We start from the raw sequence: 84,810 nt of genomic DNA, 5'->3' as shown, positions 1-84,810 counted from the left end.
TTCTGGTCATGCCGCCGAAGTTGAAAGGCAGATTGCCGCCCTGGCGGGCTTGCAGCGTCGAGCCGTTACGCGGTTTGGTAAAACCGCGTAACTAGTTAGCCACCGAGATAGGCCTTGCGGACGTTATCGTCGTGCAGGAGCTCTTGGCCGGTGCCGGTCATGGTGATCTTGCCGGTCTCGAGCACGTAGCCGCGCGTGGCGATCGAGAGCGCCATCTGCGCGTTCTGCTCGACCAGAAGCACCGTGGTGCCGGCCTTGTGCAGGTCCTCGACAATCTGGAAGATCTGCTCAATCAGAATCGGCGCCAGACCCATGGAAGGCTCGTCAAGCATGAGCAGCTTGGGGTTACTCATAAGGGCGCGGCCCATAACGAGCATCTGCTGCTCGCCACCCGAAAGGGTGCCGGCAACCTGGCGGCGGCGCTCCTTAAGGCGCGGGAACTGCTCGTAGACGCGCTCAAGACCCGGAGCCACCGTGGACTTGGGCTGCGTATAGGCGCCCATCTCCAGGTTTTCCTCAACCGTCATCTGCAAAAAGGCGCGACGGCCCTCGGGAACCTGAGCCAGACCCTTGCTCACCAGTTTATCGGCGGGCGTATGGGTAATGTCCTCGCCCATAAACTTGATGGAACCGGTCTTGGAGCGCAGCAGGCCCGAGACGGTCTTAAGCGTCGTGGACTTGCCGGCGCCGTTGGCGCCGATCAGGGCCACGATCTCGCCCTCGTTGACGTTAAAGGAAATGTCCTTGATGGCGTGGATGGCGCCGTACCAGACGTTGATGTTGTAGACGGAAAGCATCGGCTCTGCCATTTAGTTCTCCCCCTTATCCTGCTTGCCCAGATACGCCTCGATAACGGCGTCGTTGTTCTGGATTTCCTCGGCCGTGCCCTTGGCGATGACCTTACCAAAGTTGAGCACGCAGATGCCCTCGCAGATGTTCATGACGAGCGACATATCGTGCTCGATGAGCATGATGGCGATGCCGAAGGTGTCACGGATCTTGACGATATTCGCCATGAGCTCCGCGGTCTCGGACGGGTTCATGCCGGCGGCAGGCTCGTCGAGCAGCAGCAGCTTAGGGTTGGTAGCAAGCGCGCGGACGATCTCCAGACGACGCTGGGCGCCATAAGGCAGCGAGCCAGCCTGCTCGTTTGCAAGGTGCTCCATATCAAAAATGGACAGCAGCTCCATAGCGCGCTCATGGGCGGCCTTCTCATGCTTCCAATACGTCGGCAGGCGCAGCACGCCCTCAAAACCGGAGTAGCGCTCCTGGTTGTGCAGGCCGACCTTAACGTTGTCCTCCACCGTCATGGTGTTGAACAGGCGGATGTTCTGGAAGGTACGGGCGATGCCCATGCGGTTGACCTGGTAGACGGACTTACCCGAGGTATCCTCGCCGTCGAGCAGGATGGTGCCGTGCGTGGGCTGGTACACCTTGGTAAGCAAGTTGAAGACCGTGGTCTTACCGGCGCCGTTGGGGCCGATCAGACCGGCGATCTCGGTCTTGCCAATGGTCAGGCTAAAGTCGTCGACCGCCTTAAGGCCGCCAAACTCAATGCCCAAGTGGATGCACTCGAGCGCCGGGCGCTGGCCCAGGTCGCGGTCGGGAACGATGGCGCCAGAAGGATACGGGACCATCTTGCCCTTGTTGAACTCAAACTTACTGGGCATCGGCTGCCACCTCCTTCTTGGGAGCAAAGCGGTCCTTAACGCGACCGAAGAACGCCTTGAGCTGCGGGTTGTTGGTAAAGACCATGACCAGGATCAAAACGATGGCATAGATGAGCATGCGATAGTCCGAGAACTGACGGAGCAGTTCGGGAAGCACCGTGAGCAGTGCCGCCGCGATGACAGAACCGCGCATGTTGCCCAGGCCGCCCAAGACCACGAACACCAGAATGAGGATGGACGTGTTGAAGTCAAACTTGGTGGCGGAGAGCTGCGAGAAGTTACCGCCGAACAGGGCGCCTGCAGCACCGGCGAGGGCGGCAGAAACCACGAAGGCGATCATGCGGTACTGGGTGACGGAGATGCCTACGGACTCGGCAGCGATCTTGTTGTCGCGCACGGCCATGATGGCACGGCCGGTACGGCTACGGACCAGATTGAGCACGATCACGAGCGCGATCATGACCAGGATGGCACCGGCAAGGAAGGTCGAGTAGGTCGACACGCCCGACGCGCCCTGGGCGCCCTTGATGATGGCGGTGCCGTCCTCGAGCAGATGAAGGTCGTCGATCGTGGAGTTGCCCGTGATGTTAAAGATCACGTGAAGGCCGCGGGAATCGACGCCCACGATAAGGCAGGTGACGATCTCTTTGATGATTTCGCCGAAGGCCAGGGTCACGATGGCCAGGTAGTCGCCGCTCAGGCGAAGAACCGGGATACCGATCAGGAAGCCCATAATGGCAGCAGCGACAGCGCCGACCACGATGCTGATGATAAGACGCACCGGATCGGAGGGAACGGCGCTCTCGAGGGCAACGGCGGTGACGATACCCGTATAGGCGCCGACACTCATAAAGCCCGCATGGCCCAGCGAAAGATCGCCCGCGATGCCGACGACGAGGTTAAGCGAGATGGCCATGACGATATAGGCCGTGATGGGAACCAGCTGACCGGCGATCATGCGCGGGATCATATGGTTGGACTGCATAAAGAACACGATGGCGAATGCCACGATGCACATGGCGTACGTGACAAAGTCGTGACGCGTCTGCTTGTCTTTAAGGAACTTCATAACGCTCACCTACACCTTCTCGGGGACGTACTTGCCCAAGAGGCCGGCAGGCTTGACGAGCAGGACGATGATCAGAACGCCAAAGACGATGGAGTTGGCAAGGCTCGTGGAAATGTAGGCCTGTGCCATTGCCTCGATGATGCCGATAAGAATGCCGCCGACAAAGGCGCCGGGGATGGAGCCGATGCCACCGAAGACGGCGGCGTCGAAGGCTTTGATGCCAGGCATGGCGCCCGTCGTGGGCTGCAGCACCGGCGAGTAGGAGCACAACAGCACGCCGGCGATGGCGGCAAGGGCAGAGCCGATGGCAAACGTCATCGAGATGGTGCGGTTGACATTGATGCCCATGAGCTGAGCGGCGGCCTTGTCCTCGGACACGGCGCGCATGGCCTTGCCCATCTTGGTCTTGCCCGTAAAGAACACCAGGCCGGCCATGATAATCAGGCAAGCGACGATGGTGACGAGCGAGACAGCGCTCACGTTATACTTGGCCAAGAACTCCGGCACCGGGAAGGTGACGAGCGAAGTAAAGTTCTTGGGCGTGGCGCCCCACAGAAGCTGGGCGGCATTCTGCAAGAAATAGGACACGCCGATAGCCGTGATCAGAACGGCCAGCGGGCCTGCCTGGCGCAGCGGCTTATAGGCCAGGCCCTCGATGAGAACACCGAGAACCGTGCAGACCGCACAAGAGAGAATTACAGAAGCCCAGCCCGGGAGGCCGAGATACGACGTGGCGCAGAACGAGACATAGGCACCGACCATGATGACGTCGCCGTGAGCGAAGTTCAGCATCTTGGCGATACCGTAGACCATGGTGTAGCCCAACGCGATGATGGCGTAGACGCTGCCCATGGACAGGCCGTTGACCAGGTATTGGATAAAGACCGTCATGTTCCACATCCCCCTTTCGAATAGGTTTCCAGTTGATGTATGAAACAGGGACGTTACATCGTCCCTAGATACCAAGCAAGCAGGGAAGGCCAAAACCTCCCCTGCTTGGGATCAAAACCGCTCTATGTAAGGCGGTCTATTAGGCCTGTACGTACTTGCCGTCGGTGATGACGTACGCCGTGGGGTCCTTCTGGACCTGGCCCTTGTCATTCCAGGAAAGCTTGCCGGTCAGACCGTCAACGGTGATCTTGAGCATAGCCTCGGGCAGCTTCTCGGCGACCTCGGTGGGGTCGGCGTCGACGCCCAAGCCGGCCTCCTTAAGAGCCTCGACCACAGCGTGCACGCCGTCGTAGGCGTCGGCGGCAAACTGGTCGGGGGTATCGCCGTACTTATCCTTGTAGGCGTTAACGAAGTCGGCGTTCTTCTCGTCGTCGGCGGAGAACGGGGTCATGAGCAGCAGGCCCTCGGCAAGGGAGGTGTCGAAGCCCTCCACGCCCAGGATGCCGTCCATGCCGTCGCAGCCCATCATCTTGACGTCGTAGCCCATGTCCTTGGCGTTCTTGAGCAGGACGGACGCCGGCGTGTAGTAGATCGGCGCGAAGATCATGGTGGCGCCGGCCTGCTTGGCCTTGGTCAGCTGGTTGGTAAAGCTCGTTGCGGAGTCGTCCTTAAAGGTCTCCTCGTCAACGATCTCGAGCTTGGACTCAGCGGCCTGAGCCTTAAAGGAATCCGCGATACCCGAAGAATAGGCGTCGCCGGAGTTATAGAACAGAACGAACTTCTCGTCCGCATACTTCTGGGCCAGGAACTTGGCAGCGTTGACGCCCTGGTTGGGGTCGGTGAAGCAAACCTGGAAGACGCAATCCTTGCCGTCGGTAACGTCCTCGGAGGACGCGGACGGGGTGATCATGAACGTCTTGGGGTCGTTACCGCACTCGGCGGCAACGGCAACCGACGCACCCGTGGTGGTCGGGCCGACGAGGGCCTGCATGCCCCAGTCGAGCAGGGTATTGAAGGCGTTGACGGCCTTCTCGCCGTCGGCCTGGTCGTCCTCGGCCTTGCTGACAAGTGGCAGCTCCTTGGTCGAGAAATCCTTGCAGCCAAGCTCGACGCCCTGGGTAACGGACTTGCCGTAGGACGCGGCAGCACCGGTCAGCGGGCCGATGGTGCCGATCTTAAACGAGGCGTCGCTCGAAGCGGAACCGCTATCGCCGCCGTTGGAGGAGCAGCCAGCTAGAATAGACATCGCCCCCAGACCTGCTGCGCTCGCGATAACGCTCCTGCGATTCATAACAGGGTTCAATGACTTACCGGTGAGGCTCGACATGCGGCTCTCCTCTCAAATCTCGTCGGGTTTCGGTTACCCGACAGGCCATCCTTCGCCGTGTTCGGCGTTCGCAAAATAGTAGACGCTTTAGTTAGGAAAAGTGGCGATTATTTCAACTTTTCTTTTACCTCAGATTTTTATCCATATTTCTGCGTATTTTTGCCGCTTTATGCATATCTGCCACTTTATTGTGTAAAAGTAATGTTTCCATTCTGTTACAAGCATCCTCGCCCTGAATAAAAGAGCCTCACCGGTTGCGTTTTATACGCTCTTAGGCGGCGATGTACTTGCCGTCCTGAATCACATAGGCCGTAGCGGGCTTTTCGACCTGGCCCTCGTCGTTCCAGGTGAGCTCGCCGGTCAGGCCATCGATCTTGATCTTACGCATGGCCTTGGCAAGTTCGGCGGCAATGTCGGCACCGTCGGCCGTCGTATCGATGCCAGCCTTGTCGATGGCCTCGGCGATCGCGTGGACGCAGTCGTAGGCGTCGGCGGCAAACTGGTTGGGGGTCTCGTCGTACTCCTCCTTATATGCCTTGACAAAGTCGGCGTTCTTCTCGTCGTCGGCGGAGAAGGGCGTCATGAGCAGCACGCCCTCGGCAAGCGAGGTATCGAAGCCCTCCACAGAGAGCAGACCGTCCATGCCGTCGGTGCCCATGAGCGTCATGTCGTAGCCCATGTCCTTGGCGTTCTTGAGCAGGACGGACGCCGGCGTGTAGTAGATCGGCGCAAAGATGAGCGTGGCGCCGGCCTCCTTGGCCTTGGTCAGTTGATTGGTAAAGCTCGCGGAAGAGTCGTCCTTAAAGGTCTCGGTGTCGACGATATCGAGCTTGGACTCCTTGGCCTGCTCGGCAAAGGCGTCGGCAACGCCCGAGCTGTACGTATCGCCGGAGTTGTAGAACAGGGCGATCTTGGCGTCTGCGTACTTCTCGGCCAAAAACTTCGCGGCACTCGTGCCCATGGTGGGGTCGGTGAAGCAGACCTGGAAGACCGTGGTCTTGTCCTTGGTGACATCGAGCGACGAGGCGGAAGGCGTGACCATGAGCATGTCGTCGGCAATCTCACCCGAGACGGCAACGGCGGCACCGGTGGTGACGGGGCCGACGAGCGCCTGCATGCCCCAGTCGCACAGGGTATTGAAGGCGTTGATGGCTTTCTCGCCGTCGGCGACGTCGTCCTCGGACTTAAGCGAGAGCTTGAGGTCCTTGGTCGAGAAATCCTTTACGGCGAGCTTGGCGCCCTTCTCGACCGAGACGCCATAGGTGGCCGCGGCACCGGTCAGAGGACCGATGACGCCGATCTTGAAAGACTTGCCGTCATCGGCCGACCCATCGTCCGAGCCACCCGAGGAGCAGCCGGCAAGTGCGACGGTGCTGCCGAGCGCGGCGGCGCCGGCGAGGAAGTTCCTACGGCTGAGCGTGCTGTTGATGTTGAACATGGTGTCCCCTTTTCGCTGGCCGCGGTGCGGCCGTCTTGCGGTACAGGGCAAACCTTATGGCCCAAACGTTGACAGTTTGTTACGGGAGTTCGTTTGTAGCGAGCGTGTTTCCAATATTTCCGCAGCGTTTCGGGGGTAGCGTTTTATGCGGCTCCTGTTGCCTGGCAAGCACGCGCCCTTGGTTCACGCTAGAATGCACTCAACCTTAACTGGTCAATCATCCATACAGATGCACGAAGGAGCTATCTATGAGCGAACCCCTGCGCACCGTGAACGTCGGCCTGATCGGCCTGGGAACCGTCGGCGGCGGCGTGGCCCGTCTGATCAAGAGCCACCACGATGAGTACCTGGCCGCCTACGGCATCGACCTTAAGCTGACCCGCGCCTGCGCGCTTGCCTGGGAGCAGGCCGAAGCCGCCGGTATTGAGCGCGAGGCCTTTACGAGCGACTGGCATGATGTCGTCACCGACCCCACCGTCGACATCGTCGTCGAGCTAATTGGCGGCGAGCATCCCGCAACCGAGATCTTCACCACGGCCTTTGAGAACGGCAAGCACGTCGTCTCCGCTAACAAGGCCCTGCTCGGCCGTCACGTCGAGACGCTCGCCGAGAAGGCGCGTGAGTGCGGCGTGCAGATCAAGTGCGAGGCCAGCTGCGGCGGCGGCATCCCCATCGTCAGCACGCTCGAGCACGACCTGGTGGGCAACAAGATCCTGACCATCGCCGGCATCCTCAACGGCACCACCAACTACATCCTGTCGCGCATGGACGCCGAGGGCGCCGATTACGCCGACGTGCTCGCCGACGCGCAGGCCAAGGGCTACGCCGAGGCCGACCCGTCCGCCGACGTCGACGGCTTCGATGCCGCCAGCAAGACGGCCATCCTCGCCTCCATCGGCTTTGGCACCCGTGTGACCACCGACGACGTCTACCAGCAGGGCATCCGTACCATCGGCGCCGAGGACATCGCCCAGGCCCGCGAGCTCGGCTACACCATTAAGCTGCTGGGCATTGCGCGCAACACCGATGCCGGCGTCGACGTCCGCGTGCACCCCACGCTGATCCCCGCCGACCACATGCTCGCCAAGGTCAACGGCGCCATGAACGCCGTCTACGTGGTGGGCGACGCCGTGGGCGAGACCATGTTCTACGGTGCCGGCGCAGGCTCCTTCCCCACCGCGAGCGCCGTCGTGGGCGATATCCTGTCGCTGTCCGAGCAGATCAGCCGCGGCGTTGCTCCGCTGCCCGAGATTGAGCCCTACGGCCACAACCTTGCCTTTAAGCCCATGGACGAGCTCCAGACCAAGTACTATGTGCGTCTGAAGGTCGCCGACCGCGTGGGCGCCCTGTCCGAGACGGTCGACATCTTTGCCAAGCACAACATCTCGATCTCGCTCATCAACCAGGTCGAGGACGGCAAGTCGGGCGTCAGCGATACCTGCTCGGTCATCTTCCTGACGCACCGCGCGCTCGAGAAGGACGTCCAGGCTGCCGCCGCCGAGCTTGCCAGCGTCGACTGCGTGGCCGAGATCGCCAACGTCCTGCGCATCGAGGACGTCGAGGCCTGGACCGAAGGCGTCATGGCCAACTAGCCCGATTCTCGGCAAATCAAATAACGCATGAGGGGCTCCCATCCGATTGGATGGGAGCCCCTTTTAGTTACATCTTTTGCACGAAGTGGTCGACTAACGTTTGAGCAACTTGACCGTTCGTCAACAACCGTGGATACCGTTTACCGATATGCGGCGTCAGCTGTTTTTTGCCGCCACTATGCTGTGCTGCAAGTATCCATGCACATAAGAGAGGAAGCGATATGCTGCTCAAGGGCAAGAAAGCAATCATCACCGGAGGCACGCGCGGAATCGGCTATGCCATCGCCTGCCGTTTTATCGAGGAAGGCGCCGCCGTCACGGTCTTTGGCTCGCGCCAGGAGACTGCCGACGCAGCCGTTGAGAAACTGGCAGCCGCCTATCCCGAGGCTAAGGTTTGGGGCCGCTCCTGCGACCTCACCTCGCTCGAGGCCGTAACTGAGGCCTTTACCCAGGCTGCCGCCGATATGGGCGGCTTGGACACGGTCGTCAACAATGCCGGCATCTCCCAGCGCTCGCCCCTTTTGGACTACACGGCCGAGGAGTTTGCCAAGGTCATGGACCTCAACGTCGTCGCCGTCTTTAACGGCCACCAGGCTGCCGCCAAGATCATGACCGAGGCCGGCCACGGCGGCACCATCACCACCACGAGCTCGATGGTCGCTAAGTACGGTCAGCCCTCCGGCGTTGGCTATCCCACGTCCAAGTTTGCCGTCAACGGCATGGTCCAGTCGCTCTCGCGCGAGCTCGCCCCCATGGGCATTCGCGTCAATGCCGTCGCACCCGGCGTGACCAAGACCGATATGGTCGCCAACCTGCCCGAAGAGGTCATCAAGCCTATCATCACCACCATTCCGCTGGGCCGCATGGGCGAGCCCGAGGATGTCGCCAACGCCTTCGTCTTCCTGGCGAGCGACATGTCCGCCTACGTCACAGGCGCCGTGCTCCCCGTCGACGGAGCCGCCCGCTCCTAAGGGACCACGAGCTTTGGCCCCTGGCCTCAACATAGCTCAACCAAAGAAGGCGCGCTGTCCACATCAACCGCAGACAGCGCGTCTTCTTCTGTTTGAAGGGAAACTGTATCCCGTTTCGCGTCCGTCCTCAAACGGGAATGCCGCCCCCGCATCAGCGTCGGCTACTTGCCGTCGTCCTCGTCGGCTTCTTCGTGCGCATAAAGCTCAAGCATGCGACGGCGGTACTCATGCACGGCGAGCTTGGCACGCTCTAGGCGGCGACGCTCACGCGGGGTGAGCTCGGACGGATCTATCTCGTCGCCATAGTTCTTATCGGCAAGCAGATGCGCCGCATCCACAATGCGCGCATCGATGCGTTCGCTCGCCGCCCGATCAGAAAGGCGCTCGGCAATCGTATCGAGTGTAGGCAAGCCTTCGAATACGCGACCATGTCCATGCGACGTCAACAGCTCGTGCTCGCGGGCGAGAAGACTTGCAAGGTCGTGATGGGCGCGCAGGATATTGAGCGCATCAGAAGGATGCTCGGCAACCTCCGCCACGGCGGCGACCGGCGCCGCATCGACCACGCGGTAGAAGAGCTGCGCGAGCAGTGGCATCAGGAACACCGTGATGGCGCCGGCGGCAACCATGACCGACGCAATATCTTGAGACAGCGCGCCCGCGTTGACGGCAACGCTCGTCACGGCAACGATGATCGGCAGGGCCGTGGTGCAGTAGAGCGCCACGGTGATGCGGCCATACGCCGAGACGTCACGCGTCGCGGGACAAATGCTCATAGAGATGAGAATGGGCACGGCGCGGATAACCAGCAACGCCACGATAAAGCCCACGAGCAAGCCGGGGCGCGATGCTACAGCCGTCAGGTCGATCTTGGCACCCGACACGGTAAAGAACACCGGGATCAAAAAGCCATAGGCAAGGCCATCGAGTTTAAGCTCGAGCGTATGGTTGCCCTCGGGGATGATGTAGCGCAGGACAAAGCCCGCGGCAAAAGCGCCCAGTACGATATCGAGGCTAAAAATAGCGGAAAACGCCACGAGCGTGACCAGGATGAGCACTGTGAGGCGCACGAACGTCTGAGAAGTCGTATCGGCGCGCTCCTGAATAAAGGCAAAGAAGCGGCTGCCAATACGCTTGGAGCGGCTGGGGACCACGGCAAGCAGCACGCACACCACGGCGAACAGCCCCAAGATCAACAGCGTCTCGACACCCGTACGGGCAGACAGCAGCACCGACATGGCGAGCACGGGCCCGAGCTCGCCCCACGTACCATAGGCAAGAATCGAATCGCCGACGCGCGTCCCAGAAAGCGACCGCTCGCGCAAGATGGGCATGAGCGCCCCAAGCGCCGTCGAGGTCAACGCCAGCGTCACGGCGATGCCATCAAAATGACTGACCGAAAACCACGGGGTAAAGCGCACGGCAAGCCAGGCTATACCAAACGTGACGACCCACGTCGCCATGCCGTAACGCCCCTCGATGCCCGTGATGTTCTTGGGATCGATCTCAAAGCCGGCAAGCAGGAACAAAAAGGCCAGGCCGAGCTCGGACACGAGCGAGACCTCGGCATCCACATGGATAATGCCGAGCATATGAGGTCCCAGCACCGCGCCAAACACGAGCAAAAAGACCGTCTCGGGAACGGGTTTTCCGGGAATCGCCGAGGCGATGAAGGGACTTGCAAAGGCCACGAGTGCGATGATGGCGAGCGAAACAAATGCCATGTGATGCCTTTCTCTTGTTTGCGCTCCACTGTAGCACCCTCGCCGTCCTCAACGCGCCACGAGCTGTCGTATCATAGTGAGGTTTAAAAGTATGCGGCTCAAGGCGATCGCGAGGCTTGCCCCGCAAACCGACCGCTGCCGCATACCGCACCGTACGCCCAACCGATCAGGAAGGCAGGAACCAATGGTCTCTCGTATCTACGTGGAGAAGAAACCCGGGTTCGACGTCGAGGCTCAGCAGCTCAAGGGCGAGCTGACCGAGATTCTCGGCATCAAGGGCATCGAGGCTCTGAGGATCATCAACCGCTACGACGTCGAGGGCATCGATGAGGAGCTGTTCCGCTCCTGCGTGCCGACCGTCTTTAGCGAGCCCCAGGTCGATGTGACCTACGACGAGCTCCCCGCAAGCGATGGCGCCGTCTTTGCCGTCGAATTCCTGCCTGGCCAGTTTGACCAGCGCGCCGACTCCGCCAGCGAGTGCGTACAGCTCATCAGCCAGGGCGAGCGCCCCGCCGTGCGCTCCGCCAAGGTCTATATGATCTCGGGCGCCCTGGACGAGGCCGCCATCGATGCCATTAAGCACTACGTGGTGAACCCCGTCGAGGCCCGCATTGCCTCACTCGACCTACCCGAGACGCTGCACATGGAGACCCCCGAGCCTGCGCCCGTCGAGGTGCTTGACGGCTTCCGCGAGCTCGACGAGGCCGGTCTTGCCGCCTTTATCTCCGAGCGCGGTCTTGCCATGGACGAGGCGGACATCGCCTTCTGCCAGCAGTACTTCCGCGATGAAGATCGCGACCCCACAATCACCGAGATTCGCGTGATCGACACCTATTGGTCCGACCACTGCCGCCACACCACCTTCGGTACCGTCCTGGATGACGTGACGATCGACGACGCCGTGGTGCAGCAGGCCTTCGACCGCTACATGGAAATGCGCCACGAGCTCGGTCGCGACGCCAAGCCCGTCTGCCTCATGGATATGGGCACCATCGGCGCCAAGTATCTCAAGAAGACCGGCGTCATGACCGATGTCGACGAGTCCGAGGAGATCAACGCCTGCACCGTCAAGGTAAAGGTCGATGTTGATGGTGAGGACCAGGACTGGCTGTTCCTCTTTAAGAACGAGACCCACAACCACCCGACCGAAATCGAGCCCTTCGGCGGTGCCGCCACCTGCGTGGGCGGCGCCATCCGTGACCCGCTCTCGGGCCGCAGCTATGTGTACCAGGCCATGCGCGTCACCGGCGCCGGCGACCCCACCGTCCCGGTTTCCGAGACGCTCGAGGGCAAGCTCCCGCAGCGCAAGCTCGTGACCACCGCCGCCGCCGGCTACTCCAGCTACGGCAACCAGATCGGCCTTGCCACCGGTCAGGTCAACGAACTCTATCACCCCGGCTACGTGGCCAAGCGCATGGAGGTCGGTGCCGTCGTGGGCGCTACCCCGGCAAACCACGTGCGTCGCGAGTGCCCCGCCCCCACCGACAAGATCATCCTGCTGGGCGGCCGCACCGGCCGTGACGGCATCGGCGGCGCCACCGGCTCCTCCAAGACCCAGAACACCGAGTCCATCGAGACTTCGGGTGCCGAGGTCCAGAAGGGCAACGCCCCGGTCGAGCGCAAGCTGCAGCGCCTGTTCCGACGCGGCGACGCCTGTCGCTTGATCAAGCGCTGCAACGACTTTGGCGCCGGCGGCGTCTCGGTCGCCGTGGGCGAGCTTGCCGACGGCCTGTATGTCGACCTCGATACCGTGACCAAGAAGTACGACGGCCTGGACGGCACCGAGCTCGCCATTTCCGAGTCCCAGGAGCGCATGGCTTGCGCCGTCGCCGACGGTGACGTCGAGGAGTTCATGGGCTACGCCGCCGAGGAGAACCTGGAAGCGACCGTTATCGCCGAGGTTACCGCCGAGCCGCGCATGCGCATGGCCTGGAACGGCGTCGCCATCGTCGACCTGTCCCGCGAGTTCCTCAACTCCAACGGTGCGCCCAAGCACCAGGTCGCCCACGTCTGCGCCCGCAGCGTGTGGCAGCCCAGCTGGGCCGGCACCACGCTTGCCGAGCGTATGACCTCGCTCGTCACCGATCTTAACGTTGCCTCCAACAAGGGCCTTTCCGAGCGCTTCGACTCCACCATCGGCGCCGCCACCGTGCTCATGCCCTTTGGCGGCAAGACACAGCTCACCCCGAGCTCTGCCATGGTCGCCAAGTTCCCCGTGGACGGCGAGACCACCACGGCGAGCGCCATGGCATGGGGCTTCAACCCCTACCTGATGGAGGCCGACCAGTTTGCAGGTGCCTACCTGTCCGTAGTCGAGTCCATCGCCAAGCTCGTCGCCGCCGGCTTTGAGCACAAGCGCGCCTACCTCTCCTTCCAGGAGTACTTCGAGCGCCTGCGCACCGAGGCCGAGCGCTGGGGCAAGCCCATGGCAGCCGTTCTGGGTGCTCTTATGGCCCAGGTCGATCTGGGTGCCGGCGCCATCGGCGGCAAGGACTCCATGAGCGGCTCATTTGAGGACGAGGCCGGCGAGCTCAACGTTCCGCCGACCCTCATCAGCTTCGCCGTGGCCGTGGGTCGCGCCGCCCGCGCCACATCGCCCGAGTTCAAGGGCCTGACGCACCGCGTCGTCCGCATCGCCCCCGCCACCTATGGCGAGGATTACCGTCCCGATGCCCAGCAGCTGCTCGCCGCGTTTGACGCCGTCGAGGCGCTCACCGCCACCGGCGACGCCCTGGCCATCTCCACGCCCGGCTACGGCTGCGGTGCCGAGAGCCTCTTTAAGATGTGCGTCGGCAACCAGATCGGCATCGAGCTTGCCGAGGACGTGGACGTGGAGAGCCTCTTCACCCCGCTCTACGGCAGCTTTATCGTCGAGCTCGCAGAGGATGCCGAGTTGCCCGAGGTCGCCGACGGCGTTGTCGTCGAGCCCCTGGGCACCACCGTCGAGGGCTATGTCATCGACACCGGCTCCGAGGTCATCGAGCTCTCCGAGCTCCAAGAGGCCTGGGAGAGCGGCATCGAGGGTGTCTTTGCCTACCGCAGCACCGACGAGCAGCCCGAGGTCGAGACCATCGACTATCGCACCAAGGATATCCACGTGTACGGCGGCGCCAAAATCGCCCGCCCGCGCGTGATCATCCCCGTGTTCCCCGGCAACAACTGCGAGTACGACAGTGCCCGCGCCTTCCGTGCCGCCGGTGCCGAGGCCGACACCTTCGTGATCAACAATCTCACGCCCGAGGCCGTCGCCGAGAGCACCCACGAGCTTGCCCGTCGCATCCGTGCAAGCCAGATCGTCATGATCCCCGGCGGCTTCTCGGGCGGCGACGAGCCCGACGGCTCCGCCAAGTTCATCACGGCGTTCTTCCGCGCTCCCGAGGTCACCGAGGCAGTTCGCGACCTGCTCAAGGCCCGCGACGGCCTGATGCTGGGCATCTGCAACGGCTTCCAGGCCCTGGTCAAGCTCGGCCTGGTGCCCTACGGTGACATCGTCGACGCCACGCCCGACGCGCCCACGCTGACGTTCAACACCATCGGTCGCCACCAGAGCCGTCTGGTGCGCACCCGCATCTCGTCCAACCTGTCCCCGTGGTTGTCGCAATGCAGCCTGGACGACCCCTACACCGTCGCCATCAGCCACGGCGAGGGCCGCTTTGTCGCCAATGACGAGGTGCTCGCCCAGCTGATCGCCAACGGCCAGGTCGCCACGCAATACGTGGACGAGGACGGCAAGCCCAGCATGGATCTTTCCGTCAACCCCAACGGCTCCGCACTCGCCATCGAGGGCATCACGAGCCCCGACGGCCGCGTCCTGGGCAAGATGGGCCATGCCGAGCGTCGCGGCGACAACCTGTACCGCAACGTTCCCGAGCATGTCCCCGGCGATAAGTTCATGCCGATCTTTGAGAGCGGCGTAGCCTACTTCGCCTAAAGACGTTCCCATCGGGTACAATCCCTTCGGGTAACGACGCCCGCCGCCGGCACCTCCGGTGGCGGGTTCTTTTTTGCTTCGCGCATACAGGAAGGACATCATGGAAAGCCGCAAGCCGCATCTCGCCACCCTGCCCGGACTCATTCTGGGCTGCCTTATCTGCTGTGCGCTCTGGGGATCGGCTTTCCCCTGCATCAAGATCGGTTACGAGCTCTTTGGCATCCCCGCACACGATAGTGCCTCGCAGCTGCTCTTTGCAGGCTTGCGCTTCACGCTTGCCGGCGCCCTGGTCATCGTTGGGATGAGCGCGGCGAAGCGCCGCCCACTCATCCCGCAGGCTCGCGACATCAAGCCCATCTTTGTCTTGTCGATTTTCCAGACGATCGGTCAGTACTTCTTTTTCTACCTGGGACTCTCGCGCGCCAGCGCCATGTCGAGCTCCATCATTGAGGCCAGCGCCAACTTCCTCGCAATCCTCTTTGCCGCTCTGGCGTTTCACACCGAGAAGCTCGATACAGCCAAGGTGCTTGGCTGCGTGTTGGGCTTTGCCGGTGTAGCGCTCGTCAACCTTTCGGGCGCGGATGGCACCTTTGGCTTTGCGCTCGACGGCGAGGGCTTTATCCTGGCTTCCACCGTTGCGGGCGCCCTGTCGACCTGCCTCATTGGCATTTTCTCGCGCGAGCATGACGGCGTTTTACTCGCCGGCTGGCAGTTTTTAGTCGGCGGTCTGGTCCTTACCGCCATCGGGCTTTTGATGGGCGGCGCGCTATCCCCCACCAAAATCGTCCCCGCCATCGCGCTCATCATATATATGGCACTCATTTCCGCCGTCGCATACTCGCTGTGGTCTCGCCTGCTCGCCGTCAACCCCGTCAGCCGCGTTTCGGTCTTTGGCTTTATGAACCCGGTCTTTGGCGTAGCGTTGAGCGCGCTGCTGCTCGGCGAGGGCGCTGGCACAAGCCCCGTTACCGTCATTGTGGCCCTGCTCCTGGTCTGCGGCGGCATCATCATTGTCAACAAACCTAAAGATGCCTAACAAGCCAAGCCCTTGCGTATGCCGCACCTGCAGCGGACATTCGCGTGGTCGCTTTTTCTAGCGTATCTGGACGCCGGCCTTTTTCTTCTCGTGCTTTACGCGGTAGAGCTCCGCATCGGCAGCGCGAAGCAAGTCTTGCCAGGTATCGACACCATCACCGACCCGTGCGTAACCGATGGACATCCGCAACAGATACAGCACCTCGGCACGCGCGAGCTCGTCGTTGATTGCCTCGCACAGGCGCATGATGTCCTGCTCTGCTATCGCCTTTTGGAGCACTACGAACTCATCGCCGCCATAACGTGCGATAAAGCCACCAGACGCCGAGCAGACATCTTTGGGCGCGGTGGAGATGAGCTGAAGAGCGCGGTCACCCTCCACATGTCCGTAGCGATCATTAATCTGCTTAAAGCCATCAGCGTCCATCATGAGCAGATACACATCGCCCGTATGATCCGCATTCGAGAAGAGCGACAGCATATAGGTCTCAAATCGGTTTCGATTGTTGAGGCCAGTCAACGGATCGGTCGAGATCAGCTGCTCCTGGCAGACGATGTAGAGCAGCAGCATGCTAATCATTATGCCGACACAAAGCCCGGGCACCGAAAACACGACCTGAAAGGTGCCGCCCACCAGGACCGGAATGGCGAAAAATGCCAAGGTTCGATAGATGGCCTTCTTTTGTAGACTCTCGACCCTGCGCGATTGCACAAACGCGTGCAGGGACGTATGAATAACGTAGCAGTAGCTGACGATGGGCTGGATCATATAGGCAAAGCAGCGATGATACACGCCCTGCGCATCGATATAGAACAGGGCGTGCGTCCAGCAGCTCGTAAACGCCAGCACGACCACCAGCACCGTAGGCAACGTTACGAGCGCCACCTTATAGCGCGCGGTCAAAAGGCGAGAGCCCTGCACTGTCTCGGAATAGATAAACCAAATGAGGCACGCGATGGCAAAGAGCGAAAACGAAACCGCGTTGGAAATCCAGTTGGCGGCAATGCCCAGCGTGCCGTCCACACCATCCGAGAGCGTCCAGATCATATCGAATAATATTTACGCGGCAGAGGTATAGCCGAGCATGCTAAACAATAGCTGCTGGGTACTCGAGAATAAAGAGCGACGGCTTCGCGCGGCAAGCCCGATAAGAACAATCATGCAGAGCACGAATATCTCAATCTTGAGTGCCTTAACCACTAGACGCCATCCCTTCAATATCCAAGTGGCCAGAATCTCCCGAATCGTGCCTGGGAAATAAACACCCCCTATTCCGTAGGGGTAAAGGGAGTCATAGCAGAGCGTCCGAACATTACTGCAAGACAGCTTCCGTTCGGACGCTCGAGCGGCGCGAATTGCGCGCCGGCATCATTGATGAATGACGATTGCTACTCGCCATAGATGTCGGTCGCGACGGCTTCCTCGATGGCCTCGACACCGGCGGACGACAGGTCCTCCTTGCCCTGGCAGAACTTCTTATCGACCCAGCCAGTAAGAATCGGAGCCATGATCGCCGTGATGATAACAGCGGTGGCGATCTGGGCGTACGCGGCGGGCGCAAGCTCTGCATAGCGCGGCGCCACCTCGGCAAGAGCAACCGGCGTGGTCATAGCCGTGCCGGCGATGGTGGAGCAAGCCACGGCGGCCTTGCCGTTACCACCGCACAGGCGCTCGAACGCAAAGGTGATGGGACCGACGACAAACAACGTAACAAGGCCCAGCAAGATGCCGGAAATGCCACCAGTGACAAAGCTCGACAGGCTCATGGATGCACCAAGCTGAAATCCGATGACGGCAATCGCGGGATTGGTGCCGGGAACCAGCAGGTTCTTTATGAACGGGAAGAGGTTGCCCAAAACCATACCGATGACAAGCGGCAGGATGGAGCCGACGATGGTGCCCAGCGGGATGTTAGCAAGACCAGAAACGCCCAGGATGATCATGGTGACGGCGGGGCCGGCCGTAAAGAACAGGATGCCCACGGCGCCCTGCTCGGACTCATCGCCAAACTCGCCCATGATGCCCGTATAGAGCGCCATGTTGCAGAAGGTGATGCCGCCGATAATGGAGACCGAGCTCAGGCCCAAAAAGTTGTCGTTAAAGAAATACGCAACGCCCAGGCCCAGCGCGGCTGCCACCACAAGCTTAGGGATCAGTACGACGACGCCGGTCTTGATAGCGCCCGGCGTGGACTTAAAGCTGATGCCGGCACCCACGAAGAGCAGGATCGCGGCGACGATGGTATTGGAACCGCCGCGACAGGCGGCGGTAAAGAAGCCACCGATCTCGAAGACCTGCGGGCAGAAGGTATTGAGCAAAAGACCGACGATCATCGGGTAGATCATGATGTCGCCCGGGATTCGCGGTACTTTGAATTTCTTTTGCTCGTTGGCGGTCGCTTCCTGTGCCATGAAACCCCCATTTCCGTTGATGGGACACAAAAGCCCACGTCATACTTTGCTACAGTAAAGTTTGACCATGGTACCAGAAGAAGCAGACAGGCTCGGTGAGAAATTCGATTCGCAAAGTCGAGACGGTAAACGCGCCTTGCTCTTATACGAGGCTCAAAACGATATAGAGCACGATGCCCGAGACGCAGCACCACAGCATCGACTTTGTCTTGATTACCACCGCCACGACGCCGGCAGATGCGATCCAGGGAATCAAGCCCTGCCACAAGCCGGCATCGAAAGCGCCGGGGCTTATCAGGTCGTTAGCGACTAGCGCCGCAAAGGCAGCGGGCGGAATATAGCCCAAGGCCTCGGTAACGCGGAGTGAAAGCGTTCTCCCACGCAAAGCAAACGCCGGGGCAATGCGGAAAAACGCGATGGCCGCCCACGACGAAAGCCACAGGACCAAAAACTCGTTAACGGGCATCGCGAGCACCCCTTCCTTCGGCGAGGGCATCGCACACGAGCGCCGCGGCAACGCCGACGAGTACGCTTACCGGCACGGCAACATTCGTCCACCCCAAGAACTTGCATACGGCGACGGATGCCGCAGCCAAAACGGCAGCTACGGCATCGCCACGCGACAGTCGCTGCGAAAAGAGCAGGCAGATAAAGAGCGATGTGCAGACAAAACTTGCAAGAGCGGTGGGGACATCGACAACGGCACCGACAACGGCGCCCATTGTGCACGAGACGCCCCATGTTGCGATGAGAATCACGTTGAGCGCAAAGGACTCGCGCGGACCCCAATCTTGCCCCTCAATCAACTTGGCAAGCGAGATGCCATATGCCTCCTCGGTGAGCGTCGCGGCAACGGCCAGCGTCTGACGCTTCGAGGCGCCCGCCAGATGCGGTGCGATCGATGCCGAGTAAAGTGCAAAGCGCGAGGAGATTGCGGCGACGCTAGCGACGATCGATGCCGCAGGCACGCCCGCCAGCCACAGGTTGCAGGCCATAAACTGTCCGCAGCCCGTCACAAACGTGCTGCTCAGGGCAAAAACCATCCATGGTTCCATCCCCGTCTGCGCCATAATCATTCCGCACGGCGCACCTATCGCAACATAGGTAAGCATCACCGGCCAGACGGTTTTAATGATTTTGAGCACCATAACGCTCCTCGTCCCGACAAGTTATCCGTTCTGCATTCAACGACACGGCAGAATCATCGTCCGGCAGCAACCGACATCACCTACAATTGCCACCGGATCTAAAGATACAGAAAGACACAACTTTTTAGGAAGTCATTATGACAGCTATCGATCGTGTGCGGGCAGCTGCGGCCTTTAAGACCTATACCGATGCCTACGATGCCGCCAATCCACGTATCGCACTCAAAATCGAGCATACGTATCATGTTGCCGAGGCATGCGATGCCGTGGCACGTAAACAAGGTTGGTCACCGCAGGACATTGACCTGGCGTGGCTGTGCGGACTGCTGCACGATATGGGTCGTTTTGAACAGCTGCGACGCTGGGACACGTTTAAAGATGCCGAGAGCATGAGCCATGCGGCGTTGGGCGTCGAGGTTCTCTTTGGCGAGAATCCCGCCGATGCGCCCGCCGTAACGAGCATTCGCGACTTTATCGATGACCCGGCAGAAGATGAGCTCATCCGAGCGAGCATTGCCTATCACAGTGATTTCCGTCTACCCGCGCAGCTCGACGAGCGCACGCGGAGCTTCTGCGATATCGTGCGCGATGGCGACAAGATCGACATTATGCGCACCATCGCCGACAGCACTGTCGACACTATCCTCAAAGTGGATGAGGACGCGTTTGTAGCCAGTCGCTTCTCGGCACCGACGCTGGCCGCCTTTGACGAGCACCGCTGCGTCGCACGCGATGAACGCAACGAGCCCGCAGACTACCTGGTGGGACTCATCTGCTTTATGTTTGAGCTCGTCTATCCGACAAGCCGTGCGCTGGCGCGCGAGCAAGGCGATATCTATCGCCTGCTCGACGCGCCCTTTGGCATTACGCGACCCTTTATCGACCCCACCACGCAGGCAACCTGGAGCCGCCTTAAGGACGAGCTGCGCCGCTGGCTGGCAAGCGCTTAGCACTCGAGCTGAGCCAGCAACTCCTCAACGACCTCGACGGCGTTTCCAACAACCTTGTACTGGGCGGCGCCAAAGATGGGGGCATCCGGGTCCTCATTGATGGCGATAATGCACTCCGCCCCACCGATGCCGGCGAGATGCTGGATAGCACCCGAGACACCGATGCTCACGAGGAGCTTGGGCGAGACCGATACACCCGTCTGGCCAATTTGATGGCGATACTCCAGCCAGCCGGCCTCCACCACGGGGCGCGTGCAGCCAAGCTCGGCACCCAGAGCCTCGGCAAGCTTTCGCATCAGCGGTAGGTTTTTCTTGGAGCCAATGCCGCGGCCCACCACGACCAGACGCTCGGCATCGGCAATTGAGGCCTGCTGTCCCCACTCCTCGGCGGGAATCGAGATCTCGACACGGGCCTTAACGTCCTCCGCAAGCATCACCTGGGCAATCGTGCCGGAACGGCCGTAGTCGAAGTCGGGAGCCTTAAAGATGCCGGGGCGCACCGTTGCCATCTGCGGACGGTGGTTGGGGCAAATGATGGTGGCCATCAAGTTGCCGCCAAACGCCGGGCGCGTCTGCTGCAGCAAGCCCGTCTCCGCATCCATCGAAAGCACGGTGCAGTCGGCCGTAAGGCCCGTCTGCAAACGCACGGCAACGCCAGGCGCCAGCTCGCGGCCAAAGGCGGTCGCACCGTACAGAATGGCCTCGGGCTTGCGCTCTGCCACCAAATCGCAGATCAGGCGGGCGTAAACCTCCGCGTCGTTCTGGCGCAGACGCTCGTCGCGACAGACCAGGACCTCGTCTGCACCGGCGTAAACCAGATGCTCCAGGTCACCGAGAGAACCCTCGGGGCCCATACCGACCAGTGCGACCAGACGGCAGCCGCGAGCATCGGCAAGCTCGCGGCCCTTACCCATGAGCTCGTAGGCCACAGGAGCCACGGCGTCGTGTTCGTCAGTCTGCACGAAGACCCAAATGTCTCGATATGCATCAAGGTCCACCGCGCCAGCGGCCTCGTCGCGCTCAATCGAGATAGCGCTGACGGGGCAGGCGTCGACGCACCCGCCGCACAGGATGCAGCCGTCGGTTACGCGGGCGCAACGGTTGGGGCGCTCGCCCTCCACCACAATGCCACCCGAGGCGCAGGCGCGAACGCAGCGGCCACAGCCAACGCAGGCCTCGCTATCGATTATCAGTCCGCTCATCTATGCCATCTCCTCGATAATCTTGGCAAGTTTTACCGCCTGCTCGGACGCCGTTCCCTCAACGGCCTCGCACGTTTGGTCACGGTCGGGCACAAACGAGCGCACGACCTGTGTCGGCGACCCGGCAAGACCGCAACGCGCGGGGTCGGCGTTCACGTCGGCGGCACTGACCACGCGCACGTCCGCCTCCTCCGCCGCGCGGATACCGGCAATACTCGGCATACGCAACTGGCCAATCTCCTTGGCGGTCGTCATCGCACACGGCATCTCCAGGTACACCGTCTCCTCGCCGGCATCGCATCCGTGAACGAGCGCCAGCGAGCCACAGGTCGTAAAGCCCGCGCTCTGCACGCAGCTCACGTCGGTCACGCAGGGAATATCAAAGGCACCGGCAAGCTCGGGACCAATCTGGGCCGTATCGCCATCCACCGCCATCTTGCCGCAGATGAGCAGGTCGAAGTCCTCGTCGAGCGCCTCGATGCCGCACTTGAGGGCATAGGTGGTTGCCAGGGTATCGGCACCTGCAAAGGCGCGATCGGTCAGCAGCAGCGCGTCGTCGGCGCCTCGAGCGATGCAGTCGCGCAGCAGCGACTCGGTCGCGGGGATGCCCATCGACACCACCGTCACGCGCACATCCATGCCAAAGCCGATAAAGTCGTCCTTCAGCGCCAGCGCGCATTCCAAAGCGCTCGCGTCAAAGGGATTAATGACCGCCTGTTTGCCATCGCGCACGATGGTATTGGTCTTGGGGTCCATCTTGACCTCGGTGCTTCCCGGCACGGCCTTGACGCACACCACCATATGGAAATCGCTCATCTTCACGCGCCCCCTTTCTGGACGAGCTCATCCAAGAGCTTCTCCGAAAACAGGTTACCGCGGCCCAGCTGCCCGGCAGGATCGAGCTGGAGCTTAAGCCGTGCCGACTCGACCATGGCCTCGTGACCGTACATCGTCTCCAAGAAGCCCGCCTTGATCTTGCCGACACCGTGTTCGGCGGAGACGGCGCCGCCCATGACCGTGACCTCGGAAGCCCACCGGGCAAAGAGTTCTCCGCCGCGGCGGTATTCCTGCGCATCGCGCGGCAGAATGTTCACATGCAGATGGTTGTTACCGATGTGCCCCCAGGCGGCAGATTCAAGCCCACTTTCGGCCAACGTGCGGCGATAAAGGGCGATGACATCGGCCAAGCGTGCATTGGGTACCGACATGTCCGAGCCCAGTTTGGTGATGGCGGGATCCGTGCGGCGGCGCTCGTCGATGAGCATGTTGACGCTCTCGGGCACCGCATGGCGGAAGAACCGCTGGCATTCGCGATCGACCTCGGTGCGCGCAACCCAGGTCGCGTCGTCGCGGCCACCCGCAAGCTCCAGTACCCACCCCAAGTGATACAGCTCCTCAGTCGCCTGAACTTCGTCGTCGCAGTCGAGCTCCACGTAGACACAGACCTTGGCCTCTTTGTCGAGCGCCGGCAGCGAGGCAAACGCCGTCGACTGCTCGCGCTGGCGACGTAGAATATCCAGGGCGCCAGCGTCGAAGTACTCGATGGCAGCCGCATGGGACAGGACGGGACGCACGGAATCGGTGAAGGACACGGCCTTGTCTTCGCTGTCAAAGAAACAGCTCACGCCCCAAACGACCGCAGGCGCCGCTTGCAGGGCAATCTCGAGCTCGGTGATAACGCCGAGCGTGCCGCAAGCGCCGATAAAGAGGTCGATGGCGTCCATATCGTCCGCAACAAAATAACCCGAGGCATTTTTGGTCTTGGGCATGGTGTAGCCAGGAAGATCGAGCTCGAGTGTGTGGCCCTCTGCCGTCACGAGCGACAGGTGGCGGCCCTGGGCAAAAGCCTCGCCGCGCTGAAGCTCAAGCAAATCACCATCAGCCAGCGCGACGTGGAGTCCCGTGATATGCGGGCGCATGGGGCCGTAGGCGTAACTGCGGGCACCGGAGGCGTTACATGCCGCCATGCCGCCCAGACAGGCAGACGCCTCGGTGGGATCGGTGGGAAAGAACTGCTCGGGGGCCTCTTGAAACTCATCGTAGGCCTTAAGCGATGCCTGGTCCCAACCAGCGGTCGGCAGCACCTTCTTGCTCAGCTGCTTGCGCAGCTCCGAGAGCACAACGCCCGGCTCCACGCGCAGCAAAAATTGGCCTTGTTCATCGCGGCGAAGGCCCAAGTAGCGATTCATACGGGAAGTATTGAGGATATGCCCGCCGTGGGGCACGGCACCGGCGGCAAGGCCGGTTCGGGCGCCCTGAACCGTTACCGGGACACGCTCGGCATGGAGCTTTTCCAAAATGGCACGGACCTCGTCTTCCGTTGTCGGAAACGAGATGCTCGATGCTTCGCCCGATACGCGAGATTCATCGCGGCCATACTCTTCGAACTCGTCGGTGAAGGGTTTGATGGTTACAGACACGCGAACTCCCCCTTTAGCTAACTACAGTGTTTGCAGGGAGATGTTACCGCATCGTTTCGTCGACGTGTTCGAGACCGTCTCCATAATTGGCGATTTTTACGTTCGTGCAATTCGGCGAGCGGCTGGATTTCCTCGGCAGACGATGCTTTTAACACATATGGCCCCGCCGTCACTGACCGCGCGATTGCCGCTCGAAAAAAGTTGGAGTATTTTTTGCCGCCTTTTACCTGCGGAGACGCCAATCCGTCAAGCATTTGGTCAGCAATTGGTCAAGTAACGGCTGATACGGTCGGCATCGACAGCCAAAACCGACAGAAGTTTTGGCCCCAGAAGCAGGGAGGTTCCCATGGCATATTACTGGCCCCAGTACGGCATCGCCATCGAAGTCGACGACGATCCCCATCTCCTGCCTTTCGACGAAGAGGCATTCCCCGATACGACGGTCTACCACGTTACCACCGATGTGATCTGCGACCCCGAGTCGTTCTCGGCGCTCGCCCACCGCATCGCGCATATCCACGACATCGAGCTCCCTCCCGACTTCGACGAGCTTGTCTACTCACGCCGCCTGATGCTTCACATGCTCTTTGGAGCGAACCCGTCCACCTTTGCGCGCATCTATACCGCCAAGGATGCCGCATGAGCGCGAAGAAGCCACCCCACTTTGCAGGCCTGGGTCGTCGCAAGAAGCTCATCGTTGCCTGCTTGGCCATCGTCTGTGCCCTTGTCGCCGTAGGACTATACGCTTGGCAGTCGCAGCCCGTACCCGAGGCGGGCGCTTCGGTTACGACGGCCGAGGGCAAAACGCGTCAGGAAATCCAAGATGAGCTCGACGCCATAGTCCGCGACAACATGATGACGATTTCGGTCGCACCGGTCGCTCAGCTGCAGGAGGACGGCAAGCTGCGCGTCAACGTGCAAAACGTCCAAGACAATAAATTTCCCCAGCGATTCCGCGTCATCCAAAACGACGAGACCATGTACGAATCCGGTGTGGTCGAGACCGGCAAGACAATCGAAACGTGCCCCGCCGGCAACATCAAAGAAGGCGAGGCGTACATCGAGATCCAGGCACTCGATGCCAAGACCCTCGACAGCCACGGCAATCCGACACGTGTCAAGGTGCGGGTTGAGCAAGCCGAGAACTAGCTTTTCCGGCCGACGCGGCACCGCACGCAATTCACCAGCATTCGTCCAATCATCGCGGGGACGGCCCGCGGCGAATAGAAAGGAACGACCATGGACATCACCAGGAACATGAACGGAGCCAGAGCGCTCGTCGTGGGCGCGGGGCTCGCGCTCGCGCTCGCAATGGGCGCCGCCCCGACGCCAGCTATGGCGGCCGGGCGCGTTGGAACCACGAAAGTAATGGTCAGGACCGAGATCGACAACGTTGAGTTCAAAGTTCCGACGGTTATTCCCTTCGTCGCCAAGGCCGACGGCACGCTTCAGGGCCCCTCAGAAGACGCGACCACCATCGACAATCATTCGGCCTACGGCATCCATGTCACCAACATGAAGATCGACGCCATGAACACCTGGACCATTGCTGCCGACGCCAAAGCCGGAACCGCACAGAACTCCATCGACTTTAAGGTCGGCCCCGACGGCGCACTCCAGAACGCCAGCGCCGCAATGCAGGAGACGGGCCTCGATCTTTCCAAGAACGCAGCCTTCGACATGGGCTACCAGGGCATTGCCGGCGGCACGGACAAAATTAAGCTCAAGACAAGCGGAAACGTCGCCCGCGTCACGCGCGACATCTTCCGCGTAACCGGCGAAGGCGATCAGGTTGCAACGATCACCTGGACGGTCGAGCCCGGTGCGCACACGGCATAAGGCCGTCGCCCTGGCCGCCGCCGTCAGCATCCTAGCGTTTGGGCCAGCCATGGCCTTTGCCCAGCAAGAACAGGCGCAGGCCGCCACGCAAGTGACGGTCGACCTCTCGGAGCTCGACCGCAGCGACCGCGAGGAACCGTTGGCGCAGACAGGCGACAAACGATGGCTCTTGGCAGCAGGCGCCGCAGCAGCAGGCGCGGGAACCGCCGGCCTCGGTCTGCACATCAAACACAGCCAGAAACAAAACACGGACAGGCCGCACTAAATTAGCTAAGGAGACCCCATGGCATCGAAGAACCTTTTGCCCGTCGTCGCACTCTGCGGCGCGCTCGCAACCGGAACGCCTGTCGCCGCTTGGGCGACTCCTGTCATGGCAGACTCCTTACCAGCGGCCCTAAGCTCCGCACCAAATCCGTCGAGCGCCATTGCGTGCAAGCGTTTTTCGATCGCACAGGCCGCAATCTCAACCTCGGGATGCCTTCGTCGTAATACGGACGGCTCGATAGTCGTGGATATCAATCGTTCGAACAAGGCAAACGGCTCCCAGGCGGGGTGCGCCGTCTGCACGTGGCGCTCGGTTGTGCTCGATGCAGATGGCGATCCATGCAATTTAGAGCTGCGCATCGACATCGCTTCGGTCGATGACTCGGCGAACGGAGCGAAGGTCGCCTTCGACGGTACGTTTTTTGAGAAAGGAGGCGGTATATGTCTGGGCTGCGCCGCCGCGAATGCAGACGACACGCAGCCCACCCTCTCATTCACGGCATCGTTGCGGCTGACCAAAGCCGGTACCGATGCCATCGCGGCGGGAGAAGCGTCCCTGCTGTTCTACGCCGTCAGTACCAAAGACACAGACGCTTATTTCGAGAAGCCAGCCGGATCACTCAGCCTTACACGAGGGATAGAGGCAGGCCCTATTGAAATCGATGCCCGCGCGCAAAGCAGGCAACGCATTCTTGCCGACCCGGCGCTTCTCGAAATGGAGTGGAACGGATCCGGAGCCATCGGAATTCTCCCCTCCGCGTTTGACGCCAAGACGCTCCCCCCAAACGACGAACCCATCAACGCAACCATACAAGAAGAGAGCGCGGACAAAGAAGCAGGTGCGGGCGACACGCCGTCGCCGACAAACAGCGTCCCAGCTTCTTTCGAAGCGCCGAATGAGCCCGCTGCCGATCCAAACGATCCCGAGTTCGCGGACAGTCTGGGGCTTGCTGATCCTCAAGAGATCGATGAAGGCAACTGCTGCGTGCTTGCCGCGCTCGACCACACAGAGGTCGTCGACGCTGCGAACATCGAAGTTGCCGCCGCCAATCAGCCCGTCCGCAAGTCAGCCATCATCGCATTTCCTGAATCCATCGAAGTCGTCTTTTTGCCATCGGGCGAGGTCGTGGCCCCAACACTGCTCACCTTGTTGGGCGCCAAGAATACTCGAAACGAAATTAAAAAGGTCACGGTTGTCGACCCTGCAACCACCGCCAAGCTGCGTTTATACGCCGTTGCTCCAGACGGAGGCAAGACCTTAGAATTCGATGGTGACACACTCCTAGCCTGGCGACGTCTGGACATTATGCAAGACGTCTCGTATCAGATCGAACTCGAAGGGTTTGATCGTGCCCGCGATGCCAATATCATTGCCGCGGCTATTGAATCCCCACAGCGGCTTATGACACTGCGCTTTGAATACTATCCCTATGTCCCGACAACCACCTGAGGCTTAAATGCTGTGCGTCGTTGCTAATGCCACTTATATAACGTATTAGATGAGTCGCGATGTACCTCGCATTCCACTCTGCTACGATTGCCACGTTGGCATCAATACGGGAGGGCTCATGCCGGGCTTGGGAACAATCATCAACGTTGTGCTTTTGATTGCGGGCGGTCTTTTGGGATTAGCGGGCGGCCGCTTCATTACACCGCGCATCCAAGACACGCTCATGAAAGCATCGGGGCTGTGCGTCCTGTTTATCGGCCTTGGCGGCACCATGCAAAAGATGCTCCTTATCGATGGGAAGGCGCTGGCGACCACCGGTACCACCATGCTCATCGTCTCATTTGCGGTCGGTTCGCTCATCGGCGAGGCCGTCAACTTGGAAGCCGCCATCGAGAACCTTGGCGAATGGCTCAAGCGCAAGACTGGCAGTGAGGGCGATAACGAGTTCACCAACGCTTTTGTCTCGACTTCACTCACCGTGTGCATTGGCGCCATGGCCATTGTGGGATCGATCCAGGACGGCCTGCTCGGCGACTGGTCAACGCTTGCCCTCAAGGGCGCACTGGACTGCATCATCGTCTGCACCATGACGGCCTCGCTTGGCCGCGGCTGCATCTTCTCGGCCCTGCCCGTCGCCGTGTTCCAGGGGACGATCACGTTGTTTGCCGGCGCGCTCTCCCCCATCATGACCACAGCGGCCCTCAACAGCCTTTCGCTCGTAGGCTCCATGCTCATCTTCTGCGTCGGCGTCAACCTCATCCGTCCTCAGACCTTCCGTACGGCCAATATGCTTCCCTCCGTCGTCATCGCCGTCATCTACGCCCTCCTGTTCTAAATCTATCTACGCAGCAGTATCTCGAACACCTGTTTGATGCTGTGCTATGATATGAGGTCACCGAAGCTGCGTTAGGAGAGGAGAAGCGGTGGCCGACCAGGACATCAAAATGCTCATCGAGCGCATTATGGCCGAGGCTCGGACCCATCAGTCCGCCCGTTTCTCAAACGAAATCTACGCAGACGAGCCGATTCTCAAGACCGGCCGACAGATGCAGAACTTCCTCCCCGACCAATACCGCAAGATGCGTGAGATATCGCGTTGGCAAGAAGACCCAAAGGGCGGCGCGGGCCGTTGGCTTTCGGAGGCCGAGCTTTTCTACCGCCAAGGCCTGCTGATGGCCGACTTTGAGGACGACTGTCCCTACAACGGCACCTTTAAGTCGTACTTTCCCACCTACAACGCCATGAGCGACCGGCAGCTGCGCGGCTACTTTACCTGGCGCGCCCAAGTGCGCCGCGGGAATATTGAGGAGACATCGACCTCGTTTGCCTTTCTGTATCTCTATGAGTTGATTTGCGGCATTGGCGTAGATGACCCGCTCGATGGTTTTAACAAGATCGAGGCTTTTTGGGATGTCTATCGCGCCTTCGAGCCCGGCATCGACAGGTTTGCGCGCGTGTGGCTGCAGGACTACGCCGTGTTCCACAGGCTCGACCCCAAGCTGCTTCGTGACTCTAAAACCGTCATGTTCGATAACGCCCTTATCGAGCTGCGGCGCGCGGCACGAGACCTTGTACCAGCACCGGCACCGTCCGGCCAGCCCCCCAAGCGTCGCAAAACCTCCGAGCCCACGCTCCCCCTTCCGCCCGATGAGGTGCGCGAGGAGCGACTCATGGCCGCTATCAATGCCCTCTCCACGTATAACCTAAGTAACTCGCGGCTCGACCGCAGCCACCACCGCGATCTGCGCCACGTGGCGTGCGCCGTGTATGTCCGCATGGCGCGCTACTATGACACGCACCGAAAGACCGGCATCGTGGCGAGTTTATTTGGGGAGGAGACGGCCATGCCCTACACCATGTTTGCCTCGGCCGTATTCTTTGCGCCCGAGCGCCACGAGGACTGCGAATATCGCCTAGATCCTATCCATATCTACCGTTGCCAAAACGGCTTTTGGGAATGCATGCGTATCCACGGTAGTAGGCAAAAGAGCAGCAAGCTCGGTGAAATGATGCGCGCCTGCGACCAACGCCTGCGCCTGGCGCTGGACCCCGCCCATCCCCTTAAGGAAGAAAAGGTCCCCAAATATCTGGCCAAGATTATCGATGACGAGATTGTGGCATGGCTTTCATGGGACGCCGCACACCAGCCCGTCAAGATCGATATCGATCTGAGTCAGCTGGGGCACATTCGGAGCGCCGCCGCGCAAACGCGCGAGGCGCTTTTGATCGACGAGGAGCGCGAGGACGATGCGCTCGCACAGGTTGACGTGGCGGGCTCCGAGCAGCTGGAAGCCAAGCCCGCGTCCGACGTGATTGCCGAGGCGGTCACGGTGCCCATGGGGCAGGATGATGCCGACGAGCCGACCATATCCACCGACCAGTTTGGTGCCGTGGCGCCGCTTCTTGTGCCGACGCCCGCGTTCACAGCAACTGTCTCCGCTGACGCTGCGAACGAACTCGCACCAGCCGCAGCCGTCTATCTGCGCGCACTGCTCGAGCAGAACACGGCGCAGGCGGCGTCGGCGGTTGAGAGGTCGGGGCAGAGCGAGGACATGCTCGTCGATCACATCAACGAGGCGCTCTTTGACCTGGTGGGCGACACCGTAATTGAGTTTGGAGCTGCAGGACCGCAGATTATTGAGGACTACGAAGCAGACGTGAGAGGATACCTAGACCATGAGTGATACCGCATCCGCAGCACCCCGCGTGCCCAAGCGCGTCGCCGCCGTCATTCTCAACTCGCTCAAGGGCGGCGTGGTCCCGCGCATCGGCCTTCCCTACATCACCGTAGGACGCGAGGTCGAGATCCGCGCCCTGCTCACCGATCTGAGCCTCATCGCCGACGGTGGCGCGAGCTTCCGCTTTCTGGTCGGTCGCTACGGCGCCGGCAAGAGCTTTTTACTCCAAACCATCCGCACGCACGCCATGGGCGAGGGGTTCGTCGTCGCCGATGCCGATCTATCCCCTGAGCGCCGTCTCCAGGGCGGTCAGGGACAGGGCCTTGCCACCTACCGCGAGCTCATCCGCAATATATCGACTAAAACGCGCCCCGAGGGCGGTGCGCTCAACCTTATCCTGGATCGTTGGGTCGCCTCGTGTGCCGACGTCGACGAGTCGGTCGTCAATGCCCAACTAGCCCCGCTCGAGGAGATGGTCCACGGCTTCGACTTCACCCGCATGCTTCGCCGCTATCGCGCGGCCGTATCCGAGGGCGACGAAGAGGCCATGAGCCGCGTGACCAAATGGATCCGCGGCGAATACCGCACCAAGAGCGAGGCTCGCGCCGAGCTGGGCTCCTCAACCATCATCAGCGATGACGACTGGTACGACTACGTCAAACTCATCGCGCGTTTTTTGGTTTGCAGCGGCTACAAAGGCATGCTGGTGCTCATTGACGAGCTCGTGAATCTGTATAAGATTCCCAACGCCATCACGCGCCAGTACAACTACGAGAAAATCCTGACCATGTACAACGACACACTTCAGGGCAAGGCGCAGTACCTGGGCATGATCATGGGTGGCACGCCGACCTCCATCGAGGACCGCCGCCGCGGTGTGTTTTCCTACGAGGCCCTACGCAGCCGACTCGCCCAGGGCCGCTTTGCACGCGAGGACCTTAAGGACATGCTCGCGCCCATCATCCGCCTGCAGCCACTCACCTATGAGGAGCTGCTGGTGCTCATCGAAAAACTCATGCAGATCCATGCCGGCTACTTTGGCTGGACGCCCACGCTTACCGAGAACGACCTGGTGGACTTCCTCAAGATTGAGTTCGGTCGCGTGGGAGCCGATACGCACCTGACGCCGCGTGAAGTCATTCGTGACTTTATCGAGTTGCTCGATATCCTGTGTCAGAACCCCTATGCCAGCGTAGCCGAGTTGCTGCAAAGCGTCGGTGGCGATACTCTCGCGCCAGCCGGCGAATCGCCCGCGTCATCCGATGCGCGCAGCTTCGCCGAGTTCACCATCTAACCTGCCAAAAAGGGACAGGTTTATTTTGGCAGGTTTTATCTGGGCAAATGCCGATATTGCAATTCGACGACCCATTGCCCGTTGCGTTTGATAACCCGTTGTTGAAAGGAGGCCCCGTGAACGCCTTTGACCGCTACGCCCCGTTTATCCAGGACTTCATCTACTCCCACGATTGGGAGAGCTTACGCTCTATCCAGGTTGCAGCAGCAGACGCCATCTTTAACACGCAAGACAACGTGCTCCTGACGGCATCCACAGCGTCCGGCAAAACCGAGGCGGCCTTCTTTCCCATCCTGACCGAGTTTTGGGAAAACCCGCCCACAAGCGTAGGCGCCCTCTACATTGGTCCCCTCAAAGCACTCATCAATGATCAGTTCGTCCGCCTCAACGACCTGTGCGAAGAGGCCGATATCCCCGTCTGGCACTGGCATGGCGACGTCTCGCAGTCGCACAAGGCAAAGCTCATTAAAAAGCCGAGCGGCATCTTGCAGATTACGCCCGAATCGCTCGAGGCGCTCCTGATCCATAAGCACATGGCGATCCCGCGCATGTTTTGCGACCTGCGCTATGTGGTCATCGACGAGGTTCACTCGCTTATGCGTGGCGACCGCGGCGGACAGACGCTCTGCCTTATCGAGCGCCTCTCGCGCATGGCAGGTGTGCAGCCCCGACGCATTGGCCTTTCGGCTACCATCGGCGACCCCGAGCGCACGGGCACCTTTCTCTCGCAGGGAACGGGACGCAGCTGCGTTATCCCCCGTTTTGAGGAACCGCGTCGCGTGTGGCGCATCTCCATGGAGCACTTCTACAACTCGGGCCCCCAGGCGCAGCAGCGAGGATTCGAGAGTGCTGGTCCCCAAGAGGCCGAGGTGCTTGCGTGCGAGCGCATCGAGGCGGCAGCGTCCACGGCACTGCCCGCCGGCACCCAAGACAGACGTCACAGCGGACAGCTCACGCAGGAGGAGCGCCGTCAGCGTCGCGAACAGGCACGGGGCAAGGTTACCTCCAGGGATCGTCGCACTTCCTCGGCCCCCGAGGGCGAAGTCGATATCCCGCGGGCGACCGAGCAGGCGCTTCTCAACCCCACCGACACCGCGCCCGAAAACGCCGACCCCGGCATGGGCTACATCTTTGAACATACGCGCGGCCGCAAGTGCCTGGTCTTTGCCAACTCGCGCGAGGAGGCAGAGGCCGTATGCTCCATGCTGCGCAGCTACTGCGAGAGCCGACACGAGCCCGACCGCTTTCTCATCCACCACGGCAATCTTTCGGCATCGCTGCGCGAGACCGCCGAGGAGCTGATGCGTGACGAGGAGCAGGCACAGACAACCGTCACCACTTCCACACTGGAGCTCGGCATCGATATCGGTCGTCTGGAGCGCGCGTTCCAGATCGATGCACCGTTTACCGTCAGCTCCTTTTTGCAGCGCATGGGCCGCACAGGACGCCGCGATCTTCCACCCGAGATGTGGTTTGTCATGCGCGAGGAAGAGCCCGAGCCGCGCACGATGATGCCTGAGACCATTCCGTGGAAGCTCCTGCAGGGCATCGCGCTCGTACAACTCTATCGTGAGGAAAAGTGGGTCGAGCCACCCGAGCTCGATCGACTCCCCTATAGTCTGCTCTATCACCAGACCATGTCGACACTTGCCAGCACCGGCGAGCTCACGCCGGCAGAACTTGCCCAGCGCGTGCTCACGCTCAGCTATTTTCACCGCATCTCGGCCGATGACTATCGCGTCTTGCTCCGTCACCTCATTACCATCGACCATATTCAGATCACCGAGGGCGGCGGGCTCATCGTGGGTCTCGCAGGCGAGCGCATCATTAACAACTTTAAGTTCTACGCCGTGTTTCAGGAAAACGAGGAGTTCACCGTTCGCAGCGAGTCGGCCGAATTGGGCACGATCGTCAATCCGCCACCGCCCGGTGAGCGCATCGCCATCGCCGGACACTGCTGGATTGTCGAGGAAGTGGACTGGAAGCGTCATACCGTCTTTGCCACACAGGTCAAAGGTCGCGTGCCGGCCTACTTTGGCGACTGCCCCGGCGACATTAATACACACATACTCGAGCGTATGCGCAAAGCGCTTAACGAGCACGCGGCATATCCGTACCTCATGGGTAACGCGAGAGCCCGCTTGGCGCAGGCTCGTCATACGGCCGAGATTTCGGGCGCAGGAACCAAGCCGCTCATCAACCTGGGCGGCGATACCTGGGTGCTCTTCCCCTGGCTGGGCAGCTACGCCTTTTTGGCGCTCGAGCGCATGCTCAAGATTAAATGTGCCGCTGAGCTGGGCCTTCGCGGACTCGACCCGTCGCGACCGTACTATATGCAGTTTAAGATGAAGGCCGACGAGGAGACGTTCTTTGAGATGCTCGCCGCCGAGGCCGAGAAGGACTTCGATCCCATTGAGCTCATCTATCCCGGCGAGGTGCCTTACTTTGATCGTTACGACGAATTTGTTCCTGAGGAACTCGTGCGCAAGGGCTTTGCCGAAGGCGTACTCGATATCGAGGGCATGAAGCAGCGCATCCGCAGCTGGACCAGCTAATTTGGGACGGGGCTCTTTTAGCTATCCCTGCCGTTAATCAGCCAAACCGTTCGCGTTACCTGCCGGGGTAGCTAAAAAGCCCAAAAAGACTGGTCGAAAGAGGCCCGCCCCGAATAGGCTAGTCGCGGAGGGCCGCGCCGAAGAAGTCGGCATCGAAGGGCACGGCTTCGGCAAAGGTGTAGTCACCGTCGCTGGCAATGAGCAGGTAGTTCTCTTCGCCGCCAAATTCCGCGTCGCCGCAGGGAACCACCCAAGCATGCGCAAACACCTCGAGCGCCGTGGCAACGCAATCGCGCAGGAACGTCACATCGCTCCCCTCGTTTGCACTCACGATATTGGCAGCATAGATACCGCCGGGGTTCAGGCTGCCCCGCACCAAACGCAGCGCCTCAATCGTCGCCAGCTCGCGCACGGGTTCGGCACCGCCAAAGCAATCGCTCACGACGACATCGTAGCGACGATGCCCCACGCTCGTCACGCCCAGATACGAGCGAGCCTCGGCGGTAATCACCCGCAAGCGGTCTCCCACCGTGCGCTCCAGCTCGTCCAGATAGAACCAACGACGTGCTAGACGCGTAATCTCGGCGTCGTACTCAATGACGTCCATGCGCAAGTTCTCGTGCGACATCAGCGCAAACTTGGGATAGGCAAACCCGCCGCCGCCCAGCATAAGCATGCGGTCGATGCCATGACTACAAGCATCGCGCATGGCATCCTCGGCCTCAAACACATCGTCAAACGCACGATAGTACGCAAAGACGGGCTCTGCCCAACGCTCGCCAACATAGGTCGCGCTTTGGTACACGCCGCCTTGCACCAACACGCGGACTTCGTCGCCGTTCTCATCGTGCACGCGCTTCACGCGCGCCAGCCCATTGCGGGTCCTCGCGACCTGCAGACGGGCAGCGCGAACAGCAACGGCGGCCGCACCGAGCGCCGCGGCTCCCAGGGCAACGCCGGCAACGACACCGGCAGAAACACTCGGCTTGTTCATCTAGAGCTCCTTTTGCAGATAGAGTCCATGATCATAAAAACCCAAATGGCGATAGTACTCACGCGTGCCAATCGCGCTAATCACGTTGATGCGCGCATAGCCCGCATCCCGAGCAATTTCGCACGCGCGCTCCACCAGCGAGCGCCCCAATCCATGATGCTGAGCCGCCTGGCCTTGATCGCCCACGCGCGCGGCCATACCATACACGTGCACCTCACGAATCATCGCCTCGTCCGGCGTCGTCGGCAACTCGTCCGCATGCGCGGCAACAAATGCGCGGTCGGGCAGCGATAAGCGCAAAAAGCCCGCGATCTTGCCCTGCGGCGTTACCCACTGCAAAAAGCGCTCATGCGTCACCGGCGTCTCGTACGCCACCTCCTCGTTAAGGGTCAACTCGCCCAGGTCGGCGCCCGCCGTGCTGATCTCGCGATAGCGAATCTCGCGCACCTTGGCGCCCTTGCCCTGCGCCGCCAGGCGATTCTCGACCAGCTGGCGAAGGTTGGGCTTCTTGTTGCCCACCATAATGTCGTCGGAACTAAAGTCGCGAATCATACGGCTAATGCGGCAGAACGCCGGTGTCACCACGATGTCATCGGCCAACACATCGAGCAGCTCGTCCTCGGTATAGGGGCGCCACTCGCCACGCTCGTAGCATCCCACCAGACGCGAGCCCTCAATGAGCGCACACGGGTAGACCTTGACCTCGTCGGGCATAAAGGCGCCCTCGGTCATAAAGCGCTCGTAGTCGCGCTTGTCCCCCGCGGACGTGGCGCCCAGCAAGTTAAGCATAAAATGTGCGTGGATCTTAAAGCCAAACAGGCGCGCGAGCGAAAACGCCCGATCGATCTGCGCCACCGAAATGCGACGCTCGTTGATATCGAGCAGGTGCTGGTCGAGACTCTGGATGCCCATCTGAATCTTGGTGCAGCCCAGACGGCGGATGAGCGTGAGCGCCTGCGGCGTCACGGCATCGGGGCGCATCTCGATAACGAGCCCCACCACGCGATGCTTCGCCGTCTCGTTGATGCGCTGCTGGCGCTCAAGCTCCTCCATTGTTGCCGTCTGCCACTCGGCAACCCGGCCCCACGGCGTGCCGGGGCCATAGAGCTTTCGCACCGCGCGGTTATAGCCACCCACGGCAGCATCCACACGCCCTTGCTCGCCGGCAACGCCGGCGGCAAGCTCAGCCTCATCGGTCGCAATGCCGGCAGTCCTATAGCGCTCGCGACGCACCGCCACCACCGGCGGCAGGGCATCGGCGGGAGCGTCATCGAGCAGGCGCCCCGCCTCGGCACGGCTGATGCCCGGACGCGCCAACATGGGGTTGGCTGCCACGCCGGCCACGGCATCGTCATTGAGCGCACGGAAAAGCTCCGACACGAACCATGTTTGATACCCTTGCGGATAGTCGCTCCAAGTACCGCCAAGTACGATGAGCTCGATCTTGTCGGTCGCATGCCCCATTTGCGAAAGCGCGGTCAGACGAGCGCTCACCTGCAGATACGGATCAAAGCAGTTTTGCTCCGCACGGGCGCACGCCGGCTCAGCGTGCAGATAGCTCTTGGGCATGCGCAGGTCGTTGGGGCAAAACAGGCAATCGCCCGAGCACGGCCACGGCTTGGTGATGACGGTAATGGTCGCCACGCCCGAGGCCGTTCGGCGCGGCTTCATACGCAGCACCTGCAGCAGTTGACGTTCCAGATCGGAATCGACATTCCACGCAGCCCACCGAGCCGGCTCCTCACGTTTAACCCGCTGGTAGAACGGCAGCAGACGGCGCTTGGCCAAATCGCGTTTGTCGGCACCCTCGCGGCGCGCCTCGGCATGTATCAGTTTGACGAGCGCTTTGTCGTCCACGGTCTCGCCGCGACGCAGAGCCTCGAGTATGTTCAAGATAATCTGTTCCATGCCCCCATTGTAAAGGCAAAGGCGCCGAAGCCGATCTCGGCTTCGGCGCCTTCATCAAACAGCGCGTCTATGCTTACGGGTTTTCGAAAAGCGCCCGTTACTCCGAATCAAACGACACGTCGCCCGAGCCGATCTCAAAACGATACGTGGCGGACTTATCGCCATTGTCGAATTCAGAATTCAATATGGTCTCGCCATCGTAGCCAAGCGGAAGGAAATCACTCTCGAAGTCGCCACTGCCCAGGGTAAGGCTCGCCTTAAAGCCCGTAGAGTTCGGAACCGTTATCTCTACATCGCCCGAGCCCACGGTAACGTCCATCGAGCTCGCGGGGGCCTGATTCAGCTCAAACGTCGCATCGCCCGAACCGACCTCGGTATTCAGGGTATCGGTCACGGCGCCCGTAAACTCGACGTCTCCCGAATTCAACGTTATATCCAGATCATGGCACGCAATGTCCGCGACCGTCAGGTCGCCTGATCCTACATTCGCCGTAATGCCCGCCAGGCTATCCGCAACATCTCGCGGCAGCTCAATGGTAATTGTGCGGTCAATCGCGCGCTTATCATCGTAGTCGAACTGACTGATCTTGAGCGTAGAGCCCTTGACCTCAGCAAGGTTCCGGGTAGCCGCATCAGAAGCAGACGTCCCCTTCGCAACGCGGCCGCTTTCGATAACACGCACCGGGCCGCCGGTGACGTGTTTGACCTCGACCGTGCCCGACGTCACGTCCAAGTCAAGCGATGTGAACGCGTCGGCATCAAACGTTTCGCTCGAAAGTTGTTGAGGCCGAGCGGAATAGTTACCGCTATCCAAGAGATCATCGTCGTCAAACATATCGTCAAAATCAGACAAATTGCCAGATAGAATACCGGTCGTACGCACCATATCGGAATGAGCCAATAGCCGCGAAATGCCAAAGACAAGCCCGATGATGAGCACAAACGCTCCGATGCCAACGCCCAAGCGCACCTTGGATTCATGCGAAAGCTTCATCATTCATCACCCTCTTTGGCAATCGGCTCAGCGGTGGCCGCGGTGGTCACGTCAGCGTCAACCGCAGCGGAAACATTCTGAGCCCTAGCTGTCACCGGTGCCGGACCAACCTGAATATCCCCGCGCGCCCAATCACCATCGAGCGCACGCGCCACCCAGTGATAGATGGGAATCGTAAAGAAGATCAGCGCGGCAAAGGGACCGGCGCCAAACAGGAACATCAGCAGAAAGAACAGCATCCAGCACACAGCCCAATACGGGAACGACTGGAACGGTCCTTTCACCGGAGTCGGATTGACCGCACCGGCGTTCGTCGCTTGCGCCGTCGCGGCGTTAGCCGCCTGCGCGCTCCAGCTTGCAGCCTGCGCCGCCTTAGCCGCGGCATCACTCGCCTGCGTTGCGGCCTCGGTAGCGCGTGCCGCCGCCTCGTGGGTACGGGCTCGCTCCGCCGCCTCGGCCTCGCGCTGGCGGGCGCGGTCCTCATTCTCAAACTCGATATCGTCCTCGATCTCGTCGCTCGGATTGAGCAGCTCGTCCAGACTCACACCATAGAGCTTGGCGAGCGAGATCAGGTTCTCGGTATCGGGCGAGCTCTCCGCGCGCTCCCATTTACTGACCGCCTGGCGCGACAGTCCCAGCTTTCGCGCCAATCCCTCTTGGCTAAAGCCCTTGCTGCGGCGAAGGTCGGCAAGCCGCTGCGCAGTTTCTACATTCATGGTTCCTCCTATGCGATGCCAGCCGTGCCGCCGGACCGTTTTTTCTTAAGGCGCCTTGCACAGTTAAAAATCTATCCGCCACCGCCAAAAGCATGCCACCTATTCTAGTGAGATTTTTGACAACCGACGGTTGCGGGCACATATGAGCTGCGAAAATGCGTCCAAACAAAGCAATGACCCGCAGCTCGGTTGTCCCCGTTGCGGCGTTAACGGTAGTATGGTCGTACTGTTTATTCCGCACCGCCAACGGAGGGAGTTCCGCGCCGTGAACCGCGATTTCGCCTCATCGCTCATCCAGCTCAACAATACGTTCTATCGCGAGCACTCCGCCTCTTTTTCCGATACGCGCCAGGCCCCGTGGCCCGGCTGGGTGCGCACCATGGACATCGCGCTCGGGCAGCTCGACGTCGCCACGATCGAGCATCCCGTCCGCGTCTTCGATCTCGCCTGTGGCAATATGCGATTCGAGAACTTTGCCGCCGGCGGCACACTTGCCGCCAAAGGCGTCGACGGCACGAGTCCCTCGGCAGACGCCAGCTGCCCGCTTGAGTTCTATGGCGTCGACTCGTGCCAAGACCTGGCCATCGATGCTCATGGCCACGCCCTGCGCATCCCCAACCTGCACTTCCAGGAACTCGACGTGCTCGATGCCCTCATGAAGCTCAACCCCGCCGAGACACCCGACGCGCTTTTCGACGCCCCGCTCGCCGACATCTCGGTCTGCTTTGGCTTTATGCACCACGTGCCGTCGTGCGAGTATCGCGTGCGCGTGCTCGACGCCCTGGTGCGCCAGACGCGCCCGGGCGGCATCATTGCCATCAGCTTTTGGGAGTTTATGAACGACGAGCGTATGGCACGCAAAGCCGTTCGCGCCGAGGCCCGCGCCGAGCTCACCCCGCCGTTTGAGGGCTACGATTCCACGCAGTTCGAAGCCGGCGATCACCTCATTGGATGGCAAAATGACCGCCATGCCTACCGCTATTGCCATCACTTTGACGATCAGCAGATCACCGACCTGGTGCGCGGCGTTCGTACGTTCTACAAGAGTGGCGAGGTTCCCGTACGCGAGCTCGAGCGTTTCCACGCCGACGGTCGCAGCGGCGAGCTCAACCGCTATGTGATCCTCAAGCGCCTGTAGGCATCGGCGACCCGCCGCCGAGTCGCGCCGCAACTTCCGGGCAAACCATGCCCACCTTTTCCAGCCCGTTGACCGAACGCGCAGTCATGCGTTCCATGCGTATAACCAAGGAGCCTCATGGGAGCCGTCCACGTTCGCACGCCTAAGAACTTTGTGCTCGAAGAGCGCCTGGAGCGCTACGCCGATGCGATTGAGACGAACCCCGAGGCCTATGCCGGGAATTGGCGCGAAGCCTGCGCGCCAGCCGGCGGCCTGTCCTTTACCCGCCTTCATCTGGATCTAGGCTGCGGCAAAGGCACCTATCTGGTTGAGCGAGCTCGCCGTGAACCCGACATGCTCTTTGTCGGTATGGACCAGGAGCCCATCTGCATCGCCTATGCCGCACAGAAAATCTGCGAGCAGGAGCTGTCCAATGCACTCGTCCTGCCCCGAGGCGCTGCAGCGTTGCCCGCGCTGTTTGCCGCAGGCGAGCTCGATGCCATCACCATCAACTTTCCCACGCCGCAGCCCAAAGCCAAGTACGCCAAAAAACGACTCGTGCATGTTGACCATCTGATGCTCTACCGCCCGCTCCTTGCAGCCGGCGCCACCGTCACGCTGCGCACCGACAGTAAACCATTGCGCGACTACGCCCTGGGGCAGTTTGCCGCGGCAGGCTACGACACGCGTTGGATAAGTGACGACGTCCGCCGCGACCATCCCGAGTATCCCGAGACCGAATATGAGTGCCGTACGCGCGAGATGGGTGCCGTTGTCTACGGCATTTGCGCCACACCCGGCGCACAGCCCGGTGACGATGAGCTCACGGCGGGGCGCATGCAGGAGCAAAGTCTTGCCTGCTACCTGCCCGACGACCTTAATGAGCTCACGTACGTGCCCCTGGGCATGGAAGAGGCCGTCGAGAATTTTAAAAACCGCGCCCGCAAGGGCAAGAAGCGCCTGCCGCAAGAGTCCTAGGGGCTTTTGGCAGTCGCGGCGCCGGTAGCCAAACGCAAATAGGCGCCGACGAACGACCCTCAAACCTAAGTGAGTAGACTTTTTGGCAATAGCCAAGCACGACCCGTATGGCGAAAACTAAAATCGCAGGTAGAGCCCTTGCGTAAAATTCGCGTGCTCGCGATATCGCAAAAAGCCTACTCACTTAGTTAGCGGCCGCCCCAAACAGCTGGGCAGAACGCCCGTTTCCTGCATTTTCTTGCCTGCGAACGTATCGATGCGACGCTACGCCATAATAGTTGGCGGACAAACGCGAGAGAAAGCAACCACATGGCACAGACCACGACAGATACCGCCGCCAGCACTGTCTCCGGCGCCGGCGCCGCCAGCTCATTCTCGGGCGGCACGGGAACCGAGGCAGAGTTCGGCTCGCTCGGCGCGCTCTCCCCCACTTGGTGGGAGCCCGAGGATGGCAGCGAGCCCGAACCGTGGCTCACGCCCGATCAGGCCTTCGAGCGCTTCTTTGAATGGACGAGCGACCGCGGCATTGAGCTGTGGGACCACCAAGAAGAGGCCCTCATGGACCTGGCCGCCGGCGATCACGTCATCTTAGGCACGCCGACCGGATCGGGTAAATCGCTCGTCGCGCTGGGCATGCTTTTTATGGGCATGGCGCAGGGCAAACGCTGTTATTACACGGCCCCTATCAAGGCCTTGGTCAGCGAAAAGTTCTTCGACCTGGTACAGGTGCTCGGCCGCGATAACGTCGGTATGATCACCGGCGACACGCACATCAACACCAAGGCGCCCGTCATCTGCTGCACGGCAGAGATCCTTGCTAACGACGCACTGCGCGAGGGCGAAGATGCCGACGTGGGCTGCGTCGCCATGGACGAGTTCCACTACTTTGCCGACCCCGATCGCGGTTGGGCCTGGCAGGTACCGCTGCTCACCCTGCCTCACACACAATTCATGCTCATGAGCGCCACGCTCGGCGATGTCACCGCGATCGCCGCCTCACTCGAGGAGCACACCGGCGCTGCCTGTGACTTGGTCGTCGATGCCCCACGCCCCGTACCGCTGAGCTACGACTATGTGACGACCTCCCTCGAGGGTACGGTCGAGCTCGCCATGCGCCGTGGCGAAGCCCCACTCTATATCGTGCACTTTAGCCAGGATGCCGCACTTGCAACGGCGCAGTCACTCGCCAATTTTGGCATCGCCAGCAAGGAGCAACGCGAGGCTATTAAGGAAGCCGCCAAAGGCACGAGCTTCTCCACGGCCTTTGGCAAGATTCTCAAGCGCCTGCTCGGATGCGGCGTCGGCGTGCACCATGCCGGCATGCTGCCGCGCTATCGCCTGCTGGTCGAGCGCTTGGCGCAGCAGGGCCTACTGCCCGTCATCTGCGGTACCGATACGCTCGGCGTCGGCATCAACGTACCCATCCACACCGTGGTGCTCACCGCACTCACCAAGTTCGATGGCTACAAGATGCGTCGCCTGCGTGCCCGCGAGTTCCACCAGATTGCCGGTCGCGCCGGCCGCTCGGGCTTCGATACCGAGGGCATGGTGATTGCCGAGGCACCTGAGCACGAGATTGAAAACGCCAAGCTCATGGCAAAGGCGGGCGACGATCCCAAGAAGCTTCGCAAGATTAAAAAGAAGAAGGCGCCCGAGGGCTTTGTCACCTGGAACAAGCAGACCTTTGAGCGCCTGATCGAGACGCAGCCCGAGACACTCAAGCCGCGCCTGCGCATCACGCACTCTATGGTGATTAGCGTAGTCGAGCAGGACGGCGACGCCCGCGCCCGCGTGCACGACCTTATCGAGACAAGCTTGCAGACCCCCGAGGAAAAGGCCAAGCTCGAGGTTCGCGCCGACGAAATCTTCGCCACGCTCATCGATTCCGGCGTCGTCGTGCGTACCGAGGTGCCGCCCGCACCCAACGCCCCGGCCGACGCCACGCCAGACATCGACTATGCGCTGACGGTCGATCTGCCCGAGGACTTCGCGCTCGATCAACCGCTCTCGCCATTTTTGCTTGCCGCGCTGGAGCTGCTCGACCCCGAGAGCGAGACCTATACCATGGATCTCATCAGCATGGTCGAGGCCACACTCGAAGACCCTAAGCAGGTGCTCCGCGCCCAGGAGCGTGCCGCGCGCGACCGCGCTATGGCCGAGATGAAGGCCGACGGCGTCGAATATGAGGAACGCCTAGAGCGCATTCAGGACGTCACGTACGAAAAGCCGCTCGAGGAGCTGCTCGATGCCGCCTTTGACAAGTACTGCCAGGAAGTGCCCTGGGCAAACGACTACCAGCTCTCGCCCAAGAGCGTCCTGCGCGACATGTTGGAGAGCGCGAGCGACTTTAAGGGCTATATCCAAAAGCTCGGAATCGCCCGCTCCGAGGGCATTTTGCTGCGCTACCTGGCAGAGGCCTACCGCTCGCTCGACCGCACCGTACCCATCGAGAAGCGCGACGAGCGCCTGCGCGACATTATCTCGTGGCTGGGCTTTGTGGTGCGCTCGGTGGACTCGAGCCTGGTGGACGAGTGGGAAAACGCCGGCAACCCGGCGGCACTCGACGCTGCGCCGCCGCAAGGCATCGACGAGGTCGTGGCGGACCGCCGCGGCTGCACGCTACTGGTGCGCAACGCCCTCTTCCGCCGCGTGACCCTTGCCGCCCGCGGGCACGTGCGCGACCTGGGTGAGCTCGACGACGACTGGGGCATGAGCGAAATCCGTTGGCAAAAAGCGCTCGATGCCTACCATGAGCAGCACGAGGAGATTCTCACCAACGGCGACGCGCGCAGCGCCGCAATGTTTTCCATCGATGAATCCGACGAGAAGACCGCGCACGTGTGGCACGTGCACCAGATCTTTGCCGACGAGGACGGCGACCACGACTTTGGCATCATGGGCGATGTCGACCTGGATGCCACGCAAGACGGCGGCGAGGTCATCTTCAAAAACTACCGCGTCGGCTTTATCGAGGACTTGCTCGAAGAGTAGCCGTACATACTGGAACGAAATGAAGCGGGGCCGCTGGCAACATCGCCAGCGGCCCCGCTTTTGCGCTATCGACTATGCCCTACTCGGCATCCTCAACCTCATACGAATCCGCCTCGGCCGGCTCATTGCTTGACTCTGGCGCAGCCTCGCGCGCCTCGTCAAACGCTGTCTTCATGGTCTTGTTGCCCCATGTGAGCTTGCGAATGGTAAGCTCATCGGCCTTGTTGTGGGCCAAGCGTAGGTTCTCGGTGCTGCGGCGCAAGTCGTCCTTGGTCTTCTCGAGCTGCTTAATGGCGGCATCGATCTCCTTGATTGCCGACTCGAATTGCTTGCTCGCCAGGTTGTAGTTGCGCGAGAAGCCATCCTTGAACTTCTCCATCTTGGCTTCGAAGTTCGTGACATCGATATTCTGCTGTTTGTACTCCGCCAGTTCCTGCTTATAGCGAAGCGAACCCATAGCGGCGTTGCGCAGCAGCGTAATCATGGGAATGAAAAACTGTGGGCGAATCACGTACATCTTCTCGTAGCGATAGCTCACGTCCACGATTCCTGCGTTATAAAGCTCGCTCTCGGGCTCGAGCAACGTGCAGAGCACCGCGTACTCACAGCCTTTCTGGCGACGATCGTGGTCGAGCTTCTTAAAGAAGTCCTCGTTCTTATGCTTGGTCGCGGTCTCGTCGTTCTCGTTTTTCATCTCGAACATAATCGAAATGATCTCGTTGCCGCTCGCGTCACACTCACGGAAGATAAAGTCGCCCTTGGTGCCCTCGGACGCATCGTTGTCTTTCTCGAAGTACGCGTTGGGAAACGCCGTCATGCGTAGGCGGTTAAACTCGGTCTCGCAGTGCTGCTCGAGCGACTCGCCCACCATCTTGGTGGACAGGCGGACCTTCATGTCCTTAAGGCGCTCAATCTCTTCATCCTTATAGCGAATCAGTTCCTCGTTCGCGCGCTTGGTCTGCGCAAGTTCGAGCTCGTGTGCCGCCTTGGCCTGCTCCTCGCGCGAATCGCGCACCGCCAGCTCGCTCGTCAGCTTGGCACGCGCCTCGTCGCGCTCTCGCTCCGCCGCGGCAACCGCCTCCGACAGGTTCATTTTTGCTGTCAGCTCCTGCTCGCGCAGCTGGGCGCGCAGGCCCTCAGCCTCCTGCTCAGACTGAGCCTTTGCGGCGGAAAACTTCTCCTGCACCTTCGCCTGATAGTCAGCAAATGTGCGTTCAGCCTCGCTGCGAGCAGCATCAAGCGCGCGCTGCGACTCGGCCGCGGCCGCGGCAAGCGCCATCTCCTGGGCCTTGTCCGCCGCGGCAAGCTTGGCCTGCAGCTCGGCAATCTGCGCATCGCGTGCGGCCAGATCGCTTTGAACAGCGTTACGCACCGCCGACTCGGCAAGCTTGGCTTCGTCATCCTTACGTCCCAGCTGTGCGCGCAAGCTGTCGATTTCGCGCTGGAGCTCGGCGCTCTCCTTTTGAGCATCGGCGCGGGCCTCTACCGCCGCGCGCTGGCTTGCGCTCTCGCGCTCTGCAGCAGCGCCCTCGAGCTTGGCGCGCAGCTCGGCAAGTTCGGCATCGCGCTTGGCGACCTCTTGCGCCAGCTGTTGAGCTGCGGCATTCTTCTGCTCGACAAGCTGGGCGTTACGTTGGGACTCCGCCTTTTGCAAAGCGGCCGCCGAACGCGAGCGCTCAAGCTCCAGCGCCCGCTCGCCCTCGCGCTGGACCGCCTTCACACGCTCATCCAGGTCGTGCGAGAACTCGGTATCGCGCACCTGCTTGACGATATCCGCATAGCCGGACGCATCGACCTTAAAAACTTCGCCGCAATGCGGGCACTTAATCTCGTTCATGGCAGCTCCTCGATGGACGCAAATATCAACCGCATACACTCTACCGCGCCGCACGGACAAAAAAGGCGCCGCCGCCATAATGGCAACGGCGCCAAAACCACCACAAAGGTGTCTGTCCCCTTTGTGGTGGTTCGAGAATTACAGCCCAAAAAAGTCTAGGATCTGGTCGCGGCTTACGGGCTTGTAGCCATTAGCGTCAAGTCCCACGTCATAGCGCAGAACCGGGCGCTCGCGATCGCGGTTGCGGACGTTGGCACGGTCTCCCCTGCTGTGAATGTGCCCGTGCAGCATGATGGCACCGCGCGCCTTGCCATTCCAGCTGAGCATGGGGTAGTGGCTCATCACCAGACGATGGCCCTTGGCGTAACCGGGAGCGACCTCCAGATAATCGCGCACTTCATCCCAAATATGCGGCGCGTCCGGATCTTCCCAATCGCCGTCATGGTTGCCACGAATGAGCGCCACGTTCTTGCATTCGATACGCTCGCGCAGGCGCACCGCCTCCGCCAGGGGCAAACGATAGGTAAAGTCACCCAGAATATAGAGGCGGTCATCCGCAGCAACACACTCATTGATGGCATCGATGACCTTGCGGTTCATCTCCTCGATCGAACCAAACGGTCGATCCATGTCGTGCAAGATATTCGTATCACCCAGGTGCAGGTCGGCGGTAAACCACATCATCGTCTACGTCCTCATTTCGCAATGCCTATAAGACCTGTTTAGTATACAGACGCAGCGATGCGACAGTTACCCAAAGAGCCCGCCGAACAGACCCCGGCGACGTTTGTCTTGCTTTTTCGAAGCGTCGCCCTGGGCTTTCTTGTCCTGCCGCTTTTTACGGTCCTGCCCCAGCTCGTCATCATCGAGCAGCAGATCCCACTCAAACGGATCGTCTGTCAGATCGAACAGTTCGTCATCATCAAACATGACCGCCTCCATTGCCGGTTAGCGAGCGTCCACCACATAGTTGAGAAGTCTACGGGCCCGTGCGGACACAAATTCATCCTGTCTGCATCCTTCAATCGTTTGCCGCAACGCTTGCGCGACAGAGCGCTTGCAGATAAGATGGGAACACGGATGGCACCCGTTGCCGCGGGTCTTGCCAACTCCGATACACGTTTTCATCGTGAGAAGTGGCCGTCTTCGCTTACGCGGGGCGGCCACTTTGTTTATTCCTATGCCATCGACTCTAATGCACAAAAAGGCACGCATGACACGTTGCCCTGACTCTATTGCGCCGCATGGAAAAAAAGGCGCCGCCGCCATAATGGCAACGGCGCCAAAACCGCCACAAAGGTGCCTGTCCCCTTTGTGGCGGCTTGAGTCCTTACAGGTCGCGGTAGTCGATCAGGCGAAGATCGGGTTGAGACTCAAGCCAAGCGCGAAGCCCGGGATCGATCAGAGCATCGACTTCCTTGGTGCGATCGGTCGTAAGCGAGCTGTTCTCGAGGATAAAGCGGTCGAGATAACCCGGATGGCAGACAAAGATCACCGTCTCACCTTCTACCATCTCGCGGACCGTCTGCATGATTGCCTCTTTGGGTTCGTAGCCCGGCTCCATCGAGCGCATCACCATGCGCAGGTCGGCATCTCCGCAATGCACCACTGCCACAGGGTCGAAGCTCGCCTTTTGCTCCTTAAGACCCAGTTCCTGGGCAACCGCAGAGATAGCTCGGTTAAGGTTTTTGCTCATGACGGCATGGGCCTCAAAGTAATCGGGCTCGCGACCCACGATCTCGACAAAGCGGTCATGCTGCGCGCGGATCTCGATGCAGGCCTCGTCGAAGTCTATCAACTCCTCACCGCGCTTAAAATGCTCACGGAAGGTACGGCTGCTATGGAATTCACCGTTCTCGTTGAGCATGCTCGGAATGAGCGCCGGGTCGGCACACGGCTTACCCAGACACACGTTGGTATGCTGGCCCACTGCAACACCGGCGTCTGCCACGAGCGACCAGCCACGTTCGGCCTCGGGCATATTGGGCATAAGGCCTACCGAGCGCACCAGACCCTCGTTGACGCTGCGGGCGATTCCCAGGTCAACGGCATACGAATACCCAATGTCATCGGCACGGATTAAAAGCCGTTTCATAACAACTCCCCCAATCTATGGAAAACTCACCACAAGTGGATACCTTTGTGGTGGTTCGAGAATTACAGCTCGAAGAATCCAAGGCTCCAGTCGCAGCTTGCGGACTTGTGACCGTTAACATCGAGCCCCGCGTCATAGCGCAGGATCGAGCGCTCGCAATCGCGGCTGCGCGCATTTCGCTTTCCCCATGCGACCTATTCAGCAAGGCAAGCGGAATGCCGAGAGCCTAGCCCCGACGCCGGGCGATTGCCCAAAACGTGCAGGCGATAGCGGCCGTTGCCAGGCTTGCGCCAACAAGCACTCCCTGCACGCCAAAGGCGTCGGCCAAAAACGGAGCAACGACCAGAGGCAGCACGCCTGCGCCGTTGAGGCCCACGCGCATCACGCCCAGCACGCGCCCCACCTTGGCAGGGTCGCTCAAGCGCTGGGTGAGTGTGACGCGCACCGGTCCCATGGCGCCAAAACCAATGCCACAGACAAGCTGCCCCACCGCAGCAGCGGCAACATGGGCGGTACCCACATACACAACGGAGCCCACACCCGTCACCAGCAGCATCGCCGCCAGAAGCTCCAGCCTGATGCGTCCCGACGGCACACGCATGATTATGTACGACCCCAGTGTTCCGCCGATGCCAGCAATGGCCGACAACCATCCCATCCACTCCGTACCCACGCAGAGAACATCGCGGTAGAACAGCGACTCGAGCGAATCGAATGCCCCGTAGGAAAAGAAGCCCATAAAGCCCATGAGAAAAATCAGACGCAGGTCGGCATCAGCTGCCGTGGCAATAACGCCTTCCCAAAGCGATCGCAAGCCCGTCGCCTCAGCGCGAGACTCCGGCTTAGCGAAGCCCTGAACAGCAGCGCCTTCACGCAACGAGGTCGCAAGCAGCAGAGCGGGAACAGGTGCCACCGCAAGCAGGAAAAACACCCCTTGGTTGGAAAAGACCGAAGCGATAACGCCTCCAAGCGCAGGTCCAACGATCACCGCGACACTTGTCGCGATGTTATTGAGGCCGTTAATGCGCAGAAGCTCATCGGGGACTTCCGTCAAAAAGCGCGGATAGGCGTCCATGGCCGTAGTCCCCGCGCCAAACAACAGCCCGGTAGAGATGGCGAGTAGCGCAAGCGCGGAATAGGACACGGGAGCAACGAGACCAAAAACGCCCGATGCGCAAAGCAGGACGCAAACGGCTAGAAGCACATGACGCGGGCCCAAGGAGTCCACAAGTGCGCCGGAGCAAAACGTTGCAAAGATGAGCACCAGGTTGAGTCCAAACACGAGTGCGGACGTCTCAAATGCGCCGGCCCCGAGAACGTAGGTGCCGCAGCCAATGATGCCGACAAAATACGTCGACTGAAATGCAAGCTGTATAAAGAAATTTACCGCAACCAAACGGTGCGATGGAGAAAGAAGGCGGGACATAGCAAACCCCTCATGCATATGAAAACCAAACGAGACAGCCTGAGCGTCATCAGTCCATGTAGCTCTCGAACATATGCATAATCTCCCCTTTGCTGCGGTCGTCCCGTATTCTAGCACCGATCTGGCGTCCCGCCCCTGCGCGTTGCCATCAGAACGCTCCACGCCCCAGCGCTTGGGCATGAGAAATGGCCGCCTTCGCTTACGCGGGGGCGGCCATTTGGCTTGTCTCTGTGTCATCGATTCTAATGCACAAACATGCGCACGAATTTGTGTTTCCAGCTTGCGTAGGGCGCATACCGAAACGGCACGTCCAGCCAGGTTGCCTTGTTCACGATGCTCTTCTTGTGGCTAAACGTATCGAAGCTCTCGCGGCCATGGTACTGCCCCATGCCGCTCGCGCCCATGCCGCCAAAGCCCATATGGCTCGTGGCCAGGTGCACAATCGTATCGTTAATGCAGCCGCCGCCAAAGGGCACGTAGCGCACAAAGCGCTGCTGAACCGCACGGTCCTGACTAAAGACGTACAGGGCCAGCGGCGTTGGGCGATTCGCGATGAACGCCTCGACCTCATCCAGGCTCTCAAACGTCAGCACCGGCAAGATGGGGCCGAAAATCTCCTCCTGCATTACGGCGTCATCGGGGGTCACGCCATCCAGAATCGTCGGCTCAATCTTGAGCGACATCTCGCGCGCCGCGCCACCAAGCACAACCTTATCGGGATCGATCAGCCCGCGCACGCGCGCAAAGTGCTTGGCGTTGACGATATGGCCGTAATCCTCGTTGTCGAGCGGATGCTCGCCAAACATACGGCGGACTTCCTCCTTGATAAGGCCCAGCAGCTCGTCGTGCACGCGTCTATCGACCAGCAGGTAGTCGGGCGCCACGCAGGTCTGCCCCACGTTAAGCCATTTACCAAAGGCGATACGCCGTGCCGCGACCTTCAAGTTTGCCGTTGCATCTACGATGCAGGGACTCTTTCCACCCAGCTCGAGCGTCACGGGCGTAAGGTTTTTACTTGCCCGCTCCATGACGAGTTTGCCGACCGGAACGCTACCGGTAAAGAAAATCTTGTCCCAGCACTCATCGAGCAGCGCTTCGTTCTCGGCGCGCCCGCCCTCGACAACCGTTACCAGGCGCGGATCAAATGCCTCTTCGCAGATTTGCTTGAGCACCGCGCTCGAAGCCGGGGCATAGGCGCTCGGCTTGATGACCACGGTATTGCCCGCGGCAAGGGCGCCGGCAAGCGGCTCGAGCGTCAACAAAAACGGATAGTTCCAAGGAGCCATGATGAGCGTAACGCCATAGGGCACGGCCTGCGTCTTGCACACACTCACGGCGTTGGCGAGGTCACACGGGCGCAGGCGCGGGCGACTCCATCGAGCCACGTGCGCAATCTGATGACGAATCTCGGAAAGCGACGTGCCGATCTCGCACATATATGCCTCGTCGTGCGACTTGCCCAAATCGGTCTTGAGCGCATGGGCAATATTGGCCTCGTGCGCCTGTACCGCATCACGCAAGCTCACGAGCGCGCGACGGCGAGCATCGACATCAAACGTGGCATGCGTCTTAAAATAGGCGCGGTGATCGGCAACGATGCGCGCGATTTCCTCGGTGTTCATGGGCCCTCCTAGTTCTCGCCCTCAAACATACCACCCGCTACGACCTCGTACATACGCTCGAGCTCCAAACGGTCCATCAAAAGTGGAACGGGATATAGCGGATTAGCCTCGGCATCGGCGTGCATTGCCATTTCGGGAATGTCGGAGCGGCAAATGCCTGTCACATATTTGGGGATACCCAGAGCAACGTTCATGCGATCGACCCAATCGATAAAGGCCTCGGCCGCAAGACCGTCCTGCGCGGTAGCCGGCGCAATGTCCGCCATGCGAGCAAGATCGGCGAGCTTGGGGGCGGCGGCGTCACCATAAGCGCGAAGCATATGCGGCAGGATGATGGCGTTGGCCAGGCCATGCGGAATCCCGTATCGTCCGCCCAGGCTGTGTGCAATGGCATGAACGTATCCAACGTAGGAGCGCGTAAACGCAACACCCGCCTTATACGCTGCAGAAAGCATATTGCGGCGCGCACGCATGTTGTCGCCGTGCTCATAGGCCTCGAGCAAATAATCGTGGATGAGCTGTACCGCCTGACGCGCCATCTTGCGCGTATAGGGCGTGGTGCTGCGGCCGATAAAGGCCTCGACGGCATGCGTCAGGGCATCCATACCCGTTTGTCCCGTAATGGAGGCGGGCAGGCCGCGCGTAAACTCGGGGTCGTACACCGCAAAGCGCGGGATAAGCACAAAGTCGTTAATGGGGTACTTGTAGTGCGTCTTGTCATCGGTAATGACCGCTGCGAGCGTGACCTCGCTACCCGTACCCGCCGTAGTGGGGACGGCGATGAGCAGCGGCAGGCGACGATGAACGCGCAGCAGGCCACGCATCTTGTTGATGGGCTTGTTTGGCTGTGCGATGCGTGCGCCCACACCCTTGGCACAGTCCATGGCCGAGCCGCCGCCAAAGCCGATAACGGCCTGGCAGGCGTTCTCCCGATACAGGGACGCCGCTTCCTCCACGTTTGAGACCGTAGGGTTTGCCGATGTTTTGGCATAGATCGCAACGCCGATTCCCTTGGACGCGAGCGCCGTCTCGAGCGGTGCCGTAAGCCCCAGACGGGCAATACCGGGATCCGTCACGATAAGAACCCGTTGTATCGAGCGTTTTTGAAGCACCGCGGGGACATCCTCGGCATGCTCCAGAATATGCGGCACGTTATAGGGCAGCACCGGCAATGCGATGCGAAAAACCATCTGATACGTTCGGCACCAGGCGCGACGGGCTAGATGCATAAAGGAAGCTCCTTCATTTGTTGATGGGTCAACATTTGCTCGACCGATTGTACTCATCGGAGGTCTCGGGCGGCCTGCCAATCGTTAATCAATCAACATCTTCACAAGCTCAAATTTTTTTATTAAAAATCATTCCTAATAGGCTTCACATTCGGTTGCATTTATGGATAATAGAACTCGTCAAGACGCGCGTCCGGAGAGGGCCCTTACGGGACCGGACGAGCGCTCCATCGCCATCGATCGAAAGGATCGAATCATGAAGTTTGTTTGCCCCGTTTGCGGTTATGTGGAAGAGTTCGACGGCGACCAGCTGCCCGAGGATTTCAAATGCCCCCAGTGCGGCGTTCCCGGTTCTCGTTTCCTGAAGCAGGAGGAGGGCCAGCTCGAGTGGGCTGCCGAGCACGTCGTGGGCGTCGCCAAGATGGAGGGTGTCTCCGAGGATATCGTTGCTGACCTGCGCGCCAACTTTGAGGGCGAGTGCTCCGAGGTCGGTATGTACCTGGCCATGGCTCGCGTCGCTCATCGCGAGGGCTATCCCGAGATCGGCCTGTACTGGGAGAAGGCTGCGCACGAGGAGGCCGAGCATGCCGCCAAGTTCGCTGAGCTCCTGGGCGAGGTCGTGACCGACTCCACCAAGAAGAACCTCGAGATGCGCGTTGAGGCCGAGAACGGCGCCACCGCCGGAAAGACCGATCTTGCCAAGCGCGCCAAGGCCGCTGGCCTCGATGCCATCCACGACACCGTGCACGAGATGGCTCGCGACGAGGCTCGCCACGGCAAGGCTTTCGCCGGCCTGCTCAAGCGCTACTTTGGCTAAGCCAATCGCCTGAGAGATAATCTCTAGCTCGATAAGGCCCGGACCGCATGGTTCGGGCCTTTTTCGTGTCTTGCGAACCAGTTAACGTCCCAAAATAGGACCACCTTTGACATCGGCTTCGCGTCAAAAACTAAGTGAGTAGCCTTTTGGGAACTTGTCGAGCAGACCACCCGTATTGCTTTATAAAACCGCAGGTAGATAGCTTGCCGCAAAACAATCTGGTCGCCATCACGCCATAAGTCTACTCACTTAGATTAGCAGCCGCCCACGATCGGGCCTTTTTGTATCTAACGGGTATCTTTTTGTCGATTTCTCCCAGTTTTGACCAGTCAACGAACAGCTCAGACCGGAGTAACGCCTCGGCCCCCTGCTCCTCCGAGCTTTTATCGCGATATTCAACATCGAGCAACCTGCATACGGCCTTAACAATCGCGCGAAATCTATCCTCATCGGATATCTGTCCGTGTGTCAGGAGAAATACATCGTAGCCCATTGCCTGAAGCGCCGTCATGCGGTCGGCGTCACGCAAGCCATCCCCCGCTCGCCCGTGCGAGGCCTTCCCCTGACATTCGATGGCCACCTGCCGCTTTCCGTTCGGCGAAGACAACAGTAGGTCGATATATACGCGGGACTTTCCCACAATCGATCGAGCACTTGTGCTTAGCATCACTTCAACATTAAGCTCTATGCCGCAAAAACCTTCGCCTCCCAGTGATCGTGGCAACCCAAGCAACAAATACGTCTCAACCTCAAAAGGCGATGCGGCACCCAGTGGAACGAGATGCGATACCGCGACAAATCGCTTGCCGTAACGCATCCCACAAACATCTGAACAAAAACGGTCAAGATCTCCGTCCAAAACCAAAGCGTCGCGCCGCCACATATTTGAGGCGGCACCGTCCTCGGACGGGCAACGTGCCCAACCAAAGGTTGCCGGAATCGCGCCCGACTCAATTGCACGCGAAAGCTCTGCCTCGAGTGCTGCTGGCAAGGCACAAACCGTAAACAAGCCGCACATCTCCGCTAATACCAAAAGCAGCTGGAGATCCGTCAGATGCCGCGACATGATGAATGCCGTCAGCAAAGGAGATGTGACCAAAAACCCATGTTCCGTTTCCAGCACGGATTCCCTGGGAAGCTCACCAAGGAACAGCCGTTGCCTAACGCTGGCAGGACAAGTCCGCTTATTTCTCGTCCCAACCAATGTATGCAACGGCAAGCCGAGCACGACCGCAGCCGTCGGGTTACGGGCGAGGCCATATCGCTGCCGGTCTTCTTCCGGTCGTGGAAGTGGCGGACACAAAGCGAGGGCTTGAGGAGGCAAACGCCAGTACCTAAAAGCCGATATGTCACAAAGTAGATCCTTCATAGGCACAGGAAAACACGAATTTCAACCCAGCCAGTCTCGCATTGGCGCGAACGTACCAAAAATGGCACCGAGCGGACCGCTAAGTTTTCAACAGCCCTCCCCAACTGACCAATAGCTTGCCAAGAACTGGACGAAGCCCTTTTGAAAACCCCTTTTTTCTCATGGAGAAGCTTTGCGCGGCAAGTGAGTAGACTTTTTGGAGCATCCCGAGCAGGCCGGTCATCCTGCTTTTCAAAACCGCAGGTAGATAGCTTGTTACAAAACTGCCTGGTCACCAAAGAGCTAAAGGTCTACTCACTTAGGCTAGAGGGCACCCCCATTAGCTGTGATTCCAGGGTATTAAGCGCATTTGAACTCAAGTCGTCATACTGGACAAGGATTCGAGCCGAGCTTTCAGGGACAGATGCGCCATCGGCACACCAAAAGCAGTCACTGATATCGATAAAAGGGATACTCGAGCGCGTGAGGGCCAGCGTAAAAGAGCTTCCGCCCGCGCCACGCTCCGCAACCACGATGCAGTAAAGACCCGCATCCGCATGTTCGATCGAGACCTCCCCCGCCGGAAACGTCTTCCGTACAAGCGCCGCCAGGCCATCACGCGCCTCGCGAGCACGAACACGCACGCGGTTCACATGTCGCTCGTAATCACCCGATTCCAGCAAGCGCGCTAAAGCGACCTGGTCAACAGAGCTCACCGACGAGGCGTAAAAACCAAGGTCGCGCCCGAACCGCTCCATCAGGTCATCGGGCAGGACCATATACGCCAAACGCAACGCCGAGGAAAGGCTCTTCGAAAACGTGTTGGTGTAGATAACCGACTGAGCGGCATCGATCGACGCGAGCGCGGGAATCGGCTTGCCAGCAAGGCGAAACTCGCAATCGAAGTCATCTTCGATGAGATACCGGTCTGGCCGCTCGGCAGCCCAGCTCAGCAGCGCATAGCGACGCGCGATGCTCGTCACAAGGCCGGTCGGATACTGATGGGACGGCATCAGGTGAAGGACATCTGTTCCGGTTTTCTGCAAAGCGCTCAAGTCCACGCCCTCACCATCCAGCGGGATATGGCGAACTTCGCAACCCATAGCCTGATAGATGCGTGTCAGACGCAAATAACCCGGATCCTCGACGGCATACACCTTGTCCGCGCCAAGCAACTGAACCAACATGGTATCGAGCAGCTGGGCGCCCGCACCGATAACAATGTTGTCGGGATTAACATTCATGCCCCGTGTCCCGCGCAGATGGCGAGCGATTGCGCGTCGTAGCCGAGCGGTGCCCTGCGCTGGTGCGGGCGAAAAGATCTCGCGTTCGTCTTCGGATGCCAGCGTTGCCCGTAGTGTGCCTTGCCAAAGCCTAGCCGCCTCCAAAGCGGAAGGAGAAAGCGCATCGAATCGCTCGATCTGTCCATCGGCGTCATGCGCCCCGGGGTCCATAGAGACAGTATCCCGGTCGATATCCCCCGTAACCAAAGCCAAAATCGGTGCATCCGGAAGCTCGCAAGCATAGTAGCCGCGACGCGGCTTTGAGCGAATATAACCCTCGGCAAGCAGCTGACTATATGCATTCTCGATGGTAATGACACTGATTCCCAGATGACTGGCAAAGGCGCGCTTAGACGGCAGATGCTCCCCCGCCGCAATGCGTCCAGCAACGATATCATCTCGAATTTGCTGGTAAACATACTCATAGAGCGACGCTTCGCCGCGTTGTTCCAAATTGTAGTCAAGCATGAGTCTATCATCTGACCTTATCGAGTCATTCAATCTGGTATTAGTCTGGCCTTGTTATTATCTCGAAAACTGAGTATTTCGCCATACCCAGCTCCCCGATAGGATGTTCCGTCAAGCAATGCACATGCCAATCAAGGGAGCGACCATGGCAGAACAGACCAGCAAGGCCGATCGCGTCAAACTCAACCGCGAGCTCGCACAGATGCTCAAGGGCGGCGTCATCATGGACGTTACCACGCCCGAGCAGGCCCGCATCGCCGAGAAGGCAGGCGCCTGCGCCGTCATGGCTCTCGAGCGCATCCCGGCCGACATCCGCGCCGCCGGCGGCGTTTCGCGCATGAGTGACCCCAAGATGATCAAGGGCATTCAGGAGGCCGTCTCCATCCCCGTCATGGCAAAGTGCCGCATCGGTCACGTCGTCGAGGCGCAGGTCCTTCAGGCCATCGAGATCGATTACATCGATGAGTCCGAGGTTCTCTCCCCCGCCGACGATGTCTACCACATCGACAAGACCCAGTTTGACGTGCCGTTTGTCTGCGGCGCCCGCGATCTGGGCGAGGCGCTGCGCCGTGTTGCCGAGGGCGCCACGATGATTCGCACCAAGGGCGAGCCGGGCACGGGCGACGTGGTCCAGGCCGTGCGCCACATGCGCAAGATCCAAAAGCAGATCCGTGACGTTGTCGCCCTGCGTGACGATGAGCTCTTTGAGGCAGCCAAGCAACTGCAGGTTCCGGTCGAGCTGGTGCGCGATATCCATGCCACGGGTAAGCTTCCCGTGGTGAACTTTGCTGCTGGCGGTGTAGCAACCCCTGCCGACGCCGCGCTGATGATGCAGTTGGGCGCCGAAGGCGTCTTTGTCGGCTCGGGCATCTTTAAGAGCGGCGACCCGGCCAAGCGCGCCGCCGCCATCGTCAAGGCCGTGGCCAACTTCACCGACGCCAGGCTCATCGCTGAGCTTTCGGAGGATCTAGGCGAGGCCATGGTCGGCATCAACGCCGACGAGATCGAGATAATCATGGAGGAACGCGGACGCTAGTCCGGTAGAAAGGATCGCACATGAGCGATTACGCAGACCAGACGGTCGCCGTGCTGGCGGTCCAAGGTGCTTTTGTCGAGCACGAGGCAAGGCTGTCCGAGCTGGGCGCACGTTGTATTGAACTGAGGCAGGCGGCTGATTTGAAGCAGGACTTTGACCGTCTGGTCCTCCCCGGCGGCGAGTCGACTGTTCAAGGCAAACTCCTTGCTGAGCTTGGGATGCTCGAGGACCTTCGCGCTCGCATTGCGGACGGCATGCCCGTCCTGGGCACCTGCGCCGGCTTGATTCTCTTGGCACGCGATCTTGCCACCCACGACGATAAGGGCACGCCGCGTTTGGCAACCATGGATGTACTTGTCGAGCGCAATGCCTACGGCAGGCAGCTCGGCAGCTTTCGAACCAAGGGGCAGATAGCCGGCATCGACGGTGAAGTGCCGCTGACGTTTATCCGCGCGCCCCGCATCGTCGAGGTCCACGGCGACGCCAAGGCCTTAGCGAAAGTCGACGGGCGCATCGTCGCCGCCCGCCAGGGCAACCAGCTCGGCGTCACCTTCCATCCCGAACTCGACGACGACACCCACCTCCTCGAACTGTTCCTACAAATGTAGGCGGAGTAGAAACGAGCGTGGATTTTCAGACACACAACAAATGAGAGTGGATAATCTCCCACTTTGAGTTTGAATACAGGCTCAAACCGGGAGATTATCCACTCTCATGCTATGTAGTCGTTGGGGACGTTCTTAAACGACCAGTCAAACAAGAACGTCCCAAACGACTACATTGCGATAGGCGGCCACGTTTGTCCAGATAAAACCGACCAAAATCAACCTGTCCCTTTTTGGCAGGTTCGAATCAAGGTAATGCCGATGTTTTGGCAACGCCAGCGAGCGCCGCCCAGGGCGAACAAGTTGGCATGAAAAAGGCAAAGCATAGACCTTCTGGTCATGCCTTGCCTTTTGAATGACAAATTGTCGCCCTGGGTGGCGCGTAGCGTCAACTAGTTACGCGGTTCGTAGAACCGCGTAACCCCTAAAAGCGGTTGCCGCGGAAGCCGCCGCCGTTGCGGCCGCCACGATCGCCACCGCGACCGCCGCGGTCGTTACCACGGTTGCCGCCGAAGCCGCCACGGTTGCCACCGCGGTCGCCATAGCCACCACGGTTGCCGCCAAAGCCGCCGCGACCGCCACGGTCGCCGCCACGGTCACCAAATCCGCCACGGCCGCCACGATCGCCACCGCGACCGCCACGGTCGCCACCGCGGCCACCGCGATCGCCAAAGCCGCCGCGGCCGCCACGGTCACCGCCACGGCCACCACGATCGTCACGGCCGCCGCGAGGACCGCGGTCCTCATCCAGGCCCATGGCGACGAGCGGAGCGATAACCTTATCGAGAGCGGCCATCAGCTCGGTGGCCTCCTCGTAAGAAAGCTCGGGCAGGAGCTTCTCCTTCTTATTGGCAAGCTCGACCAGGCCCTCAGCGGCATCCTCGGCAGCGAAGACAACGATCTTGCGCATATCGCCCTCGGCGTCGTCGATGCGGCCGACCAGATCGGCAGCCTCGGCCTCGGCCATCAGGCCATCGAGCTCACGGAGACGCATGCCCAGGAGGTCGGACATTTCCTTCTGCTCCATCTTGGGCTTGAGGTCAAGAAGCTTGATGGCGCGCTCGATGTTCGCCATGCGCTCGGCCTTGGCCTCCTCCTCCTTGGAAATAGCAAAGCGACGGCTACGCAGCAGGCGGGCGGCCTTCTGCATCTTGTCCATCAGCTCTTCGTCATCGTAATCAACGGCGGCCTCGACAACCTCGGCCTCCTCCTCGGCGGAAACCTCGTCAGCAACCTCAACCTCGGCAGCTTCGGTCTCCACGGTCTCGACTGCCTCGACCTCGGCAGCCATGGTCTCGTTCTCGGTCTCGTTCATGATCTCTTCGTTCTCGGACATGAGACTCCTTCTTGGCCCTCTCGGGCATCATCGCCCCATTCGCGGGGCCCGTCGCGCACTCTTTGCGCTTTAAACATTCATGCCTCTCGGCAAAACGTCCATTAGTTTATGGTGTCGCCATCCAATCTAGCTGCAGAATCTATGTGCACACATTAATGCGACATGTCGCGGTATCATGGCCTGAACCAAACGCATCCACCTTAAGGAGCCCGCCATGATTAAGCCCATCATGAAATCCGAGTTCTTTTTGCGCCTGCCTTCCGAAGACGCGGGGCCCGACGACGCCGCGACCGGGCAGGATCTTCTGGACACGCTGCACGAACACGAGCACGAGTGCGTGGGCCTTGCCGCCAACATGATCGGCGTACGCAAGCGCATCATCTGCGTAAAGGACGACAACAGGGCGCTGCTGATGTACAACCCTCAAATTCTTGAGAAGGTCAACGCCTACCAGACGAGTGAAGGATGTCTTTCGCTCGTCGGCGAGCGTCCCTGCACTCGTTATCGCCGCATTAAGGTGGAATATCTGGACGAGAGCTTTGTCCACCGCATCAAAAACTTCTCAGGCTACACCGCCGAGATCATCCAACACGAAATCGACCACTGCCAAGGAATCGTTATATAGTTCCGCCAATTCAAGAAGGCTCCCTGCAGCCAAGCAACTGCAGGGAGCTTTTCATAGTGCGGAACTTCTATCCCACTAGCTCTGGCGGTAGTGATCGAAGAAGTCGGCGAGGTCCTCGAGCGACTCCTTTAGTACTTCCATGCGCGGCAGGTACACGATGCGGAAGTGGTCGGGCTCGGCCCAGTTAAAGCCGCCGCCGCGCGTGATCAGGATCTTTTTCTCGTGCAGCAGGTCAAGGGCAAACTGCTCGTCATCGGTGATGTTGAACTTCTTAACATCCATCTTGGGGAAGATGTAGAACGCCGCACGCGGCTTGACCACCGAGATGCCATCAATCTTGTTGAGCGCCTCATACACAAAGTTGCGCTGCTCGTAGACACGGCCGCCGGGACGGATGTAGTCGTTGACGGACTGATGTCCACCGAGTGCCGTCTGAACGATCGATTGAGCCGGCACGTTGGAGCACAGGCGCATGTTGGAAAGCATGTTGATGCCCATGATGAAGTCGCTCATGCAGCGCTGGTTGCCCGAAAGCACCATCCAACCGATGCGATAGCCCGCAATCATGTGCGACTTGGACAGGCCGCTAAACGTAACGCAGGGCAGGTCGGGGGCAAGCGATGCAATGGAGACGTGCTCGTAGCCGTCCATGCACAGACGGTCGTAGATCTCATCAGCAAAGATCATCAGCTGATGCCTGCGTGCAATCTCGACGATGCCCTCGAGCACCTCGCGCGGATAGACGGAACCCGTGGGGTTGTTGGGGTTGATGATCACGAGGGCTTTGGTCGCGCTCGTGATCTTGGACTCCATATCCTCCAGATCGGGATACCAATCCGCCTGCTCGTCGCACAGATAGTGCACGGGATGTCCGCCGGCAAGAGTTGCGCACGCCGTCCACAGCGGGTAATCGGGGCTGGGAATCAGGATCTCGTCGCCGTTATCGAGCAGTGCGTTCATCGAAAGCTGAATGAGCTCGGACACACCGTTGCCCGTGTAGATGTGCTCCATCTGAACATTGGGCAGGCCCTTGATCTGCGAGTACTGCATGATCGCCTTGCGCGCGGAGAACAGGCCGCGCGAGTTGGAATAGCCTTCGCAGTCGGGCAGCTGCTGGCGCATGTCCTTAATGACCTCGTCGGGCGTGCGAAAACCAAAGGGCGCGGGGTTGCCGATATTGAGCTTGAGAATGCGCTCGCCCTCGTCCTCCATGCGGGCGGCCTCGTCAACGACGGGACCGCGCACGTCATAGAGGACGTTGTCGAGCTTGCTGGATTTAGAAAAAGTACGCATGGTGTCGCTCCTTGCAATTTGAGCCGAGGGGTTGGGTTCGGGTTTGGAAACGTTGCGGGGCGATGATGTCTCGCCTTGATCGGCGTCACTGGCGAGCAGCCAGGTAACATCGACCTCCAAAATACGGGCGAGCAGCTCTGCCACATCGCGCCGCGGAATCGTCTTGCCGCTCACATATTGGCTCATCTGACTCTTGCCGAGTTTTTTGCCGAGCATCTCCGATGCGCGGATCACGTCCGACTGGCGAACGTCGCGATCGGACATAGCCTGTCGCAGGCGATCGCTAAACGTCTCTTGGGCCACTAGAACCTCCTTGCTGGCAAAGTTCAATTTGTAGAACACGAATTGAACCTAAGTTCAATTTAGGCAGCAGTATAACGCCGTGCTATTTCGAAAAGTTCAATTTCAAAAATAAAATGAGCCAAACCTCGAGATTTATCCCAAGGCGATAACGACGTGCGCTCGTTTAGAGGTATTCGAGGAAACGAGCGGCGGCAAGCGAAACATCGGCCGTGCGATATATCGCATTGATCAGCCGATGAGGATGTCCCTCGAGCGGACGCACGGCAACATCGAACTGGCAGCGGCGCAAGATGAGCGCCGGAAGTATGCTCACACCCAGACCGTCCTCGACCATGGCCATAATCGCATAGTCATCCCAGGTTGACAGCTTCGAGCGCACCGCCAGGCCCGCACGACGGAACAGTGGCGTAATCTCATCGTCACTGCCACGTTCCAGCAGAATAAACTGCTCGTTGGCAAAATCAGCAAGAGAAACGGCCTTTGCAGTGGCAAGTGAAGAGTTTGCCGGCACCACCGCCATCAGCTCATCTTGCACCAACGCCCGCGATGTCATGCCGTTTCCTCGGGGCTCACGCGGAATAAAGCCCAGGTCGCAGCGCCCTTCCGCCACCCATTGCTCAATCTCCGAGTAATCGCCCATCAGCAACTCATAATCGACGTCCGGGTGATCGGCACGAAAGCGCGCAATCACCGGCGGCAGCACATGGGTCGCCACACTCGAAAACGTACCGATGCAGATTTTGCCGCGCATGAGCCCACGCATCTCATCCACCCGTCGCTGCAAACGAACAAATTCCTCGCATAACGCCTCGACCGCCGGCATAACTTGCCGCCCATCGGAAGAAAGCACTACGCCCTCGCGGCTTCTATCGAGCACTTTAAAGCCCCAGTCTGCCTCAAGATCGGCCACCATACGGCTCACGCCCGACTGCGAATAGCTCATCCGCTCGGCGGCGCGCGTAAAACTGCCGGCGCGCACGGTCTCGAGCAGCACCTGCATCTTTTGAATATTCGTTTCCACGGCACCCCTCCACCTTTACATGAGTTTTTATCATGTTATCCATGCATTATATTCGCTTTTCTTCTATAGCCACCTCACCCATAGTGAACATGTTCGGATATAAAGGGGACGGAAGCACATGAACAACGGACTGTTTACGTACTTAGCAGCATTGCTATTGTTTGGCTCCAACGGCATCATCGCCGCTGCCATCGCGCTGCCGAGCTCCGATATCGTGCTGCTGCGCACCTTTCTGGGAGCCCTCTCGCTTGTCACCATCCTCGTTATCACCCAACGCCATAAGCTGCAGGCGCCATCTCGTCCCCGCGAAGCCGCAGCACTCCTTCTCTCGGGAGCCGCGCTGGACGCCAGCTGGATTTTTCTGTTCCGCGCCTACCAGACGATCGGCGTCGGCGTATCCTCGCTGCTGTACTACTGCGGCCCCATCATCGTCATGGCCCTCTCGCCGTTTATCTTTGGCGAAAAACTGACCGGCAGCAAAATCGCCGGCTTTATCGCCGTCGCCTGCGGCGCTTTTCTCATTGCAGCGCAAGGTCTCGGCGGCAACATGCCCATTGCGGGCATCGTCTGCGGCATCGCCTCGGCATTTTGCTATGCGCTGATGGTCATCGCTAGCAAGGGTGCGCCACACATCGAGGGTCTCGAGAACTCCGCGCTCCAGTTGAGCGCCGCCTTTGTGACCGCGTTGGTCCTTACGCTCGTCACCCAAGGCGCTCCCTCGTTTTTCTCCCCCGGCATCGCCGCAGGCATCGATTGGCGCGCCGTCGCTATGCTCGGCGTCGTCAACACCGGCATCGGTTGCCTGCTCTACTTTAGCGCCGTCGCCAAGCTGCCCGTGCAGACCGTCGCGGTTGTCGGCTACCTCGAGCCGCTCTCGGCCGTCGTGTTCTCCGCCGTCCTTTTGGGTGAAGTTATAACGCCAGTCCGCCTGATGGGCGCCGCACTTATCATCGGCGGCGCGATTTTTTGCGAACTCGCTGGCAAGCGCGCAAGCGCCAAGGCCGGTATCGCCCAGACAGTACGCGCTTAAAAGCCCCTGTTTTGAAATGCTACCTGCGTACAAAAATAATCCCCAGCTGGGGATTATTGTCTAAAAATACCCGATGTGCCAAACTGCTCTTGTATGTATAAAGACGGCATAAAAGTTATCTGCTCAGGACAGATAACCGGATGTCTAAGGGAGTCCACGTGGCACACAACAAGTTGGAGGCAAGCCTCCAAGACCAGCATAGTCAGGGCGGGCATGGCGCCATCCCCCTCTCCGCTGGCATGTTGCTCGTAACGCTCGGCGTCGTCTATGGCGACATCGGCACGAGCCCCATGTACACCATGAAGTCAATCGTCGCCAACAACGGCGGCATCGGAACCGTCAGCGAGGACATGATCCTGGGCGCGCTTTCACTCGTTATCTGGACCATGACACTCGTGACCACGGTCAAGTACGTGCTGATCGCCATGAAGGCCGATAACCATAACGAGGGCGGCATCTTCGCCCTATTCAGCCTAGTACGCAAGGTGGCACCATGGCTGATTCTACCCGCCATGATCGGCGGCGCGGCGCTGCTTGCCGACGGCATCCTCACCCCCGCCGTCACGGTTACCACGGCCATCGAGGGCTTGCGCACCATCGAGTGGGGCCATGCGCTTTTGGGTGACGGCCAGACCAACGTCATCATTATTACCATCATCATTATCTGCGGCCTATTTGCCATGCAGCGCGCCGGCACCTCGTCAATCGGCAAGCTCTTCGGCCCGCTCATGACGCTGTGGTTCCTGTTCTTGGCTGGCGCCGGCCTGTTCAACATGCTCGGAAACCTGTCCATCCTGCGCGCGCTCAACCCCATTCGCGGCATCATGTTCCTGTTCTCGCCCATCAACCATTCGGGCATCATGGTGCTCGGCTTTGTCTTCCTGTCGACAACCGGTGCCGAGGCGCTCTACTCGGACATGGGCCACGTGGGCAAAGCAAACATCTATGCATCCTGGCCGTTTGTTAAGGCGGCCCTTATCCTCAACTATCTGGGTCAAGGCGCTTGGCTACTCGCCAATAACTCCAACCCCCAGATGCTCGCGATGGATATCGTCAACCCGTTCTATATGATGCTTCCCGAGCCCCTGCGTCCCTTTGCCATCGTGCTTTCGGCCGTGGCGGCCATTATCGCCTCGCAGGCGCTCATCACCGGCTCGTTCTCGCTGGTATCCGAGGCAACGCGCCTCAACCTTATGCCGCATCTGCGCATCCACTACCCCAGCGACACCAAGGGCCAGCTCTATATTCCGCTCGTCAACAACATCATGTGGGTCGGCTGCATCTTTATCGTGCTGCTGTTCCAGAACTCCGAGCGCATGGAAAGCGCCTATGGCCTCGCCATCACCGTGACCATGCTCATGACCACGACGCTTTTGACGAGCTATATCGCCGGCATTCTCAAGCACAAGCTGGGTGCCTGCGTCTTCGCCCTGCTCTTCGGTGCCATTGAGCTGTGCTTCTTCGCCTCGTGCCTTACCATGTTCTTTGACGGCGGCTATGTGATGATCTTCCTGGCCTCGCTGCTGTTTGGCCTTATGTATGTGTGGCGCCGCGGCACCGCCATCGAGCGCACGCAGACGATCCTGCTGCCGGTCTCCAAGTACATCGATCAGCTCAACCGCCTGCGCAACGACGAGACCTATCCCGTGCTCGCCGACAACCTGGTGTTCCTCACCAACAGCCCCGATCCGCTCACACTCGACCGCGACGTGCTCTATTCCATCCTGGACAAACATCCCAAGCGCGCCAAGGCATACTGGTTCATTAACGTGCATGTCACCGATGAGCCCTATACGCACGAGTATTCCGTCGAGACCTTTGGCACGGACTTTTTGTTCCGCGTGCGCCTGGACCTGGGCTTTAAGGTCAACCAGCGCGTTAATGCCTACCTGCGCCAGATCGTTGGCGACCTGATGGCATCGGGCGAGCTGCCGCCGCAGCACCACACCTACTCCATCTATGAGACGCGCGGCAACGTGGGCGACTTCCGTTTTTGCATGCTGCGCAAGATGCTCGCCCCCGAAACGGACATCAACCGCAACGACCACCGCGTGATGGCCATCAAGTACGCCGTCCGCCGCGCCTGCGGAAGCCCGGCACGCTGGTACGGTCTTGAGAACTCGGCCATCATCATCGAGTACGTGCCGCTGTTTGCCCGCATGCGCCCGGCCGTTAAGCTCGTGCGCACCCAGGTGCCGCTCGAGGTTCAGATCGAAGAGGCCGAGGAAATGGAAGTCGACATCTTCTCGGACGACTTGGTCAACGGCAACGAGGCCGGTAGGGACATGAACGTCGATCCCACCGAGCTGCTCGAGAGCGTCGCCGATACGCCCGAACAGCAACAGCTCGACGGTCTTGAGAACGAACAACTCAACGACGCCAACTTCTAGCGACGTCACAAATCAACGACAGCGGCCCTGCACCTCACGAGAGACGCAGGGCCGCTTTGCATTGCAGTAAAGCTAACGGCTACGAACGACGCGGCTCGGGAACCACGAGCCTATCGGGGCTCGCGCCCTCGGCATCCATCAGGCTCACGTAGCGAATCGACGGATCCTCATACATCGCATAGTAATAATTGCCCGTGCGCGCGCTAAAGCATCCGGTGTAGATAGTCTTCTCGAACTTGCCATCGCCCATCCTGGACGCCCCCTCAATCATCACCACGCCCTCGAGTGAGCGGAACATGCGGACGACGTTTTCGGCCTCGCTCTCCTTTTGCGGGTAATTGGCATTGAGGTACGCCGCCTTTACAAAACGGCTCGGCGAATAGCAGTCACCGGGAATGCCGCGCATGCCGGCACCCGCGCCATAGGGTTTGAGCTCGGCGCCACGCCATGTCGCCGTCTGCGGAAAATCGCTTGTGGCTGTGATATAGGTGCGCAGGTTTTCCATGTGCCACGGGAAGGTCGGCTGGTTGGCAAGGGTGTCGACCGGATCGTCGTATACATGCAGGCCGTCAGCCATCATCTCGACCACGATGCTGCGCTGGCTGTCGCCGATAATCCAATGGAGCAGCGACACGCCCAGCCCCTCTCCGGCAGATTTGGCGACAATCACCGTGTCGCGCAGCGCGGCCTCGACCTCATCGACCGTCGAGAACGTCGCTGCCACCCACAGGGGAAACTCATAGGCCGCGATATTGGTCTTTCCATCAACCGGGCCCTCGGCATACTCGGCATAGCCGGGAAAGTTAAGCCCCGCCACAGCCAGACCCGCATCGTTACCACAGTCGAAAAACATGGGATAGTTCTTGTAATCGATACACATGCCGATTACCGCGTGTGCCGCCGACGCATCGTCGATAAACGAATACGGAATGTGAAACCCGCGCGGCATCACACGAACCTGTTGGCCGTAGTCAAAGCTCCAGTCGAGGTTGCGGCCTAGATACATGTGGCCAGAATTATCGGTAAATCGAATGCTCGTGCACATAGCGCCTCCTAGCTCAATGTTCTTACTAGGCTCATTGTCACCAAACAAAGGAGCGCTAAACAAAAAGTCCGGACATGACAACAATGTCATACCCGGACTTTACAAGCAAGATAGACCCAACCAAGTCAACCCCGCATGTCGTCTAAGGGGTCAAAGTGCCGCAGATTGCCACGAAAGAAGAGCGAAGCGTACTTAAAGTACGCGAGCGACGATTGAGCGGCAAGGTGCGGTGCTTTGGTCCCCTTAGACCAACTTGCCAAGACAGTGATCAATCATGTGCTGGATCATCTGCGCCTCAAAACCTGCGTAGTCGCGGCGGCACTCCTTCATCTTGCCGTCGACGATCTGGTCAAAGGCAACCTTGCACTTGATGTAGCGCGTGGACTTGGTGATCTCGTCGTGCGTCAGGCAGCTCTCCTCCATCTTGCTGGCGCCCAGGCCAAACACCAGACGGGGGTTGTAGAGCACGTGGGGCTCGCCGGCATCGTCCAGATAGACGCAGACCTTCTTGGTGACGCCAATCTGGTTGGCGGCAAGGCAGCCGGCATCCTCGAGCGACTTAATGGTATCGATCAGGTCCTGTGCGACCGACTCGTCCTCGACAGTCGCAACCTCGCAGCGCTGGGACAGGATGACCTCGTCGCGGCAGAGCTCTTTAATCATACGTTCCTCCAAAGAGTTCGTTGTAACCGCTTAAGTATACGGTACCTACACATTTTCATACGAAAAATACCGCACGTCTGCCCCCAAAGCGCCGAACATCAACATGCGAGGAACACTAACTATAAAAAGGCGATATAGTAAGGAAGTTCGTGTCAATCGGCCTAAACTCGGGGCCGAACAAGGAAAGGGTATGCATGGACGAACTTTTTCACGTCAGTGAGCGCAAGTCCACAATCGGGACCGAACTTCGCGCTGGACTGACAACATTCCTGGCGATGGCCTACATCATCGCCGTCAACCCCGCGGTGCTCTCGGGCGCCGGCATCGATGCGGGAGCGCTCGCCTGCGCCACTTGTCTGGGCGCCGGCATCATGACCATCTGCATGGGCATCTTCGCCAACCGCCCGCTCGCCTGCGCGTCGGGTCTGGGCATCAACGCCATGATTGCGGGCATCACCACCACCATGTGCGGCGGTGACTGGCACGTGGCCATGAGCGTTATCTTCCTCGAGGGTGTCGTCATCTTGCTGCTCGTCCTTTGCGGCCTGCGCGAGGCCATTATGGACGCCATCCCCGTGGTCCTGCGCCACGCCATCTCGGTTGGTCTGGGCATGTTCATCGCCATGATCGGCCTGTGCGATGCCGGCATCATCACCGCTGGCGCCGGTACGCTTGTCGGCCTGGGCGACATCACCTCCCCCACCTTTATCGTCGGCATCATCTCCATCGTCGTGACGGTTGCCCTGGCTTCCCGCAACGTGCCGGGCTCGCTGCTCATCGGCATCATCGTCGCCGTTATCGCCGGTATCCCGCTGGGCGTCACCCATGCGCCCGAGGGCCTTATCGCCCCGCTCGACTTCTCGACCTTTGGCGCCCCGTTTGCCAGCACCACCGACGGCAACATGGCCATCGTGAAGGTTCTGACCGACCCGATGCTGCTCGTCGTTGCCTTCTCGCTGCTCATGAGTGACTTCTTCGACACCATGGGCACCGCGATGGCCGTCGCCAAGCAGGGCGAGTTCCTAACCGAGGACGGCAATGTCGAGGACATCCGCCCCATCCTGGTCGTTGACTCCGTGGCCGCCGCCGCCGGTGGCTTTATGGGCGTCTCCTCCATCACCACCTTCGTCGAGTCCACCTCCGGCGCTGCCGACGGTGGCCGCACGGGCCTCACCTCCGTCACCACCGGCGTGTTGTTCATCCTCGCCGCGTTCTTCTCCCCCGTCGTCTCCATCGTTTCCAGTGCCGCCACCTGCGGCGCCCTGGTCTACGTCGGCTACCTCATGATGAGCGAGGTCTCCGAGATCGACTGGTCCGACGTGTCGCAGGGCTTCCCGGCGTTCATGATTGTCGCCGGCGTGCCCTTCACCTACTCCATCTCTGCCGGTATTGGCCTGGGCTTTATCGCCTACGTGGTCGTCGCGCTCTTTAAGGGCGAGGCCTCCAAGATCAAGCCGCTCATGTGGATCGCAGCCCTTGCCTTCCTCGTCTACTTCTTCGTGGCGTAACGGCATAGTCTGCTAACGCAAAACAACAAGGCGCGGAGTCGCATCGAACGGCTCCGCGCCTTTCTTTTAGCGTCTGTCCCCGTGCCGGCGTGCGACAATTGAGGCTGTCAATATCACAACACCGAGAGAAGCCTGCCTTGGAAGCGCATCATAAGCAGATAACCGTTTATTCAGAGTGTGCGGAAGGCGCGCCCGTCATCTACCTCCCCGTTGTCATGGGCGACGGTAGTGAAGCCTACGAGCGCTGCCGAGAGCTCGACTGCCCGCCGTTCACCCTTGTCGCCATTGGAGGGCTCGATTGGAATCGCGAGCTGAGTCCCTGGGCATGCGACGGAGCTATACGAGATGCCGAGCCCTTTGGCGGACAGGCTGCTGGTTTTCTTGACGAGTTGTTGAAGCAGATAATCCCCCAGGCCGAATCATCGCTCCCGCAACCGCCCGCCTGGCGCGGCGTTGCCGGCTACTCGTTGGCGGGTCTTTTTGCACTGTGGGCACTTTGGCAAACAGATGTCTTTGAGCGCGCGGCGAGTGCATCGGGGTCGCTGTGGTTCCCCGGCTTTATCGACTACGCGCGCGAGCGCACGATGACAGCTACGCCCGACGCCACCTATCTGTCGCTCGGTAAAAAGGAAACCAAGACGCCCAACCGCATGATGCGGCACGTACTCGACGATACGCGCGCGATGGAAGAGCTGTTTATCGAGCGCGACATTCCAACAACGCTGGAGCTCAACCCCGGCAATCACTTTGCCCAAACTGACCTGCGCATGGCGCGCGGCATCCACTGGATACTGACGCATTAAAAATGGTGCCCACGCGCATATACGCATGGGCACCATATCTTGTTTTAGCTGAACGCAGCTGCTACTTAACAGCCTCCTCAAGCTCAGAAGTATCGAACTCAAAATCATTGCCGGGCAGAATCGCATTGAGCACGATACCCACCAGCGAGCCCACGGCAAGACCGGAAAGCGAAATCGTCACGCCGCCCAGCTCCAGCACGATGGCGCCGGCGGTGCTGTACGCAATACCGAGCGAAAGCACAAGCACCAGAGCGGCCACCAGCACGTTGCGGTTGTTCTGGAAATCGACCTGGTTCTCGATGAGGTTACGGACGCCCACAGCGCTGATCATGCCGTAGAGCACGAGCGACACGCCGCCGATAACGCATGCCGGCATGGCTGCGATGACCGCAGCGAACTTGGGGCAGAACGAAAGCACGATGGCACAACACGCGGCAATGCGGATCACGCGCGGGTCGAACACGCGCGTCAGGGCGAGCACGCCGGTGTTCTCGCCATAGGTGGTGTTGGCCGGAGCGCCAAAGAGCGAAGCCAGAATCGTGGCAAAGCCGTCACCGAGCAGCGTGCGATGCAGACCAGGATCGGCGATGTAGTTACGCTCGCAAGTGGAGCCGATAGCCGAGATGTCACCGATATGCTCGATCATGGTCGCAAAGGCCAACGGCATAATGGTAATGATGGCCGTCGTGGCAAGGCCGCTATCGAACTGCGGGCCAAAGAGCGCAAACACGGTGTTGTCCCACACGATGGGCAGACCGACCCACGGAGCGGCGGCAACGCCCGAAAAATCGACCTCACCCAACGCAGCCGCGACGGCATAGCTCACCACGACGCCCAGCAGGATCGGCACGATCTTGACCATGCCGCGGCCCCAAATATTGCATACGACAATGACGGCCACAGCGACAACGGCAACAAGCCAATTGGTCTGGCAGTTGGCGATAGCAGAGCTTGCCAAGATCAGGCCGATGGAAATGACGATGGGGCCGGTCACCACCGGCGGAAAGAAGCGCATAACGCGCTTGGCGCCAAAGGCGCGGAACAGCGCTGCCAGCACCGGATAGAGCAGACCGGCGCAGGCAACGCCCAGGCAGGCGTAGGGCAAAAGCTCGGCCTCGCCGTTGGGCGCAATTGCGGCATAACCGGCAATAAAGGCAAACGATGAGCCCAAAAATGCCGGCACCTTACCGCGCGATAGGAAGTGGAACAGCAGCGTGCCCAAGCCGGCAAACAAAAGCGTTGCCGACACCGAGAGACCGGTGAGCACGGGCACCAGCACCGTGGCGCCAAACATGGCAAACAGGTGCTGCAGACCGAGCAGGAACATGCGCGGGCGGCCGAGCGACGATGCGTCGTAGATGGCATCGCTAACGGCGGGCGTCGAGAACTGGGACATTGATGTCCTTTCGAATGGAAGGGCGATCGGGCATATCGGATAACCTGCCCGAACGATACGATCCGAACCATTGTACGCGATACGCAGCGCCTCGCACGCGCCGCCGCCTGCGAACGGCATCGTTATTTCCAGACACGCTCCACAATACGCTTGACCAGCGCAATCTTTGCCCACTGCTCGTCCTCGGTCAGCTTGTTGCCAATCTCGCAGCTGGCAAAGCCACACTGCGGAGACAGATACAGGTTCTCGAGCGGCACGTACTTTACCGCCTCGCGGATGCGCTCGACGATGGCGTCTTCGTTCTCGAGCTCTGCCGCCTTGGTGGTCACCAGGCCCAACACGACCTTCTTGCCGGGGGCAACGTACTTGAGCGGCTCAAAGCCACCGGCACGCGGCGTATCGAACTCAAGATAGAACGCATCGACGTTCTCGTGTGCGAACAGGTACGGCGCGATGGGGCCATAGCCGCCCTCAAAAGCATAGGTAGAGTGGTAGTTGCCGCGGCACACGTGCGTGTTAATGACAAGGTCATCGGGCTTGCCCTCGATGGCGGCGTTGTTGAGCGCCACGCCCAGCTCGCTCACCTTTTGCAGGTCAACCGGGCTCATACCGGTCTTGGACACAAAGTCGGCATCGCAATAGATGCCCCAGGTGCAGTCATCAAATTGAATGTTGCGGCAGCCTGCGGCATACAGGTCGGCAATAACGGTGCGGTATGCTGCGGCGATGGCATCGGCGAGATCTTCGTCGGTCTTGTAGACGGCGCGCAGGCTCTCCTGCTGGCCATCGCAGCGGTCGAGCGTGACTTCGGAGAACGTCTGGATCGGCGCCGGAATGGTCTGTCGCGCGACCTGACCCTCCCCCTCGAGCGCCTTGACAAATTTGAAGTGCTCGACGAACGGATGATTCTCGCCGCTAATGGGACCGGTTACCACGGCGGTGTCGGCGGTAGTCTCCTCATCGTGGAACATATAGCCTGTACGCGAGGTGCGACGCTCGACGCCGTTCAGCCCCCACATAAAATCGAGGTGCCAGTAGCTGCGGCGAAACTCGCCATCGGTGATGACCTGCAGGCCGGCGGCCTTTTGCTTTGCCACCAAATCGCGGATGGCATCGTCCTCGACGGCCTTAAGTCCCTCGGCATCAAGCGTGCCTGCCGTATAGGCAGCACGAGCGTCCTTTACGGCCTGCGGACGAAGAAAGCTGCCGACGATATCGGCGCGAAACGGTGCGTTCGGTTGAATCGAAGTGCCCATAGATATCTCCCTTTTGCATTGGTTGCTTTACCGGGACAGAGTATGAGCGTTCATATGGCCATCGTAAAATATACGTTTATAACAGTTTGATATAGATACTTCCTATGTCACTCTGGACTGCCATAAAGGGACTTGAACCGTGGGGAACACAGCAGCCTAGATATGCTGACGAATCGCGTCGATATAGGCCCGACCGTAGCGCGTGAGCGTCGTGTTCTTGCGCGTGATGATGCCAATCTCCATGTACTCGTCCACGTCGAGCGGAATCGAGATAATGCCGGGGCCGTTGAGCTCATGGCTGATCACGCCCGAGCATACCGTGTAGCCGTTGAGGCCCATGGCCAAATTGAACAACGTCGCACGGTCGCGCACGCGGATATTCTTGCGGCGCTCAAACGTCGAGGTCAGCTCCTCGGAATAGTAAAACGAGTTGTAGCTGCCCTGCTCGTAGGACAGGAACGGATAATCTTCCAAGTCCTCGAGCGTCACGCTGGAGCGGGTCGCCAGCGGATGGTCGGCACATACAAAAACGTGCGGCGCGGCACAAAAGAGTCCCTCAAACACAAGCTCATTGGCAGCGAGCATACGCTCAATAACCTCGCGGTTGTGCTCGGATAAGTACAGGATGCCCAACTCGCTTTTCATGTGCGCGACATCCTCGATAATCTCGTGGGTCTGCTCCTCGCGCAGGGTAAAGTCGTAGCGCGCGGCATCGAACTCACGGATCACATCGACAAACGCGTTGACGGCAAAGGAGTAATGCTGGCAGCTCACGCTAAAATGCGGCACCTGCTCGGATGCTCCTTTGTACTTGCCCTCGAGCAGGTCGGCCTGATCGAGCACCTGGCGCGCATAGCCCAAGAAGGTCTCGCCCTCATCGGACACAATGACACCCTTGTTGGTGCGCTCAAAGATATGCACGCCCATCTCGTTTTCGAGATCGCGAATCGACGCGGTAATCGAAGGCTGCGACACATAGAGGCGACGCGAGGCCTCGGTAATGCTGCCACATTCGGCAACCTTTACAACGTACCTGAGCTGCTGAAGCTTCATGGCTTTCTCCCTAGACGTTCGCGATGCCGAAGTCTGCCGCGTTCATCTGACGCATAAATGACGGCATCTCACCCGTCGCGGCGCAGGCGGCAATCTGATGCAGCGCTGCGGCAACCGCATCATCTGCCGCAGCGCCGATATGCCAGCGTGCGGCAGCCGTGACGGCCTCGTTGGCATTGGCGACCGCAACGGAGTTGGGAACGGCATCGATCATGGGCAGGTCGTTATCGGAATCGCCAAATACGGCCACCTCGTCGGGCGTTAGGCCCAAAGCGCGCGCCAGCTCCAGCGCAGCGCAGCCCTTGTCCCAACCAGCCGGAAGGATGTCGAACAGGCGCACACGGTTGTTGGGAAACACAAGCGAGAGCTCCGGCACCTCGGCGGCAACGCGCTCGCGTAGCTCCGCGAGTTCCTCACGCGAACGGGCGCTCCAGATATTCGCCTTGAACACCGGCGCATCATCGACGACAGGGCGGCACGGGGCCTCTTCGCCCTTGAGCCACGCATTGCCGCCCGATTCCATAGCGCGGCGCACACGCTCGGCATCACGTGTCACGCAATAGGCATCGTTATCCCAAAAGCCATCACCCAAGCTGTATACCTTCAGATAGGTATCGTCGGTTTCTTCTTCCAGATAGGCGGCCAAGCGCATAAGCGCATCGTTATCGGTCGCACGCGAGGCGACCACTTCGCCATCGACAAACATGACCTGGCCGTTGCAGAATGCGCCGGTCGAAAAACACTCGGAATGATTTTTAAACATCCAGCCCATCGCGGACGGTTGGCGACCCGAAACCGGACCAAAGTGCAGACCCGCCGCCTGCATGGCATGAATGCCCTCGATGGCATAGTCGCTGGCGCCGTCATGCCCGGCCGGAATCAGCGTATCGTCCATATCGGTCAGCACGAGTTTGATCATAAGGTCCCCCAGTCGTTTTCATCCTAACCATTGTACCGATGCGCTAGTATAGGGAACAACAGATTCGATGCGGGAGTGCCGGCGGTGCAAACCACAAGGCTGAGAGGGCATGGGGCCCAATCCTTTGAACCTGTCAGTTAATGCTGGCGTAGGGAGCATGCCGCCTTTTTAGGGGCGCTGTCTATGCACAGCGCCCCTTTTCTATGCCAAGGAGGCATGTGCAGTGATCGATTCGGAACAGCTTAAGCAAAACGTGGTCAAGGCCGTGGAGGAGATTCGTGCCACCAATCCCATGGCCGGCTCCATCACCAACACGGTAACGATTGACTTTGTCGCCAACGCGCAGCTCGCCGTGGGCGGTTCGGCCGCCATGGTCTATCTGCCCGACGAGGGCGAGGCACTCGTTGCCGGCGGCGGCGCCATCTATCTGAACATGGGCACGCTCTTCCCCATCTACGAGCAGACGATTCCCCGCGCGGCCAAGGCGGCACACGACGCCGGCAAGCCCTGGGTGCTCGATCCGGTGGGCCTGGGCATCGGCAGCCTGCGCACCCAACTGGTAAACGAACTCAAGCAGTACAAGCCCGCCATCGTGCGCGGCAATGCCTCCGAGATTATCGCGCTCGCCGGTCTGTGGGGCCTTGAGGGCGAAGCGGCCGATCTGAGCCGCGTGCGTGGCGTCGATACCACCGACACGGTAGACGCCGCCCGTGATGCCGCCGTGGCGCTCGCCCGCTACACCGGCGGCGCCGTAGTGGTCTCGGGCGAAGTCGACCTGATTACCGACGGCACGACCGTTGCCAAGTCCCACGGCGGCAGCCCACTCATGTCCAAGATCACCGGCTGCGGCTGTTCGCAGGGCGGCGTGCTGGCCGTGTACGCCTGCGCCACCGACCCGTTTACGGCGGCCATCTGCGGCACCGCCGTCTACAACGTTGCCGGCACGCGTGCCGCCGCCGTCGCCGATGCCCCGGCAAGCTTTAAGGTCGCCTTTATCGACGAGCTCTACCTCGCAACCGCCCAGGACATTGCCGATAACCAACTCGAGCTCGAGGAGGCATAAGCCATGTCCAAGCCCGCAACCAATGCCGGCATGAACACACTCGTCGCTGTGGCCATCGCCCCGTGCGGCACCGGCGACGAGCTATCTGCCGAAGTCGCCGAGGTCGTACACGTCATTCGCGAGAGCGGCCTTCCCAACCGCACCACCTCGATGTTCACCGAGATCGAGGGCGACTGGGACGAGGTCATGCAGGTCGTGCGCGACGCGACCTTCGTGTTGGCGAGCAAGGGCATCCGCACCGAAGTCGTGCTCAAAGCCGATATTCGACCCGGATTTACCGACACCATGACCGGCAAACTCGAGCGCATGGAAGCGCAGATCAAAAAGCAGGAGGAAGCACGATGAGCATCCGCGACAACCTTGATATCTCGGCCTACCTGGTACTCGGCCCCGAAAACACCCTCGGACGCCCCGTGAGCGATGTGGTGACCCAGGCGCTCGATGCCGGCTTTACCTGCATCCAGGTGCGCTCCAAGGTGGCAAGTGCCCGCGAGATCATCGCACTGACGGGCGATGCCGCACAGGCCATCGCTCAGGCCGGCAAAACCGGACAGGTCGCTCTGCTGATCGATGACCGTCTTGACTGCGTACTCGCCGCACGCGAGCAGGGCATCGCTGTCGACGGCGTGCATGTTGGCCAGAGCGACATCCCCGTCGAGGTCTGCCGCAAACTTTTGGGCCCAGATGCCATCGTGGGCCTTTCGGCCCGCTGCGAGGAGATGCTCGAGTACGTCAAGACCGCCGACATGAGCCTGGTCGATTACCTGGGCGTAGGCCCGCTCCACGAGACCGAGACCAAGCGCGACTGCGGACGTGCTGCCGACGGCTCCATCATCACCAAGAGCTTTGAGGACCTGGCTGCCCTCCATGCGGCAAGCCCCGTGCCCATCGTGGTGGGCGGCGGCGTCAAAACGGCCGATCTTCCGCAGCTCAAGACCACCGGCGTCGACGGCTTCTTTGTGGTGAGCGCCGTCTGCAGTGCCGACGACCCCTACGCCGCAGCCAAGGAGCTCGTCGATACCTGGCAGCAGGCATAGGCCCATGCCAAGCAGCTGCTCCGCAGCCCCATATCTTCAATAGCGGAAAGCGCATCCCAGTTTGGACGTCCATTTTGGGATGCGCTTTCCGCCGTGGCCCCTACCCCGCCAGATACGCTTCCAGCGCCGGCAGCGTCGCCTCCGCATCGCGACGGCCGATCTGATAGATGCGCTCGAGCTCATCGGGCTCGCGGCACAGCGACGGCACCTTCACCGATTCGCTCGGCCGCACCACAAAGATCTCGCCAGCGGCTTCGCGGCGCGCCAGGTCATCGAGCGTGGCATTGTAGACCTCGTGCCGATGCTCAAGAGCCGCGACAAACTCCGGATAGTGACGATACACGCGACGCAGCATGGGCATCACGCTATTGGGTTGCTTTACAAAGCCCGCCGGCTGCGTCAGCACCACCACGTTGCGGTCATAACCCTGCTCAAACAGCCAAGTGCTGGGAATGGAATCGGCAACACCGCCATCCAAGTACTTACGACCCTCGATGGCAACAGGACGCGTCGCTACGGGAATCGCCGACGACGCCCGGATCCACTCAATATCGCGCTCGTCGCCATAGGGCAGGTCATGGTAGACGGCCTGCCCCGTCTTAAGATCGGTACATACGCACGTAAACCGCATGGGGCAGGCGCGATATGCCTCCAGATCGATGGGATCGCGCTCGATGGGTACCTCATGATAGGCAAACTCGGCATTGAACATATCGCCGGTTCGCAACCAGCTCGTCACGCTCGCATAGCGCTTGTCGGCGCAATAGGCCTTGTTGTAGCGAATGGCGCGGCCGATCTGGCGCGATTTAAAGTTGTAGCCAAACGCCGCGCCCGCCGAGACTCCCACCATATGGTCGCAGGTCAAGCCGTGCTCCATCCATACGTCGAGCACGCCCGCCGTATACATACCACGGTAGCCGCCTCCCTCGAGCGCAAGCCCCACCGTGCGCGTCGTATCTGGCTGTGCCATGCAACCATCTCCGTTCTCATGCTTTTGAACTAAACAAGTATATCTGTCAACGTATGCCGTCAAAAACGTGTTTATAAGCATTTATCGAACGTTTCCCGATGTATCCCCATGCCGCACCGCAATGCCCCTAGATGGCCTTGGGCATGAACGCCCTTAAGAACGTTGCGAAATAAACATCGCCTGCACCGTGCCAACGCCGTCGCACACAACGTGAGATAATTCTCAGCAGAATTCACCGATAGCAGATGGAGTTTGTGATGAAGGTTCTTTTGGTCAATGGCAGCCCCAAGGCAAACGGCAACACGGCCCGCGCACTCGCCGAGGTCGCCGAGCAGCTCAACGCCGAGGGCATCGAGGCCGAGATGTTTCAGCTGGGCGCCAAGCCTATTCGCGATTGCATCGGTTGCGGCCAGTGCGGCAAGCTCGATTGCCGTTGCACCTTTGACGACGATGTGGTCAACGAGCTGATTGCCGCTGCCGAGCAGGCAGACGGCTTTGTCTTTGGCTCGCCCGTCTACTACGCACATCCCAGCGGACGCATCCTCTCGGCACTCGACCGCGCATTCTATGCAGGCAGCAAGGCCTTTGCGCACAAGCCGGGCGCCGCTGTCGCCGTTGCCCGCCGTGGCGGCACGTCGACCACCTTCGACGTGCTCAACAAGTACTTCACCATCAACCAGATGCCCGTGGTAGCATCCACCTACTGGAACAACGTCTTTGGTGCCATGCCGGGTGAGGCCACCCAAGACGCCGAGGGCCTCGCCACCATGCGAAACATCGGCAATAACATGGCCTGGCTACTGCGTTGCATCGAGGCGGGAAAGGCCGCCGGCATCGAAGCCCCCCAGGCCGATCGCGCTAGGACCAACTTCATCAGGTAGAACGGCGGAACCAAACAATGAACGTGCAGATCTTCGGTACCAAAAAGTCCTTCGATACCAAGAAGGCCCAGCGCTATTTTAAGGAGCGCCGCATTAAGGTGCAGTTTATCGACCTTAAGGAAAAGGAGATGAGCAAGGGCGAGCTCACGAGCGTGATGCAGGCGGTCGGCGGCATCGACAAGCTGCTCAACCCCAAAGCCAAGGACGAGGAGACGCTCGCGCTCATCCAGCATCTCACCCCCAGTCAGCGCTTTGATAAGCTGCTCGAGAACCAGCAGGTTCTGGCCGAACCCATCGTGCGCAACGGCAAAAAGGCCACCGTCGGCTATTGTCCCGACGTATGGGGAGCCTGGGAGTAGCCTGTGTTATTTGCCCGTGCGTGGGTATAAGAGCAGGCGTTTGGCATAAGATTCAGCTGTAAGCCATGTCTAACAAAGGAGGGCACATGCCCAACAAACCCGTGAAGATCATCATGCTTACCGGATACCTCGGTGCCGGCAAGACCACGCTGCTCAACCACATCCTCGCCAACGACGGTGGCATCCGCGCTGCCGTGATCGTCAACGATATCGGCGAGATCAACGTCGACGCCAGCCTCATCGCCGACGGCGGCCTTTCCGAGACCGACGACCTTATCCCGCTCACCAACGGCTGCATCTGCTGCACGCTTTCGGACGACCTGGCCAACCAGCTGCAGGGCATCGCCGATTCGGGCAAGTTCGACTACATCATCATCGAGGCTTCGGGGATTTGCGAGCCTATCCCCATCGCCTACACCATCTCGAGCTTCTGCGACGAGGCCAAGGTGAGCGGCGAGCCCAAGCTTGCGCTCGACAACATCGTGGCTGTGGTCGACTGCGCCCGCATGTACGACGAGTTCAACGGCGGTCGCGACCTGCTAGCCGAGGATATCGACGAGGACGACATCGAGAGTCTGCTCATCCAGCAGATCGAATTCTGCTCCACGCTGGTCCTCAACAAGACCGACACCGTGACGCCTGAGCAGATCGCCGAGCTCAAGGCCATCGTGCGCAGCCTGCAGAAGGACGCCGTGATTGTCGAGGCCCAAAACGGCGAGGTCCCCATGGAGGAGCTGCTCGACACCGACCGCTTCGACTTTATGCGCGCCTACAACTCCGCCGCCTGGATCGAGGCCATGGAGCATCCCGAGGAGCACGACGACCCCGAGGTGCTCGAGTACGACATCGAGACCTTTGTGTACTCGCGCCGCAAGCCGTTTGACCTGCAGAAGTTCACCGATTTTGTCGAGCAGGAGTGGCCCGACGAGGTCATTCGCGTCAAGGGCCCGCTGTGGCAGACCGGCGATCCGGACATGTGCTACATGTTTGAGCAGGCCGGCCACCAGATGCGCCTGATGGAGAACGGTCTGTTTGTCGATTCTGCACCCGAGGATGAGAAGCAGAAGATTATCGACGAGAACCCCGAGATCATGCAGATTTGGGACGACGAGACGGGCGATCGCATGACGAGCCTGTGCATCATCGGCCGTCACATGGACAAGGACGCGCTCATCGCCGCCCTCGATGCCTGCCTGACCGACTGGCACCGCGCCTAGAGTTATCGAGCGGGCATTTACCGCCCACGTTACCGCCAAACCACCACGAAGGTGCCTGTCCCCTTCGTGGTGGTTTTTCATTCTGAGCCAAGGAGATTCATGTTCAATATCGTGCTATACGCACCCGAGATTCCGGCCAATACAGGCAATATCGGCCGTACCTGCGTGGTCACTGGCACTCGCTTGCACCTGGTAGAGCCGCTGGGCTTTTCGCTCGACGACAAGACGGTGCGTCGAGCCGGCCTGGGCTACTGGCAAAACCTGAACGTGACGACATATGCCAGCTGGGAGGATTTCCTTGCGCGCAACGGTCTCTCCCCCGCCGACGAGCGCCTGCACCTGCTGACCAAAAAAGCGCGCCGCACCTATGCGCAAAGCACCTACCGCGACGGTGACTATCTGGTCTTTGGCAGCGAGAGCTCGGGCATTCCCGAGCCACTGCTTGCCGCGGCGCCTGAGCGCTGCGAGCGCATCCCGATGCTGCGCGATTGTGACTCACTCGATAATGCCGAGGTTTGGGAAGCCCACGAGGAATCGCTCGGGCATACCGAGGACAGCCACGAGGCCATCCTTCAGCAGGATATCTGCGGCAACTTCGTCAACCCGGCCGACTACCGTATCAGCGCACTCAACCTCTCCAACAGCGCCGCCATCGTCCTCTACGAGGCCCTGCGTCAGACAGACTTTCCCGGAATGTGACAAAGGGACCGTCCCTTTGTCACATTCGGTTAGAGGTAGCGGCCGGTAATGCTCTTGGGGCAGGCCGCGATGTCGTCCGGCGTGCCGGCGCAGACGATTTGCCCGCCGGCGTCGCCACCGCCCGGGCCCATGTCGATCACGTAATCGGCGTTACGGATAAGGTCGAGGTCATGCTCGATCACGATAACCGTGGCGCCCTTGGCAACGAGGCCGTCAAACACGTTCAACAGCACCTGAACATCGAGCGGATGCAGGCCGATCGTGGGCTCGTCAAATACGAATACGGCATCATCCTGCACGCGGCCCATCTCGCTCGCGAGCTTAAGGCGCTGCGCCTCGCCGCCCGAAAGCGCCGGTGTGGGCTCACCGAGCGTAAGATAACCCAGGCCCAGGTCGTGCAAGGTCTGCAAGCGCGTCTGAACTTTCTTGAGCCCCACCGTGGCGTCGATGGCCTCGTCCACACTCATGTCCATGAGCTGCGGCAACGTAAGCAGACTCCCGTCCTTGCCCTCGCGATGGATATGCGAAGCCGCGTCTGCATAACGTGAGCCGCGACATGCCGGGCAGACGATTTCGACATCGGGCAAAAACTGCACGTCGAGCGATATCGAGCCCGTGCCATCACACGTAGGGCAGCGCAAGGCGCCGGTATTGTAGCTAAAGGCGCCCGCCTTGTAGCCGGCTGCCTTGGCCTCGGGCGTACGGGCGAAGGCGCGGCGCAGCTCATCATGGATGTCGGCATAGGTCGCTACCGTCGAGCGCACGTTGGCACCGATGGGCGTGGCGTCAATCAGGTTGGCACGTGCAATGCCCTCGGCATCGATCCAGCGCACGTGGCGCGGCAGGCGCTCGCCGGCTGCCTGCGCCTTAAGTGCCGGGATGAGCGTCTCGAGTACCAACGTCGTCTTGCCTGAACCCGAAACACCCGTAACCGCGACGAGACGGCCGCGCGGGATATCGACTTCGAGTGGCTTGACGGTATGGATGGTATCGGTCGCCATGCGGATATGACCCTGGTCGAACATTTCGTCGTCAGTCACCTGCGGACGCAAGCGCTTGGGCTCGGCGCGCAAAAACGGCGCGATACGGCTGTCCTGCGATTGCTCGACCTCGTCTACCGTACCAGCGGCGATTACGTTGCCGCCGCCTGCTCCGGCAACGGGGCCCATCTCGACCAGATAATCAGCCTCCACCAGCACACGTGTATCGTGGTCGACAACAACCACGGTGTTGCCGTCATCCACCAGATCGCGCATTACGCCCACCAGGCCGTCGACATTGGCAGGATGCAAGCCGATCGAAGGCTCGTCCAGCACATACAGCACGCCCGTCGATCGGTTGCGCACCACACGGGCTAGCTGCACACGCTGGCGCTCACCCGTGGAGAGCGTGGCACCGGCGCGGTCGAGCGAAAGGTAATCGAGGCCCAGGTCAACCAGGCGGCGAGCCGTACTCAAAAACGAATCGCAGATGTCCGTCGCCATGGGCCGCATCTCGGTCGGCAAGGATGCGGGCACCCCACGCACCCACTCAATCGCCTCGCCCAGCGTCATGGCCGCCGCCTGCGCCAGATTGATACCGCGCACCTGAGACTGGCGCGCGGCTTCGGAAAGACGCGTGCCTCCGCAGTCGCGGCACGGCCCCTCGTGCAAAAAGCGTGCAACGCGCTTGAGCCCCTTGTCGTCCTTAACCTTGGCGAGCGCATTCTCAACGGTATAGACGGCGTTGTAATAGGTAAAGTCGAGCGGCGTGGCACCCTCGCCGTTTTTGGGAACGTAGAGAATGTGCTTCTTAACCGCCGGACCATGGAACACGATATCGCGCTCTTGAGGCGTGAGCTGGCTAAACGGCACGTCGGTACGCACGCCCATCTCGCCGGCTACCTGCTTCATCAGATCCCACATGAGTGTGCCCCAAGGAAGCACCGCGCCCTCGTTGATAGTCTTTGACTCGTCGGGCACCAGGCTCGCCTCGTCCACCTCGCGCATGACGCCGGTACCGCCGCAGGTAGGACACGCGCCGCCGCTGTTAAAGGCAAGGTCCTCGGCACTCGGCGCGTAGAATTCACGGCCGCATGCGGGGCACGCGAGCGACAGGCCCGCGGCGACGTTAAGGCTCGGCTCCACGCGCGTCCCGCAGTGCGGGCAAACGTGATGGGCGCAGCGGCTAAAGAGCAGACGCAGGCTGTTGTTGAGCTCGGTCATGGTGCCAAAGGTCGAGCGCACGCCCGGCACGCTGGGGCGCTGATGCAATGCGAGCGCCGCCGGCACGTGCAGCACCTCGTCCACCTGGGCGTGCTCGGCTTGCGTCAGGCGACGTCGAGTATAGGTGCTGAGCGCCTCCAAGTAGCGACGCGAGCCCTCGGCATAAAGAACCCCCAGCGCCAGCGAGCTCTTGCCCGAACCCGATACGCCGGCAATACCCACCAGCTTTCCCAGCGGAATATCGATATCGATGTCTTTGAGGTTATGGACGCGCGCACCGCGTACCTCGATAGCACTTGGTTGTTGCGACACCGTCATCGCTCCCCTTCCTGTTAGCCGAACGTGGCAAAGGGACTGTCCCTTTGTCACGTTACTCGCACTGTGCTCGCCCGCGCCAGTCTTCGCAGGTCAAATAGGTAAAGTACTCGGTACGCACATCGCCCATAAGCTCGCAGGGCACGTCGCGCTCAACGTGATGTGGCACGAACCCACATTTTTGTTGGACGCGTAACGACTTGTTATTGCCCTCATAGTATCCGCACCAAAGCGCCTTGCAGCCAAGCGTTTCAAACGCATAGCGTTGCATAGCTCGCACTGCTTCCGGAGCAAAGCCTCGACCCCAAAACGGCTTGGCGATCCAATACCCCACCTCGAGCTCAAGTCCAACGCTTTGGCCGTTCGATTCGCAGCGCGGCGGCATGAGTCCAATGCTGCCCACGGGCTCGTCTGTCTCGGGCAGGCAAATGGCAAAGGTATGGGGCGCCGTAAAGACCGTCTGAATGATCTCTCTGCTTTCCTCAATGCTTCGATGGGGTGGCCAGCCCGCAGCCGGCCCCACGTCCGGGTCGCTCGCGTATGCAAACAGGCTCGCCGCATCCGTCTCGCGCCACGGACGAAGCACCAAGCGCTCAGTATGAATCACCACGTTTCAACCTCTCAATTATCGATGTGACAAAGGGACTGTCCCTTTGTCACATGTAGCCGAAAAATTCCGCGTCGGCGGGGCGATAGGGACGGAAGGTGGCGGGATCGATCTTTACGTGTGCCGCGGCGGGCACGTCGTACCATTTGACCGTATAGCCGGCGCCGTGGGCGCAAAAGACCGAATCGGGCGTGTTGGGCAGATCGGCCTCGGGCTCGTAGGCGGCCGTCTCGATGACGCGCTCGGCATCATGGCATGCCGCATAACCGGCGAACTCCAGGTACAGATGTCCGCGGCCGCTCGTGTAGGCAGCCACCTCCAGCGCGTAATCCTGTACCTCGGATGCTGGCACGCGACCCACAAGCTTCGCCCGGTCGCCCGCCATCGCCGGCGGCTCGTACTCGGCGCCCATGCGCGTGACATCCGAAAGCGCCCTGCCCACGCAATCTCCCGGCACCTCGAGCTCAAAGTGGTACCACGGCTCCAACAGCACCGCCGCACCCGCCTCGTGTGCCCGCATCAAACCCTGACGAATCGCGCGGTACGTGGCCTGGCGAAAATCACCGCCCTCGGTGTGTTTGGCATGTGCACGGCCACCCGTAAGCGTAATGCGCACATCGGTGATGGGCGAGCCGGTCAACACGCCCAGGTGATCGCGCTCCATGGCGTTGGTGAGTGCCAAACGCTGCAAGTTCAGATCGAGCTCGTCGGTCGAGGTCACGGTGCCAAACTGCACGCCCGAACCCGCTGGCAGCGGCTCCAGGCGCAGGTGCACCTCGGCGTAATGGCGCAGCGGTTCAAAGTGGCCCACGCCCTCGACCGGCTGCGAGATCGTCTCCTTATAGAGAATGCCGCCGGGCTCAAACTCAATCGAAAGGCCAAAGCGATCGGCCAACACCCGCTGCACGACCTCTAGCTGCACGGCGCCCATCAACTGCAAGTGAATCTGCTCAAGATGCGTATTCCAGCTTACGCCGAGCATGGGGTCTTCGTCCGCCAACTCGGTCAGCGCTTTAAACACCGCATGGACATCATGTTCGCCCGGGAGCACCGTATAGGTAAGGACCGGCGCAATGACGGGTGCATCGCACCCGGGCTCCGCACCCAAGGCATCCCCCGGGCGAACGTGCGCAAGACCCGTCACGGCACAAATACCGCCAGCAGCAACTTCCTGGGCGAGCTCGTACTTCTCTCCGTTATAGATGCGCACCTGATCGACTTTCTGCCCCCATACCTCGGCACCGGAGCGCCCCTCGATCATCTGTTTTGCACGTAGCGCGCCGCCGGTCACTTTAACCCAAGCCAAGCGCTCGCCGCGAACGCCTCGGCTGACACGATAGACACGCGCGGCGAACTCCGGGGCCCACGCCTGTTCACGCATCAGTGTGCACATGCCATCCAGCAGCTCGCCCACGCCTTGGTCCTTGAGCGCCGAGCCGGCAAAGCAGGGAAAGAGCCTGCGCTCGGCAACCATGCGCGACAGCGTTGCAACG

The 84,810-nt window shown here is 60.3% G+C and carries 72 protein-coding genes and 1 riboswitch (1 of these 73 cut by a window edge); of the genes, 32 read left to right on the top strand and 40 right to left on the bottom strand.

From position 1 onward, the window contains the following. Window positions 1-95: 95 nt before the first annotated feature. The 6 genes from DXD94_RS07785 to DXD94_RS07760 all read right to left on the bottom strand — a co-directional run bounded on the left by DXD94_RS07785 (window position 96) and on the right by DXD94_RS07760 (window position 6,395). On the bottom strand, window positions 96-797 hold the full coding sequence (locus DXD94_RS07785) for an ABC transporter ATP-binding protein (protein WP_117734727.1): 702 nt from the start codon (window positions 795-797) through the stop codon (window positions 96-98). Window positions 798-809: 12 nt separating this feature from the next. Then, window positions 810-1,670 (bottom strand): ABC transporter ATP-binding protein, encoded by an 861-nt coding sequence (locus DXD94_RS07780; protein WP_006234439.1) that lies wholly within the window; start codon window positions 1,668-1,670, stop codon window positions 810-812. Continuing rightward, the gene (locus DXD94_RS07775; RefSeq protein ID WP_117734503.1) at window positions 1,660-2,739 is read right to left on the bottom strand and encodes a branched-chain amino acid ABC transporter permease; all 1,080 of its coding nucleotides are present in this window, start codon (window positions 2,737-2,739) and stop codon (window positions 1,660-1,662) included. The genes DXD94_RS07780 and DXD94_RS07775 overlap by 11 nt, the downstream gene beginning before the upstream one ends. 9 nt (window positions 2,740-2,748) lie before the next feature. Continuing rightward, entirely contained in the window at window positions 2,749-3,630 is an 882-nt protein-coding gene (locus DXD94_RS07770; protein WP_117734504.1) for a branched-chain amino acid ABC transporter permease, read from the bottom strand. 139 nt (window positions 3,631-3,769) lie between these two features. Next, a complete protein-coding gene (locus tag DXD94_RS07765) occupies window positions 3,770-4,957 on the bottom strand; it encodes an ABC transporter substrate-binding protein (protein WP_117734505.1) in 1,188 nt (395 codons plus the stop codon). A gap of 271 nt (window positions 4,958-5,228) precedes the next feature. Continuing rightward, on the bottom strand, window positions 5,229-6,395 hold the full coding sequence (locus tag DXD94_RS07760; RefSeq protein WP_117763726.1) for an ABC transporter substrate-binding protein: 1,167 nt from the start codon (window positions 6,393-6,395) through the stop codon (window positions 5,229-5,231). A gap of 248 nt (window positions 6,396-6,643) precedes the next feature. Here DXD94_RS07760 and DXD94_RS07755 point away from each other — a divergent pair, with 248 nt between their 5' ends. Together DXD94_RS07755 and DXD94_RS07750 are read left to right on the top strand one after the other, a co-directional pair. Next, a complete protein-coding gene (locus tag DXD94_RS07755; protein WP_117763725.1) occupies window positions 6,644-7,987 on the top strand; it encodes a homoserine dehydrogenase in 1,344 nt (447 codons plus the stop codon). Window positions 7,988-8,208: 221 nt separating this feature from the next. Continuing rightward, window positions 8,209-8,958, top strand: a complete 750-nt coding sequence (locus tag DXD94_RS07750) for an SDR family NAD(P)-dependent oxidoreductase (RefSeq protein ID WP_117734508.1) — start codon at window positions 8,209-8,211, stop codon at window positions 8,956-8,958. Window positions 8,959-9,119: 161 nt separating this feature from the next. Here the strand turns inward: DXD94_RS07750 and DXD94_RS07745 are convergent, their stop codons facing one another. Beyond that, the gene (locus DXD94_RS07745; RefSeq protein WP_117763724.1) at window positions 9,120-10,682 is read right to left on the bottom strand and encodes a cation:proton antiporter; all 1,563 of its coding nucleotides are present in this window, start codon (window positions 10,680-10,682) and stop codon (window positions 9,120-9,122) included. A 184-nt stretch (window positions 10,683-10,866) separates the two neighbouring features. On the opposite strand from DXD94_RS07745, the gene DXD94_RS07740 reads away from it, so the two are divergent. Both DXD94_RS07740 and DXD94_RS07735 read left to right on the top strand, forming a co-directional pair. Beyond that, window positions 10,867-14,613 (top strand): phosphoribosylformylglycinamidine synthase, encoded by a 3,747-nt coding sequence (locus tag DXD94_RS07740; protein ID WP_117763723.1) that lies wholly within the window; start codon window positions 10,867-10,869, stop codon window positions 14,611-14,613. Window positions 14,614-14,713: 100 nt separating this feature from the next. Further along, on the top strand, window positions 14,714-15,649 hold the full coding sequence (locus tag DXD94_RS07735; protein WP_117763722.1) for a DMT family transporter: 936 nt from the start codon (window positions 14,714-14,716) through the stop codon (window positions 15,647-15,649). Between the two features lie 57 nt (window positions 15,650-15,706). On the opposite strand, the gene DXD94_RS07730 is transcribed toward DXD94_RS07735, so the two are convergent. The 4 genes from DXD94_RS07730 to DXD94_RS07715 form a co-directional block, all read right to left on the bottom strand. Further along, entirely contained in the window at window positions 15,707-16,696 is a 990-nt protein-coding gene (locus DXD94_RS07730; protein WP_117763721.1) for a GGDEF domain-containing protein, read from the bottom strand. 341 nt (window positions 16,697-17,037) lie between these two features. After that, window positions 17,038-18,060: a 2-keto-3-deoxygluconate permease gene (locus DXD94_RS07725; protein ID WP_117763720.1), complete on the bottom strand. Its 1,023-nt coding sequence runs from the start codon at window positions 18,058-18,060 to the stop codon at window positions 17,038-17,040. A gap of 142 nt (window positions 18,061-18,202) precedes the next feature. Then, the gene (locus DXD94_RS07720) at window positions 18,203-18,526 is read right to left on the bottom strand and encodes an AzlD domain-containing protein (RefSeq protein ID WP_117763719.1); all 324 of its coding nucleotides are present in this window, start codon (window positions 18,524-18,526) and stop codon (window positions 18,203-18,205) included. Then, on the bottom strand, window positions 18,516-19,208 hold the full coding sequence (locus DXD94_RS07715) for an AzlC family ABC transporter permease (protein ID WP_117763718.1): 693 nt from the start codon (window positions 19,206-19,208) through the stop codon (window positions 18,516-18,518). The genes DXD94_RS07720 and DXD94_RS07715 overlap by 11 nt, the downstream gene beginning before the upstream one ends. A 137-nt stretch (window positions 19,209-19,345) precedes the next feature. Between DXD94_RS07715 and DXD94_RS07710 the strand changes: the two genes are divergently transcribed. Next, on the top strand, window positions 19,346-20,158 hold the full coding sequence (locus DXD94_RS07710; RefSeq protein ID WP_117763717.1) for an HD domain-containing protein: 813 nt from the start codon (window positions 19,346-19,348) through the stop codon (window positions 20,156-20,158). On the opposite strand, the gene DXD94_RS07705 is transcribed toward DXD94_RS07710, so the two are convergent. Genes DXD94_RS07705 through DXD94_RS07695 form a run of 3 tightly spaced genes read right to left on the bottom strand, consistent with a single transcriptional unit; the run spans window position 20,155 to window position 23,780 of the window. After that, the gene (locus DXD94_RS07705; RefSeq protein ID WP_117763716.1) at window positions 20,155-21,360 is read right to left on the bottom strand and encodes an electron transfer flavoprotein subunit alpha; all 1,206 of its coding nucleotides are present in this window, start codon (window positions 21,358-21,360) and stop codon (window positions 20,155-20,157) included. The two genes, DXD94_RS07710 and DXD94_RS07705, sit on opposite strands and share 4 nt — an antisense overlap. Then, window positions 21,361-22,176 (bottom strand): electron transfer flavoprotein subunit beta/FixA family protein, encoded by an 816-nt coding sequence (locus DXD94_RS07700; RefSeq protein ID WP_117763715.1) that lies wholly within the window; start codon window positions 22,174-22,176, stop codon window positions 21,361-21,363. Window positions 22,177-22,178: 2 nt separating this feature from the next. Then, window positions 22,179-23,780, bottom strand: a complete 1,602-nt coding sequence (locus DXD94_RS07695; protein WP_233540346.1) for an FAD-binding oxidoreductase — start codon at window positions 23,778-23,780, stop codon at window positions 22,179-22,181. A 346-nt stretch (window positions 23,781-24,126) separates the two neighbouring features. Between DXD94_RS07695 and DXD94_RS07690 the strand changes: the two genes are divergently transcribed. The 9 genes from DXD94_RS07690 to DXD94_RS07650 all read left to right on the top strand — a co-directional run bounded on the left by DXD94_RS07690 (window position 24,127) and on the right by DXD94_RS07650 (window position 33,860). Then, window positions 24,127-24,423, top strand: a complete 297-nt coding sequence (locus tag DXD94_RS07690) for a hypothetical protein (RefSeq protein WP_117746255.1) — start codon at window positions 24,127-24,129, stop codon at window positions 24,421-24,423. Next, on the top strand, window positions 24,420-24,929 hold the full coding sequence (locus DXD94_RS07685) for a hypothetical protein (protein WP_117763714.1): 510 nt from the start codon (window positions 24,420-24,422) through the stop codon (window positions 24,927-24,929). The genes DXD94_RS07690 and DXD94_RS07685 overlap by 4 nt, the downstream gene beginning before the upstream one ends. Before the next feature lie 90 nt (window positions 24,930-25,019). Beyond that, window positions 25,020-25,619, top strand: a complete 600-nt coding sequence (locus tag DXD94_RS07680) for a hypothetical protein (RefSeq protein ID WP_117763713.1) — start codon at window positions 25,020-25,022, stop codon at window positions 25,617-25,619. 49 nt (window positions 25,620-25,668) lie between these two features. Next, the gene (locus DXD94_RS09680; protein WP_158564811.1) at window positions 25,669-25,884 is read left to right on the top strand and encodes a hypothetical protein; all 216 of its coding nucleotides are present in this window, start codon (window positions 25,669-25,671) and stop codon (window positions 25,882-25,884) included. 18 nt (window positions 25,885-25,902) lie between these two features. Then, entirely contained in the window at window positions 25,903-27,333 is a 1,431-nt protein-coding gene (locus DXD94_RS07670; protein ID WP_117763711.1) for a hypothetical protein, read from the top strand. Between the two features lie 49 nt (window positions 27,334-27,382). Next, on the top strand, window positions 27,383-28,168 hold the full coding sequence (locus tag DXD94_RS07665) for a DUF554 domain-containing protein (RefSeq protein WP_233540345.1): 786 nt from the start codon (window positions 27,383-27,385) through the stop codon (window positions 28,166-28,168). A gap of 88 nt (window positions 28,169-28,256) precedes the next feature. Continuing rightward, window positions 28,257-30,017: a TerB N-terminal domain-containing protein gene (locus tag DXD94_RS07660; protein WP_233540344.1), complete on the top strand. Its 1,761-nt coding sequence runs from the start codon at window positions 28,257-28,259 to the stop codon at window positions 30,015-30,017. Beyond that, entirely contained in the window at window positions 30,010-31,305 is a 1,296-nt protein-coding gene (locus DXD94_RS07655) for an ATP-binding protein (RefSeq protein WP_117763710.1), read from the top strand. Before DXD94_RS07660 ends, DXD94_RS07655 begins: the two co-directional genes overlap by 8 nt. A 116-nt stretch (window positions 31,306-31,421) precedes the next feature. Next, the gene (locus tag DXD94_RS07650) at window positions 31,422-33,860 is read left to right on the top strand and encodes a DEAD/DEAH box helicase (protein ID WP_117763709.1); all 2,439 of its coding nucleotides are present in this window, start codon (window positions 31,422-31,424) and stop codon (window positions 33,858-33,860) included. 118 nt (window positions 33,861-33,978) lie between these two features. Here DXD94_RS07650 and DXD94_RS07645 read toward each other — a convergent pair whose 3' ends face one another. From DXD94_RS07645 to DXD94_RS07630, 4 genes are all read right to left on the bottom strand, one after another. Continuing rightward, window positions 33,979-34,854 (bottom strand): spermidine synthase, encoded by an 876-nt coding sequence (locus DXD94_RS07645; protein WP_117763708.1) that lies wholly within the window; start codon window positions 34,852-34,854, stop codon window positions 33,979-33,981. Beyond that, window positions 34,855-36,762 (bottom strand): elongator complex protein 3, encoded by a 1,908-nt coding sequence (locus DXD94_RS07640; RefSeq protein WP_117763707.1) that lies wholly within the window; start codon window positions 36,760-36,762, stop codon window positions 34,855-34,857. It abuts the gene before it with no gap. Between the two features lie 97 nt (window positions 36,763-36,859). Continuing rightward, a complete protein-coding gene (locus DXD94_RS07635) occupies window positions 36,860-37,756 on the bottom strand; it encodes a DUF4097 family beta strand repeat-containing protein (RefSeq protein WP_158564862.1) in 897 nt (298 codons plus the stop codon). Continuing rightward, entirely contained in the window at window positions 37,756-38,472 is a 717-nt protein-coding gene (locus DXD94_RS07630) for a helix-turn-helix domain-containing protein (RefSeq protein WP_117763705.1), read from the bottom strand. The genes DXD94_RS07635 and DXD94_RS07630 overlap by 1 nt, the downstream gene beginning before the upstream one ends. Window positions 38,473-38,737: 265 nt before the next feature. On the opposite strand from DXD94_RS07630, the gene DXD94_RS07625 reads away from it, so the two are divergent. The 3 genes from DXD94_RS07625 (at window position 38,738) to DXD94_RS07615 (ending at window position 43,558) form a co-directional block, all read left to right on the top strand. Continuing rightward, entirely contained in the window at window positions 38,738-39,610 is an 873-nt protein-coding gene (locus tag DXD94_RS07625) for a class I SAM-dependent methyltransferase (RefSeq protein ID WP_117734527.1), read from the top strand. 117 nt (window positions 39,611-39,727) lie between these two features. After that, window positions 39,728-40,567 (top strand): tRNA (guanosine(46)-N(7))-methyltransferase TrmB, encoded by an 840-nt coding sequence (locus DXD94_RS07620; protein ID WP_117763704.1) that lies wholly within the window; start codon window positions 39,728-39,730, stop codon window positions 40,565-40,567. Window positions 40,568-40,876: 309 nt separating this feature from the next. After that, a complete protein-coding gene (locus DXD94_RS07615; protein ID WP_117763703.1) occupies window positions 40,877-43,558 on the top strand; it encodes an RNA helicase in 2,682 nt (893 codons plus the stop codon). 79 nt (window positions 43,559-43,637) lie between these two features. On the opposite strand, the gene DXD94_RS07610 is transcribed toward DXD94_RS07615, so the two are convergent. The 7 genes from DXD94_RS07610 to DXD94_RS07585 all read right to left on the bottom strand — a co-directional run bounded on the left by DXD94_RS07610 (window position 43,638) and on the right by DXD94_RS07585 (window position 51,767). Further along, window positions 43,638-45,395, bottom strand: coding sequence for a DUF2130 domain-containing protein (locus DXD94_RS07610; protein WP_117763702.1), 1,758 nt, complete (start codon window positions 45,393-45,395; stop codon window positions 43,638-43,640). A gap of 138 nt (window positions 45,396-45,533) precedes the next feature. Then, a complete protein-coding gene (locus DXD94_RS07605) occupies window positions 45,534-46,079 on the bottom strand; it encodes a metallophosphoesterase (RefSeq protein ID WP_117734531.1) in 546 nt (181 codons plus the stop codon). Window positions 46,080-46,145: 66 nt separating this feature from the next. Further along, entirely contained in the window at window positions 46,146-46,325 is a 180-nt protein-coding gene (locus DXD94_RS09675) for a hypothetical protein (protein WP_158550198.1), read from the bottom strand. A gap of 400 nt (window positions 46,326-46,725) precedes the next feature. Next, entirely contained in the window at window positions 46,726-47,490 is a 765-nt protein-coding gene (locus tag DXD94_RS07600; RefSeq protein WP_117734532.1) for a ChbG/HpnK family deacetylase, read from the bottom strand. 226 nt (window positions 47,491-47,716) lie between these two features. Continuing rightward, the gene (locus tag DXD94_RS07595) at window positions 47,717-48,916 is read right to left on the bottom strand and encodes an MFS transporter (protein WP_158564810.1); all 1,200 of its coding nucleotides are present in this window, start codon (window positions 48,914-48,916) and stop codon (window positions 47,717-47,719) included. Between the two features lie 242 nt (window positions 48,917-49,158). Beyond that, the gene (locus DXD94_RS07590) at window positions 49,159-50,538 is read right to left on the bottom strand and encodes an aldehyde dehydrogenase (RefSeq protein WP_117763700.1); all 1,380 of its coding nucleotides are present in this window, start codon (window positions 50,536-50,538) and stop codon (window positions 49,159-49,161) included. An 8-nt stretch (window positions 50,539-50,546) separates the two neighbouring features. Beyond that, the gene (locus DXD94_RS07585) at window positions 50,547-51,767 is read right to left on the bottom strand and encodes an iron-containing alcohol dehydrogenase (protein WP_117763699.1); all 1,221 of its coding nucleotides are present in this window, start codon (window positions 51,765-51,767) and stop codon (window positions 50,547-50,549) included. 253 nt (window positions 51,768-52,020) lie between these two features. Here DXD94_RS07585 and DXD94_RS07580 point away from each other — a divergent pair, with 253 nt between their 5' ends. Beyond that, window positions 52,021-52,584 (top strand): ferritin family protein, encoded by a 564-nt coding sequence (locus tag DXD94_RS07580; RefSeq protein WP_070097113.1) that lies wholly within the window; start codon window positions 52,021-52,023, stop codon window positions 52,582-52,584. Window positions 52,585-52,825: 241 nt separating this feature from the next. Here the strand turns inward: DXD94_RS07580 and DXD94_RS07575 are convergent, their stop codons facing one another. Both DXD94_RS07575 and DXD94_RS07570 read right to left on the bottom strand, forming a co-directional pair. Further along, the gene (locus tag DXD94_RS07575) at window positions 52,826-53,707 is read right to left on the bottom strand and encodes a hypothetical protein (protein ID WP_117763698.1); all 882 of its coding nucleotides are present in this window, start codon (window positions 53,705-53,707) and stop codon (window positions 52,826-52,828) included. A gap of 536 nt (window positions 53,708-54,243) precedes the next feature. Further along, window positions 54,244-55,683 (bottom strand): PLP-dependent aminotransferase family protein, encoded by a 1,440-nt coding sequence (locus DXD94_RS07570; protein WP_117763697.1) that lies wholly within the window; start codon window positions 55,681-55,683, stop codon window positions 54,244-54,246. Between the two features lie 145 nt (window positions 55,684-55,828). On the opposite strand from DXD94_RS07570, the gene pdxS reads away from it, so the two are divergent. Together pdxS and pdxT are read left to right on the top strand one after the other, a co-directional pair. Then, a complete protein-coding gene (gene pdxS / locus DXD94_RS07565) occupies window positions 55,829-56,719 on the top strand; it encodes a pyridoxal 5'-phosphate synthase lyase subunit PdxS (protein ID WP_117763696.1) in 891 nt (296 codons plus the stop codon). 20 nt (window positions 56,720-56,739) lie between these two features. Continuing rightward, window positions 56,740-57,327 carry a pyridoxal 5'-phosphate synthase glutaminase subunit PdxT gene (gene pdxT / locus DXD94_RS07560; protein WP_117763695.1) on the top strand — a complete coding sequence of 196 codons (588 nt, stop codon included), beginning with the start codon at window positions 56,740-56,742 and terminating at the stop codon, window positions 57,325-57,327. Between the two features lie 421 nt (window positions 57,328-57,748). Here pdxT and DXD94_RS09735 read toward each other — a convergent pair whose 3' ends face one another. Next, window positions 57,749-58,660: a hypothetical protein gene (locus DXD94_RS09735; RefSeq protein WP_199568418.1), complete on the bottom strand. Its 912-nt coding sequence runs from the start codon at window positions 58,658-58,660 to the stop codon at window positions 57,749-57,751. 214 nt (window positions 58,661-58,874) lie between these two features. Here DXD94_RS09735 and DXD94_RS07550 point away from each other — a divergent pair, with 214 nt between their 5' ends. After that, window positions 58,875-59,285 carry a peptide deformylase gene (locus DXD94_RS07550; protein WP_117734541.1) on the top strand — a complete coding sequence of 137 codons (411 nt, stop codon included), beginning with the start codon at window positions 58,875-58,877 and terminating at the stop codon, window positions 59,283-59,285. Between the two features lie 75 nt (window positions 59,286-59,360). Here DXD94_RS07550 and DXD94_RS07545 read toward each other — a convergent pair whose 3' ends face one another. Both DXD94_RS07545 and DXD94_RS07540 read right to left on the bottom strand, forming a co-directional pair. Beyond that, window positions 59,361-60,842 (bottom strand): aminotransferase class I/II-fold pyridoxal phosphate-dependent enzyme, encoded by a 1,482-nt coding sequence (locus DXD94_RS07545; protein WP_117763736.1) that lies wholly within the window; start codon window positions 60,840-60,842, stop codon window positions 59,361-59,363. 202 nt (window positions 60,843-61,044) lie between these two features. After that, complete coding sequence (locus tag DXD94_RS07540; protein WP_117763694.1) at window positions 61,045-61,902, bottom strand: LysR family transcriptional regulator; 858 nt, start codon at window positions 61,900-61,902, stop codon at window positions 61,045-61,047. Window positions 61,903-62,020: 118 nt separating this feature from the next. Here DXD94_RS07540 and DXD94_RS07535 point away from each other — a divergent pair, with 118 nt between their 5' ends. Both DXD94_RS07535 and DXD94_RS07530 read left to right on the top strand, forming a co-directional pair. Beyond that, complete coding sequence (locus DXD94_RS07535; protein ID WP_117763693.1) at window positions 62,021-62,932, top strand: DMT family transporter; 912 nt, start codon at window positions 62,021-62,023, stop codon at window positions 62,930-62,932. Between the two features lie 140 nt (window positions 62,933-63,072). Then, on the top strand, window positions 63,073-65,322 hold the full coding sequence (locus tag DXD94_RS07530; protein ID WP_117763692.1) for a KUP/HAK/KT family potassium transporter: 2,250 nt from the start codon (window positions 63,073-63,075) through the stop codon (window positions 65,320-65,322). Between the two features lie 79 nt (window positions 65,323-65,401). On the opposite strand, the gene bsh is transcribed toward DXD94_RS07530, so the two are convergent. Continuing rightward, window positions 65,402-66,367, bottom strand: coding sequence for a choloylglycine hydrolase (bsh, locus tag DXD94_RS07525; RefSeq protein WP_117743292.1), 966 nt, complete (start codon window positions 66,365-66,367; stop codon window positions 65,402-65,404). A 243-nt stretch (window positions 66,368-66,610) separates the two neighbouring features. Further along, window positions 66,611-67,030 (bottom strand): peptide deformylase, encoded by a 420-nt coding sequence (locus DXD94_RS07520; protein ID WP_117734546.1) that lies wholly within the window; start codon window positions 67,028-67,030, stop codon window positions 66,611-66,613. 194 nt (window positions 67,031-67,224) lie between these two features. On the opposite strand from DXD94_RS07520, the gene DXD94_RS07515 reads away from it, so the two are divergent. Together DXD94_RS07515 and DXD94_RS07510 are read left to right on the top strand one after the other, a co-directional pair. Further along, window positions 67,225-68,538: an NCS2 family permease gene (locus DXD94_RS07515; RefSeq protein WP_117763691.1), complete on the top strand. Its 1,314-nt coding sequence runs from the start codon at window positions 67,225-67,227 to the stop codon at window positions 68,536-68,538. 137 nt (window positions 68,539-68,675) lie between these two features. Beyond that, window positions 68,676-69,341 carry an alpha/beta hydrolase gene (locus tag DXD94_RS07510; RefSeq protein ID WP_158564809.1) on the top strand — a complete coding sequence of 222 codons (666 nt, stop codon included), beginning with the start codon at window positions 68,676-68,678 and terminating at the stop codon, window positions 69,339-69,341. Window positions 69,342-69,402: 61 nt separating this feature from the next. Here DXD94_RS07510 and DXD94_RS07505 read toward each other — a convergent pair whose 3' ends face one another. From DXD94_RS07505 to DXD94_RS07490, 4 genes are all read right to left on the bottom strand, one after another. Next, on the bottom strand, window positions 69,403-70,737 hold the full coding sequence (locus tag DXD94_RS07505) for a uracil-xanthine permease family protein (RefSeq protein WP_117763689.1): 1,335 nt from the start codon (window positions 70,735-70,737) through the stop codon (window positions 69,403-69,405). 122 nt (window positions 70,738-70,859) lie between these two features. After that, on the bottom strand, window positions 70,860-71,993 hold the full coding sequence (locus tag DXD94_RS07500; RefSeq protein ID WP_117763688.1) for a 5-methyltetrahydropteroyltriglutamate--homocysteine S-methyltransferase: 1,134 nt from the start codon (window positions 71,991-71,993) through the stop codon (window positions 70,860-70,862). A gap of 156 nt (window positions 71,994-72,149) precedes the next feature. Beyond that, the gene (locus DXD94_RS07495) at window positions 72,150-73,046 is read right to left on the bottom strand and encodes a LysR family transcriptional regulator (protein ID WP_117763687.1); all 897 of its coding nucleotides are present in this window, start codon (window positions 73,044-73,046) and stop codon (window positions 72,150-72,152) included. A 10-nt stretch (window positions 73,047-73,056) separates the two neighbouring features. Next, the gene (locus tag DXD94_RS07490) at window positions 73,057-73,965 is read right to left on the bottom strand and encodes an HAD-IIB family hydrolase (RefSeq protein ID WP_117734552.1); all 909 of its coding nucleotides are present in this window, start codon (window positions 73,963-73,965) and stop codon (window positions 73,057-73,059) included. Window positions 73,966-74,026: 61 nt separating this feature from the next. Further along, window positions 74,027-74,137: riboswitch (TPP riboswitch) on the top strand. A gap of 51 nt (window positions 74,138-74,188) precedes the next feature. Here DXD94_RS07490 and thiM point away from each other — a divergent pair. The 3 genes from thiM to DXD94_RS07475 are packed head-to-tail and all read left to right on the top strand — an operon-like array spanning window position 74,189 to window position 76,065. After that, on the top strand, window positions 74,189-75,028 hold the full coding sequence (thiM, locus tag DXD94_RS07485) for a hydroxyethylthiazole kinase (RefSeq protein WP_117763686.1): 840 nt from the start codon (window positions 74,189-74,191) through the stop codon (window positions 75,026-75,028). 3 nt (window positions 75,029-75,031) lie between these two features. Next, the gene (locus DXD94_RS07480; protein ID WP_233505090.1) at window positions 75,032-75,373 is read left to right on the top strand and encodes a thiamine-binding protein; all 342 of its coding nucleotides are present in this window, start codon (window positions 75,032-75,034) and stop codon (window positions 75,371-75,373) included. Continuing rightward, window positions 75,370-76,065: a thiamine phosphate synthase gene (locus DXD94_RS07475; protein ID WP_117743298.1), complete on the top strand. Its 696-nt coding sequence runs from the start codon at window positions 75,370-75,372 to the stop codon at window positions 76,063-76,065. The genes DXD94_RS07480 and DXD94_RS07475 overlap by 4 nt, the downstream gene beginning before the upstream one ends. Before the next feature lie 100 nt (window positions 76,066-76,165). On the opposite strand, the gene DXD94_RS07470 is transcribed toward DXD94_RS07475, so the two are convergent. Next, on the bottom strand, window positions 76,166-77,035 hold the full coding sequence (locus DXD94_RS07470) for a patatin family protein (protein WP_117743299.1): 870 nt from the start codon (window positions 77,033-77,035) through the stop codon (window positions 76,166-76,168). A gap of 257 nt (window positions 77,036-77,292) precedes the next feature. Here DXD94_RS07470 and DXD94_RS07465 point away from each other — a divergent pair, with 257 nt between their 5' ends. From DXD94_RS07465 to DXD94_RS07450, 4 genes are all read left to right on the top strand, one after another. After that, entirely contained in the window at window positions 77,293-77,916 is a 624-nt protein-coding gene (locus DXD94_RS07465) for a flavodoxin family protein (protein WP_117763685.1), read from the top strand. Window positions 77,917-77,933: 17 nt separating this feature from the next. Continuing rightward, complete coding sequence (locus DXD94_RS07460; RefSeq protein ID WP_055252194.1) at window positions 77,934-78,275, top strand: arsenate reductase family protein; 342 nt, start codon at window positions 77,934-77,936, stop codon at window positions 78,273-78,275. A gap of 86 nt (window positions 78,276-78,361) precedes the next feature. Beyond that, a complete protein-coding gene (locus DXD94_RS07455) occupies window positions 78,362-79,492 on the top strand; it encodes a GTP-binding protein (protein WP_117763684.1) in 1,131 nt (376 codons plus the stop codon). A gap of 99 nt (window positions 79,493-79,591) precedes the next feature. Continuing rightward, window positions 79,592-80,191: a tRNA (cytidine(34)-2'-O)-methyltransferase gene (locus tag DXD94_RS07450; RefSeq protein ID WP_117763683.1), complete on the top strand. Its 600-nt coding sequence runs from the start codon at window positions 79,592-79,594 to the stop codon at window positions 80,189-80,191. A gap of 29 nt (window positions 80,192-80,220) precedes the next feature. On the opposite strand, the gene DXD94_RS07445 is transcribed toward DXD94_RS07450, so the two are convergent. The 3 genes in view from DXD94_RS07445 to DXD94_RS07435 are tightly spaced (at most 52 nt apart) and all read right to left on the bottom strand, a layout consistent with a single transcriptional unit that may run on beyond the window. Further along, window positions 80,221-82,713, bottom strand: a complete 2,493-nt coding sequence (locus tag DXD94_RS07445) for an excinuclease ABC subunit UvrA (RefSeq protein WP_117763682.1) — start codon at window positions 82,711-82,713, stop codon at window positions 80,221-80,223. A gap of 52 nt (window positions 82,714-82,765) precedes the next feature. Further along, entirely contained in the window at window positions 82,766-83,320 is a 555-nt protein-coding gene (locus DXD94_RS07440; protein ID WP_117743304.1) for a GNAT family N-acetyltransferase, read from the bottom strand. Between the two features lie 46 nt (window positions 83,321-83,366). Then, window positions 83,367-84,810 carry the 3' portion of a translation factor GTPase family protein gene (locus DXD94_RS07435; RefSeq protein ID WP_117763681.1) on the bottom strand. 560 nt of this gene lie beyond the right edge of the window, so only the last 1,444 of its 2,004 coding nucleotides appear in the window; the start codon falls outside the window, past its right edge; its stop codon occupies window positions 83,367-83,369.

The sequence above is a fragment of the Collinsella sp. TM10-22 genome (genome assembly GCF_003466125.1).
Lineage (GTDB): Bacteria > Actinomycetota > Coriobacteriia > Coriobacteriales > Coriobacteriaceae > Collinsella.
This window is presented reverse-complemented; position numbering and strand designations above follow the sequence as displayed.

What these genes read in the sequence shown, in the direction of transcription:
- DXD94_RS07630 (WP_117763705.1), bottom strand. Translation starts at nt 38,472, where the DNA reads ATGAATGTAGAAACTGCGCAGCGGCTTGCCGACCTTCGCCGCAGCAAG.
- DXD94_RS07740 (WP_117763723.1), top strand. Translation starts at nt 10,867, where the DNA reads ATGGTCTCTCGTATCTACGTGGAGAAGAAACCCGGGTTCGACGTCGAG.
- DXD94_RS07645 (WP_117763708.1), bottom strand. Translation starts at nt 34,854, where the DNA reads ATGAACAAGCCGAGTGTTTCTGCCGGTGTCGTTGCCGGCGTTGCCCTG.
- DXD94_RS07465 (WP_117763685.1), top strand. Translation starts at nt 77,293, where the DNA reads ATGAAGGTTCTTTTGGTCAATGGCAGCCCCAAGGCAAACGGCAACACG.
- DXD94_RS07475 (WP_117743298.1), top strand. Translation starts at nt 75,370, where the DNA reads ATGAGCATCCGCGACAACCTTGATATCTCGGCCTACCTGGTACTCGGC.
- DXD94_RS07585 (WP_117763699.1), bottom strand. Translation starts at nt 51,767, where the DNA reads ATGCATCTAGCCCGTCGCGCCTGGTGCCGAACGTATCAGATGGTTTTT.
- DXD94_RS07725 (WP_117763720.1), bottom strand. Translation starts at nt 18,060, where the DNA reads ATGGCACAGGAAGCGACCGCCAACGAGCAAAAGAAATTCAAAGTACCG.
- DXD94_RS07685 (WP_117763714.1), top strand. Translation starts at nt 24,420, where the DNA reads ATGAGCGCGAAGAAGCCACCCCACTTTGCAGGCCTGGGTCGTCGCAAG.
- DXD94_RS07445 (WP_117763682.1), bottom strand. Translation starts at nt 82,713, where the DNA reads ATGACGGTGTCGCAACAACCAAGTGCTATCGAGGTACGCGGTGCGCGC.
- DXD94_RS07490 (WP_117734552.1), bottom strand. Translation starts at nt 73,965, where the DNA reads ATGATCAAACTCGTGCTGACCGATATGGACGATACGCTGATTCCGGCC.
- DXD94_RS07665 (WP_233540345.1), top strand. Translation starts at nt 27,383, where the DNA reads ATGAGTCGCGATGTACCTCGCATTCCACTCTGCTACGATTGCCACGTT.
- DXD94_RS07450 (WP_117763683.1), top strand. Translation starts at nt 79,592, where the DNA reads ATGTTCAATATCGTGCTATACGCACCCGAGATTCCGGCCAATACAGGC.
- DXD94_RS09735 (WP_199568418.1), bottom strand. Translation starts at nt 58,660, where the DNA reads ATGTCCGAGAACGAAGAGATCATGAACGAGACCGAGAACGAGACCATG.
- DXD94_RS07480 (WP_233505090.1), top strand. Translation starts at nt 75,032, where the DNA reads ATGTCCAAGCCCGCAACCAATGCCGGCATGAACACACTCGTCGCTGTG.
- DXD94_RS07760 (WP_117763726.1), bottom strand. Translation starts at nt 6,395, where the DNA reads ATGTTCAACATCAACAGCACGCTCAGCCGTAGGAACTTCCTCGCCGGC.
- DXD94_RS07460 (WP_055252194.1), top strand. Translation starts at nt 77,934, where the DNA reads ATGAACGTGCAGATCTTCGGTACCAAAAAGTCCTTCGATACCAAGAAG.
- DXD94_RS07515 (WP_117763691.1), top strand. Translation starts at nt 67,225, where the DNA reads ATGGACGAACTTTTTCACGTCAGTGAGCGCAAGTCCACAATCGGGACC.
- DXD94_RS07620 (WP_117763704.1), top strand. Translation starts at nt 39,728, where the DNA reads ATGGGAGCCGTCCACGTTCGCACGCCTAAGAACTTTGTGCTCGAAGAG.
- DXD94_RS07495 (WP_117763687.1), bottom strand. Translation starts at nt 73,046, where the DNA reads ATGAAGCTTCAGCAGCTCAGGTACGTTGTAAAGGTTGCCGAATGTGGC.
- DXD94_RS07595 (WP_158564810.1), bottom strand. Translation starts at nt 48,916, where the DNA reads ATGTCCCGCCTTCTTTCTCCATCGCACCGTTTGGTTGCGGTAAATTTC.
- DXD94_RS07705 (WP_117763716.1), bottom strand. Translation starts at nt 21,360, where the DNA reads ATGAGCGGACTGATAATCGATAGCGAGGCCTGCGTTGGCTGTGGCCGC.
- DXD94_RS07550 (WP_117734541.1), top strand. Translation starts at nt 58,875, where the DNA reads ATGATTAAGCCCATCATGAAATCCGAGTTCTTTTTGCGCCTGCCTTCC.
- DXD94_RS07545 (WP_117763736.1), bottom strand. Translation starts at nt 60,842, where the DNA reads ATGTCCGATCGCGACGTTCGCCAGTCGGACGTGATCCGCGCATCGGAG.
- DXD94_RS07505 (WP_117763689.1), bottom strand. Translation starts at nt 70,737, where the DNA reads ATGTCCCAGTTCTCGACGCCCGCCGTTAGCGATGCCATCTACGACGCA.
- DXD94_RS09675 (WP_158550198.1), bottom strand. Translation starts at nt 46,325, where the DNA reads ATGTTTGATGATGACGAACTGTTCGATCTGACAGACGATCCGTTTGAG.
- DXD94_RS07535 (WP_117763693.1), top strand. Translation starts at nt 62,021, where the DNA reads ATGAACAACGGACTGTTTACGTACTTAGCAGCATTGCTATTGTTTGGC.
- pdxT (WP_117763695.1), top strand. Translation starts at nt 56,740, where the DNA reads ATGAGCGATTACGCAGACCAGACGGTCGCCGTGCTGGCGGTCCAAGGT.
- DXD94_RS07715 (WP_117763718.1), bottom strand. Translation starts at nt 19,208, where the DNA reads ATGGTGCTCAAAATCATTAAAACCGTCTGGCCGGTGATGCTTACCTAT.
- DXD94_RS07720 (WP_117763719.1), bottom strand. Translation starts at nt 18,526, where the DNA reads ATGCCCGTTAACGAGTTTTTGGTCCTGTGGCTTTCGTCGTGGGCGGCC.
- DXD94_RS09680 (WP_158564811.1), top strand. Translation starts at nt 25,669, where the DNA reads ATGGCCTTTGCCCAGCAAGAACAGGCGCAGGCCGCCACGCAAGTGACG.
- DXD94_RS07610 (WP_117763702.1), bottom strand. Translation starts at nt 45,395, where the DNA reads ATGAACGAGATTAAGTGCCCGCATTGCGGCGAAGTTTTTAAGGTCGAT.
- DXD94_RS07520 (WP_117734546.1), bottom strand. Translation starts at nt 67,030, where the DNA reads ATGATTAAAGAGCTCTGCCGCGACGAGGTCATCCTGTCCCAGCGCTGC.
- DXD94_RS07615 (WP_117763703.1), top strand. Translation starts at nt 40,877, where the DNA reads ATGGCACAGACCACGACAGATACCGCCGCCAGCACTGTCTCCGGCGCC.
- DXD94_RS07605 (WP_117734531.1), bottom strand. Translation starts at nt 46,079, where the DNA reads ATGATGTGGTTTACCGCCGACCTGCACCTGGGTGATACGAATATCTTG.
- DXD94_RS07470 (WP_117743299.1), bottom strand. Translation starts at nt 77,035, where the DNA reads ATGGCACAGCCAGATACGACGCGCACGGTGGGGCTTGCGCTCGAGGGA.
- DXD94_RS07500 (WP_117763688.1), bottom strand. Translation starts at nt 71,993, where the DNA reads ATGGGCACTTCGATTCAACCGAACGCACCGTTTCGCGCCGATATCGTC.
- DXD94_RS07710 (WP_117763717.1), top strand. Translation starts at nt 19,346, where the DNA reads ATGACAGCTATCGATCGTGTGCGGGCAGCTGCGGCCTTTAAGACCTAT.
- DXD94_RS07680 (WP_117763713.1), top strand. Translation starts at nt 25,020, where the DNA reads ATGGACATCACCAGGAACATGAACGGAGCCAGAGCGCTCGTCGTGGGC.
- DXD94_RS07455 (WP_117763684.1), top strand. Translation starts at nt 78,362, where the DNA reads ATGCCCAACAAACCCGTGAAGATCATCATGCTTACCGGATACCTCGGT.
- DXD94_RS07670 (WP_117763711.1), top strand. Translation starts at nt 25,903, where the DNA reads ATGGCATCGAAGAACCTTTTGCCCGTCGTCGCACTCTGCGGCGCGCTC.
- DXD94_RS07600 (WP_117734532.1), bottom strand. Translation starts at nt 47,490, where the DNA reads ATGAAACGGCTTTTAATCCGTGCCGATGACATTGGGTATTCGTATGCC.
- DXD94_RS07750 (WP_117734508.1), top strand. Translation starts at nt 8,209, where the DNA reads ATGCTGCTCAAGGGCAAGAAAGCAATCATCACCGGAGGCACGCGCGGA.
- DXD94_RS07655 (WP_117763710.1), top strand. Translation starts at nt 30,010, where the DNA reads ATGAGTGATACCGCATCCGCAGCACCCCGCGTGCCCAAGCGCGTCGCC.
- DXD94_RS07755 (WP_117763725.1), top strand. Translation starts at nt 6,644, where the DNA reads ATGAGCGAACCCCTGCGCACCGTGAACGTCGGCCTGATCGGCCTGGGA.
- DXD94_RS07570 (WP_117763697.1), bottom strand. Translation starts at nt 55,683, where the DNA reads ATGCTTGACTACAATTTGGAACAACGCGGCGAAGCGTCGCTCTATGAG.
- bsh (WP_117743292.1), bottom strand. Translation starts at nt 66,367, where the DNA reads ATGTGCACGAGCATTCGATTTACCGATAATTCTGGCCACATGTATCTA.
- DXD94_RS07590 (WP_117763700.1), bottom strand. Translation starts at nt 50,538, where the DNA reads ATGAACACCGAGGAAATCGCGCGCATCGTTGCCGATCACCGCGCCTAT.
- DXD94_RS07640 (WP_117763707.1), bottom strand. Translation starts at nt 36,762, where the DNA reads ATGGAACAGATTATCTTGAACATACTCGAGGCTCTGCGTCGCGGCGAG.
- DXD94_RS07770 (WP_117734504.1), bottom strand. Translation starts at nt 3,630, where the DNA reads ATGACGGTCTTTATCCAATACCTGGTCAACGGCCTGTCCATGGGCAGC.
- DXD94_RS07690 (WP_117746255.1), top strand. Translation starts at nt 24,127, where the DNA reads ATGGCATATTACTGGCCCCAGTACGGCATCGCCATCGAAGTCGACGAC.
- DXD94_RS07730 (WP_117763721.1), bottom strand. Translation starts at nt 16,696, where the DNA reads ATGATCTGGACGCTCTCGGATGGTGTGGACGGCACGCTGGGCATTGCC.
- DXD94_RS07735 (WP_117763722.1), top strand. Translation starts at nt 14,714, where the DNA reads ATGGAAAGCCGCAAGCCGCATCTCGCCACCCTGCCCGGACTCATTCTG.
- DXD94_RS07775 (WP_117734503.1), bottom strand. Translation starts at nt 2,739, where the DNA reads ATGAAGTTCCTTAAAGACAAGCAGACGCGTCACGACTTTGTCACGTAC.
- pdxS (WP_117763696.1), top strand. Translation starts at nt 55,829, where the DNA reads ATGGCAGAACAGACCAGCAAGGCCGATCGCGTCAAACTCAACCGCGAG.
- DXD94_RS07785 (WP_117734727.1), bottom strand. Translation starts at nt 797, where the DNA reads ATGCTTTCCGTCTACAACATCAACGTCTGGTACGGCGCCATCCACGCC.
- DXD94_RS07745 (WP_117763724.1), bottom strand. Translation starts at nt 10,682, where the DNA reads ATGGCATTTGTTTCGCTCGCCATCATCGCACTCGTGGCCTTTGCAAGT.
- DXD94_RS07530 (WP_117763692.1), top strand. Translation starts at nt 63,073, where the DNA reads ATGTCTAAGGGAGTCCACGTGGCACACAACAAGTTGGAGGCAAGCCTC.
- DXD94_RS07780 (WP_006234439.1), bottom strand. Translation starts at nt 1,670, where the DNA reads ATGCCCAGTAAGTTTGAGTTCAACAAGGGCAAGATGGTCCCGTATCCT.
- DXD94_RS07635 (WP_158564862.1), bottom strand. Translation starts at nt 37,756, where the DNA reads ATGAAGCTTTCGCATGAATCCAAGGTGCGCTTGGGCGTTGGCATCGGA.
- DXD94_RS07765 (WP_117734505.1), bottom strand. Translation starts at nt 4,957, where the DNA reads ATGTCGAGCCTCACCGGTAAGTCATTGAACCCTGTTATGAATCGCAGG.
- DXD94_RS07700 (WP_117763715.1), bottom strand. Translation starts at nt 22,176, where the DNA reads ATGAGCGATTTCCATATGGTGGTGTGCGTCAAGGCCGTGCCGGGAAGC.